This is a genomic window from Bordetella sp. BOR01, from assembly GCF_019218885.1.
Lineage (GTDB): Bacteria > Pseudomonadota > Gammaproteobacteria > Burkholderiales > Burkholderiaceae_B > Bordetella_A.
Genome location: NZ_JAHUWT010000002.1, coordinates 281,956 through 396,951, shown reverse-complemented (window position 1 = coordinate 396,951; position 114,996 = coordinate 281,956). Strand labels below are relative to the sequence as shown.

The following is a 114,996-nucleotide window of genomic DNA, read 5'->3' as shown; positions in this document are numbered from 1 at the left end:
TCGAGACAAGGCTCCATATAAGGCCGCCAAGCATCGACCAGTTCCTGGGACGTCGGCGGCCGTGGCTGCTTGTGGAAATCAAAACCGCCGATCGGCATGCCCAACCCCCCCAGCTTGACCACGACATTGGGGCACGCCGCCAGTTGCCGCATGGCATCGCGCCACACGGGAAACACTTCGGCGCGCTTGCCCCGGTACGGCCCGGCAGCCAACGGGCCGCCGCAGTGATTCAACACGATGGCCAACCCAGGCATGGCGCGCGCCAGCGCCAGCACTTCGGCTAGCTGCGGGTGGTATACCCAGGCCTCGAACACCAGCCCCAACGCCTGCAACTGTGCCAACCCCTTGCGAAACATCGGGTCCGCCAGCAAAGCCGCGGCAGGTTGGTACGCCATCCGGACGCTGAATGCGTCATGCCGTGCCGCGACATGACGCACCCCCCGGAAACGGCCCGCCGCAGCCTCGATGTGTGCCTGCAAAACGGGTAGCACCGCGTCGCCCAATTGCAGATCGGCATAGCCCAGGATGCCCGCGCACACCTGCGTGCGCACGCCTTGGCGCCGGGCCTGCTCGGCCAGCCCCGCCATCAGCGCGGTCTCGCCCACCGGGCGCAGCGCTTGCGGACCTTCAGCAAGGTATCCATATTCCGACTGGCAAAACACCGTTGCCACCACGCGATGGCCATCTGCCAGGTCGGCAAGCAGTTCATCCAGCAAATAGCGCCGGCCATGCTGCCACAGATGGTGGTGCGGATCGACAATCGGCAGCGCCGGATCCAGCACGTCTTCTTGCACCAACCCGAGCCATGCTTCGTCGAACGAGCCGATCATGCCGTCGTCTCCTGCTGGCCTATTGCGCTATCGCTTGGTCCAGCGCGGCTCTGCGACAGCCAGGCTGGGGGGGTAGACCGGCACCGGCTTGCCGTCGCGCCATTGCAGGATGACCGTTTCTGCATCGACACGGCGCCCCTGGGCATCGAATTTCAAATGGCCGCCCGCATAAAACTTGGCTGCGCCTTCGGTCGTGTCCATGGCGCGAATGGCTGCAGCGACCTTGCGCCTGTCAGCCGACTTGGCGCTTTCCATGGCTTCTTTGAATACCCACATGTCGCCGTAAGTCGACATACTGTCCTGGGTCATCCATGGCTCTTTGAATTTTTCGCTAAACGCGCGCATTACCGCCTCGTTTCCCTTGCCTCCCCAATTCGCGATGACCACCATCACGCCTTCCAGGCTTTGCTTGTCCATGACCTTGAGCAGTTCGGGCGCACCCATGTGGCCGCCATTGGTAATCACCGGCATGACGCCATTGCCCAGCCGCATTTCGCGCATTTTCTCGAGCAGCAGTTTTGTGTCGGGCACATTGGTCGACAGCAGGAAGGCGAAGTCGGGCCGTGTATTGCGCAAGCGCTGCACCATCGAAGTGGCGTCCGACAGCGGCGGCGTATAGACTTCGTTGACCACCAGCTTCAAGTTCTGCTGCTGGAACCCCCCTTCGCGCATCGATTTGGTGAAACTGACTGGCGAAGCCGTGTTGTCCATCACAATGCCGACCGTCTGTGGCGTCTTTCCCCCGCTCTCGCTCGCCAGCCTCATCACGATGGGCAAGATGGCCTGGGCCTGGGCATTGGCCGAAGGCGACGTCTGGAACACATACTTGAAGCCGCGATCATTGATCTGGTCGGAATAAGACAGAGTCAAGAACGGCAGTTCGGCCCGTTCCGTCATCTCGGTGACCGCCAAGGTAAAGGAACTGACGAAGCTACCCGTGGCGCCCACCAGATCCGGTTCGGACGCCAACAGGCGCTGCGCCGCGCTTCTGGCTTTCTCGACGCTGTCGCCGGCATCCACCGGCAGCAGCTTGATCTTGGCACCGCCCAGCGCCTTGATGCCGCCGGCCGCGTTGATATCTTCGACGGCAGCCTGGGCGCCTTTCAGATGAAGTTCGCCATTACGTGCCCACGGCCCCGACAGCGGCACGATCACGGCCAGCTTGACCTCGGACACGGCTGGCTGCGCCAGCACAGCCCCCCCTGCCATCGAGAAGACCGCGGTCAGCATGGCGCCCATGATGCCGCGGCGCCGGATGGAACTGAATGCCAGGTTGCTCATTTTGTCTTCCTCCTATTCTGATGAAAACGCCGCGGCAATGCCTTCCGAGCGTCCGTTAAAACGCGCCGTGACACCCTGTGCTACATGCCCAGGTATGCCTGTTTGATACGAGGGTCGCCAACCATGGCATCGTGATCTCCCTGCAGAGAAACCCGGCCCGATTCCAGCACGTAGCCATAGCTGCAGGCCTGCAGCGCCTCGGTGACACGCTGCTCTACCAGCAACACCGCCATGCCGCTTTCGCGGTGGACCTGTTCGATGCATTCGAATATGGCGTCGGCCACGGCAGGCGCCAGGCCCATCGATGGTTCGTCCAGCATTAACAGCCGCGGACACGAGGCCAGGCCCCGCCCGATCGCCACCATCTGCTGCTCGCCGCCCGACAAGGTTCCCGCCAACTGCGTCTTGCGCTCTGCCAAGCGGGGAAATAACGCGTAGATGAGGTCCAGCGACGACGTCCATCGCCGCAGCGCTTGCGCTGTCTGCGCGCCCATTTCCAAGTTTTCCAGTACGGTCAGGTTGCCGAATACCTGCCTTCCTTCGGGCACGTGTGCAATTCCCAGCCGGGCCCGCTGCACGGGATCGATGCCAGAGAGCTCCTGCCCGTCGAACGAAATCGTTCCCGACAGGGCGTCAACCACCCCGGAAATGGATTTGAACAATGTGGTCTTGCCGGCTCCGTTGGCTCCGACGATTGCCACAAAGCTGCCTGCCGCCACATCGATGCTGACGTTCTTCAGCGCCGCCAGATCGCCATACGACACACACAGATCGTTAATGCGCAGCATGGTGCACCCATTTCTTTCCAAGGTAGGCTTCAATGACGGCGGGCTCGCTGGTTACCGCCGCCGGCTCGCCCACGTAAAGCACCTTGCCATGGTCCAGTACCAGCAAACGGTCTGCCAGCCTTACCATCGCGTGCATGGTGTGCTCGATGATGATCTGCGTCACGCCCATGGCGCGCAGCTTCGTCAGTACCTCGACGACCTGCTCCACTTCCTTGCCACCCAGGCCGGCCAGCACTTCGTCGACCAGCAACAGGCGCGGCCGCATCGCCAGGGCGCGGGCGAGTTCCATCAGGCGCAATTGCACTGCCGTCAGGCGGCCTGCCCGCTCATCGGCCCATGCCCCCAGCCCGACCTGGTCGAGCGCCTGGCGGGCACGTTCGCGGGCGCGCCGGTCATCAGGCTCGGACGATAGCGCGCCCACCAGCACGTTTTCCAGTACGCTCAGCCGCGCGAATATACGCGCCACCTGGAATGTGCGGCCCACGCCCAGCCGACAGATCTCGAAGGGCCTGAGCCCCGCCAGTTCACGACCTTCGAAGATCACGCTGCCAGCCGTCGGATGCACAATGCCGTTGAGCAGGTTGAACAACGTGGTCTTGCCCGCGCCATTCGGGCCGATAATGCCCAGGATCTCGCCCTGGCGCGCCTGGAACGACACCTGGCTGACCGCCTGCAGGCCGCCGAACCGCTTGGACAGGCCGGCCACCTGCATGATGACCGGCGCCTGCCGCAGGTCGGGATGCACGGGCTCGGAGCTTGCCTGCGCCGACAGGCCGACCGTCTGGGCCGACAATACGGCGGCGCGCCCTGCCCCCCCTCGGTAGCGGCTGGCCAGCTTGGGCAATATGCCGTCCGGTGCCAACAGCACGACCAGGATGATCGCCAGGCCATACAGCACTCCCTGGATGCCCGGCAGGCGGGCGCCCACGGTGGCGCTGAGCAGCTCGCCAAGCGGCAGCAAAACTGCCGCGCCTATGACCGGGCCTGCTACCCAGCCCACGCCGCCGAACATCGTGAAGATCAACGCTTGCGCCGAGACTAGCAGGCCGAATACGGAATGCGGGGTCACCGTCACCAAGACCACTGCGTACAGGCCGCCGGCCAGACCGGCGATCGCGCCCGACAGCACCAGGGCCGCCAGCTTCCAGCGAAACGGGTTGATGCCGGACGTCTCGGCGGCTATCTCGTTCTGTTTGATTGCCAGCAGCGACAGACCGAAGCGCGAGCGGCTGATACGCAACTGCAGCAGCACGGCAGCCACCAGCATCACGACTGCAAGCAGGACATACACTCGAGGATCTGCAAACTGCATGTAGGCCGCTGCATTCTCGCGTTTCATCGGCAGCGTGACTTCCTGCAGCCCCAGCCATTCAAAGACATAGAGCATGGCCAGCGGATAGGCCAGCATCGCCAGGCTGAAATACACGCCTCGCAATTTGAACGTGGGAATACCCACCAGAAGCCCGGCCAGTGCGCCGGACAAGGCCGCCAGCAACAGGCCAAGCCAGGGTGTCAGCCCGAACTGCGCGAAGGAAATGGCGACGGCGTAAGCGCCAAGGCCAAAGAAGACAGCATGCCCGAATGACAGCAGGCCCGAATAGCCGCTGAAGGTATTCCATGACGCGCCCAGGGTCGCCCACAAGGGAACCAGGGTCATGATCAACAGAACGTAGGGGTTACTGACCCAGGCCGCCACCAGCAGATAAGCGGCAGCCAAACCCAGCGTCAACAGAATGGCTGGCCGCGCGCCGTTCGAGGAATGAATGTCAGGCACGATCAGTATTCCTTCCGAACAGGCCTTGCGGACGGCACAGCATCACCGCCAGAAAAACCGCGAATATGGCCGCGCCCTGCAATTGCATGGGCAACACCAGGCTGGACATCTGCTGCACCAGCCCGATCGTCAGCCCACCCCAGAACGCGCCGCGAATACTTCCCATGCCGCCCAGCACCACGCCTGCATACATGATCACGACGAACTCCACGCCCACATAGGGCTGGAAGGGATACGAGGCCGCCAGCAGTCCGCCGGCGATGCCGGTGACGGCCGCGCCCAGCGCGAACGCCAGGCGATGGGCGCGAGTCACATCGATGCCCATATAAATGGCCGCCAGCGCATTGTCGGCGGCAGCTCGAAGAATCTTTCCCGTACGCGTTCGAGTAATGAAGAACGCGACGCAGGACACCACCAGCAAGGTCACGCCGAATGTCAGGACCCGCACTTTGTTCAGGAACAGCAGGATATCGTCGCCAAGCAGCGGCCCTACGGTCCAGGCCGACGACGACAAGTCGGTCTGGATGGTATGGGGCGAAGATCCAAACAGCACCAGCCCGCCGTTGGCCAGCAGCAGGGAAAGACCCAGCGTCAGTGTCAGTTGCGGATAATGTCCATCACCTTCGCTACCGGCCACCCTCGTGCCGGTCACTCGCGCCAGCAGCGCCGGATGCAATATGGCTCCGACCGCATACAGCATGACACCGGCGGCGATCGCGCTCGCGACCAGCCCCAGCCATACGCCCAGTCCCGACCCGAATCCAAGTGTCTGGAAACAAAAAAGCGCGGCATACATGCCGATCATCATGAATTCGCCTTGGGCGAAGTTGATCACGCGCATCACGCTGAAGATCAGGCCCAGCCCTACGCACAGCAAGCCATAAATGGTTCCGACCAGCAGGCCGGTCAGCAATGCCTGCAGGATATTCTCGGCCATGATTGCCGCTGTCATGCCCGCCCCCAGTCCCAATGCGGCGGACGAAGCCCCGCCACGGGCGATCGGAAGGTTGCCAGTGCATCGCCGGCCAGACAACCCATGTAGGCCGTTTGCAGATCCGGGCCACCGAATGCGAGGCTGGTAATGTTCTTCAAGCGCTTGCCCCGCGCCGCCGACAACATGGGCCGATCCAGCGAGCGTTCGATGAACGCCTTCTCCAGCTGCTGTACCGTGGCCTCGTCGGCATCGTCGATCACCAGGCGACGCTCGCCATCGGCTCCGACGCGATAGACGCGATTGCTCCCCACGCATATCACCCAGGCGCCGCCGTGCGCGTCGAGCGTCAACCCATCGGGAAAATCGCCGGCCTCAAATTCGCTGACGATTTCACGCGCGCCCAGACCGCCATCCGCGCCGATGGGAAAGCGCGCCAGTCGTCGGCCGAATGTCTCATTCACATAGAGATGTGTCCCGTCAGCGCTGACGCGGCATTCGTTGGTGTAATGCAATCCCTCTGCCACCACCCGGGCACCCGCAGCGTCGCACAGCACGATATAGCCCGTGGCATCTTCCAATGGATATCGGTCGCTGCTATCGGTGGCGCTGATGCAGATCCAGACGCGATCGGCGTGATCCCGCGCTACGAAATTGACTCCCCCCAAAGGCCGCTTGTCGACCTCGAGCAGCCACGGTGCCGCCCGCCCTTCCGCGTCGATGCGCCACACCCCTCCATCGGGCCCCAGATTCGCTACCAGGAATGCCCCATCGCGCTCGAGCGATATACCATTGGGCAAGAGGTTCGACGTCCCGATCAATTGCTGCTGGCCGCCATGCCGCAGGCAGAGTACGCCGCCACGCCGGTCCGAGACATAGACCGCGCCCGACGCGTGCGTCAACACACACTCGGGACGCTGCAAGCCATGGCCGACAAAGCGCAACCCGTCCTGGGAGGTCGATGCGACATCTTCCCGCAGCGCCGCTTCCAGCCGCTGCCAACCTTGCTGTTCAGGGGATGTCATCGCGTCTACTCAAGGCTGAGATTCAAGCGCTGGGCGATTTCCGCCCACCGCGCGACGTCTCGTTTCATCAATGCCGTCGTGTCGGAACTAGTTAGGTAAGCCGCCTGCAATCCGCGTTCGCGCAGTTTTTCCTGGATAGCCGGATCCGCCACGGCGCGCTCGAGCGTATCGCTCAGTATCTTCACGATGTCGGGCGGCGTGCCAGCCGGCGCCAACAAGCCGTACCAGATGTCCAGATCGAAATCAGATACACCGCTTTCCATCACGGTGGGCACCTGCGGCAATTGCGAAAAGCGATCGGCCGTGGTGACGGCCAGGGGCCGGACCCGGCCATCGTGCACCGCGCCATCAAACGCCGACATGGCGCCGAAGGCCACCTGCACCTCGTTGGCCATCAACGCGGTGACCGACGGCGCCGAGCCCTTGTATGGCACGTGGACCATCTTGGTACCGGAACGCTCGGCAAACAGCTCGCCGGCCAGATGCGGCGCGGTGCCGGTGCCCGCCGAACCGTAGTTCAAGACGCCGGGATTTTGCTTGGCATAGGAGATCAGGTCGGCAACGGTCTTGACTGGAAGTTGATCGTTGACCACGACCACCATCGGCGACGTCGCGTACCGCCCGATGGCGGTGAAGTCGCGCAGCAGGCCCCACTTCAGGTTGCGATACACCGTCGTGTTGATGGTGTATGAATTCACCGCCAATAGAATGGTGTAGCCGTCGGGCTTGGCGGCCGCCACTTGCGTCGCGCCGATATTTCCCGCGGCGCCCGGACGGTTTTCCACCACCACGGGCTGCCCCCAAAGCTCGGACATTTTCTGCGCCACGATACGGGCCGACAAGTCCGACGCGCCGGGGGGGAAGCCCACCACCAGGCGCACTGGCCGATCGGGAAACGCAAATGCAACGCCTGACACTCCCATCGCTGCCACGGCCGCCCAAACTGCAACCCGCCTGTGCATGCCGGTGGGGCCGGACTTCTCCTTGCTTGCTTTCATATCGTCTCCTTTCGATGGCCGGACGCCCTGCCTGGACAGGCGAGCTCGGCTTGCTGTTTTCCATGGGTATTGCCGACAATCTCGGGATCGCCATTCTTGCGATGGCCTGATCTTGCTACCGCACTGCCGTTGCGATTCTCCTTATGGGTGCTTGGCCCGCGCGGGCTCATCGTTCATGAATACCGTGTAGTGGTCCAGCGGCGCCCGATCGACCACCAGCGAATTCACGACGTCACCGGTGTCTGCATAGCCCATGCTCATGCCGCACACGAAGCGTTCACGATCCGGCATGCCAAGGTAGGCGCGGATGACGCGGTGATAACGCGCGAAAGCCGCCTGCGGGCATGTATCGATACCCCGGCCGCGGGCCGCGATCATGATGTTTTGCAGGAACATCCCATAGTCCAGCCAGGATCCCAGCTCCATCGTGCGATCCATGGTGAACATCAGGGCTACCGGGGCACCGAAGAAGGAGAAGTTGCGACCCAGCTGCTCATGCATGCCAGCCTTGTCTTCCCGGGTCAGGCCCAGCAGCCCGTACAAATCCCATCCAACCTTGCGGCGCCGCTCCACGAAAGGCGATATCCACTGCGTGGGGTAGTACGCATATTCCTCGGTTTCGCTATCGCGCCGTACTGGGTCGTTATAGACATCCAGCAATGCGCGCGACAGCCCGTCCCGTGCGGCCCCGGCCAGCACGTACACGCGCCAAGGCTGGATATTGCTGCCCGAAGGTGCGCGGCCCGCCACCCGCAGCACGGCTTCGATGTCGGTGCGCGCCACGGGCGTCGATCGAAACGCACGCACCGACCGGCGCGAGGTAATGACCTCGTCCACCATTTCGCACCGCAGGCTGGCCGAATCTTGCATGATGGCGCTCTCCGATACCTCGGGCAGCGCATCCTGCGCGTCCCCACGCAACGGTTGTCTCCTTGCGTATGTTTTTTTGCCGGCCTTGCCGGTCTTGATTAAGCAGCCACTCTATTGGCTTTAAATGATAATTAAAAGACATATATTTTTATTAATATTCATCGGACTTTCTTATGAAAATGCGCGTTGCTGCACATGGTTCCTAGGCCCACATCGTGCGCCTGGTTGAAAGTACGTGTTCCGTCGTGCCGTCTGCACCATTCCTGCCAATCCAATTAGCAAGACCTTTGCGGGCATGAACGGTCAAGTCACCGACAAGGCCGGCAACCCTCTTGGAAACTGCCCTATGTGATGGGCCTGATCCGTCAACCGTTCGACCACCCGATGGGCGGCCCGCAAGACACCTGAAGAAGCCCTCGCGCAGCCAGCGGTACCCCCCTCACCTCATCGACTGCTGGCAACACTTCGGCGCAGTATCGGCCTTAAAGTCCAGGCCACATTCCGCCATCAAGCCTCAGGTTTGCTCCGGTGATGTAGCTGGCTCGGGGGCTGACAAGGAAACAGACGGCGTCCGCGATCTCTTCGAGCGTTCCGACGCGCCCCATGGGAACCTGGGCGAACATGGGTAGCGCCGTTTGCTCAATGTCGCTCCATGGGGCATCGGCCGCCACCCCGCGAGCGATTGCCGCGGTACGGAAGGCCTCGTCAAGGCTCGCGCTGTGGATCGTTCCCGGTGAAACGGAGTTCGCCGTGATGCCGTCCACCGCGACGGCCTTGGCCAGGGAGGCAGTCATTGCAATCATGGCCGCCTTGGCAGCCGCATAGTCTGGCCTTTTAGATGGAGGCATCAACGCGGCAAGGCTGGAGATGTTGACGATTCTTCCCCATTTCGCCCTCCGCATGCTTGGCAGGAGGCGACTGGTGACCCTGACCGCCGCAAGAACGTTCCTGTCATACCCAAGGGCCCATGTTTCGGGCCGGGTCGTGGACCAGTCCTCTGTCTCGCCGGAGCCTCCCGCATTGTTGATCACGATCTCGATCGGACCAATGAGAGATTGTGCTTCATCGACGAGACGCTGCACTTCGTCGTCGTGCGTCAAGTCGCCGACGACGACATGGGCATGCCCACCCTGCGCGACGATGTCGTGAGCCACTTCCTCGGTCTTGGTTTTGTCGCGACCGTGAACAATGACAATGGCTCCTTCGCGTGCCAGTCCTCGAGCGATTCCTTCGCCGATACCCTTGCTGCTGCCGGTTACCAGCGCAACCTTTCCGTCAAGCTTCAAATCCATCGCGTAATTCCCATGACCGACGCCAAAACCTGATTAGAGGATGGAAGCAGGCAATTACGCCAGGATCCCCGAACCGCGGAAGGCTTCGCCTCCTATGCCTCAGGTTGGCAAAAGTGCAAGTCGTTCAACCCCTTTCGTAGCAGTTCCTGATGAATTTCCGATCCATCGACGGGTAGAAGCGTCCGTTTCTTGATGGTCCATCGGCTATCGCACCGTTCGAGTTCCCAGCGATTGACAACGGTGCGGTGGATTCGATATCCCGTCGATTCCCCGTGGTTTGGCAGAGCGCGGGGTTCACCCTCGTGGTCGAGATGAACAATCATCAGATAGGAAGTGACCACCGCGGCATCGCCCCGCAGATCGATGAGGGGCAGGCCGGTGAAGTGCGCGAGTCCGCCGCGGATGGCTTCACCATGCTCGGGCCTCTGTATGAATGCCGCGATAGCCGTCGCGCCGTTGGCGCCGTCCAAGGTCGGACCGCGATCAAATATGCCGTCCTCGCGGTAGACCGATATGGTGTACCCGGCGGCGCCGGTATCTGCGCTGGGCGGATGGGATGCGATCAGCTCGTAGATAGCAAGCTTATCCTCGACGATGCGCAGCCTATGCTCTAGTTCGTGCAGGCCATCGATGTGCATACTTCACCTCTCTTCGTTCATTGGTGATGACAGCTATCGCCACTATGAAGCCGAAAAATTGCATCGCGAGGGTGTCGATGCCGGCGTGCGCCGCCAGATATGGAAGGCGCTCAAGGCAGGGATAGAGTAAGGGCATTATATCAACCAACTAGTTGATCAATTAAGTTGCCCAGAAATCGAACGCGTTCTACGGTGCTCGTTCGACCCATGCGAAAAAAGTTTGACATTCAGCCGACCAACTAGTAGATTGGCTGCCATGCAAGCAGGCATTGCACACATTTTGAGCAAATCGAGTGAATATCCTATGAGCGCGGAGCTTTCCCCCCGGGCAACCGAAATCGCAGACCATACGAAGCTGCTGCTTGCTGCGGGTGGCTATCACGGGTTTAGCTATGCCGATGTGTCCAAACGGGTACATATCGGCAAGCCCAGCATCCACCACCATTTCCCGAGCAAGGCAGAGTTGGTCCTGACCGTAGTCGTACGACACCGGGAACAGGCTCTCGAGGGCCTGGCGGCTCTTGAACAACACATCGATGATCCGCTGGCGCAACTGACGGCCTATACCGATTATTGGACGGAATGCATACGCGAGGGCACGTCGTCCATGTGCATTTGCGCCATGCTGGCTGCCGAATCGCCCATGATCCCGCAAGAGATCGCGGACGAGGTGCGGGGCTATTTCCAAGACCTGACGGCCTGGATCGCGACGGTTTTGGAAAAGGGTGTGGCAAAGTCGCAATTCCAATTGCGTGATAGCCCCCTGGTCGAGGCTCGGACCTTTATGTCCACGGTGCATGGCGCGATGCTGACTGCGCGGGCCTTGAGGGATCCTGAATCATTCCAGGCAATTTCACGTACCGCGATAAGTCGACTGAAGGCATAGACCGGATCTACCTTACGACGAGGGCCGCAAGGCACTCATTTTTTTGACTATTCAATCGATCAACTAGTTGGTTGCTAACATGCCTCATCCTATTTCCGCCTTGGGCGCCTTCCATACCGTCGCCAGCCTGGCCACGTTTGCCGCGGGACTTTATAGCTACGCCCGCTACCGGCAAATCGATGCCACCACCCGGTCCGCCAAGGTTTACCTGTCCGGATTGGTGGTCTCTGTGTTCACCTCGTTCGGGCTATCCAGTGCTGGCGGCTTCAATATCGGCCATGCCCTGGGCATCCTGGCGCTGCTTGCAGTACTCGGCGCGCTATTCGTTTCAAAGCTACCCATCCTGGGACGCGCTCGGCCCTACCTATCCCAGTTCGGGTTCGCATTCAGCTTCTTTCTGCTGTTGGTCCCCGGGATCAATGAGACGTTGACGCGGCTGCCCGTTGCCCATCCCCTTGCGGATGGACCTGAATCCCCCATCGTGCGCGGCACGCTAGCGGCATGGCTAGGCATCTTTGTGCTGGGATCCGCAGCGCAGTCCTGGTGGATTCGTTCGCAACGCCGGCGCGCGCAATTGGCTTAGTACGGCTTCGCATCGGCTTGTCACTTTCGAGAGATTTTCGGCGCGGCTCTCGGCGGTATTCCTCGCTCATGCGCCAAGTATTTGTAGCGCGATGCTTATATCGCCCAGGAGATTCAGAATGGATATTTCACGACTTCGCAAGCTTCTCGCCAGCAGCCTGACCGGTGCAGTACTCGCGGCCGGGGGCCTGGCCACCGCCACTGCCGCTGGCGCAGCTGACCAGGGCGCCCGTGTGCGGGGCCATGTCGTCTCGTTGACGGGCGACCAGCTTCAGGTGAAATCACGCGATGGCCAGCCGGTTACCGTGAAGCTCACGGACGGCTGGAAGGTATCCGCCGTACAGAAAGCCAGTATCAGCGATATCAAGCCGGGCGATTTCGTGGGCATTGCATCGTTGCCCAAGTCTGAAGGCGGCGACGGCGCACTGGAAGTGCTGATATTCCCGCCGGCCCTGAAGGGGCTTGGCGAAGGCAGCTACGGCTGGGACTTGAAACCCAACAGCACGATGACCAATGCAACCGTCGGGGATGCGGTCAAGTCGGTGGACGGTAGCGTCGTGACCGTTAACTATCATGGGCAAGAGAAGAAAATCTCTATTCCCAATGGCACGCCGGTCGTCACGCTGGCGCCCGCCACGCCCGACGATGTGAAACCAGAAGCGGCGGTGTTCATTTCCACCCAAAAGGACGCAAACGGCACCCTGTCCGCAGGCCAACTGATCGTGGGCAAAAACGGTGTCGTTCCGCCCATGTAATCAATGGCGCAACCACCATTGCCGGCTGGCGGTATCGGCCAGCCGGCGCGAGGTTTTCCAATGAGCGCTCCTGATTCAACGCACGTGCGAGTGCCACCCACCGGCCCAACGCCTCGTCAGTTCATCCGGCGGCATTCAGTGACGGTGCGCATCACTCACTGGGTAAATGTGTTCTGTCTTTCCATCTTGTTGCTGAGCGGACTGCAAATCTTCAATGCGCACCCCAGGCTTTATTGGGGGCAATATGGGGCAGATGCGGACCAGGCATTCATTGCCATCGGATCCCGCCAACACGAAGACGGCTTGCACGGCTTTTTCCAGGTCGGTTCGCTGCGCATCGAGACGACAGGCATTCTGGGGGTCTCTCGCGAAGGTAATGCCGCCACGGCGCGGGCGTTTCCGACCTGGCTCACCATCCCCTCATATCACGACCTCGGCGCGGGCAGAAACTGGCACTTTCTCTCTGCCTGGCTGCTGGTCATCAATGGCCTGGTCTACTTGGCGCACGGGTTCTGGCGTGGCCATATCCGCCGAGACATATTGCCGAATCGAGACCAGTTGAAACCGCGGCATTTGTGGCACGAAGTGCTGGGCCATGCACGTCTTCGTTTCGCCAAGGGTAGCGAGGCACGACGCTATAACGCCTTGCAAAAAATCACTTACTTGCTCGTGGCGCTGGTCTTGCTTCCATTGATGGTCTTGACCGGATTGACAATGTCGCCCGGCCTGAACGCCGTCTTCCCATTCCTGCCCGACCTGTTCGGTGGACGCCCTTCGGCACGGACGTTGCACTTCATCACGGCGTCCCTGCTCGTGTTGTTTGTCGTCGTCCATGTGTTGATGGTTGTCTTATCCGGTTTCTGGAACAACTTGCGGTCGATGATCAACGGGCGTTACGCCATCGACCATGCGGGAGATGCGTCATGAAGCCAGGATTCTCTCGGCGACGGATTTTGACCGGCTTGATAGCTGGCGCTGGCTCCGCCTTGCTGGCCGGATGCGATCGTATGACACAAAGCGCAGAGTTCGGCTCGGTGCTACGCAATACCGAGAAGCTGACGATGAGCGGCCAGCGGTTGCTGCTTGGCCGCCAATCGCTGGCTCGGGAATACAGCGTGGCAGACCTATCGCCTATGTTCCGCGCCAATGGCACCCAAGCACCCGATTCCGCGGAGTACAACCGCTTGCTTGAACAAGACTTCGTCGATTGGCGATTGCAGGTGGATGGGCTGGTAGAACAGCCGCTGAGCTTGGCGCTTTCCGACCTGAAGCGTCTGCCATCGCGCGCACAGATCACTCGACACGATTGCGTCGAGGGGTGGAGCGCGATCGGGCAATGGCAAGGTGTTGCTCTTGGACGGATCCTGGATCTGGCGCGATTGAAGCCGGGCGCGCGCTATGTCGTATTCCACTGTGCCGACGAACTGGAGATTACATTCGACGGCAGCGGCCGCTATTACGAAAGTATCGACCTGCTGGATGCTTATCACTCTCAAACCATTCTCGCCTATGGCATGAACGGCAAGGACCTGCCCGTTGCGCACGGTGCGCCGCTACGGCTGCGGGTCGAAAGACAACTAGGTTACAAGCAGGCAAAGTACCTGATGAGAATCGAAGTCGTCTCTGCATTCGATGCCTTGTGGGGTGGCCGAGGCGGCTATTGGGAAGATCGCGGCTACGAATGGTATGCGGGCATCTGACGCCGCGCCTGCCTCAAGTGAGAACAAACCATGCACACTGACGGCAGGGCCGTTCATGGGCTGCCGTTGTCTATCTTGCGCGAGCCATCGGGGAAATACGATGCAGCGCTTTTCTCTGCGCCCTCCGCATCGAGAGCCTTCTCGGAAAGCTTGACCCCGTCAGGGGAATAGGTCAGTTCCCTTTTGAGCCGCCCCTGCTCATCGTACTCGCGATGCACCCCCACCGGCCGAGACTGGCCTTGGTATACGCCGCTTGCTTGCAGCACGCCAAGATCCGAGAAGTGTTCAACATAAGTGCCGGCAATGCCACCCGGCTTACGGATGGATTGGTCCGTGCGCTTTTCCTTCACCTTGCCGTTCATGTACCAGAAGGTGGCTTGGATTTCCTTGCCCGCCAGGAAAGTCTGGTCACGCATGGGGGTGCCATCATCCAGCCATTCCCGCTCGACCGCTTCAAGGGCATGCGAAGAGCCAACAAGCTTCTGGCGTTCAATCACCTCGTAGACCAGGCGACCATTGCGGGCATACTCCCGGGTTTGCTGCCCACCCGGGATCTGGCTTGTGATCATTTGCCCGGCCATGGCTGGCTCGGACGGAGAACCCGCCATGGCCGGCGCAAAAGCGACGCAAAGCAAGACGACGCAGGCCAAGAGCCGTGCACGCAAAGAGAAGAAGGTCACCGGAAACCTCAAATCCTAAGTCCAAGTCAGGCAAAGTGTAGGTACAGTGATCCGTTTTCACAAGTTACGCGGCCGTTATTGTTTCTCTATCCCCGATCGGGCGATGATGCCACCGTATTTATCCATTTCCTCGGCCAGGTAAGCCTTGAGCGCCGGGGCGTTCATGTATGTGGCGGTCAGGCCATTCGCCTGAAGCTGTGCGCGCACTTCGGGCTCTTCAAGAACCAGCGCAGTGTCGGCCGAGATTTTTTCTATGATCGCAGGGTCCGTTCCCTTGGGCCCGAAGAAGCCGAACCAATTTGCAATCTCGAAATTCTCGAGGCCCACCTCGCGCGCCGAAGGCACATCGGGCATCAGCGGGTCTCTTTCGTTGCTGGTGACCATGATAGGTTTGAGGCGGCCGGTACGGATGTGCGGCAAGATCACCGGCGGGGTGGAAAAGAAGACATCAAACTGACCACCCAGCAAATCGGCGACCGCGGGAGATGCGCCCTTGTATGGAATATGCATCATTTGAAGCCCGGTCTGAAGCGCCAAGTATTCCCCCGCCAGATGCTGCTGGCCGCCGATACCCGGCGAACCGAACGTAATGGGCATGTCCCTGCCCTTGTTCTTCATTAAAGCCTGGAACGAATCCACCGGCATCTTCGGACCGGAAACGAGAAACAAATGGGCGCTGGAGACCAGCGCTATCGGTGCCAGATCTGCGCGCGGGTCGTACGACATCGTTTTATAGATCAAGGTATTGATCGATACTTCCGGGGTGTAGCCAAGCAAAAGCACGTAACCATCGCTGGCCGCGCGTGCCACATACTCGGCCCCGATCATGCCGCTTGCGCCGCTCCGGTTCTCTACCACGACGGTCTGCTTCCACCGTTTTGCCAGCGACTTTGCGAGGATGCGCGCGGTCACGTCGGTTGCACCGCCCGGTGCATAGCCAACGACAATCGTCACAGGCTTGCTCGGGAACTCCGCGGATGCGACGGCCAACGGCGAACCACAACCGATCGCCATAGCCACCCACGCAACGATCTTCTGCCAGGATTTCATTTTTGTCTCCGTTATGTTGAACGCATAACGCCGATCACATCTGAATATCTCTATTCTTCGACCCTACGTTCTATGGGTACCAAGGTGGCCTGCAAGCGCTCACCTTTGGTGTGAAAATCAAGCAAGGCCTCGTTGAAAAAGTCGGCGCGGTCGTACTGCAGCCAATGCGCAGCGCGCGGAACGATACAGACGGCGTCGTAGCCGACACGGCCGTTGATGCCGGCTTTCCTTCCCTCGAGATCGTTGCTGTGGAAGGGATCTTCTGCACCGATAAACACGCGGATATCCTGGCTGACGCGCTCCAGCATCGCCAGCATCTGGGAACCTTGAGAAAGACCGCGCGTCACGTACCGCGTCTGGCTGATGGTCTCGGCGGCTTTATCGATCAGCGCCGAGTCGATCAGTGCGTGGTTGCACAGCATCAGCTCCCGCAACACACCCTCGACACCCGCTCGAAAGCCCGCCGTCTTCGACAAGGCCGACAGGCGTGCCGGCAAGGCCAGCGCGTATTCGGATCGCGGGCCTACTCCGGGCGGGTTGACCACGACAAGCGATGCCACCCGGTCCGCTCGGGTGCGTGCCAGCGCTGCAGCCACGACAGCGCCGAACGAAAAGCCCACCAGGGTGACCCGGCTCAATCCCTGCTGGTCGAGAAACTCCCCCATCACCGCACATTGCTCATCGACGGTCAGGCAGCGGCCAGGATCGTACGAGCATCCGAATCCTGGCAGGTCGACCGCGATCACCTTGGCGGCCTTGGATAGGGGTTCGACGTTACGCGCCCAATGAGCCCAGCCGCCGTGGCCGCCGTGGATCAATACGATCGGCCGCCCAAGACCGCCACGCACGAAGCATAGGCGCCCGCCATTCAATTCAACGAAGTCGTGAAGAAGCTGCACGCCGGGCACCTGGATGTCTGATGAAGCCTGCCAACCTAGTCGAGCTTTGCACCCACGCGCTCGACGATCGCCTTCCATTGCGCCGAGTCCTTGACGATGGCGGCCGTGAGCTCGGCAGGCGTCGAAGGCCGCGGGGTTGCCCCGTTGGCTTTGATTTTTTCCCCAAGGTCATGATTCAGGGCAGCCGTCACGGCAGCATTTATTTTCTCGATGACCGGTCGAGGAGTCTTGGCGGGCGCAAACAGGGCAAACCACGTAACCGACTCGAATGACGGATAGCCGCTTTCGGCCACCGTCGGCACGTCGGGCAGTGCTGGCGATCTGTTCTTGCTGGTGATGGCCAGGGCCTTGACGGTACCCGACCGGATCTGTCCCAGTACCGCCGGCAACTGGTGGAACGTCATGTGCACCTGTTTGCCGATCAGCCCTGTCAGCGCGTGCGCGGATTCCTTGTACGGCACATGGGTGATGTCTATTCCCGTTGCCACCCGGAATTGCTCGGCGGCGAGGTGCATCGACGTTCCGTTGCCGCTGGAACCGTAGTTGACGGTCTTCGGGCGCGCCTTGGCATAGTCGACGAGATCCTGGACCGAATTGAAGGGCGAGTCCTTGCTCACCAGCAGAACGTTGGGAAGGTCGGCCAGCAGCGTTATCGGTTCGAAGTCTTTCTGTGCATCGTAGGGAAGTTCCCGGTACAACGCCGGATTGATGGCGTGCGTACCCGCAGTGCCCAGCAGTATCGTGTATCCGTCCGGCGCCGCTTTCGCTGCGGCATCGGTGCCTATGATGCCGCCCGCGCCCGGTTTCGCCAGTACGTAGAACTCGGCGCCGTAAGCCTTTTTCAGGATCTCGCCCACATCCAGCGCCATGGCTTGCGTCGCGGCGCCCTGCGAGAAACCCTGGATGATCTGTATAGGGCGATCTGGCCAGGCGGCGGCAGCCGAATTGAAGGCCAGCAATGCCGCCGCGGTGAAAAGTATTTTCTTATGGATCTTCATGTTGTCTCCTCTTGGCCTCACGCCAGATCGTCTTTTATCTGCGGTCGGCTACGGACTTTCTGTTTAATGATTCAAAGCCGGATGTACACCGCCTTCTTCTCCATGAACGCCTCGATGCCTTCTATACCGCCTTCGCGTCCCCATCCTGATTCCTTGTAGCCACCGAAAGGCAGGGACTTATCGGAACCGCCGTAGAAGTTCACCCATACGTTGCCCGTGCGTATCAGCCTTGCAACGCGGTGTGCCGTCGAAACGCTTCGCGTGAAAATGCCGGCGCCCAAGCCAAATCGCGTGGCGTTGGCCAGCGTTTCTACATCATCGATCCCGGCAAACGGCATGGCACCCAGAACCGGCCCGAAAATCTCTTCGCGCATGAAGCGCATGTCCACGCGGGTTCCGGAAAATACGGTGGGCTGAACGAAATAACCATTGCGATCGAGACGCTGCCCGCCCGCCACCAGTTCAGCGCCTTCGGAACGAGCGCTGTCGATGTACGACATGACGCGATCGCGCTGGTGCTCGGATATCAGCGGCCCGAGTTCGGTATCGGCGTCGAAGCCGTCTCCGATGCGCATGTTCGACGCAACGCCGGCAATGCCTGCGAGGACTTCTTCATAGACACCCTGCTGAACGAACAGGCGCGAACCGGCATAACAAATCTGTCCACTGTTCGAGAAGATCGCGGCTGCGGCGCGTGGGATGGCGATTTTCAGGTCGGCATCGTCAAAAATGAAAACCGGCGACTTGCCTCCCAGTTCCAGCGTAAGACGCTTCATGTTCCCGGCCGCCGCGTGCAATAGCCCCTTGCCGACTTCTGTCGATCCGGTGAAAGAGATTTTGTCGACATCGGGATGGTCGGCCAGCGCCGCCCCGACCACCGCTCCTTCGCCAGTCACCACATTCAATACACCCGGCGGGATGCCGGCCTCCAGCGCCAACTGTCCCAGCCGCAATGCGGTAAGCGGAGTCTGCTCGGCAGGTTTCAGGACGCAACTACAGCCGGCCGCCAACGCAGGCCCGATCTTGTTGCACGCCGCCGGCAGAGGTGAATTCCAGGGCACGATCAACGCGGCCACGCCTATCGGCTCGCACAGCGAATAGGCGTGGAACTCGGCACGCAGTCCGGATATATCCGATGTCACGCCATGGACCTTGGTGCACATGCCCGCGTAATATCGCAGGCCGTCCAAGGCGCGCTCGATGGCGCGCCTGGCCATTGAGGCCGGCATGCCGTTGTCCATGACTTCAAGCGTGGCCAGTTCATCGATATTCTCTTCGAGCAGCTCGGCAAGGCGCCACAGCGTTTTCTCGCGATGAACAGCCGACGCCTTGCGCCAGCTTCCCTTGTCGAATGACGCGCGCGCCGCACGCACGGCCAGATCTACATCGTCCGCCCCACCCTCGGCAACCTGGGTGATTACTTGACCGTTGGCCGGATTTTCCACCGCACGCAATTTTCCTGTCGTCGCGGTGACCGACTTTCCATCGATCAGCATGTCCAGCCGGGGGCTTATACCTCGCGGCAACGTCCCTTGCACCTTGGTTGATTCCATTACGTCCTCCTTTAGTTCCAGCCGCCCGAGCGAGTCAGGAAAGGGCGTACCGCATCCAGGCTCTGCATGTCGTCGAATGTCCTCAAGCACGCGAACAGCGCCGCGGCCGCTTCGTCTCCTATTGCAGGAGCCACAAGCGAATGGAACTTGCGTTCCATGTCCTTCCAGCCCATGGGACGTTCCGGGTTGCCCAGTGCCATGGGCGTATGGGCGTTCACGGTCGTACCGTCATGCAGGGTGGCCTGAAACCGTGCCGCAGTAACGGCCATGTCGTCCACCGCCACGAGTTCCACTTTCGCCACCAAGTCGCGCAACAGGGGCTCCACCATGTTCGACGCGGTGAAATCCCCCTGCGTGACCGTGCGGCCCGACAGGGCCAGGGCCGTACAGAACGCCAGGCTGAACTTCCCTTCATAGGGAGTGGTCGGAGCGCCAATGCCCGCCAACTGAATGGCCAGGGGATTGACCCGCACCTGAATCGTACGAATGCGCGATAGATCGAGCGTGGCCCCGACATCCTTGGCGGCATCGATGACAGGGTGAGTCAGCAGGCACGAGGCATATGGCTTGAACGTATTTCGGGTGATTTCCCAGCCGTCGCCGAAATCCATTGCCGGCACCATCGACGCACCATCCTGCACAAGCGCGCGATCCAGGCCGCCCCCGGGCTCGATCATATCCAGGGCCGCGTCGTAGCCCGCGTAAGCCATCTCCGCTGACAAAACCCCGTTGAATGCGGCCTTTCCCGCATGGAAAGGTTTTGCCGGCGTGCCGAATGAGCCGGTCAGGCCACCTACCTGCGTCGCCGCCAGGCCTAATGCACGTTGAATCGCTATTTCGTCGAGTCCGTACAATACCGAGGCCGCCACGGTCGCGGCGAAGCATCCGAAAACGCCGGTGGCGTGGATATGCCGCTCGTTGGTCGCGATGCCGAATCCTCCGCATCCCAATCGTGCGCCCACTTCGAAACCTGTCACAAATGCATTGAGAATCTGTACCGGCTTGGCGTTCAGGTGGGTTCCTACGGCAAACGCAGCAGCCCACGCGGGACCGCTCAGGTGAGCGATCGATCCGACGTGCGTGTCATCGAAATCCAGACAATGCGCCATGGTTCCGTTGATTAGCGCTGCCACGCCTGGCGCAGTCGTGCCATCGAGTAAAACCTGGGCTCGGCCTTGCGTGTGCCAGCCCTGTACCACGCGATGCAGGGCCTGGATAGCCGCATAATCACGGGCGCCTATCGCAACACCGAACCAATCGACGATACAAAATCTCGCCGCTTCGAGTACATGCGGCGGAAGTGCCCGCGTATTCGCGTCCAGTACAAAGCCAGTCACGCTGCCAGCATTGCTGACAGGTCGCTTGGCGCTGGTCTCGGCAAGACGTGTGTGCATGGTTGTTCCTTTACGATTGAGGGACGCCAGGACGCAGTTCATCCAAGAGCGCCTCGTTGTGTTCGCCCAAGGCGGGCGCTGGCCTGCGCTGGCCCGCTGTGAGGCCGGAGGCCGCCAACGGATTGGCCAAAACCGGAATCCGGCCCTCGGACGGATGCGCAACCCACTGGATCAGGCCGCGCGAGCGCACGTGGGGTTGCGCCATTGCCTCGTCCGGCGAGTACACGGGCACGATGGGAACGTTGTTTTCCATCATCCACGCCACCAGCTCGTCCCGGTCCCTGGACAAGCACAGATCGCGCAAGGCATCGCGGTAAAGCTGGGCACGGCTGCCATGCTGGCTATGCCTGTCTTGCGGGCCTTCCTCTGCGTTGATCAGGTCGGGACGGCCGATGACGTTGCAGAAGTGCGTCCAGATTCGAGCCTCGAGCAGCGACACCGCAACGGCCCGCTGGTCGCGCGTCTGATAAGTGCAGTACCTGGGGTTGCCTCCCCAGAGTTCCATGGGCGGCGTCATGTGATTGCCGGCGGCCCGCGCCAAAGCAGACCCAGCCACGATGTTGGTCATGCTGAATAGCGCATCGAACATGGAGACATCCAGGTACGCTCCGATGCCCGTTGCCGTGCGCCGGTGCAACGCGGCCATGATGCCCATTGCTGCATAGCTCGCCGCCGCATAGTCGCCCGCCTGGAATGCCGGTACCGGTGGCGCATCTGCCCCCCCGACGCCCATGACGCCGCTGACCGCCTGGACCACAAGGTCATGCCCCGGGATACTGGAAAGCGGACCGGACTGCCCAAACCCCGTTACAGAGCAATAGATGACACCGGGGTTGCGCTGCTTGACCGTGGCGTAGTCCAGGCCCATTCGTTCTGTAACGCCGACCCGGAACGTCTCGACGACGACGTCGGCCTCATCCATCAGGCTTAATGCAACTTCCCGATCCTCGGCCTGCCACAGGTCGAGCGCAAGGCTGCGCTTATTGAGATTGACGGTGTTGAAATACACGCTGTCGCACTTGAAATTGGGCGAGTTGTGCCGCCCAAGATCGCCTATTCCGGGCTGCTCTATCTTGATGACATCGGCGCCCAGGTCTCCCAGCATCTGCGTGCACCAGGGCCCGGGCAACATGCGGCTGAAGTCCAGGACACGTATGCCCTCCAACGCCGCTGGGGTTCGTTCAGAAGGAAAAGACATGGCAAGATCCTGGATCAATGAATAAGTCAGCGGCCGCTAAAGCTGGCCTCTCGCTTGTCGAGGAACGCCGAAACGCCCTCGCGCTTGTCCTCGGTGCCGTAGATCGCCGTGACCAACGAAAATTCGTATTCGATGCCGCGAAGCAGATCCATCTGCATGCCGTGGTGAACCGCTCGCTTGGCAAAAGCCAGGCTGATCGGGCCGCGCTTTTCATAGATCGAGATCATGCGTTTCGCTTCCTGCAGTGCCTGGCCTTGCTCGACCAGCTTCGTGATCAAGCCCGTTCGGTACGCTTCATCAGCATCGATGGCATCGGCCGAAAAAAGCATGGACATGGCGTTCGAAGGGCCCACCAGGCGCGGCAAGCGCTGGGTTCCACCGAACCCGGCCACCGTGCCGATGCGAGCGCTCGTGATGGCATAGCTGGACCCCCGCGCACCGACCCGGATGTCGCATGCCATCGCAAGTTCCAGGCCTCCGGTGATGCAGAACCCTTCAATGGCGGCCAAGACAGGTTTGTCCAGCGATTCCACCAGTGTGCAAAGGCGATTCGCATTGCCGAAGAAGGCATCGCCGTCCATGACGGACTCGACTTGCAGCGCCTCGTTCAGATCCGCGCCCGCCGAGAAGAACCGATCGCCGCCTGTCAGGACAATGCCCCGCACGGCCGCGTCACCGTTGGCCGAGCGCATGGCGTCACTGATTTCTTCCATGGTCTGGATACTCAGGGCATTGCGCTTGTCCGGGCGGTGAATCCTGATGATCGAGGCAGCCCCGTCATGTTCGGTCTGAATGTTTTGATAAGCCATCGTCTCTCCGTGGGTCAAATTGGAATCGGTGTCGCATGAACCAAGGCATGCAGGATCGATTCGTTATCGCGCGCAAGCGGGGCCCCGGGCCGCCGTATATCGGGGGGCGTCAGCGTCAGGCGCAGCGGAACGGCGAGCGCCGGCCATTGATCCCCACCCTCTTCCACCTTGAAGTGCAGGCGCCGTGCAGCGGTCTGCGTGCAGCCCATCACCTGGGGCGGCGTCATGATCGGTGCAATGCGCGCCCCGACTCGTACTGCATCCACATCGTCGTGCGTCACCACTTCGGCCGTATAACTAGCCAGGCCGTCGTTCCAGGCGGCCTGCGTCGACCAGGCGACGATGTCCTGCATGGACAGGTCGATGTACTGCCCTTCGCCGCTGCGATCCCGATAGGCGAGCGCGCCCAGGATGGCAACCACCGACATGGCCGCCCCCATGACGTCGGCGCTGGACATGCCCGTCTTCAGCGGAATGCCTTTGCTGCGCACCAGATCCATCAGGCCCGACATGCCCTGCACCACTGTGTCAAAGGCGGGGCGCCCCGCGTAGATCGAATCGGCGCCAAAGCCCGATACAGAGCAATACACCATACGTGCATTGATGCCCCGGATTGCCGATACCGAAAAGCCTCGTTTGGCCAATGCACCCGGCTTCAAGTTCTCGAGGAGCACATCCGATGTTTCGATCAAATGGCGCAATACAAGGCGATCTTTTTCTTGATCAAGATCCAGGGTCAGGTTGCGTTTGTCGGAATTGCTGACGGTGAAGAAAACGCTCTGCCCACGATCGAAGGGTGCCCACCCGCGCGCCGCCTCGCCTTCAGGCGGCTCGATCTTGATAACGTCGGCACCGAGCGCGGCAAGATGCCGTGCCGCAATCGGCGCAGTCGTGTAATGTCCGATTTCCAGCACACGCAAACCGCTCAGCGTCGGTGTCGCGCCGGCAGTGGCCGTGCGGGCCGAAGGGCGATTGGCAATCAGCGCCATGATTGCCTCGGCATCTGCGCCAGGCGCGGGAACCCGCGTCAAGGCGCGTCCCGGCGTCCGGCTCATTTTCAAGGGCGAACCCGGGGTGTATCCGCCGTCATCGCCCGAAGCGTCGTCGAAGCGCCAGATCATTCGACGATGCTCCAGATTGGGCTCGCGGGGATAGCGGTCGATGGGAGTGATCGGACCACCGGGAATACTGGCCTGTGCAAAGGCCGCCACGCATTCGTTCAGGGTGTTTTGGCCTACCCAGTGTTGCACGGCAGAATCCACTTCATCGACGCGCTCGACGCGGGCAGTCGAACTTGCATAACGTGGATCAGCAGCCAGTTCCGGCCTGCCCATCCGTTCGCATAATCGGCGCCATTGCTCATTGCTTCCGGTGCATATCAGGATCCAGCCATCCTTTGCCCGATATACGTTCCAGGGTGCGGACAGGGTATGCCGATTGCCCATGCGACGCAGCTTGTCGCCGTCCTCGGCCTGGATCAACAGGCGCGAGAAGAAGGAAGACATGGCATTGAAGCCGCAGTCGTACAACGCCATATCGATAAGTTGCCCCGGCCCGCCTCTGGCCACCAGGCGATGCGCGGCCAGCACAGCGCCGGCCGAATGCACTCCGCACATATATTCCAGAATCGGCAGCGGTACTGACAGCGGCGGCGCCTCTGGCAACCCCGTGGTGCTGGTCAGCCCGGTCATTGCCTGGATCTGCGCGTCACAATGGGGTTGCCCGGCCATGGGGCCATTTTGTCCCCATGCAGTGACATCGCAAACGATCTGCGTATCCAGGCGACGCCAGCCGGCCATATCGGGATGCAAGAGATCGCTCGAGGTCACGACCACGTCCGCGCGGTCCAGCACCTTGCGTACCAACGCGGCCTGGTTTTTCCCTGCGAACAGGCTTAATTTTCCGGCCAGCATCTGGTCGCGCCAATTCCACTTGACCGACAGATTGGCAGCATCGGCCCTTGCTTCCGGGGGCTCGATAACGATGATCGTGGCGCCCAATTGAGCCAATAGCGAACAACATACCGAAGCGCCGGTTCGTTCGCCGAGCTCGACGATCAGGATGTCATGGAGCGCGCCGGGCGCCTCAGATACAGGCTTCTGCATGGCAGCCGTCAACGCGTAGCCGGCGTGGTGCGGAACACGGGTTTGCGCTTTTCCCGAAACGACTTGCCCGCTTCCTTGGCCTCGTCAGTGGGGTAATAAAGCGCCACCGCATGCAGCCCCATGGCCGAAATTCCCTTGATGCCATCGCTGTCGGCATTGAAGGACGCCTTGGCTATGGCAATTGCCGTGGGACTCATCGTCAGGATCTCCGAACACCATCGCGCGACTTCGGCGTCCAGCGACTCGTCGGCGACCACCACATTGACCAGGCCCATCCGTTCGGCCTGCTCGGCGCTATACCGTCGGCAAAGAAACCACATTTCGCGCGCGCGCTTTTCACCGACGACGCGCGAGAGATAAGCAGTGCCAAAACCGGTATCCACCGATCCGACCCGGGGTTCCACCTGGCCGAATACCGCGCTCTGCGCCGCGATGGTCAGGTCGCAGAGCGTCGCCAATACATTGCCGCCCCCAATGGCATACCCACGCACCTTGGCAATCACCGGCTTGGGTACATCGCGAATCGCCGCGTGCAGTCTATCCAGTGGCACGCCGGTGATGCCCTGCGAGCTACGCTCGGACTTGGTGTCCGAGGTGTCCCCGCCTACGCAGAACGCCCGCGTGCCCGCACCGGTCAAGACAATGACGCCTATCGCCCTGTTCCAACCGGCACGATGTATCGCATCGGTCAGCTCTTCATACATGCCGACCCTGATCGCATTGAGCGAATCCGGACGATTGAGCGTAACCGTTGCGACACCGTCCTGTTCCTCGTAAAGCACATCGCGATATTCGGGCTTGACCATTTCTGCCTCCACGTTTTCCATTACGGCCGGAATGCCGCGATTTCAGTTAGCTCACGCCCTTCTATCAAGGCGAGAATCTGGTTCGTGCCGTCGGGAACGGTGAACATGCGCACATCCCTGTAAAGCTGCTCTATGCCCATTTCTTTGGTCAAACCCATCGCACCGTGAACTTCCATTGCCATGGACACGGCGCGCTGGCATGCCTGCACCGCGTAGCGCTTCGCCATGGCCGACACATGATTCGCCCGATCGCCGTTATCGATGCAATTCAAGGCGTAATAACAAAGCAGCCGACTTGTCGTGACCGCCGTCGAAATATCGGCCAGAAGATGCTGTACCAACTGGAAACTGCCGATCTGACGCCCGAACTGCACTCGGTCTTTCGCATACTGGCTCGCCGCGTCGAGCGCCTTCTGCGCCAGGTGGACGCAGAACAGCCCGAATATGGGGCGATTGGCCAGCCAGGTCAGCGTAAGCACCTTGGCCGCATCGCCCGCCTCGCCCAAGGCATCCGACTTGGGTGCACGGCAGTTCTCGAATAGAACCTCGCTAAGATGGCCCTGCTTCAAGCCAAGTACTTCGATTTCTCGTGTGGTAAAGGGTGATGCCTGTCTATCCACCATCACTCGCATCATGCGGCTCAGGCCTTTGTCGTCCTTGCCCACCGTGCACGTCACATTGATGACATCGCAGATGCTTGCGTTGGTGATCCAGATCTTTCGCCCCTCGATCACGTAGTGGTCGCCGTCTTCCACGGCACGAGTCTTGATGCTTCGGGGGTCCGATCCGACACCGGGTTCGCTTACGCCGGTACAAGCGATCTTCTTTCCGGAAATCAGGTCTGGAAGAATGCGTTCGCGCTGCGCTGGCGTGCTGGCATGATGAAGCCTTGCCCCAGTCCCCTCGTGCGCAATCACCGACAGGCCAATGGCGGGCGGCAGTTGCTCGTACATCAATCCCATGGTCAACGCCGACATTTCCGAGCCACCAGCGGACTCGGGAATGCGTGCTCCGGTCAGGCCGACAGAGGCGCATGTCAGAAAGATCTGCTGCATCGCAGATTTTGGTAAAGGCGTATCCGGATCATGCGCGGCCAGGATGGGAGCGATGTCGCGCTCGACCATCTTCTGGGTCGATTCCTGCACCATGCGTTGTTCGAAATCCAGCTGAAAATCCATCAAGACCATCCTTCGAATAAGAGACTTCTTTAATGCGATCTTTGCCTGCCCGCGCGCGGTGCACCATTGATGCGTGTTGGGCTTCTCGCGTCGAGCAGCCGGCTTGTGACTGCATACTAGAGGTGCTAAATTTCGCCGTCTAATACCGTTTTCGGAACGCGCAATCCGAAATACAGATCGCGATGGCCGCGTCTATCCGGAGCTGGTTTCCATGAGCACAAGCATCGAACTCAAGCATCTTCGACACTTCGTCGCGCTTGCCGAGGAACTCCACTTCGGCCGCGCCGCCAGGCGATGCAACATCTCTCAGCCGGCCTTCAGCGTATCCATCCAGCAACTGGAACAAGCGCTAGGGTTTTCCGTGGTCGAGCGCAATCCGCAGGGGGTGCGCCTGACCTCGGCCGGATCTTTTTTTTACGGTGAAGCCGAGAAGGCGTTGGCGCAAATCAGGCAAGCGGTCGATGTCGCGGTGCGCGTGCACGATGGAATGCAAGGCACCCTTCGAGTCGGCTTCATGGCATCCATGCTGCCGCGCTGGCTGGACAAGGCGGTGCAGACATTCGAGCGGCAATGCCCAAAAGTGGAACTTCAATTGGTTGAACTGTCTTCGGCCGAGCAGATCGTCGCGCTTCAGCGTAGCCAGATCCAGTATGGTTTCGTGCACATCGCCGTTCTACCCGAGATCTTGAATTCACAGGAACTGCTGCGTGAACGTTTTGTGCTGTGCCTGCCCGCGCAACATCCCAAGGCGCAACTTCCCCGTGCCATCCTGAGCGAATTCCAGGACGAATCGTTCGTCATCTTCGCGCGGGCGTTCTCGCCCACTTATTACGATCAGGTCATTTCTATCTGCGTGGAGGCCGGCTTGCATCCGCGAATCCGACACGAAGCGCGGCACTGGTTGACCGTCATGGCATGCGTGGCCCGAGGCCTCGGCATCAGCCTGGTGCCTGCGGGCCTAGCGCGCACCGGGCTGGAAGGACTGCGCTTTCTGGATATCGAAGCAAGCCCCGTCAAGTCTATCGTTCGGGGCGCCTGGCTCAGGGACTATGAAGACGATCCCATCATCAATCTCTGGCGACAGGTGGTTCAGCGAGTATGGGAACCGGACAGGGAAATACCCCGACCGTAGTCCTTCACCGCCAGGCGTGGCTGCTGGGCTGGAACGTGGTCGAGACAGTGATGGCCAGGATCAGACGCTCTTGGACGCTGCGGCTTCCCGCCGGCGCTTGGCCTCTTCCAATAAGTAGACCTGGTAGTCGTCCAGATCGCCGTCGAAGTCTTTCACGCCACCGCGCGAGACCAGCCAGAATTCGTCGCAGACGGAACGCAACAACGCGCGGTCGTGGCTGACCAGCATCACGGAACCCTCGAACTCGTTCAAGGCAACGCTCAGGGCCTCGCGGGTAGCCAGATCCAGATGGTTGGTCGGTTCGTCGAGCAGCAGCAAATTGGGGCGTTGCCAGACTATCATGCACAAAACCAGGCGCGCCTTTTCACCTCCGCTCATGCTGCCGACAGGCTGCTTGACCATATCGCCGCTGAAGTTGAAGGTACCCAGGAAATTGCGCAGCCCCTGTTCGCGGCAGTCCATGGCGCTGGGACGCACGCTGGCCGGCGTGTCCCGCACCAGGCGTATCATGTGCTCGAGCGGATTATCGGCAGGCCGCAGGACATCCAGTTCCTGCTGCGAAAAGTAGCCGATATTCAAGCCTTTCCCGGTGATGATCTCGCCCGCGATCGGCTGCAATGCGCCGGCAATGGTTTTTACCAGCGTCGACTTACCTTGCCCATTGGCGCCCAGTATGCCGATACGCTGCCCTGCCAATACCGAACGATTGATGTTCTGCACGATGACGGTAGGCTTTGCGCCGGCCGGCGCACCTTCCGGCGGCGGATAGCCGAAGCTGGCTGCGGACATCGACAGCATGGGGTTGGGCAGGCTGACTGGCTCTTTGAATTCGAACTGGAACTCGGCGTCGGCCAAGACGGGCGCGATCTTTTCCATGCGCTCAAGTGCCTTGACGCGGCTTTGAGCCTGCTTCGCCTTGCTGGCTTTGGCCTTGAAGCGGTCAATGAATTTTTGCAGATGCGCAACTTTTTCCTGTTGCTTGGCGTGTGCAGCCTGTTGCAGCAGCATTTGTTCAGCCCGCATGTCTTCGAATTTGCTGTAATTGCCGCCGTAGCGTACCAGTTTGCCATGATCGATATGCAGCGTGACATTGGTAACGGCATCCAGGAACTCACGATCATGGCTTATCACTACCATCGTGCCGGCATAGTTCTTGAGCCAGGCCTCCAGCCACACCAGGGCATCCAGATCCAGGTGGTTGGTAGGCTCGTCAAGCAATAGCAAATCAGACGGGCACATCAGTGCTCGCGCCAGTTGCAGGCGCATGCGCCATCCGCCCGAAAAGCTGTTGACCGGCCTGTCGAGCTCGGCCACGCTGAAGCCCAGCCCCAGAATGAGCGCCTGCGCACGAGAAGGAGCATCGTGCGCGCCGGCATCGTGCAGTGCCATATAGGCGTGCGCCATGCGCATGCCGTCTTCGCTGGCCTCGGATGCGGCAACTTCGGTTTGCGCCGCCAGCAAGACCGTATCGCCCTCGACCACGAAATCCGTCGCGCTTTGCTCGGTTTCGGGCATGTCCTGTGCCACTTGCGACATGCGCCACTGCGCTGGAATGGAAAATTCGCCGCCATCCTCGTGCAGCGTGCCATTGAGCACCGCGAATAACGACGACTTGCCCGCGCCATTGCGGCCGACCAGGCCCACCTTTTCGCCGGGATTGAGCGTAACGGAGGTTTTGTCCAGCAATACTTTGCTGCCGCGACGCACGGTCACGTTCTTGAGGATGATCATCGAGGGTGAATCTTCGTTTCAGGCGAACAAAAAAAGCCCCGACCGAGACCGGTCGGGGTCAGGCTGCATACACGGCCTATGTGGCCTGGATTGTAGCGGATCGTGATATTGGCCGGATTTGGCCCGCCCACACCGAATCAGGATCAATCCACTTTCAACGCCGGGAAGATCTCAGCGTAGAGCTTGCGTTCGGCATCCACCGCGCTGCGATAGCCCGCGCTATCCAGGTACCCAGGCATGACGAGCGCTCCCTGCGCAAAGGATTTGAATTCCGCGGACTGCACCGTCTTCTCGACGGCTGTGCCGATGCGCGCCACGATGTCCGCCGGCGTTCCCGCCGGTGCGAAGACTCCGATGTCCACGCTCAGTGTCAGGGGAATGCCCTCTTCCTTCAAGGTTGGCACATCGGCGAGAGTTGGAGCGCGGGTAGCGCCGAACTGGGCCAGGGCGAGCAGTTTGCCGCCGTCCACCTGGGGCTTGATCGCTACCGGCAAGCCGATAACCAAATCGGCGAAGCCGCCCAGGGCGGCGGTAATGGCGGGAGTCAGGCCGCCGTAGGGCACATGATTGAATTCGATGCCGGCAGCCCGGGCGAAGGCCTCGCCGGCCAGGTGAACTGCCGTCCCCGTGCCTGAACTGCCGAAAACCACCTTGCCGGGGTTTTTCTTGGCGTAGTCGATCAACTGCGGCAACGTCTTGAACGGCGCATTGCTGCGGCTGGCGAGCACATGGGGCGAGGTCGTGCTGCGCGCCACGGGCAACAGGTCTTCGTAGCGGTACTGGGCATTACCCAGCAACGGCGCGACGGTGATGACGGCGGGAGCTGCGTACAGCAGGGTGTAGCCGTCGGGCTTGGCGCGCGCAGCCGCTTGCGTACCGACGACACCGCCCGCGCCCGCGCGGTTTTCGACGATCACGGTCTGGCCAAGTTCCTTGGACATGCCTTCGGCAAGGCGGCGGGCTTCCTGATCGGTGGCACCCGGTGCGTAGGGGACGATCAGCGTGATCGGACGATCGGGGTAGGACTGCGACGCAGCGTGCGCGCCACCGCACACGGCGGCGCCCAGGACGAGCAGTACGGCGCGCAAGAAGCGCATGGAGCGTGAAGGCGTGAACATGGTCGTGATCCCTCGGTTGCGAAATGGCGAAGAGCGCTGGGGAAGGCGGATGGCAGCGGCCGGCCTGGTCAACGGTACTTTTTCTGGAGTTGTTCCGGCAGCAGGTAGCGCTGCTCCATCGCACCGACATCGTCATCGCCGATCAGTGCCATGATCTCTTCAATGCCTACCAGCAGGTCCGGCCGGTCCATGACGACACCACTGTCGGCGGATTCCGTCATAAGCGCCAGCGCTTGCCGCATGCCGGCGATCGCGGCGGCGGTAAGCATGCGGGGCAGCGACACACGCGCCACGCCCATCGCCTGCAACCGGGGAATGGGAACCAGGGGCGTGGTCGCCCGCGACCTGATGCCCAGCCCCATATTGATAGAGAGCGCAATGGGCACTTCATCCACGAATCGCCGGATCTGGTCTTCGCTGCGCACAGCGTCGGGGAAAATCATGTCAGCCCCCGCCGCGGCGTACAACCGGGCCCGCTCGATGGCCTTGTCCAGGCCTTCGACCGCAATGGCGTCAGTGCGTGCAACCAAGATGAAATCATCGTCGCGGCGCGCATCGATGGCGGCCTCGATTTTCTTGGCCATCTCGCGCGCGTCAATGAGCTCCTTGCCGGCATAATGCCCGCAGCGCTTGGGGTATGACTGATCTTCGATGTTGATGCCCGCGACACCCGCGGCCTCGAAGGCGCGCACGGTATGGAACACGGTGATGGCATTGCCGTAGCCCGTATCGGCATCGGCCATCAACGGGATGTCCACTGCGTCGGCCAACGCGCGGCAGGCCTCGACATTTTCCAGCATGGACATGATGCCGATGCTTTCCGACTTGCCCAACCGTGCGTTAGCCAACCCCGCGCCCGTGGTCGATGCAGTGGCGTAGCCCATTTGCTGCGCCAGCCGGATGCTGTAGCCATCATAGACACCGGGCGAAATACAGATTCGGTCGTCATTGATCAGCGCGCGCATGCGTTGTGTCTTGGTCATGGTGTCTGGTCCCCCGGATAAGGAAGCGCGTTGCGGAATGCGTTGGCCACCTCGCCGGCAGTGGCGTACCAAATATCTTTTCGATGGACCAAACGTGAGAGCGCATCGTCCAGATATCGGATGCGGTGCGGCCGTCCGAACAGCCAGCTTCGCAAGCCCAACCCAAGAGAACGGCCGTTGCCGCGGCCGTCGGCCGCAAGTTGATTGGCGGCGTGCTCGACCAGTTCCGGATAGCGCCAAGCGGGTTGTTGCCGCATCCACAGCAGTTGCTGATCATCGAGCTCTACCTGCAAAGGAAGGCTGACGATGGGATTCGGCAGCGTCAGCCAGTACGGTTGCTCGTCGTTGGGCCAGTCAGCCAGGTAGTCGAATCCCGCGTCCGATATCAGGCGCGGAGTACGCGTGGATTCGCCGTGGTCCTGGCCGAACCAGCCGGCCGGCGCAATGCCGCAAGCCTGCGTGACAGCATCGCGCGCCTGCTGGATGATTGAAAGTTCTTCGGCTTCGCTCATGCGACTGGTGATCATCCGGGTGGCATGCGTACCATGCGCCGCAATTTCGTGGCCCTGCTCGGCGCAGGCACGTACCAGTTCGGGATAGCGTTGGCAGATCTCGGCCCCGGCGGCCACCGTTGCCCGTACACCATGGCGGGCCAACGTGTCCAGGATACGGAATACGCCGATGCGTTCGCCATACAGGCGATAGCTGAAGGTGCGCAAGTCTGGAAACTGATGGCCCCACAGGCCTTGCGTGCCCGGCGCGCGATGCATGTTCTGGGGTGTGTCGAGTTCCCAATAGTCCAGATACAGCACGACCCACAGGGCCAGCGGCTTGCCATCGGGCCAATTCAGTGCCGCCCGTGCCGGCATCGGACAGAAGGTGTACAGGTCGTGGTCCATGCCCCGTTGCAGCGTCGTCATGCCGCCACTCCCACGCCAGCCAGCGGTGCTGTTTGATCCCAGAGATTGTCGTAGTACCAGTCGGCGACTTCCGAGCCGGTGGCGATCCAGACATCGTTGTGCGACAGCATATATTCGAGCGCGGCATCCAGGTGTCGGCAACGATGAGGCTGACCCATGTTGTAAGGATGGATGGCAACGGACATTACCCGCCCTTGGTTGGCGCCTTCGCGCCACAGCGTATCGAACGTGTCCGTGACCATGCGGCAGAAATCCGCGGCTTCATATCCTTGGCGATAGGTAACCGCATCATTGAGGTCTACGGAATACGGCATGGAAATCAGCCTACCGCTGCGTACCTTGATCGGCCAGGGTTGTTCGTCGTGCACCAGGTCGCAGAGGTAACGGATGCCTGCCTCGGCGACCAGGTCCGGGGTCAGTAAGGTGTGCGACAGGGCGGGCGACAGCCATCCAGCCAGTTGGCGGCCGGTGCGGCGACGGAACAGCTCGACGCACGTGGCGATGTGTTCGCGCTCGTGTTCTTCGGAAACACCCCACATATAGCGGGTGTTGTACAGCCCGTGGCCTAGATAATCCCACTGGCGGGCTTCGCAGGCGTCGAGAATCTCGGGGTAGTGTTCGATGACGCCCAGATTCAGCGACACCGTGGCGCGGATGCCGTGCTGGTCCAGGACTTCCATCAGGCGCCACAGGCCGGCGCGGTTGCCATAGTCCTTGCCGCCATAGGACAGAATGTCCGGATGAGGCGTGCGCGGATAGGCATCGCGAATGGGATGGGCGGGCGGCAGATATTCATAGTGCTCGATGTTGGGCACGATGCACAGGGCGATCCGCGCGCCGCCGGGCCACTGGATGCGGGGCCGGTCGTGAATGGCGCGGTAGGTGATGCGTTCTTCGGCTGGAATCATGGAAAGTATGAAATGCAAGGCGTAGGGCGGGCGATCGAACCCATGCTAAGCTGGCCGTTGTTGCGGGGGCAATCGAAAGATATTGGTGGCCTGATAAAGAAAATTGATGAGCTACTACCCTTCCTACACCGCACTCAAGTGCCTGGAAGTCAGCGCTAGGCTGTTGAGCCTTACGCGAGCGGGACGCGAGCTGCATCTGACCCAAGGCGCCGTCAGCCACCATATTTCGAAACTGGAAGAGCAACTGGGCGTGGCCCTGTTCGAGCGCCATGCCGGCGGGCTGGCGTTGACCGCGGCGGGCACCTGGTTTGTGCAACAAATGACTCCGGCCATACGCCGGATTGAACAAGCCACGGACGGCCTGCGCAGTGGCGCGCATCGCCAGGAACTTGTGCGCATCTCGGTACAGCCGACATTTGCCGATTACTGGCTGATGCCCAAGCTCAATCGCTTCTCGCTGGATCACCCCGAAATCTGCCTGGATATCGTCGTGCGCTCAGGAGATGCCGATAGCAACGACGCAGTGGACGCCTGGTTCGAACAGTCCACGGGCGCGGCGCCCGGGATCGATGCCTTGAAGATTCTGGATCTGATCTACAAGCCCTATGTATCCCCCGGGCGGTTGGCGGCGTTGGGCTATGCGCGCATGCTGCCGGCAATGGCTCCGGAATCCCTGGTGGACATCCTGCGACGCAGCCCCTTGCTGAAGACCACGGCGACCCAGGTCTGGGAAAACTGGTTGCGTCAAAAAGGCATCATCAGCCAAATCGACCCGGAGCATTTAGGCGACGGGCCACGCTACGCGATGGTGTCGCTGGTGTTGAGGGCAGTGATGGACGGTGTCGGTGTCGCCTTGCTGCCGGGCTATCTGACGGCGGCTCCGCTCAGCCAGGGCGAATTGTTGTGCCTGGACGAGGAAGGCTGGCAGTCCGACCGTCCTTACCACATGCGCTGGGCATCGGGCAGTCGCGCGAGGGGCCTTGCCACGTTGATCGACTGGATGGAGCGAGAGATGGCGGGCGGAGCTCCTTGATTATGCGCGGGACCTGGGTGTCGAGTTTCAATAGGTTGTTTGCGCCGAGCCTAGAGGCCGGTGGTTTATATGCTAGCGCGGATCATCGAAGGTGAATCTTCATGTTCGGGCGAACAAAATCCCTGGCCAGGACTGTAGCGGATCAGGATATTAAGACTAAGACATCAAGGCCGTTACAGGAGCAACCAGCAGCAATTCAGGACTTGCCCATTGCCGCCCCATAGATCTCCGTTTTCCCCGTCAAGAAATCGAGCAGGGTTCTGGCCGAGGCAGACAAAGTGTCATCCGACCGATATGCAATCAGGATGCGCTTGCGCGCCCATTCCTCTGACAAAGGCACGGCCGAGATATTCAGGGAGTCCTGATGCATATCGGCCAGTTGCTTGAGTACGAGAGACACCCCCAATCCCGCATGCACCATGCGGCATATTGCGTCATAGCTGTTGACGCGTATTTTCATGTTGATCGCCCGGCCGATCAGCGTCGCCTGCTGGGTCAGTTTTGCGTTGTAGGCACTTTCAGCATGCAACCCTATCAACGGTTGGTCTAGTACGTCGGAGAAGCTCACCTGCGCTAGCCGCGCCTTGAGGTGGGAGCGGGGAAAAATGGCGACCAGGCTATCTTCGCGATAGAGGCGGCTGATGGCCGCCGATTCACCTAGGTACCAATCATTGCCGATTCCCAGATCCGCCGTGCCGTCCTCCACGCATTTGAATATCTCTCCACCGCGTTTTTCCTCGAGCTCAATGCTTACGTCGGGATAACTTTGCGCAAAAGCTGCAAGGTCCTCTGGCAAGTACTGATCGATTGACGAGATATTGGCCACCACCCGAACGGTACCCTGCAGCCCCGAAGCAAAGCGTTGTAGCGAAGTCGCCATATGCTGCAGTTCTGTCAGAGCGGCACGCGCGTGTTGCAACACCGTCTGGCCAGCCGCGGTCGGCGTGATGCCGCGTGGGGAGCGAAATAGCAGCGCTACCCCTACGGATTTCTCCAGGTCTTGAATACGGCGACTGACGGCGGACGGAACGATGCATGCGCGCGAGGCGGCTGCTGAAATGCTGCTTGCCTCGCAGGCATCGACGAACAGGCGCAACGATGTCAGGTCCAGGCGACGCATGAGGCCTTCTATCGTTGAGTTGCAGCAGAGTTCAGTTGGCAGGTTGCCGGGGTCCATATATTTACGCCTCCTTTCCAGACTGGAGCTGTGCCGACACGGCAAACCCCCTTGTCGAATGAACGCTTGCCACGCGTTCGCGTGGAACACGATAGTTTCATCTGTCGCTGCGTCAACCCCCACATGATTCCACAAAGCCGGGCGCGCCGGCGACGCAACCCGCGGCGCGAGGGAGAGAAGTATGAATGGCGAAGTACGGATGGTGTCTGTCAGCGGAATCCTGGGCTATGGGTTTCCGGAAGCGTCGCTTGCCACCGCCTTGAAAGCACGACCGCACATGATCGGTGTCGACGGGGGAAGCTCGGACCCCGGCCCGCATTATTTGGGATCGGGGAAAACCCTGAACTCGTCTTTGCAAATGAAGCGCGACCTTCGCCTGCTCTTGCGTGGGGCCATGGAACTGGATATTCCCATGATGATAGGTACCTGCGGCGGTGCTGGGGGCGAACCACATCTGCAAGCCTGCGCCGCGCTGGTACGTGAAATCGCTGCTGAAGAAGGCATGCATTTCAAACTGGCCTTGATCCATGCCGAGCAAGACAAGGATTTTCTGAAGCGTGCGATCCGCGCCGGCCATACTCGCCCGCTGGGTAAGGCGGAACCGCTGGCCGAAGATACGGTCGACCGCGCCGCGCGCGTGGTCGGCATGATGGGGCCAGAACCTCACCTGGCGGCACTGCGGCACGGCGCGCAGGTGATCCTGGCCGGCCGCGGAACCGATCCGGCCCCCTGGGTGGCATTGGCAACACACCACGGCTTGCCGCCGGCGCCTGCGTGGTACGCGGGCAAACTGCTCGAGTGCGCATGCAATGCCGCGTTGCCGAAAAAGCACGACTGCCTGATTGCCACCGTGGGACCCGACTATGTCGACGTGGAGCCTGCCAACCCAGAGCTTCGCTGCACCCCGCTTTCCGTTTCGGTTCAAGCATTGCACGAGAGCGCCAGCCCCATCATCCGGCATGAACCCGGCGGCACGCTGGACACCAGCAGCTGCGTTATGCAGCCGCTGTCGGATCGGCGTGTGCGCATCTCGGGCATGCAATGGATGCCCGCCCCCTATACGATCAAGCTGGAAGCGGCCGAGTGTGCCGGCTACAGCGCGGTCACCTTTGCGGGCACGAGAGATCCGGGACTGATCGGGCAATTGGACAGTTTCATCACGGCCGTCATCGAAGCGGCCCATACCAAAACAGCCGCGTTAGGTATCGCGCGTGAGCGCTATCGCATCGTCATCCGCCTGTACGGAAAAAACGGTGTCATGAGCGATTGGGAGCCGCTGCGCGAGGCGAGGAGCCACGAAATCGGCATTCTGGCCGAAGTCGTCGGCGACACCCAGGAAATTGCCAATGCCGCCCTGGCGCTGACGCGCGTCACGCTGCTGCATAGCGACTTCCCCGGCAGGCTGTGCCGCGAAGGAAATATGGCTTTTCCGTTCTCGCCTTCGGATATGGAACGCGGCGCGGCTTATCAGTTCTCGATGCAGCACGTGGTCCGAATCGACGACCCGTTGGCAATGTTCCCCATCGAATACGAGACCATCTAGCGCGAGAGAATCGTCATGATCAAACTGAAAGATATTGCCAAGGCCTGCAAGAGCAAGAACGCCGGCCCGTTCGAATTGACGCTCGATGTCATATTCGACGATCAGGAAACTTTCGACAAGGTTCGCCGTTCCGGCGCCATCACTCGCGAGCGCATCGCCGCGCTGTATGGAGTGTCACCCGACGATGTGTTGTTCACGGAATACCCCCCTGCGCTGGCATACAAGGCGACATTACCGCGGCGCATTACGTCAGGGGCCGTGGGTGACACCGACGTGTACGGCGCTCAGCAGCATGCACCACTGCTGGATCTGGAATTGCCGTTGTAGACGGCTCCAAAGAGGAAGTACACCATGTACCCCGCACCGCCAGTCATCCGGACCGAGGTTTTCACGCGCATCCCCGACCAATACCGCAAAGCCGGTCAGTTGTCGAAGGAACGTCTACACGCCGGGAAAGGAACACTTGCCACGGACAGCTACATAGAAGGCCCGTCCTTTGACCGCGACGGCAATCTCTATTTGGTCGACATTGCTTTCGGCCTCGTATTCCGTGTGTCGCCAATGGGCAAGGTAACGCTGCTGGCTGAGTATGACGGCGAGCCGAATGGATTGAAAATCCATCGAGACGGCCGCATATTCATCGCCGACCATAAGAATGGCCTTCTGCTGCTGGATCCCGGCTTGGGGACGTTGACTCCGTATCTGCGGCGGGCGCGTACCGAGGGCTTCAAGGGGCTCAACGATCTCTATTTTGCCTCCAATGGCGATCTCTACTTTACGGATCAAGGCCAGACCGGCATGCAAGACCCCACAGGCCGGGTTTATCGAAGTAGCGCCGACGGTCGCCTGGAATGCCTGCTGGGCAACGTTCCCAGCCCCAATGGCATTGTCATGAACCCCGCGGAGAACCTGCTCTATGTCGCCGCGACGCGCGGCAACAGCGTGTGGCGCGCCATGGTGTTGCCCGACCGATCGCTGACGCGCGTAGGGTTGTTTGTGCAGATGTCCGGCGGCAGCGGTCCCGATGGTATGGCGGTTGATCAGGCCGGCAACCTGCTTGTCGCACACGCCGGACTGGGCGCGGTCTGGATGTTTTCACCACATGGCGAACCGCTGTTGCGCATTGATTCTTGCATGGGCCGCATGACTACCAACATTGCCTTTGGTGGCAATGACAACCGCGATTTGTACATCACCGAATCGGAAAGCGGCTGCGTGTTAGTGGCCAGGATGGAAATACCCGGCCAACCCATGTATTCGCATCACGCGTAATGAAGCAACCGCCAACAAATGCGGGCAATTTACCGCGCCTTCGAACGCAGAAACCAGATCCGACGGAATGCTTATGGAAGACCTGACTCCCGCCGGGAGCGAAACCAGACTCGTACACCCCGACCATTTGCGCGAATTCACCGCCGCCGTCTACGAAAGTGCCGGCGTCCCCACCGACGATGCCATATTGATGGCAGACACCCTGGTGCAGGCGGATATGTGGGGTCATCAGTCGCATGGCATGTTACGGCTAGGCTGGTATTACGCTCGCCTGCGCTCCGGTGCCATGAAACCGGTAGCCGACACTCGCATTGTCGTGGATGGCGGTGCCATCGCCGTCATGGACGGTGGCGACGGCCCCGGACAGGTGGTGGCACGCCGCGCTGTCGACGACGCTGTGATACGCGCCCTGAAACATGGGGTGGGTGTCGTGTCCATCCGGAATTCGAACCATTTCGGAACCTGCATGTATTACACCCGTATCGGTGCCCAGCAGGGCTGCGTGATGTTGTTGATGAGTAATGCGGGCCCCAACATGGCGCCATGGGGAGGCCTGAAAAAGAAAATAGGCACCAACCCATGGTCCATCGCCGCGCCGGGCGGAAGCCACCCCCCGGTGGTGATGGACATGGCCAACTCCGGCGTAGCGCGTGGCAAGATCTACCTGGCTGACAAACGCCACGAGCCAATTCCTGCTCATTGGGCCGTCGATGCCCAGGGGCATCCGACCACCGATCCGAAAGCGGCGCTCAACGGCTTCATTCTTCCGATGGCCGGCCACAAGGGCTACGTCATGGGAGTGATGGTGGACGTACTGTCCGGTGTGCTATCGGGTAGCGAATTCCTCGATCGCGTGCATGGTCCGTACGATCCGGTCAACCGCAGCGGTGCCGGGCATCTGATGATCGCGCTGAACGTGGCGTCCTTTCAGCCCATGGAGGAGTTCAACGCGCGCATCGACGCATACATTGCGTCGCTGAAAGATGTTCCCGTCGCACCGGGGCATAGCCAAGTCTATTTTCCGGGTGAACTGGAAGTCCAGGCCGACGCCACCCACCGCGCACAGGGCTTGACACTACCCGCTGACACCCTCGCTGACCTCGAGCGCGTCGCACGCGAGGCCGGTGTGCCTTATCCATTCTGAGCGCAAGCGAAACATCCGTAGCCATCGCAAGTAAATACGCGGCAAATATCCGCACAGGGAGGAGAAACTATGAAACACAAAACATTCGTCCAGATTGGCATGGCGCTATGCGCACAGGCGTTGATCATGTCCGCGCCAGCGCAAGCAGAGTCCGATTTTCCCACTCGCACCGTACGCCTCGTGGCTGGCCTGGGAGCGGGCAGCAGCATGGATCTGGTTGCCCGCACCATCAGCCCCAAGCTGTCGGAAATGTGGGGGCAGTCCGTCGTCGTGGAAAACCGTGTGGGCGCCGCCGGCAACATTGCCGCCGAACAAGTCTCGCGCGAAGATGATGGTCATACACTGCTCGTCGCCCAGAACGCTATCACGGTAAGCGCGTCACTATATCCGAACCTGAGATATGACTTGCGTAAAGATCTGAAGGCGGTAACGCAACTGACCTCCATGCCGCACGTGCTTGTGGTGGCGCCCTCTTTGCCGGTCAAGACACTGCGCGATTTCATCAACCTGGCCAAAGCCAAACCCGGCCAGTTGAATTTCAGCTCGGCGGGCGTCGGCAACGCCGACCATATGGCTGCCGAGCTGTTTACGACAATGGCGGGCATCACCATGACCCACATACCTTACACCGGTGGTTCACAGGCGATCACTGCCGCCGCCGCGGGTGACGTGCAGTTGTACTTTCCTGGGCTGCCGGTCAGCCTCCCCTTGGTGCAAGCAGATAAAGTGCGTGCGCTTGCCGTGACGAGCAGTTCACGTTCGCCGGCCCTGCCTGACGTTCCGACGGTGAAGGAAGCGGGCTTGCCGAATTACGAGACCGTGCTTTGGTACGGGGTGTACGCTCCTGCGTCCATGTCGGATGCGACGGTACAGCGCATTTCCGACGACATTCATAAAGCGTTGCAGCTACCCGACGTGCAGGAAAAACTGCGCGGAGCAGGCATCGACGTGGTCGGCAGCAAGCCTGAACAGTTCCAGGCCTTTACCAATTCTGAAATCGACCGCTGGGCGACTATCGTGCATGAACGTAAATTAAAAGTGGAGTAGAAAGCGGGGATGGCTTGCCTAACGCAAATGCGATGAAGGCAGGCCAGTTCGATTCAACCCCGGCACCAGATGAAAGAGCCGCTACTGCAAATGCAGAGCGGCTCTTTGTTTTGTATGGATACTGCCCTGGCTCATAGGCCTGACCCGGTGTAGTTAAAACGCCCAGGGCATCGCCATCGAACGCGTCCGGCTTTAAATCAGACTCCATTCGGGTTAGCACGGATTGAGGCCACAGAGGCTACCGACTACATTCGTTTTGTTCGTATATATAAACAAAGTTCACATATGAGAACTGATGGTGTCAAATCAGCCGACCGGGTACTGGATCTGCTGGAACTGCTAAGTGCCGCGCGCGTTCCCATGCGGCTGACCGACGTCGTCAATCGGCTGGGCATTCCGAAGAGCAGCGCCTTCGCGCTGCTGGCCACGGTCGTGCGGCGCGGCTATGTCGAAGAGAGACCGGACGGCTATTGCCTGGCGGCGCAATTCCGCAGCAGCGGGTGGGTGGGCGGCGAGCGCGCCCGGCTCATCACGCATGCCAAACCCTTCATGCGGACGTTGGCACAAACGTGCGACGAATCCGTATTTCTGGGCGTCATGAGCAGCGCCCGCCAGATCGAATACATCGACAAAGAGCTGACATCGAATCCGCTGCGCTACGACGCGGACATGGCCAAGATCCGCGAGGCCTACGCCACGACGGTCGGCCATGTGCTGCTGGCGGACCTGCCGGCACAAGAGCTGGATGACTACCTGGCTGCGTATCCGCTGGTTGCACTCACAGAGAAGACCCAGGTAGACCGCCAGGCGCTGCGGGCCGCTATTGCCGCCGCCGCCCGCAACGGCTACGCCCAGCTGACCGATTCGCATCTGATGGGGGTGTCGGGCGTGGCAGCTCCTGTTCGGGACGGCTCGGGCAAGGCCGTGGCAGGGCTGTGCGCGTTCGGGCCGGGCGCCCGGGTGCTGCCGAAGATGGAGCAACTGACCCGGCAACTTATCGACAGCGCGCACCAGATCAGCATCGCGCTGGGCTGGACACCGCGTGCACATGAGGAGAATGCGTCGTGAAGAAAGTAGTAGTCATCGGTGCCGGCGTAGTCGGCGCCAATATCGCGCTGCGGCTTCAGCGCGATGGTTGCCAGGTCGTCCTGGCCGAGGCCATCGAACCGGGCAGGCAGTGCTCCTACGGCAACGGCGGGGCGATCAGCCCTGATTTCTGCGTGCCATTCGCGCTGCCCGGCGTGATAAAGCGAGTACCGCATTGGCTGATGGACCCGCTCGGCCCCCTGGTGATCCGCTGGGGCTATCTGCCCACTGCGGTTCCCTGGCTGTGGCAATGGTTCAAGCAGAGCAAACTCGAGCAGGTCTGGAAGAACTCACGCGCCATGCGGGCCCTGCACAAGCCCAGCCTGGAACTGTACGAACAATTGTTGGGGCCGCGGGCGCATGGCCTGGTCGAGCGCGGCGGATCGCTGTACGTATGGAAGACGCCCAGGGCCAGCCCGACCGAGGAGTTGGCGCGCAAGTTGCGCGAAGCACAGGGCATTCAGGTGCAACAGGTCAGCAGCGAGCAGATCCTGGACATCGACCCGGCCTTGAATCCGGAGTACAAGCACGGGCTGTATTTCCCCGACAACGGCCACACCGTCAATCCGTTCCGTCTGGTGCAGGAACTCGTCGCACTGTTTGTCGAGGCAGGCGGCATCGTACAGCGCATCAACGTCGAAAGCTTCATCTGGCGCGACGGAAAGGTGGTCGGCGTGCTGGGCAACGGCAGCGAATGGCTCGCCGACGACTTCGTGATCGCTACCGGCATCGACGGCAATCGCCTGGCCCGGCAAGTAGGCGAACGCACGCCGATGATCGCCGAGCGCGGCTACCACGCGATGCTGGCGGCCGGCAAGAACGGGCCCGCGCTGAAGGTCAGCAACCGTGAGCACATGTTCGGCATGGCTCCCATGGAGCTGGGCGTGCGCGTGGCGGGCACGGTGGAGATGGCCAACCCCCGCTCCAAGCCCGACTACCGCCGCGCCCAGGCATTGGTCGCGAGAGCCAAAGAAATGTACCCGGCGCTGGAGATACACAACCCGCTCTACTGGATAGGCTGCCGGCCGTCCACGCCCGACAGCCTGCCGGTCGTCGACCGCGCCCGCCGCGCTCCTAACGTCGTCATGGCATACGGCCACGGCCACAGCGGCGTCATCGGCGGACCAATGACGGCGCGTATCGTGCGCGGCCTGCTGCTCGGGGACATGCCCGGCATCGACGTCGCACCCTACGCAGCGGGGCGGTTCTGAACGGATCGATCATGAAGGAGTCTAGGATGTCTGAAGGAGCAGGACGCAGCATCGCGGTCGCCGTGGACACGGGCGGAACCCACACGGATATCGTGTTGTCCAGGCATGGTGAAATCCACACCCTGAAAGTTCCCACCACACCGGCCGACCTGAGCGTGGGCATTTTGCGCGGCGTGCGCAAAATATGTGAGAAAGGAGGCATATCGTTCGGCGATGTCGACCGTTTCTTCTACGCCAGTACCTTCGCTACCAATATCATCGTCGAGGGCCGGGGCTCGCGCGTGGCGCTCATCACCACCAAGGGCTTCCGCGACGTGCTGGAGATCGGGCGGGCCTCACGCAAGCCCGACGTCTACGACCTGAACTGGCGTCCGCCGACGCCGCTGGTGCCCCGCGAGCTGCGGTTCGAAGTGCAAGAGCGCATCGATCACACCGGCAAGGTGCTGACCGTGCTGGACGAGGCGAAGGTGCGCGCCGTTCTGGAGCGCATTCGCGACCTGGAGGTGCGCCATGTGGCGGTGTGCCTGCTGCATGCTTACGCCAACCCCGAACACGAAGAGCGCATCGCCGCTATCGCCCGGGAAATCGCTCCTGAGTTGTCGGTCTCTCTTGCGTCGCGGGTCGTACCCGAGTTTCGCGAGTACGAGCGCGCCAGCACCACTTGCGTCAGCGCCCTGATCGCCGAACCCATCTGCAGCCACCTCGACACGCTCTCGGCGGCTCTGGACGCGTCCGGCCTGGACGGACAAAAGTACATCATGCGTGCCAACGGAGGCTTGTCGACCTTTGAGCGCGCCGCGGACCAGCCGGCGGCGGTGACGCACTCCGGCGTCATGGGCGGCATCGTCGCCGCGGCGTCGCTGGCTGCACACTGCGGTATCGCCAATGTGATTTCGTTCGACATGGGTGGCACCAGCACCGACGTTGCCCTGATCCAGAACGGCCAGCCGTCGTTGACGAACCGCAGCACGGTCGGTGGCCACCCGGTGCTGATCCCGACGCTGGAAATGGTGACCATCGGGGCGGGAGGCGGTTCACTGGCCTGGCTCGAGCAGGGCCACGCCTTGCGCGTCGGGCCGCGCAGCGCGGGGTCCGAACCAGGGCCGGCCTGCTACGACCAGGGCGGCGACCAACCCACCGTGACCGACGCCAACCTGTTCTGCGGCCGGCTCAATGGCCAGTACTTCCTGGATGGCGCGCGCGCCCTGCGCGAAAGCTTGAGCGAACGCGCGATCCAGGAAAAAATCGCCGACCCGCTGGGATTGACCGCCGAGGCCGCGGCCCTGGGCATGATAGCCATTGCCGAGTCGCACATGGTCAACGCTATCCGCCTGATCTCGATCGAACGCGGCATGGACCCGCGCGACTTCACGCTGGTGGCCTTCGGCGGCGCCGGCGCGCTGCACGCCGTGAACATGGCGGACCAGTTGAACATCGGCAGCGTGCTGATTCCGCCCGCACCCGGCAATCTCTCGGCCATGGGGTCGCTGTTCGCCGACGTGCGCCATGACCTCTCGCGCACGCTGCTGGGCCCGCTGAACGCGGACCGGGTGCCTGAAGTGAAGGCCTGCGTGGCGCAGTTGATTGCATCGGCCGGCGCCGCGCTGCGCGCCGACGGCGTACCGGACGAGAAAGCGGTGTTCGGAGTAAGCGCCGACATCCGCTACAAGGGCCAGAACCACGAGATCAACGTACCGCTCACCGATACCGACCTGGAGTCGGACTTCTCGGATCTGGCGCGGCGCTTCCATGCCTTGCACGAGCGCATCTACGGTTATTGCTTCGACAACCGCCAGGTCCAGATCGTGAACGTGCGGGTGTGCGCCACCGGGTCGCTGGGCGGACTCGCGCTGCACAAGAGACCGGCGGCTCGATCGCCACTGCCCGAGCCCGCACAGATGCGGCCCGTCGTCATCGAACGCTCATCACGGCAGGTCGTGCCGGTGTACCGCTACGTCGAACTGGAGCCTGGCCATTGCGTCATGGGGCCCGCCATCGTGGAATACCCCGACTCCACGCTGTTCTTGCCGGGCAAGTGGCAAGCAAAGATGGATGTCTACGGCAATCTCCTGGCACGCAGGGCTGCCGGCACCGACGCAACCGCGCAGGCTGCCGAACAAAAGGAAGCGCATCATGTCCAATGATTCCAGTCGCCCCACCCGCGCCGCGCCGGACATCAAGGCAGATCCCGTCACCGCGGAGATCCTGCGCAACAGCCTGCGCTCGATCGCGCAGTTCATCACCCGGCGCATGATCCGTTCTGCCAATTCGTTCATCGTCAAGGAGATGGAGGATTGCTCGGCGGCGATCCTGGACTCCCGCGGCCGGCTGCTGGCCGAGGAATCCGGCCCGCCGATCCAGCTCAACACGGTGGGCATCTGCCTGAAGACCATCCTGCAGGACTACCTGCCGCTGAACCAATGGAACCCCGGCGACGTCGTCATCACCAACGACCCCTACCTGGGCGGCGGTTCGCTGGGCGCCACCCACACCAATGACTACATCGCTTTCTCCCCCATCTTCTTCGGAGACTCGGTCATCGCCTTCTCCGGCCTGATGGTGCACCATATGGACGTCGGCGGCATGAACATGGCCACGCGGGGCTGGGGCAAGGAAATCTTCCAGGAAGGGCTGCGCATTCCACCGCTGAAAGTCGTGCAGGGCGGCCGGTTCGACGAGTCGATGGTACAGATCATTCTGAACAACACTCGCACCCGCGAAGTGCTAGAAAACGACCTGCGGGCGCAGATTTCCAGCGTCAGCATTGCCCAGGGCGACGTGAAGGCGCTCATCGAGCGCTACGGACTGGAGCAGACGCTGGTCTGCTTCGACGAACTGATCCGCCAATCCGAGCAGATGACCCGCGAGCAAATCCGGACGATTCCGGACGGGTGCTATCGCCATGAAGAGCCGGTGCTGGACGACGGCGCCCACGGCGGGCCGTACTACCTGCGGCTGGAGATCACCAAGTCCGGCGGCGACCTTCATTTCGACTTCACCGGCACGGACCCGCAGATCAAGGGGCCGATCAACAGCCCGCTTTCAACGACCTTGGCTGCGGTCTACTACGCGGCGCGTTGCATCACGGGTAGCAGCATCCCCAGTACTGAAGGTTGCAAAGAACCGATCCGCGTGACGGCACCTTCCGGCACGCTGGTCAATGCGGCGTTCCCCGCGCCTGTCTATCAGCGCATGGTGGTGTGCCACAGCATCGTGGATCTGGTCTTCGGCGCGTTCAGCCAGGCGATTCCCGAGAAGGTGATGGCCGATTCCTGCGGCTGCATGTACAACTTCGCCAACGCACTCCTGCCCGGCTCTGTGCAACGCGTGACGTTCGGCGAGGTGGTGCCCGGCGGGCTGGGCGCCACGGCACGGGCCGATGGCGCCAACGTCGCGGCGTGCCACGTCACCAACTGCCACATCCCGCCCATCGAATCCATGGAAATGGAAACGCCAGTGCTGTACCTGGCACGCGAACTGCGCGTGGACTCGGCCGGCGACGGCCAGTTCCGGGGCGGCGTAGGCCAGCGGCTGGTTTACCAAGTCTTGGGAGAAGACCCGACGTTGAACCACACCGCGCAGAAATCGGTATCGCTGCCGCAGGGCATCGCCGGCGGCCTGCCGGGCGACGGCGGGCGCTGGGTCATCAACGAGGGCCTGCCGGGCGAGCGCACGCTGCCCCAGGCCATCGGCGACGTGGTCGCGCTGCACACTGGGGACACAGTAACCCACTACACCCCGGGTGGCGGCGGCTACGGTGCGCCGGAATTGCGTTCGCCACAGGCGGTGCGACGCGACGTAGAGCAGGGCTTGCTGAGTCCGGAGAAGGCGCGCCGGGTTTACGGCATGCAGTTCTGACGAATTGCCGGCCGACACTCGCCCCATGCGGATACGCCGGCTAGCGGTAGTTTTCAACCATGCATTTGCAAGGGGATAGCGATGAAGCGGTATTGGAAGTTGCTGTTGAGCAGTCTTGCTTTCGCGGTTTGTGCCGGGCATGCGTCCGCCGGCGCGGCTGAAACCTTTCCGTCCAAACCGATCCGGATCATCGTGCCGTGGACTGCGGGCGGTTTCACGGATATTCTCGCGCGCAGACTGGCCGAACACATGAGCGGCACGCTCGGCCAGCCGGTCATCGTAGAGAACAAGGTGGGCGCTTCCGGCTCCATCGGAGCCACGTATGTATCCAAGGCCGCGCCGGACTGCTACACCATTCTCATGGAAACGCCCGACACTATGGTCATCAACCCGATGATCATGAAGGACCTGGCTTACGATCCGGTCAAGAGCTTCGACCAGATCAGCCTGCTGGTAGTACAACCCATGGTGTTGTCGTCGTCCGGCAAGAGCAACTTCAAGTCGCTCCCCGACCTCATCGAGCGCGCCCGTTCCTCCAAGAACCCCATGACTTACGGCAGCTGGGGTAACGCCAGCGCGGCGCACCTGGCGTTCGCCCAATTCGCCGACCTGACCGACGTTCAGATGACCCACATACCTTACAAGGGGGTCAGCGAGGCATTCACCGACGTCATCGCCGGGCGGGTCGATGTCATTTTCGTGGGGATGATGTCCAGCAAGGAATACGTCGCGAACGGTCAACTGCGTCCACTCGCCATTGCCGACGACCAGCGCTCGCGGGCGCTGCCCGATCTGCCCACGTTCAAGGAACTGGGTATCGATATGCCCAACCTGAGCCTGTGGTATGCCTTCGGAGCGCCGGCCGGCACGCCGCCGGCGGCCATGAAGCGCCTGCAGGAAGCTGCCAGCGCTGCGCTGAAAGATCCGGCCATCAACAGCTGGCTGACCGGCTACGGTATGAGCGTGGTGAGCGCGGACCCGGACACGGCCAGCCAGTTCATCAAGGACGAAATTCCTCGTTGGTCCAGGGCGCTGAAGGCGGCCAAGGTCGCCAATATTTCCGGAGACTGACGGGCGCGAGGGTCTGACGCTACCCTGGCCTGCTCGAGGGCGATTCAGCGGATCTTGGGCTGCCGGGGCTGCCCCAGTAGCTTAGAATCCGCACTACCCGCTTCCGGTAGGCCAATCCGCGCCCATGTCGATCATTTCCATACTATCCGTCGTCCTGCTGCTCGCCCCCCCTGCTTTTCCTTTGGTATAAGCCACCAGGGGGCCCCAACCGCTTCGGCTCCGCCATGCCTGCTGCCAATTTCTGGGAGGCGTCCAGGCGGTTCTTCTCGAATTATTTCAATTTCAGGGGTAGAGCGAGCCGTTCCGAGTTTTGGTACGCCATGCTTTTTTTTGTGGCGGTAAGCCTCTTGATCGGCGTTATTGGGCTTCCGGACATCCTGGCCTCAATATGGCTGCTGGGCACGATGGTTCCGTTTCTGTCCGTGTCGGCGCGTCGCCTGCACGACACCAACCGCAGCGGCTGGCTCCAGATCGTATCCTGGTTTGCCCCTGTAGGCATGATCATTGCCATATGCTGGTTCAGCCAACCGCCGCGCGACTGATCGAACACATAAATCCACTTACCTCAGCTTGCCGGACGCAACGCCCTGTCCAGCACACAGGCCACATGCTCGGCCCGCAGGCCGCCTTCCGCCTGGATGCCATCGGCAATCTGATGCCGGCAGCTGGTGCCATCGGCGACCAGCAAGGTGTCGGCGCCGGCCTTGCGCACGGCCGGCAATAAAGAAAGCTCGGCCATTTTCATTGAGGTTTCGTAGTGCGAGGCCTCGTAGCCGAAACTGCCGGCCATGCCGCAGCAACTCGACTCGATCAGCTCTACCTTCAGCTCCGGGATCAGCGCCAGTATCTGCTGCGCGGGCTTGACCGCATCGTAGGCCTTTTGGTGGCAGTGGCCATGCAGCAGCGCATGCTTCTGCGGCAGCGGATTGAGCTTGAGATCGAGCCGGCCAGCCTTCAATTCGTTCGCCAGGAATTCCTCGAAAAGGTAGGCGTGCCGGGACAGCGCCTGGGCGTCTTCGCCCAGGCCCATGACCAGGAATTCATCGCGCAGCGACAGCAGACAGGACGGCTCGAGCCCGACGATGGGAACGTCCCGTGCGACGAACGGCCGCAAGGCCTCCACGACGCGGCGGGCCTCGGCTTTCGCCTGGTCGACCATGCCGGCTGACAGATAGGTGCGGCCGCAGCACAAGGGGCGCCTGGGCTCGGCGTCGTTCGCGGCCGGGCCCGCGATGTGGACTTCATAGCCAGCCGCCTGCAGCACCCGAAGGGCGGCGCGGGCATTCTCGGTATCGAAGTAGTTGTTGAAGGTGTCGGCGAACAGAACGACATCCGCCGTGTCGGCATCGGCCGGCGAGGCCTGGCGGGTAAAGACGTCGCTGCGCCATTTGGGCAGCGTCCGCTTCGATGAGAATCCCAGCAGGCGCTCTGATAGCCAGGCGGCGCCCGGCAAGGTGTCGCGCAGATTGAACAGAAAAGGCAGGCGGGCCGCCCAGGGCGCCCAGCGCGGCAGGGTAGCGATGATCCTGTCCTTCAGCGCCAGCCCCCGCTTTTGCCGCCACTGGTTCAGGAATTCGATTTTCATGCGAGCCATGTCGACGCCGGTGGGACAGTCGCGCTTGCAGCCCTTGCAGCCGACGCACAGGTCCATGGTGGCGCGCATCTCGTCCGAAACCAGGGCGTCGGGCCCCAGTTGGCCCGACAAGGCCAGGCGCAAGGTGTTGGCGCGGCCGCGTGTCAGGTGCTGCTCGTCGCGCGTGACGCGGTAGCTGGGACACATGGTGCCGGCGTCGAACTTGCGGCAGTGCCCATTGTTGTTGCACATTTCCACCGCCTTGCCCAGGCCCAGGGCGGGGTCGTCGCCGGTGCCAGGCGCGCTGACCGTGCCCGCGGCGGGATCGTTGTCCACGTTCCAGGCGGACCAATCCAGCGCGGGCTGCAAAGGGATGACGCGATAGTCCGGCGTGAAGCGGAACAAGGATCGGTCGTCCATTTTGCTGTTGCGCACTATCTTGCCCGGATTCATCAGCCTGTCCGGATCGAAGGCATCCTTGATTTCTTCGAACGCACGCGTAAGCCTGGGCCCGAACTGCCACGCCACCCATTCGCTGCGCACCAGCCCGTCGCCATGCTCGCCGGAAAATGCACCCTTGTAGCGCCGCACCAGCGCGCCGGCCTCTTCGGCGATGGCGCGCATCTTCGCCGCGCCGTCCCGGCGCATGTCCAGAATCGGCCTGACATGCAGGGTACCCACCGAAGCATGCGCGTACCAGGTGCCTTTGGTGCCGTGCCGGGCGAACACATCGGTCAACTGGCTGGTGTACTCGGCCAGATGTTCCAGCGGCACGGCACAGTCTTCAATGAACGAAACCGGCTTGCCGTCGCCGCGCATGCTCATCATGATGTTCAGCCCCGACTTGCGCACTTCCCACAGCGCCTTCTGGGCCGCCGCATCCGGCATTTCGACCACGGAGCCTGGCAGCCCCAGGTCGCCCATCAGTTCCACCAGCTTCGCCAGGCTGGACAGCTGTTCGGCCTGGGACTCGCCAGCGAACTCGACCAGCAGAATGGCTTCGGGCTCTCCGATAAGAGCGTTGTCGATGACCGGGCGGAAAGCGGGATTGCTGCGGGCCAGGTCTATCATGGTCCTGTCGACCAGTTCGACCGCGCAAGGGCCCAGCGCCACGATATGGCGGGCCATGTCCATGGCCTGGTAGAAGGTGGGGAAATTGACCACGCCCAGCGCTTTGGCGGCGGGCAGGGACGAAAGCTTGAGCGTGATGCTGCGGGTATAGGCCAGCGTGCCTTCGCTGCCCACCAGCATGTGCGCCAGGTTGACCTGGCCGTCGGCCGTATACGGACGCGAGCTTTGCGGATGGACGATATCCAGGTTGTAGCCGCCCACGCGTCGCATCACGGTCGGCACCATGCGCTCGATTTCGTCGCGCTCGCGCACACCGATTTCACGCAGCCTGTCCATGATGGCGCGTATGCGCGGCGGCGCATTGGCCATGCGGCTTTCTTCAGCAAAGGTTGCGGCAGTGCCGTCCAGCAGCAAGGCATCGATGCTTAGCACATTGTGGACCATGTTGCCGTAGGCGATCGATCGCGAGCCACAGGAATTATTGCCTGCCATGCCGCCCAGCGTGCATTGGGCCGCCGTGCTGACATCCACCGGAAACCAGACGCCATGCGGCTTTAGCCAGGCGTTAAGGTGGTCGAGCACGATGCCGGGTTCCACCATGACCGTCATGGCTTCCAGGTCGAAATCGAGGACGCGGTTCAGGTACTTGCTGTTGTCGATGACCAGGGCCGCGCCCACGGTCTGGCCGCATTGCGACGTACCGCCGCCGCGCGCCAGCACGGGCACGGACAGTTCGCGGCATATGCCCAGCGCCGCCTCGACATCGGCGCCCGCCCTGGGAATCAGCACGCCAACCGGATCGATCTGGTAGATGGATGCGTCGGTCGAATAACGCCCGCGCGCGCCCCGGTCGAAGAGAACCTCGCCTTGCGTCTCGCTGCGCAGGCGGTTGGCCAGTTCGAGGTGCAGCGGATTCAGTTCGGCGTGCATGGATGCGGGCAAGGGCGCGTTCATGGGGCTCCTGGAACAGGTCGGATAAGGGATATCAGGGTTCGCCGGTGGCGCCAGCGGTGTCGGCGGGATCGGAAGCGCCGGCCGCATCGGCATCGGCGGCGAGCTTCAGGTTTTCCAGGACCGCCTCACCCTTGCGCCGCAGATGCTCGCGCATGATCTGCGCGAGCCGGGGACCATCGCGCAATGCCAGCGCGTCGGCCATTTCCAGGTGCTCGCTCATGGCCTTGTCCCATTTGTCGTGATTGAGATTGGAGCGGAACCGCAGGTTCTGCAAGCGCAGGTTGATGTTCTTATAGACCTGCGACAGCAAGTGGTTGTGGCCCGCGGCATTGATCCGGTCGTGTATGGCGCGGTTGACGTGGTAGTAAGAGGAAAGGTTCTGCCTGGCATGGCAGGCCTGCATCTCGAAGGTCAGGGCCTTGATCTCGGCGATTTCCTGGTCCGTGATGCGCTGGCAGGCAAGTTCGCCGGACAGGGCTTCCAATGCGCCCATGACTTCGAAGCTTTCCCTGATATCTTTTTCGGACAGGGCCACCACATGCGCGCCGCGGTTGGGTTGAATGCGGACCAGCCCGTCGGCGGACAGCAGCCGGAAAGCCTCGCGCAAGGGTGTACGCGACACCTGCAGCCGGTCGCACAGCGCGCGTTCGTTCAGGCGCGTGCCCGCCGCCAGCTCGCCCTCGATGATCATTTCGCGCAGGCGGTCGGCGATGGTGGCGGGCAACGTGCGCCTGTCGACAGCCTCGGACGGACGAAGGGGCTCCGCCGCTGGCGAGTCGGAATGGTTGGGTGGGCTCACAGAGTCAGTTTTCATTTGTATACAAAAATAGGGACGGCGCACATCATTGGGCGGTGCCGCGCGCCATGCTTTGCCGATCGAGAAAATCTGCTTATTCTAACGTCTGTGTGCTCGCCAGATTGCTGTGGCGCCGCATAAATTCTGCTTGCAGGATGGCGCCTTTGCTGCTTATTCTTCATCAAGATTTGTATTTTGTATACCAAATTATCAGGAGCACGACATGATGCCGCTGCATTCGCACCCGTCCGGCCGCCACTTCCTGCAGATACCCGGCCCCACCAATGTGCCCGACCGTGTGCTGCGTGCCATCGACAATGTCACTATCGACCACCGCGGCCCGGAATTCGGAGAACTGGGGAAGGCCGTGCTGGCCGGCATGAAGAAGGTATTCAAGACCGAAGCCAACGTGGTCATCTATCCGGCCTCGGGCACCGGCGCCTGGGAAGCGGCGCTGGTCAATACGATGTCACCCGGCGATAAGGTGCTGATGGCGGAAACCGGCCATTTCGCCACGCTCTGGAAAAAAATGGCGGAAAAGCTGGGCCTGCGGGTAGAGTTCCAGGAAGGCGATTGGCGCCATGGCGCGGATCCCGAACAGATCGGCAAGCGGCTGGTCGCGGACAGCGGGCACAAGATCAAGGCGGTATGCGTCGTACACAACGAAACCGCAACCGGCGTCACCAGCGATGTGGTGGCGATACGCAAGGCCATCGACGCCGCCGGCCATCCAGCCCTGCTGATGGTGGATACGATCTCATCGCTGGGCTCGCTGGACTACCGGCACGACGACTGGGGTGTCGACGTAACGGTGGCGGGTTCGCAGAAAGGGCTGATGCTGCCGCCCGGGCTGTCGTTCAACGCCTTCAGCGCCAAGGCCTTGAAGGCCTCTGACACCGCCGCGCTGCCGCGCTCTTACTGGGACTGGAAAGAGATGCTGGCCATCAACCCGCGCGGATACTTTCCCTATACCCCCGCGACCAATCTGCTCTACGGCCTGCACGAAGCGCTGGAGATGCTGTTTGCCGAAGGACTGGACAATGTGTACGCGCGGCACAAGCGGCATGGCGAAGCCACCCGCCGCGCGGTCCAGGCATGGGGACTTGAGATCCTGTGCCTCAAGCCCGAAGAATACAGCCCTGCCCTGACGGCGGTGATGATGCCCGAAGGGCATAGCGCGGATGCCTTCCGCAAGGCGGTGCTGACACATTTCAACATGTCGCTGGGGCAAGGCCTGAGCAAACTGTCGGACAAGGTTTTCCGCATCGGCCATCTGGGCGATTTCAACGACCTGACGCTGTGCGGCACTCTTTCCGGCGTGGAAATGGGCTTGAAGAAAGCCGGCGTGCCGCACCACAGCGGGGGCGTGCAGGCGGCGCTGGATTATCTGGCGCAGACCAGCCGGCCGCAGCCCAGGGAATAAGAACAGGACCGCTTGTACAGGCAGGAAGGCTCGCAACCAAGGCGTACCGATACCGGACGCTTCCGTGGCACTACCGGAGGAGACACACATGAAGCACCTGACCCACAGACTGTCGAAGAAGCCCTATCTCATCGCGTCGCTGGCCGGGCTGGCCGGCCTGGCCGCATTGCCCGCCCAGGCATGGGAACCCACCCGTCCGGTGGAAATCATCGTGCCTGCCGGCGCGGGCGGGGCGTCCGACCAGATGGCGCGCACGCTGCAGAGCATCATCCTCAAGCACAAGCTGATGAAGCAGTCCACGCTGGTGCTGAACAAGGGCGGCGCCAGCGGCGCCGAAGGCATCATGGACACCAAGGCCTCAGCCAAGGATCCGCATAAGCTGATGGTGGCCTTTTCAGCCATCTACACGCTGCCCATCGCCGTCAATTTGCCCTTCAACTGGCGCGACCTGAACCCGGTCGCCATGATCGCGCAAGACGAGTTCCTGCTGTGGACCAATTCTGAAGAGCCGTACAAGACCGCCGCCGACTATCTGAATGCCGTCAAGGCCGCGCCGGCCGGCCAGTTCAAGATGGGAGGCACGGGCGCCAAGCGCGAGGATCAGATCATTACCGTCGCGCTGGAAAAGGCGTCCGGGGCGAAGTTCACCTATGTGCCCTATAAGAGCGGTGGCGAGGCCGCCACGCAGCTGGTGGGCAAGCACACCGATTCCAACGTGAACAATCCCAGCGAGAATATCGCGCAGTGGCGAGCCGGCCAGGTCAATGCCCTGTGCGTGTTCTCGGATGAGCGCATGATCTACAAGGACAAGGTCACCAAGGACCAGTCCTGGGCCGATATCCCGACCTGCAAGGAAGCCGGCTACGACGTGCAGTATCAGATGCTGCGCGCATTCTTCCTGCCGCCCGACACCACGGCCGAACAGGCAGCGTATTACGCCGACCTGATCAAGAAAATCAGCGAAACGCAGGAATGGAAGGACTACCTGGCCAAACAGGCACTCAAGGGCGACTACCGGACCGGCGAGGATTTCGTGAAATTCCTGGAGCAGGACGAGGCGAATCACAAGGCCTTGATGGAAGAAGCCGGTCTGGCCGCGAAGAAATAAGCCCGAGGAATCAGGATGGATCATCAGCAAACACAGGGCAGCCCGTCGAGAGACGGGCTGTCGCACAGCGCCGTCGACGCCATTACCGCCGTGGTTTTTTTCGTCGTGGGCGTGATCATGATGGTGGACAACCACCGCATCGGCATCACATGGGCGTCGGACGGGCCCGAGTCGGGGTACTTCCCGTTTCATATCGGGCTCATCATCTGCATCGCCAGTGTCGCGGTGTTCCTGAAGGCGATGTTCGGCAAGAACCGCAACCGGGAAATCTTCGTCAGCTGGGATCGGTTCCGGCTGGTGCTGCTGGTGCTGCTGCCCACTGCCCTGTACGTGCTGCTTATTCAACTGCTGGGGATCTACGTTGCGTCGGTGCTGTTCATCGCCGCCTTCATGCGGCTGCTGGGCAAGATCACCTGGCTGAAGACGGTGCTGGTAAGCGTTGGCGTAAACGTACTGCTGTTCTGGATGTTCGAGGTTCAGTTCATGGTGCCCCTGCCGAAAGGGCCGCTCGAAGCCTTGTTCGGCTACTGAAACCAGGAACAGGAGACCTCAAGTGGATGAACTGAACGCTTTATTCCATGGCTTTGCCACGGTCATGAGCTGGTACAACCTGGGCATGATGTTTATCGGCCTGGTGCTGGGTGTCATCATCGGCGTGCTGCCCGGGCTGGGTGGACCCAACGGCGTGGCGATCTTGCTGCCGCTGACCTTCACCATGCCGCCCACCTCGGCCATCATCATGCTGTCGTGCATTTATTGGGGATCCCTGTTCGCCGGCGCGATCACGTCGATTCTCTTCAATATCCCGGGCGAAACCTCGTCGGTGGCCACCACCTTCGACGGCTACCCCCTGGCCCAGCAAGGCCGCGCGGGCAATGCGCTGACCGCTTCGTTCACCGGCTCGTTCTTCGGCGCCCTGTCGGGCGTGCTGCTGATCACCTTCCTGGCGCCGCTGGTGTCCAAGTTCGCCCTGCGTTTCGGCCCGCCCGAGTTCTTCGCCGTCTTTCTGCTGACTTTCTGCAGTTTTGTGGGAACGGACAAGAAAACGCCCTTCAAGACCATCATTTCCATGATGCTGGGTTTCGGGTTGGCCGCGATAGGCATGGACACGGTCAGCGGCGGCCTGCGCATGACTTTCGGCTGGTCGGAACTGCTGCGCGGCATAGACTTCCTGGTGGTCGTCATCGGGCTGTTCGGCATCGGCGAAATTCTGGTCAGCATGGAAGAAGGCCTGAAGTTCGAGGGCAAGAGCGGCCGCATCAATCTGAAGGTGGTGCTTCAGACCTGGAAGGAAATGCCCAAGTACTGGATGACGCTTATACGAAGCACGGTGGTGGGCTGCTGGATGGGCGTGACGCCGGGCGGGGCCACGGCGGCGTCATTCATGGGCTATGGGCTGGCGCAGCGCTTTTCGCGCAACGGCCACAAGTTCGGCACCGGCGAGATCGAAGGCGTTATCGCGCCCGAGACCGCCGCCCATGCTTCGGGCACGTCCGCCCTGCTGCCCATGCTGGCGCTGGGCATACCGGGCTCGGCCACGGCGGCGGTATTGCTGGGCGGCCTGATGATATGGGGCCTGCAGCCCGGCCCCCTGCTGTTCGTCGAGCAGAAAGAGTTCGTCTGGGGCCTGATCGCCAGCATGTACCTGGGCAACTTCGTGGGGCTGATCATCGTGCTGAGCACGGTTCCGTTGTTTGCCGCGATACTGCGCATACCCTTCGCCATCGTGGCCCCGATCATCATCGTGGTATGCGCGATCGGCGCGTATTCGGTCAATAACGCCATGCTCGATGTCTGGTTCATGCTGCTGTTCGGAGTGATCGGCTATGTGCTGAAGAAGCTGTCGTATCCGCTGGCACCCATGATCCTGGCGCTGGTCCTGGGCGACCGCATGGAAGACGCCTTCCGGCAGTCCATGCTGGGCCCGGGTACCGGCCTGCATGTGTTCTGGTCCAACAGCCTGGTCGGAACGATCACGACGCTTGCGCTGATCATGTTGTTCTGGCCCCTGGTGCCCGTGCTGTGGCGGCTATTGCGCAAGCCGACCGGCGGCGGCGGCAACGGCGGTACCGTCGGCAAGGTGGATCCGGAGACGCTGAAATGAGCGATATCGTGTAACTGGAACGGGCTGACTCGTGATGCACGAGTCAGCGCCTCGGATACAGGCTACAGCGGCATCCAGTTGCCGTGCAGGCCGGCGGGCACGCGACGCGGCAGCCGGATGCTGGCGACGGGTTCGGCGGCAATATCGCGCGCGTCCAGGATCAGAAAGCGCCCCGTATCGCTATGTGCCTCGTGCGTGAAGGCAAACAGAAAGCCATCATCCTCGGCCTTGCCGCGCGGATCGGCGACGAACACGGGCTCGCCCACCGTCACACCAGGAGGAAGGCGGTGTACGCGCTTTTCCCCCGTTTGCAGATCGTAGCGGGCGATGGCTTCGAAGGCGCCAGGCTGCGGGGTTTCGCCTGGGCGTGGATCACGCAGGCCCACATAGCCGAAGCGCGCCTTGCTGCCCAGATAGGCGTCGTTGATCCGACCGAACTCGCAGGCGCGGTCGTCCAGAAGATGGTCTTCCACGTTGTTGGCTTCTGTATCGATCACGATACGATGCAATTCCAGCCGCCGGGGCCCCGGCCCCAGCGAAAAAGCGTCATACCAAGGCAGCGATACTTCGATCCGGCCGTTTTCTTCGAAGGCGTTGAGCGTATGCCAATGAAAGAAGGCGGGCCCTTCGATCCAGCGGACTTGGCCCGCCGATCGGGCCTCGCGCGGGATCAAGGCGACGCGGCTACCGCGCTCGGGTTCCCAGTCGGCGGGCGGCCCTTGGCGCGAAAAGTCGAAAACCAGCGGGCACAGGAATACGACCACGTGATGCGGGGTGATGGCGATATCGTGCACCATGGCAGGCCAAGGCGCAGCAATCGGCACGCACCGGTCCAGTTCACCTGTTGACGTGGCGCGCAGATAGTGCAGCGTACCGGTTTCCAGATCGTAGGCCACCGACAGGAGCTCTAGAGTGGCGGGGTCGAGCTTGGGATGCGCGGACATCACGCCAGGCAGTTTGCCTTGGCCGTCAAACACCCCCAAGGTGTTCAGGCCGGCATCCAGTTCGTAGGGCAAATCGCCTTCGTACAAAGCAAGAATTCGGCCGGCGTGGCGGACGATGTTGGTGTTGGCCAGATTGGCATGAGGTGGCGGACCAAAGCCCACGTTATAGAGCCGGCGCCCCGCGGCGCATTCTTCATTCAGTTCGCGTGTGCGTACCCAGCGGTTGCGATAGCTTGCGTGGCCGCCGTTCAGGTAAATGGCATGGATCATGCCAGTGCCGTCGAACGGGTAGGTGTAGCCGGGCCCGGGGTCGAACATGGGGTTCGGGCCGTTGCGCATGAATACGCCCTGGATGCCTTGAGGTAGTTCGCCGTCTACGGCAAGGGCGATGTCATCGCGCTCGTCGAAGACGGGTGCCAATGAACCGCTGAGCGCGGAGTTGGTACTTTGCCAGGGCGTCATGTCTGTCGTTCCCATAACGCATGCAAGATCGCATGCATGTGCAAGTTTCCAACATCCCGCCCGGAAAATAAATGCCCTGGCCAGGCCAAGTGGCCATCTACGGCAGGATTCTTCAGGTTAGCGTCGTCTTGCAGTGCGCGCGCAGGGCCGCCGCGTAATCCGTGATCCACCCGATTATCTTTTGAACGCTGGGGTCGTTGGCACGGTCCGGCGAAACCAGAAGATACTCCCCGTACCTGCTACGCCGCGGGGGCGGACTGCATACCATCAGGCGTCCCGCTTCGATATGCGGGGTGATCGAGTACATCCAGCCCAATGCCAGGCCGCGGCCCGCGATCGCCGCATTCAGTGCTTCGGCGTAGCTGCCGCAAGTCCGGATATTGAGTCTCGACGTGCCTTTCGGATACCAACTGCGCCAGTCCAATGCGGACGTAAAGGGCGCCTCCATCTGCAGCAGCGGAGCGTTGCGCAGCGCCGTGCCGTGCTGTTTGATGAATGCCGGGCTGGCGACTTGATAGACCTTGCCTTCGAGCAGCATGCGATGCTGCGCCTTCGGACCCGGCACCATGAAGCACAATTGCAAGTCGTATTCGGTATGGGATGGATCGGCGCGTACGTCCAGGCAGACCAGGTTGATGGGGATATCGGGAAACGCGTTGCACAGTTGGCCCAGGGCCGGCAATATCCAGCCCGATGCGGAGGGCGTGATGCGCAGGGTCACCCCCTTGGGCTGGGCAGGCCGCATCAGGCGTTCGAACTGCTGGTCGATGTCGGAAAAGGCGCGCGCCAGCGTTGCCTGCAGGTCGGCGCCGGCAGTAGTTACCGTCAGCCGTTTGCCATTGCGTTCAAACAAGGCCACCCCCAGCCCCTCTTCCAGCCCGCGGATGCGGCGGCTGATCGCGGGCTGGGATACCCGGAGTTCCTGGGCCGCCAGGGTGAAACTGCCCAGGCGCGCCGCCGCCTCGAGCGCCATGAGATTATCGAAAGAGCCCAGGCGGCGGCGCAGTCGGATCATCCCTTTCGAGTCATCCAGACCCGCTCCAGGAAATGAGGATAAATCAACGGATGGGTGGTGTAGTCGTTGACATGCGTGGCGTGCGCGGAAAGATAATCGCGGTAGAACGGGATCAGCCACGGTAGATCGTGCACGAGCATTTGCTGCGCCTGCTTATACAATTGCGCGCGCTGGGCATCGTCTGTCGAACTGCGCGCATCTTCGACCAGCTTGTCGAACGCGGGGTTCTTGTAGGCCGAATCGTTATAGGGCGCATCGCTGGTCAGGTACTGCGTGTACATGGCATCTTCAGTCGGCATCATGTTCCAGAGCGAAACATAACATGCGGCCTTCTTCCACACATTGGCGACATACTGATCGTAAGAGATGACCTGCACATCGACGTCGATTCCCGCGGGCTTGGCCAATTCCTTGAATGCCACCGCAAGTGTGCCCCGCTCTTTGGGTGAATTGCTGGCGTAGCAAGTGATGCGGATTCCATCCGGGTAGCCCGCCTCGGCCAGCAATGCCCGCGCCTTCTCGATGTCCGGCTTGAAAGGCTCTAGCGGCAGGCCGTAGCGATATTCCGGCGAGATGACGTTGTCGTAGGCTGGGCGCCCGTATCCTTCCAGGACGATCTCGGTCAACACATCGCGGTCCAGGCACAGCTGGATCGCCTGCCGCACGCGCAGGTCGTCGAATGGCTTGGTATCAGTGCGCAGCACGATGTTCAGGAAGCCGCCGGTGCCCTGGCGGCGCCCCTTCACGTTGCCCGTCTTCGAGATGCGGTCATAGTCGGCGCTGGCCACGCGCAGCATGACGTCCGTTTCGCCATTGACCAGCGCCGCGTTCTCGGCCGCCGCGTCGGGATAGAGAATCACGTCGACTCCGTCCAGCAGGGGATAGCGCGGGTCGTGATACTTGTCGAAGCGTTCGACCATCGTGCGCCGGCCCGGTTCGTGCGAGCTTAGCTGGAAGGGTCCCGAGCCATGCACTTCGGTTTCCAGCACCTTGGGGTCGCCGTTGATGATGGACGCCGGTATCAGGCGCAGGTTGATGTGCGACAGGGCAACCGGCAGGTTGGCATCGCGGCGCTTCAGCACCATCTTGAAGTGGCTGGGATCGATGACCGCCACGTCCTGCACCAGGCCGATCGAGCGCATGGCGGGCGAAGCAAAGCGTGGGTCCAGGACCGCCTTGATCGACGCGACCGCGTCCGCCGCGGTGACAGGCGTACCGTCGTGAAAGACAAGGTTCGGCCGCATCGTGAAGGTGAATTCCGTCAGGTCGCCATTGGCCTCCCAGCCCAGGACAGCGTCCCCTTCGGGCTTCATGTCGGGGCCGAGCCGCGTGATGCCCATGTAAAGCATCTCGTTGAGGAGGTAGCCGGTGCCGTTCAACTGCACGAACGGATTCAGCGAGCCGGTGCGGTCCGAGACGCTGACCCGCAGGCGGCCGCCCTTTGCCGGGTTGCCGGCTTCACCCGCTGCCTGGACCGGCAGGCTGCCCGTCAACGACAATCCTATGACCGTTCCCGCGCCGGCAATCAGGAAATGCCGGCGGGAAGAGCTTGAAATAGTCATGGTGTGTTCCCCTGTTGGTTGAGTTGAACGGACAGGCACGGCAGGGCTGCGTCAAATAGCGGTTTCCACGGCCATGGGCGGGCGCAGCGACGCGCATCCCGTGGCGGTAACCTCGAATGCCATGCTCCGTATGATGAAGCCGTGGCCAGGCACATGAAGGGCCGGGACCAGGTGCATGGTCATGCCGGGAACGATCTCTGAATGATCGTCCGGCTTGAGCTGGACCAGGCTTTCCATCCAGCTGGCTTGCGCAGACAGGCCGATGCCATAAGCGGCCCGGTTCATGAAATGCGCGGCGAAACCCGCGTCTTCGATAACCCGGCGGCACAGCAGATCACCTTCGTGCGACGTCATCCCGGGGCGCAACCCTTGCATGACCGCATCGGCCGCCTGCGTGCACGCATCGATCATCCTGGCGCGGAGCCGATCGGGTTCGCCGCGCACGCAAGTCCATTCGATGGGCGCGGTATAGCGTTCGCACGTACCCGTCATGACGAACACCACACTATCGCCCTGTTGCGGAACCGCGTGGTCCCAGGCGCTGTGCGCCATGGCGGTTCGTGTACCCGAGGTCACGTGGGGGCCCGAAACGGGTGACTGGCCGCCCGCTCCGCCGATCAATGCCGCGAACGCGGCGGCCGTCGCGTCTGCGCCGTTGCCCCCCGCGCGGATGGCCTGGGCCGCGGCCGTGACGCCGGCCATGCTCAATTCGCCTGCACGGCGCATCGCCTTGAGTTCGCTCGATGACTTGATACGACGCAAGGCGATGATGGCGCCGCTGACATCTACCTGGTCCTGTGCGACCGCGCCCAGCTGCCGTGCCTCTACGTACGAAAGCCCGGGCCGCGAGAGTTCCAGCCCGATCCTGCGTGGATTCTTGCCGGCCAGGACCGTCGCATTGAACGCGAGCGCCTGGGCCAGCGTCTCGTCGTCGCCGTGCAAGGCCCAGACCTTGCACCAGCTGCGGCTGGCCCAGTGGTCCTGCCAGTGGCACTCCAGCGATCGCGTGACGAACAGGTGACGGCCATCTTCGGCCAGCAGCAGGGCCTTGCCGCGCGGCCTGCCGCCCAGGCTGATGCCGGTCAGGTAGAGCACGCTTTCGGGGTCGGTGACCGCCACGATCGGGACATCGTTCTTCGACATCCATGCCAGGACGCCGTCGCGGCGCCGTTCGAGTTCAGCGACGGGCATTGCCCACGCGTCGTCATTCATATTCATCGCTGGTTGCCTTCAATTGGAGTTGGCTTGTTCAAGCATGGGCATGGCGCGGAAAAGCGCAGTGGTATAGGGATGCGTGGGCGCCCTATTCCCCAGCGTTTCCCAGGTTTCGACGAACTGCCCCAGATACATGACTGCGATGCGGTCGGCGACGTGCCGGACGACGTGCAGGTCATGCGATATGAACAAGTAAGACATGCCGCTCTCGTCTTGCAGATCGGCCAGGAGATTCAGGATGGCGCCCTGGATCGTCACATCCAGCGCCGAAGTGATCTCGTCGCAGATGACCAGGCTGGGGCGTGCGGCGAAAGCGCGGGCAATGCACACCCGCTGCTTTTCGCCACCTGAAAGTTCATGCGGAAGCCGCTGGGCGTAGTGGTACGGCAGCCGCACCATATCCAGCAGCTCGTGAACGCGCACCCGCAATGCCTTTGCCGCCAGCCCGTCGCGTCTTGCCGCGGGGCGGGCCAATATCTGGCCGATGCTGTGCTTGGGGTTGAGCGCGGCGTCCGGATGTTGGAACACGATCTGGATCGCGTCGCGATAGTGCTGGTCCAGCGCCTGCACCGAGCCATAAGCGCGTCCTTCCAATGCGATCTCGCCATTGAATGAGACCAGTCCGGCAAGCGCCCTGGACAACGTCGATTTCCCGCAACCGCTTTCTCCAACCAGGCCGAGCGTCTCGCCAGGCCTGATCGAAAGACTGACGTCGTCGACCGCTTTCAGAAGCACGGGTGGCTTGCCGCGCAGGCGGTCCAGCACCCGTTCGCGTCCGTAGGTCACGCCGAGCTGCCGCACTTCAAGCAACGCGGGCCCATCAGCGGGGAGGACGGGGCGCGGCCGGTCACTTGCCGTCGACGCCACACCTTCCACCACGGCATCATCATCGAACAGCACTCGCCGGCGTACCGTCTGCCGCGGGGAATTGACGACGCTGGAAAGCAGCTTGCGCGTGTACGGATGGGCGGGAGCCTTCAGCAGCGTGGCGGTGCCGCCGGTTTCGACGATTTTTCCATGGTCGAGCACGGCGACGCGGTCGGCGATCCGTGCAATCGTCGTCAGGTCGTGGCTGATGTATAGAACCGATACGCCTGTCTCTACCATCAGCTCGCGCAGCAGGTCCAGAACCTGGGCGGCGGTGGTGACATCAAGCGCCGTGGTGGGCTCGTCGCAGATCATCAAGCGTGGACGTGTCGCGAAAGCCATCGCAATCAGGATGCGTTGCTTCTGGCCGCCCGACACCTGATGGGGAAAGCGCTTCATCATCGCTGGCGGGTCGGCCAGGTTGACCCGGGTCAACAGCTCATGAGCGGTCCGGATATTTTCCTCATCCGATGCCTGGCTGCGCAGGCGTATGCTTTCGAGCAGCTGCCGGCCCAGGCTCATCGTGGGGTTGAGCGACGCTGCGGGGTCCTGGTACACCATGGACACCACGCTGCGGCGGATCGTGCGCAATTGTTCGGGCGACGCCCCCTGCACGTCCATGCCATCGATACGGATCGTTCCCGACTCGATCCGTGCGCGGCGCCCCAGATATCTCAGGACCGAATAAGCCAGCGTGCTCTTTCCCGATCCCGACTCGCCCACCAGCCCGAGCACTTCTCCCGGCGCCACCCGCAACGAAACACCGTCAAGGGCCATCCGCACCTGCGTGCCGCTACGATAGCCGATGCGCAAATCGTCTATGAGCAGTTCCGCGCCTTTCGGCAACGCGCTGTTCATCGCGCCGCCCTCACGTTCATGGCATCGCGCAGGCCGTCGCCGAACATATTGAAGCCGATCGTCGCCAGCACAATCGCGACGCTGGGCCAGAACACCAACCACGGATTGCGGAATATGAACTCGCGGGCGTTGGCGATCAGCAAGCCCCAGTCGGATGCCGGCGGCTGCGCGCCCAGGCCCAGGTAGCTCAGGGTTGCGCCGAGCATGATGGCCAGGCCGACCCGGATCGACGCCTCGATCAGGATAGGGGCAACGACGACCGGCAAGATCTCGCGGAACATGATGTAGCGGGCGGATTCACCGCGCGCCACGCACGCCTGGACGAACTCCCGTTCGCGTACCGAAAGGACCGCGCTGCGCGTGATCCGCGCCAGGCCCGGCGCAAACGTCAATGCCACGGCAACGATGGCGTTGGTCGTGCTGGCGCCCAGCACCGTCACGATCAGCAATATCAGGATCAAGTTCGGCACGGCCATGACGACGTCTACCGCGCGCATGATGGCGCTATCGGTGCGGCCTCCGATGAAACCGGCGATCAGGCCAATCGGGGCACCGATGGTCGTGCCCAGCGCCGTCGCCGCGATACCGAACAGGATCGTGGGGCGCGCGCCGTGCAAGAGCCGGCTAAGAATATCGCGCCCGAAGTTATCAGTGCCCAGCCAGAAGTCGGAAGTGGGCCCCGATAGGCGCTTGGTGATGTGGAACGCCTCCGGATCGTAAGGCGCCAGCGACGGGCCGAATACGATCAGTACGACCAAAGCGAGCATGAGCAGGCTGCCGGCCAGCCCCAGCGGGTTGGACAGGAGGCGGCCTAGCCAGCCAGGCAGGTGCAAGCCCGTGTGCCGGCGGGGTTCATTCATATTGGATGCGCTTGTCGAGCCAGGCATAGGAGAGGTCCGCAGCGAGGTTGGCGAAGGCGTAGATGGCCGACATCAGCAGGGCGATGCATTGAATCAACGGCAGGTCGCGATTCTGGATCGCGAGCACCATGAGACGGCCGATTCCCGGATAGGCAAAAACTTCCTCGACGACCAGAATGCCGCCGATCAGATAGCCGACATCCAGCGCGATGATGGTGATGGTGGGCAGCAAGCTGTTGGGCAGCGCGTGCCGCCACAGCACGGCGCGATTGGACAGCCCCTTCAGCCTTGCGGTACGGACGTAGTCGCTTTCCAGGACTTCGACCATTTCGGATCGTGTCTGCCGCGATATGTGGGCCGTCATCACTATCGTCAGCGTGATTGCGGGCAGGATCAGATGGCTGGCGAACGCCCAGAAGCCGCCTTCCGAAATGGCCTTATAGCCGCCAGCCGGAAACAAGCCCAACTCGGGCCGTGCGAAGAGCACCAGCAACAAGGTGGCGGTCACGAATTCCGGCAGCGCAACACCGATGTAGGACGTGACGCTGACACCGACGTCGATGGGGCCTGCCCGCCGCGCTGCCGCGATCACGCCCAAGGGAATCGCGACGAGCGTAACCAGCACCAGAGCCACGATCCCGAGCAACGCCGAGCGGCCCAAGGCAGTCAGCGCCAGGCCAAGCACCGGCTGCCCGATCGAGAAAGAGGTGCCCCAATCGCCCTTGAGGATGCCCAGCGCCCAGTCTGCGTACTGGACGTACGCCGGGCGATCCAGGTGCATCCGGGCGCTGAGCGCGGCAACCTGTTCCGGCGTGGCATGCTCGCCCAAAATCATCTGGGCGGCATTGCCTGGAAGGACCTGGGTGAGAAAGAATATCAGCGCGGATACGAAGACCAGTATCAGGACGATATAAAGCACCCGCTTGAGAAAATACTCAATGTGCATGCCTTATATCTGAACAGAACGAATCTACTGTGACAACGGCCAAAATATCACTTTGTTATACGCTGGCTTTATAAGAATATTCGGCCGAAGTCACCGCGCCATCATGCCGATTTCTCAAGCCGGGGCATCGCCCGTATCGGCCACCAGGCCCACCGCCTGCACCGCCGGCACCAGCGCGGCCTCATCATTGTCCGAGGTGTCTCCCGACACCCCCACGGCGCCCACGATTTTGTCGCGCGGCGTCCAGCTGCAGCAGATGCTTCATGGGCTTGCCCTTATCGCATCGAAGACGTGGCCTACTACGCCCGACGCGCCGAAACTGTCGAGGGCGCGCCAGTGGTAGTGCAGGCGGTACAGCACGTCACGCCCCGTCTGTCACGCTGGACCGCTGGCCCCGCGACGACCGCCGCGCGCGGCTGGCTGAAACAGGCACCATCGCCAGAAACGCGGCAAGCTCAGTGCGACGAGACATAGCTTGCATCAGCGAATACTGCCGGGATGGCAAAGCTCTTGCGCATACGGTTCGCCTCTGCGGCTGGCGTCAGGCCGAACAGGCGCTTGAATTCCCTGCTGAACTGCGACGGGCTCGTGTAACCCACGGCGTGACCCGCCGCCTCTGCGCTCAGGTCCTGGCGCACCATCAACAGGCGTGCCTGATGCAGCCGCGTCGACTTCACATACTGCATCGGCGAGACTTGCGTGACCGCCTTGAAATGGCTGTGGAAGCTTGGAATGCTCATACCCGCTTCTTCGGCCAGTTGCGTTACGTCCAGGGGTTGCGCGTAGCCGGCATGGATAAGGCGTATTGACCTGCCTATCCGGCCGAACTGCCCTCGCATCGCCAAGGCTGCTCTCATCGAGCTTCCCTGGGCTCCGGAGAGCACGCGGAAATACAGTTCGCGCAGCAACCCCGGGCCCAGCACAGCGGCTTCGAGCGGACGGTGCATCGCTTCGAGCAGGCGCAATACGGACGCCTGCATCGCGTCATCCATCGGTGTCGACATCATGCTCTGGGGGGCTTGCTCGTGTTCCGCCATGCCTGTGCGGTCGATCTGCGCGGCCAATTCGGCAGCCATGGTGAAATCCAGGTGCAGATACAGTGCCAACAGCGGGCGCTGCGGCGTTGCGTCGGTTTCCATGCTGAAAGGCACGGGCACGGACACGACCAGGTAGTGGCGCTGGTCGTAAAGATAGAGTTGGCCGCCGAAATAGCCTCGCTTGCGGCCCTGGCAAACAATCACGATGCCGGGATCGTACAGGACCGGCGTGCGCGACAGCGCCCGGTTCGAGCGCAGGATGCGGACGCCAGGCAGCGCGGTCAGGGTGTAGCCCTCGTCGGGAGCCAACGCGCGCAGCAGCGCGACCATGCGTTGCCGGCTTCGAGAAGACGGATCCGGAAGCTGAGTCAAGGCGTGCTTGGTGCTCATAGTTTTAGGCAAGAAATTCAGCGAAATTTGGCTTATAAAGCTTTTTTCATCAGACTAGTATGCACTCTCTAATCAAGATTCGGGAGTAGCTTCAATGGCATCCAGCAAAATCCTGCTCATCACCGGTGTCAGCAGCGGCTTTGGCCGCGCACTCGCGCAAGAAGCGCTGGCGACGGGTCATAAAGTCGTGGGTACGGTAAGGAGTACGCAGGCAAGAGGCGATTTCGAGGCCTTGTCGGCAGATGCTGCCGTTGGACGTGTACTCGACGTAACCGACTTCGGGGCCATCGACGGCGTCGTGGCGGACATCGAGGCGAGCGTGGGGCCCATCGATGTCCTGGTCAACAATGCCGGCTACGGCCACGAGGGCACCATGGAAGAATCGCCCTTGTCCGAGCTGCGCCGGCAGTTCGATGTCAATGTATTTGGCGCCGTCGCCATGATGAAGGCCGTCCTGCCGTTCATGCGTAAGCGTCGGCGTGGCCATATCCTGAATATCACGTCGATGGGCGGCTACATCACCATGCCGGGAATCGCTTATTACTGCGGAAGCAAATTCGCGCTGGAAGGCATCTCGGAAGCGCTCGGCAAAGAGGTTGCCCCCCTGGGTATCGCTGTGACTGCCGTGGCGCCGGGTTCGTTCCGTACCGACTGGGCGGGCCGTTCGATGACACGCACGCCCCGCTCGATTTCAGATTATGACGATATCTTTGACCCCATTCGCAAAGCCCGCGAGGAAAAAAGCGGCAAGCAATCGGGAGACCCCGTCAAAGCGGCGCACGCGATGCTGGCCGCCATTGCTGCGGATCGCCCGCCCGCGCATCTTTTGCTCGGTAGCGATGCTGTCGGGCTCGTGCGAGACAAGCTGTCGGCATTGACGAGTGAAATCGGCGCATGGGAGGCCGTTACGGTTTCGACGGACGGCTGAGCACCATCACGGACACTGCTTGTGCCAAGGCTTGATTTGTTCATAGAAGCTTGCGGCACGATAGATGGTGGCTTCGTCGAAATGATGGCCCACGATCTGTGCAGACAGGGGCATGCCTGTTTTTCTTGAGAACCCGGTAGGCAGGACCAAGGCGGGATGTCCGGTCAGGTTGAAGGGCATCCGCACCTGGCGCTCGTAGGTCTTCAGGAACGACTCCAGGTCGCTTACCTTCGGGGTGGCATCGTAGCCCGACGCGGTAACCAATAGATCCGTATCCGCGAAAAGCGCCGAGAGCTCTGCGGTATATTGCCTGCGCAATTCTTGAGCGCGGGCATGATCGGCGGCGGTCAGGAAGGCGCCTTGCAGCAAGCGTTCCCGGCATCGGGTTCCATAGCTTTGCGGATCCGAACGCAGCCAGGGCTCATGGATGGCATAAGCCTCGATGCTTAGCAATAGCCGTGAAAGAAGGTTGTATTTTCGAAGTGCGGGAACGCGTACTTCATGGACGATGGCGCCGCCCTGGGCCAACACCCGAACCAGTTCTTCTATGCCCTCTACCTGTTCGGCGTCCGCGGCCGGATCTTCCATATAGACATTGCGCGCGACCGCGATGCGCAAGCCGTTCAAATCGGAAGCATAACGAGTGACGTCAGCACAGGAGCGGCCGTTAGTTGCCGGGTCTGCCGGATCGCTTCCCATCATGGCCTGCAACGCCAAGGCATTGTCTGCCACCGTACGCGTCATTGGGCCGACATGGTCCATCGTCGGCGCCAACGGAATCACGCCGCTTCGGCTGACGCGGCCATAGGTGGGCTTGAGGCCCACAATGCCGCAGCGGGCCGCCGGATTCCGTATGGATCCATTGGTGTCGGTACCCAGCGACAAGGGAACCATGCGGGCCGCAACCGCGACAGCGCTACCGCTGGAGGATCCCGCCGTGATGTAGTCGGGGTTCCACGGATTTCGCGGTGCGGGCCAGGGGCAATCGATGGGGTATCCGCCGCAGGCAAACTCATCCGTACTCAGTTTTCCCAAGAGTACGGCCCCCTGGTTCTTGAGTTTCTGAACGACACCCGCGCCGTCCTTGGCAATGTTGTCGGCCAATAACCGGGATTGCGCCGTGGTGGGTACACCTGCGTAATCGATGATGTCTTTCAGCGCATACGGCATGCCATGCAGCGGACCGCGCCATTTTCCGGCCCTGATATCGCTCTCGGCGGCCTGGGCCTCGTCCAGTGCGATATCTGCGGTGACACTGATGAAAGCATGCAATTGCTCATCTTCCTGGGCAATCCGGCTCAGCAGCGCCTGCGTATACCGAACCGGCGACAGATCCTGGCTGTGAATGAGCGTCGATGCCTCGGACAGGCCAAGCAGGCACAGGTCGGCATCGTTCACTTTGACAGGCCCCAGGTCGGCCGGGAAAGCTGGGCAATTCCGGACATATCATCCTGCAGGGCCTTCAGGGTGTTGCGGGCCGCGGCAGCGGCACGCACGACCTGATCGGGATGCTGGTGCACGGCCTGGCCCAGCCCTGCACAGCGGGCCGCATGAAGCGCCCAGGCAGGCAGGTCTTCGTCAGACAGGGCTGACATAGGCCCGTGCGCAGGCGCCGGAATAGTATTCGACATGAAAGCTCCCCGTGAGGATGACCGTATCGGCAATGGAATCAGTTCGCGGTGGCGCCAGAGGCCTTGACCACCTTGCCCCACATATCCACTTCGGACTTGATGTAATCGCCAAACTGCCCGGGCGTGGTCGGCGCGGCAACGGCGCCCATCGTGTCAAAGCGTTCGCGCACGGCGGGCATGGCCAGCACCTGGTTCACCGCGGTATTGAGCTTTGCAATGACATCGCTGGGCGTTCCCGCCGGGGCCACCAGGCCGAACCATGCAGAGACGTCGAAGTCGGGAAAACCCGATTCGGCCATGGTAGGCACGTTGGGAGCGCTGGCCGACCGTTCCTTGGTCGTGACCGCGAGCGCGCGCAATTTGCCGGACTGCACGTGTTGCCAGGCGGACGGCATATTGTCGAAACTCAGCTGGACCTGGCCGCCAATCAGATCCGCCATGGCGGGAGCGCTGCCCCGATAAGGAACATGCAGCATGTCGATGCCTGCTTGCAGCTTGAACAGCTCGCCGGCCATGTGGGTCGAGCCGCCCGTGCCCGCGGAGGCAAAGGCAAGCTTGCCGGGGTTTTTCTTGGCATAGTCCACCAGTTCCTGGACGTTATTGACCGGAAGGGAGGGGTTCACCACCAACAGGTTGGGCGACTTGATCAGAAGCCCCACCGGCGCGAAGTCTTTGACGATGTCGAAGTTCAGGTCCTTGTACAGCGTCTGGTTGATGGCCGAGGTAACGGCAACCACGAACAGGGTGTAGCCGTCGGGGGCGGCCCGGGATACCTGGTCGGCGGCCAGATTGCTGCCGGCACCCGGCTTGTTTTCTACAACGAACGGCTGCTTCAGGATATTGCTGAGTTCAGCTGCAACCACCCGTGCGGCGATATCGGTGGCCCCGCCGGGTGAAAACCCAACTACCAGGCGAACGGGCTTTTCCGGATACGCGGCTTGGACGGGGCCTGCGCAAGTCCACGCAAGCATGCCTGCCAGCAAAGCCTTCCAGAAAGGCGCGGTGATTCTTGAGATAAAGGTCATGATGGATTTCCCCTGGTCTTGATAAGTGCGTGTACTTAAAAGTACGTGTAGTTGAATAAATGCATGTACTTGAATATGCTTGCTCAAGTACGCTTACTTCAGCGCGCAATGCGCAAGAATTTTCGTGGCGTCGATAAAATCTTCAATACGCATGGCTTCATCGACGTTATGGCTGCCATGCTGGTTTCGCACCAGGACCATGCCGGTTGGAATGCCTAGTTGCGCAAACATGGCGGCATCGTGGCCGACGGTGGGCATGCGAAGCGATTTCAGCCCCAGGCCGCTGGCCGCAACCTCTGCGGCGGCAATGAGATCCGCATCCAGATGAATCGCATCGGTGCCTACCGTGGCGCCGAAATCGAAGCGCACCCGGAACTCGTCCTGTATGCGATCCGCCTCCGAGCGGATCTGGCGATATAGTGCGTGCGCAACCTCGTTGTTGGTGCCCGCGATATTGAAGCTGAAGTCGACCTCGCCAGGCACCTTGGTCATGGCATGGTGCGCCGGGTTCGTAGAGAAGATGCCGAAGTTGATGATGAGGTCGTCATTGCCCCCTTCATCGAGCAATTTCTTCCACATCCGATCCGCCGCGCAGACAAGTTGCGCGGTGGCGATGACGGCATCGCTGCGCAGGTGCCGCGGGCTGGTGGACGAATGGCCATAAACGCCCGCGCACCGAGAGAATGGATGGCGGATGTTGCCCCGTATCGCGGTTGCGAGGCCTACCGGAATGCCCAGGTCTTCAAGCACGGGCCCCTGCTCGATGTGCAGTTCCAGGTAAGAATGAACGTCTTCATGGCGCAGCCGCTTTTCCCGGATAGCGGCTTCGTCCGCATGGACACCCAGCGTTTGCAGGTGGCTGGCAAGCGATTGCTTCGTGCGGATATGCGTCAGCCCGTCGAGGTCTTGCTGGGCAAGCTTGCCCAATGCCAGCTTGCTGCCCAGGTAGGCCGTTCCAAACCAGGGGCTTTCTTCGCCCCGAAACCCGAGCGTCCTGAGGCGGCGCGGGGGAACGATGCCGGCGCGCCTGCAGGCCACTTGCACCAGGGTGCCCGCAATCACACCCGCCAGGCCGTCGTAATTGCCGCCCATGGGCACCGAGTCCAGGTGGGAGGCCATGACGGTCATGGCCTGCATGTCTTTCCCGTTTAGGTCGTACTGGAAATTGCCGCCGCCATCCACGCCGCATTGCAGGCCTTCGGATTCGGCAAATTTCCTGATCAGTTCACCGGCTTGCGTCTCTTCTTTGCAGAAGGCGGGGCGGCTGATGCCGGCGCCTTCCCGGGAAGCCTCGGCGATTGCTTCGAACAAAGCATGCGCCACGGCGGACAGCCCGTCTATTTCCTTGCCCAGGCGGTCATGCATGGGAAGACTCCTGGTTCTTGACCATCTGGATGGCAAGATCGATGGCGTGGTTGATGTGGCTGATGTCTTCCGCCGCCATGGGCGTTGAAAGCGCCATCAATCCGTAGCCCGAAGGCAAGATCCCATTGCCGATCAGCGTCTTGTTGAACAGCCGCAGCTTCGAGGCTTCGGCCGGGCTGGGATAGACGGCGCGGTAATCGGTGGGCGCGCGGTCAGTGAAATGGATCTTGAGCAAAGAGCCCATTCCCACCACGATTCCCGGCACGCCATGCCGCGTCAACGCATCGTTGGCGGCCTTCCGGACCTGGTCGCCCATCTGCCCAAGATGGGCGTAGGCTTTTTCGTCCAGCAACTCAAGGGCGGCACGCCCCGCCTGCATCGTGACGGGATTGGCGGAGAAAGTGCCGCCGTGCGGCAAGGCGGGCTTGCCCGACGATGGGTCGAATACCGCCATGACATCGCGCCGGCCGCCCACCGCGCCCACCGGAAAACCGCCGCCTATGACTTTTCCAAGTGTGGTCAGGTCCGGGGCAATGGAAAACAGCGCCTGCGCCCCGCCATGGCTAAGGCGGAAAGAGATCACTTCATCGAATATGACAAGCGCTCCAACCGCGTCCGCGGCGGCGCGTATGGCCTGAAGGAAAGCATCCGAAGCAGGAATCAGCCCCGCCCGGTTCGGCAAGGGGTCGATCAAGATCGCGGCAAGGTCTTTGCCATGCAAGGTAATGAGTGCTTTGGCCTTCTCGGGGTCATTGAACGGCAGCACGATGACGTCACCGACGACGCTTGCCGGCGTTCCTTTGGCATAGGGGACCGAATTGGGCGTGCTTGCCCCCCACTGTTGCGGGCCGGGATCCAGGCTGATTTCCGCGGGATCGTAACTGCCGTGGTAGGCCCCTTCCACCTTTGCGATCTTGGGGCGCCCCGTGTAGGCGCGCGCCGCCTTGATGGCCATCATCACCGCCTCGGTACCCGAATTGGTGAATCGCACGGTCTCGACCGAATCCAGCCGTCGCACCAGCTCTTTGGCCAGCAAGATCTCGGATTCGGTCGGCATGCCAAAGCAGGTGCCGCTTTCCATCTGGCGTAGCACCATCCGGTGGATGCCGGGATGCGCGTGCCCGTGGATCATGGACGTGTAGTTATTGATGCAGTCGATGCGCCTGTTGCCGTCCACATCCCATACATGGCATCCCTTGCCATGTGACGCGTACAAGGGAAAAGGCTTCTCGAATACCGTGGTGCGCGTATTGCCGCCAGGCAGATACTGCTTCGCATCGGCGTATAAGGCATGCGATGCGGGATACATTTTTGCGTCGTACATTTTTCTACTCTATTGCGGATCGGGGATAAGGACCTGGCCGTTGTCAGCGCGACAGGAAATGGCCCACCACATTGCCCAGCAGGGTGGAAATGGAGTTGTCGAAGTTGTTCCACGGCAAGCTGCCGCAGAACGTAATAGAGCCCACGGAGAACACCGCGCCGCCGCGGTCGTTTTCGAAATAGACGATTTCCGCACGCACCAGCGAGGCCGCCTTGTCGCCTTCTTTGTAGGCCGGCGGGGCGATCAGTTCTTCCAGCGTGGCGCCAAAGGTAGAGGAGTGCCCTTCGGAGCGGCAAAGAACCGTTGCCTGTGGCGGCGTGCCCAGCAAGGGATCGGCGCGATCCAGCTCGAAGCCGGCCGCCCCGCCGCCTGAATAGCCGAAGTCGCCCAGGTTCGCGTCGGGGATGCCTTGGAACATCCAGGCGAACTGCTTCTCATAAGAGACATCCAGCCGCTTGTAGTAGGATCCCTCGAACTTGCCTTGGGCGCTGAAGCCGACACCGACCAGTTGTTGCGGCGCGCGTCCGTTGTTGCGCCACAGCCCGCCGTAGCTGCCGTCGAATGCGTGGTAGTACTCGCCGGGCTGCGCAATCCACGAGCGAACGCCGGTTTCCGCTCGGCGCACTTCAAGCGTATCGGGCACGGTGTCGCTGGCCGCCACGCGCCAATAGAATCCGTTGCCGCCCAGGTAGGCCAGGCGGCCGCCGCCATTGATATAGTCGCGAAAAGCATCCAATGTGGCTTTGGACTGGTATTCGGGGTGCGTGCCGGTCAAGACCGCCTGGTAGGGCTCAAGCGCGCCCACCCCTTCTTTCTCGAGCTCGTGGTCCGTCAGGATGTCGAACTCGATTCCTGTCGCCTCCAGCCAGGCGACGATGTGCATATCGGCCGCAAAATGGCGCAGCCCGGATCCGCGCTGGTCGGTATAGGCGATGTAGGCCGGGCGCATGGTCAGGATCGGACGCCGGGCTGTAGAGAAAGTGACCCCGCTGCCATCGGCATGCAGGTTGTAGCAGGACAAGCCGAACTGTTTGTTCTCGGCCGGGTGATGCGGATAGGTTCCCCACTGCGCGATACGGGCTTTCAGCGAGTCGTCGTAGTTCTTCCTGTCGTAGTTTGCGTAGATTTGGTATGTGTACGTCGACATCACCAACGCCACCTTGGCGCGGGTACCTGCGGCCCCGGGAAGGACGAAAACCGGAATGATGTCCTCTTCGCCGGAAGAATCGTCCAGGCGCTCTCTCAGGCGTATTCCGTATACACCGCTGCGAAGGTCGTGGGGCACCGCGAACGCAAAGTCCGTGGCCCAATCGCAGTCATACAGATCGTCTTCATGGAAATGGACAGCGGCGTATTCCCCGGGCGATTGCTTCCAGCTCATGCTTTGACCGGTCCAGAACGGGCCTCGCACGGCGCGGGTGGGAAGATTGACCATCTTGCCGTGGAACTTGAATGGCCCTTGGTCGGATATGCCCAATGACTCGATGTCCTGGCTGAAGTCCCACCACGCCAGCAGGGTGGGATACAGATAGGTATGCGGCATCAACGGCGCAGGCGCGTCGTGCACGCCTTGCAACCAGAACGGGTGCTCGACGCGACCGTTGAAATGCTTATGGAACGTGCCTTCCTGGTTGCGCGGCTCTGCGGCGAATACCACCTGGGTGGCATCCCCCAGCGGGCGCCGCAATTCCAGCGACGCCATGCTGGGCGGCTGGCCGGGCCCGGCGGCGGACAAGGGCGTTTGCATCAGCTGTATGCGCCCCTGGTCGCCGATCAGGCGCAGCTCGTACCACTGCCTTTCATGCAGGGGCGCCGAAACCTCGCAGCGCGCCTGGCCGACCTGTAGCCGGGCGCCGCTGCGGTGTATCACGACGGACAGCAACTGGTCTGCCTGAATGCTGAGCACCACCTGGTCCCGGTCGTGCAAGAGCCACGGCTGCACCCGAAGGCAGATCGTCCATTGCCCCCCCAGATGCAGGCCCGCTGGCGCGACAACGCCATACGAGCCGGCATGGATCGGCTTCTTGACGGACGCATAGGCCCCCTCAAAGGAAGCTGGCACCGCTTCGACGATGACGCCCGGGCCTTCAGGATTGGGGTCGGCGCTTCGTATGCGTACGAGGTCGGCGTGGTATGGCGACTGCAGGTCGCTCGATACCTTGACGCTGATTGTTTCTCCAGGACGAGCCGAGAATTTATCGGTATATCCAACAAGTGAAATCATCGCGGCCGCTTCCTCTACACGCATTTCGTCTGAGTTCTGAACAGGAACGATGGTAAATTGAATACTCCAGAATATGAACTTCTGGAGTAAATAATCCATTTCTAGATTTGGTGCTTATGACAAAGCAGGCCATATCCGTGCAGGAGCAGTTGCGCGATCAGTACGAAAACCTGTCTCGCACCTTGCGACGAACCGCCAACTGGGTTCTTGCCAATCCGGCAGAGGTGGCGACCCGCCCACTGAACGAGTTGTCGACACTGTCGGGACGTTCGAGCGCCTCGTTCATCCGCTTGGCCCAGGAGCTGGGCTACGACGGATGGAAGGGCCTGCGGGAAGGGTTTGCCCAGATCTTGCGCGACGGGCCCGCCGAGTCGATGTTTGCCGAGCGGCTGGTCACGTTCAATTCGCTGGCGCGGCCGCAAACGATGCTGCGCACGGAACTGAAGAATGTCCAATCCTGCTATACGGCGGAAAATGCAGAGGTCATCCAGGAAACTGTCGAGCGCATGGCCAAGGCACGCCGGATCGCGCTTATCGGCCGCAGGTCGTGCACGCCGGTCATGACCTGGCTTCACTATCTGCTTAGAATCACTTGCCCGGGTGCGGTCCTGGCGGATGATCGCGGTGGGGCCTTCGGGCTGGATTTACTGGGCCTGGACCAGCAGGACATGGTCATTTCCGCGTCGTTCAGCCCATGCAGCCGGGAAACAGTGGGCGCAACCTGCCGGGCTGCCGCGGCCGGCGCCTGGACACTGGGAATCGTCGACGCGCCGCTCAACGCCTTGGCGCGCGTGACAGACAGGCATCTGCTGGTCGGCAAAGAATCCGACGCCTTCTTCGATTCCATGGTGGGGGCCATGGCCATCGTCCAATGGCTTGCCTCGGCGTGGGCCTTGCGCCTGGGCACCGGCGCCGTGCAGCGGGCGAAGGAATATCAGAAACTGATGGTAGAGACCGGCGCTTTCGAGCCTGAAGAGTGACGGGGCTGGCGGTGCATTCAAGGTCGGCACCGCCGAACCCAGCTCAGGCAAGCGACATCTGGTGCGCAAAGGATAATAAGCGTGCCTCGGCCAGCGGCTTGCCGATCAACTGGGCCCCCACCGGCATGCCGTTGCGGTCCAGGCCAATGGGCATGCTGAGCACGGGCAATCCCAAATAGCTGAATGGCCGCGTCAGGCGCGTGATTTCGCCCACGACATTGAATACGCTGCCCTTCTTTTCCATGTCGGCATCGGCCCGCAACGGAACAGGGATGGGAATGGCCGGGCACAGCAGAATATCCACGCCCGACATCGGCCCCGCCAGAAACTCGCGCAATACGCGCGCGCGCACCATCATCGCCTCGAGGTAACGAGCAGCAGGCATATGCAGCCCGGGTTCCGTGCGCGAGTACACGGCCTGCGAATAGGCCTGTGCGTTGGTCCGCATCCATTGACTGTGCAAGGTTGCGGCCTCTACCTTGGAGATGACATCGCCCATGGCGTAGCAGGCCGACAACTGCGGAAAGCCCACTGTGCGAACCGTGCCGAACAGGTGTTCCACGCGCTGTGCGAAATCGCCGAAGACGGAAGCGATATCGGGGTCGCAGGCTTCCGCCCCCGGCAAATCCAGTACCGCGACACGGCTGTTCTCGGCTGCGATGTCCAGCAAGCCGGGATAATCCGGCACGCCGGCACCCAGTGAAGATGGGTCTTCCGCATCTGGCCCAGCCACCGCTTGCAGAAGGATCGCACAGTCTTCGGCCGTGCGTGCCAGCGGGCCGACGCAGTCCAGCGAAAACGCCCTAGGAAAACAGCCGTTGCGCGAGATGCGCCCGTAGGTCGGCTTCAGGCCGAACAAGCCGTGCACGGAAGCCGGTAAGCGTATTGATCCCCCCGTATCGCTGCCCAGGGATGCAAAGACCGCACCGGATGCCACGGCTGCGCCGGAACCGCTGGACGAGCCGCCCGAGATCCGGAAAGGATCGAGGGCATTGCGGCAGTCGCCGAACTGGGGGTTCTGCCCAGTGGGGCCCGCCACCATCTCGTTCAAGTTCAACGCGCCGACGGTGACGGCGCCCGCTTCCTTCAATAGGCGAATGGCGTGTGCGTCGCACGCCGCCTTGACGGCCGGGCGGGCCCGGGATCCTATGGTGGCGGCGTGGCCTTCGATTTCGAAGCAATCCTTGTGTGCAAGCGGAATGCCATGCAAACGCCCGCGCAACTTTCCACGGGCGCGTTCCGCATCGGCAGCCCGGGCCTGCGCCATGGCTTTGTCGGCCCAGATTTCGATGAATGCATTGAGCGCAGGCTGGTGCTCTGTGGCCCGGGCGAGCGCCTGGGCGGTCAGTTGCTCCGCGCTCAGTTCGCCTGCAGCCATCTTGCGGGCGGCCTGCGCCAGTGTCTGGTGGCGAAGCGGCTGGCCTGCCTTGCCAGCGCCGGGCATTTGCCGGCGGGATGGCACGGCCGGAGCCGGCCCCGAGGTCACATTGCCGCGATCACGTTCCTGGAGCAGCGCACGCGGGTAGTCCGCGGGCTGGCAGAAGGGACTGATGCTGCCAGCGCTGGCGCGCACCGCGGCATTCAGCCGACTGAGCTCCGAAGCCAGCAGGGCGGGATCCGTGCGGGAAGGAACGTCGTGCAAGTACTGGGTGCTGACCACCAGGTATTGCGCAACCGTTTGCTTGACCGCCTTTTGCCCGTCTCGCTCATCGAGGTTGGCTTGGTTCATGGCCGGGGCAAAGAGCCTAGATACTGGACAACTTCTGCGCTGGGCACGACATCGGCAAATTGCCTGTCCATGTCAAACAAGGAAATGGCATGAGAAATCGGTATCCGGTCGAAGACGCCTTCCTGGACGACGATCGTGCGGAAGTTGTAGGACGATGCGTCGAATACCGTGGCGCGTACGCAATTGCTGGTTGATCCGCCCATGACGATGACGGTATCGATCTGGCGCTCGACCAGGTAGCCCAACAGCGGGGTGCCATGAAAGCCGCTGGGCTTCTTCTTGACGAAGACGATGTCCTCGCCGGCCACCTCCATTTCGGGCAGGATTTCCGCCCCCGTGCTGCCCGCCAGGCACCAGTTCTGCGTATCGAGCAGGTCGCGCTTGCGACGATAGACACCCATGTCTTTGCCGCTGGCATCGACCTCGAAAGCCGCGAAGAAGCACGGCACTTTTTGCGCCCTTGCGGCACGCAAGACGTGCTGAATATGCGGGATGGCCGCGTGGCCGGCGGCACCGCTGTTCGATGGCCAGTCCATGGGCGCATCGGCCTTGCCTATCATGAATCTTTGGACATCGATGACGACAATGGCGGGCCTGGCGCCGAAGTCCATGCGCCGGCTGAACTTGGCGCGCTGGATGACTGCACGGTCATCGTCTGACAGGTACTGCTCCCACGGCTTCATGCATGTCCTTCTTTGTGACTGGATGGAAATGGCCACGGGGGCGCACTGCCCCCCGGCCTGGGTAAGCCTACTTGCTGGCGATGTTGATGCCGCTGCGCCGCGCCGTCTGCGTGAATACCTCGACGTCCTGCTTCAGCTGCGCCGCCATCTCGGCACGACTGGAGGGCGACGACTTGGCCCCCAGGCTGACCAGGAACTCCTTGAATTCCGGAAGCGCGACGATCCGGGCCACTTCCTTATTCATCTTGTCCGTGATGGGGCCGGGCGTCCCGTGCGGGGCAAACAGCCCCCACCAGACATTCACGTCGTAGTCCAGCCCGGTGGCCTCACGCACGGTGGGCACGGATGCGAACTCCGGTTCACGCGTACTGCCGGTGAACGCCAGTTTGGGCAAATCCCCTGCCGGGGTGCCGCCGATAGAGGCCAGGGTGGTGATCATGAAGTCCAGGCGCCCCGCCACCAGGTCCATCTGGGCCGGGCCCATTCCCTTGTAGCCGACCTGTTGCATCTTGATGCCCGAGAGTGAACCGAAAAGCTCGGTAAGCAGGTGCCCACTGTCGCCCGCCCCCGTTGTTCCATAGTTGATCTCGCCAGGATTGGCTTTCGCATACTTGATGAAATCGACGAGCGTCGTCGCGGGAAAATCCTTGCGCGTCAGCATGACGAACGGCGCTTCGGCTACCCGCCCCACGGCGTCGAACGACTTCAAGGTGTCATACGGCGGGTTCTGCGTGGCCGCGCTGGTTGCCAGCGTGGCCGATACGAATAGGTAGGTGTAGCCATCAGGGGCTGAATTCGCGACCATGGCCGACCCCACCACGCCCGCTGCCCCGCCCTTGTTCTCGACAACGACGCTTTGGCCCAGCGAGTCCGACAGGGATTGCGCCAAGCGGCGCGCGATATGGTCGTTGCTGCCCCCGGGCGAGAACGGCACCACGATACGTATGGGCTTATTGGGCCAGTTTCCCGTGTCACTTGCCTGAACCGCCCGAATGGGCAAGACCATCAGCAGGGCACAAGCCGCAGCGGCCGCCGCCATCCATGTCCTGCGGGTACTCGGGCCCGGCCCGGCCCGGCGCTCTTTGCGTGTCATCGTCTCTCTCCTTGGTCTGATAATGCTGGCGCTGCATGAAGCTGTTTTTGGTGATGGACTTCCGCGTCTTGCCATGCCGGTTTCCGGCTTGCCCCCTGGGTTTGCGCTATCTCAAGAAAGACCCAAAGAGATAATGAGATCATTATGACTAGGGATATGGGACGGGTCAAGGAGCGATTGCCTTGGAGTAGAATCGGCGCAGCCTCGGCCCACGCGGCAGGCGCGCAAATACTTACAACAGGACTGAACGCATGGCATCCACTTCAAGCGCTTCTTCTTCCGGACGTGCTCGATACCTGATCGTGACGGACACACTGGCTCGCGAGATCGGCGCCGGCCGCTATCCGACAGGCACGCTGCTGCCTCGCGAAGCGGAATTGATCGAACGGTTCCAGGTCAGCAGGACGACCATCAGGGAAGCCCTGAAAAGGCTGGCAACCATGGGATTGGTTGCCACCTTGCACGGCGTCGGCACCCGGGTACAAGCCAGGGAAGTCCGCACCAGCTACCTGGCCGCCATGCGATCGCTCGACGACGTCTTGCAGTACGAAGGCGAGAAAACCCGCTTTCTGATCGAACATCGCTCCGAGCTCATCGCCGGCGAGAACGACAGAAGCCTGCTCAAGTGCGCGCCTGGCCAGAAGTGGAAGGTCATCAAGGGCTATAACCAGTCGTCCACCGGGCCCTATATGGCTTTTGCCGACGCAACAATCCATATCCGCGCTCCGTACGACGACATCCTGACGCGCAAGTCTCGATACGACACCCCCTTCTATTCCCTGATCTGCGAACAGCACAGTCTTCAAATCGTGCGCATCGAACAAGAGCTCGAAGCCATCGCGCTGGATGAACAGCAGGCACATGTGCTCGAAGCCGAGGTGGGTTCGCCAGGGCTGAGAATCGTGCGCCGCTATTACTGTGAAGAAAACGAGCCCTTCGAAGTCACGGTCAATGTCCATCCCGCCAAGCGCTTCACGTACAAAATGAGCCTCGACCGAAAGGCGCACTGAGTCCGCCCCGCGTGGCCGCTTCCTGAAGCGGTAGCGAATTCCGCCTGCCGGCTGCTTCGCCCCAGCCGGGAATTGCCAGGCACGCCATCTCCACCTGCCTCGTCAGATATAATGATATCATGATGACAACGAGGAGGAGACAATGGCGGACCCGAGTATTTCCGAACTGCGGGCAATGGCAGCATCATTACCCCCCACCAAAGCTTGCGCCACCTTTGCCGCCGCGCTGGGCTGGCAACATCTGGACGCCGATGCCCGGCTGCATGCGGGGCGGCATTTTCTGGACACCTTGGGCGCGGCAATCGCCGGCGCCACGCAAAGCGCCACAGAAACGGTTGTGTCCACCCTGAAGCTTGCCGGCGAGGCGGGCAGCGACATGCCGATGCCCGTACCGGGCAGGCCGGCCAGCGGCATGGGCTTGCTGGCGGCCACCCACATGATGGGCACGGCCGCGCACGGGCTGGAACTGGATGACGGCTACAGACCCGGCATGATGCACCCAGGATGTGTTGTGGTGCCCGCGGCATTACTGCTGGGCGCGCGGCTGGAAAAATCGGGCAAGGAGATGCTGACGGCAATTGCCGCCGGCTATGAGGTGGCGTGCCGCATCTCCGCGGCCACACACCCCAGGGCACGCTGGCGGGGCTTCCATCCCACTTCCGCCGCGGGCGTTTTTGCAGCCGCCGCGACCGCCGGCAACTTGCTGCGCCTGACTGCCGGCCAGATGGAAAGTGCGATGGGTATCGCGGCGAGTTCGTCTGCCGGGCTATTCACCTTCCTGGACGGCGGCGACGTCAAGCGTTTGCATGGCGGCCTGGGCGCGCGCGAAGGGCTGTTCGCGGCCTTGCTGGCAAGCCAGGGCTTGATAGGCCCGCCCAACGCACTGGAATCCGGCAACGGGTATCTGCATTCTCATGCCGGCGGCGACCTGCCCGAAAACGATTATTCGGAACTGAAGATTCTTGCCGCCGGCGGACCCGCGGACAGCTTTGCCGTCACGCAGTGCTATCTGAAACCGTATGCGAGCTGCCGGCACATACACGGCCCGGTCGAAATGCTGCTGGCTTTGCGGGCCAGGCATGGCCTGCAATTGGCGGACATAGATTCCATACATGTAGGCACCTATGCCGTGGCGGCCGCCCATGGCGCACCGGGGTGGAGCGAGATGACCACCGCGCAAATGAGCATGCGCTACGTTCTGGCCGTGGCGCTCGCACGCGGGAAGGTAACGCCTGCGCAGTTCAGCGATGCGGAGCGCGCCGATCCTGGCGTCACGGCATTCTGCTCCCGGGTGTTTACCTCGGTTGATGACGATTGCGAAGCAAGGTACCCCGGCTTGCGCCCGGCCAGGATCACAGTGACGCTGAAGAACGGCCGCACCCTGGCCGCCGAAGTCGACGAACCACCGGGCGAGCCCGGCCGCCGCCTGAGCGATTCCGGCGTGGAAGAGAAGTTTGGGCATCTTGCGGAGCCGGTGGTCGGCAAGCAAGCCATCGAGCGGATCCTGGCGCACACGCGGGATTTGGCCAATTGCGCGAATGTCGATGAACTGCTTCAGCTTTGCGTTCCCCTTTCGACCCCGCGGCATTCTTCGCAGACCGTTTCGGTATAGGCATACGGCCACAGAGACCTCAATGACACAAGCAGCCATCAAGAACCGGAACGGGCTTCCGACCAAACAATTCGACGCCAGCGTACGTGGCCCCCTGCATGGCGTACGCGTCGTGGATTTATCGCGGCTGGTCGCCGGAAACATGCTGACGTTGCAGCTTGCCGACTTCGGTGCCGACGTTATCAAAGTCGAGCCCCGCACGGGCGACACCTTGCGGGCTTTCCAGGCGGATGGAATCGAAACCTTCTGGAAAGTCTATGCCCGCAACAAGCGCAGTGTCTGCCTGGATTTCCGGCATCCGGAGGCCATGGGCATCATCAAGCAGATGGCTGCCTCGGCCGACGTCATCGTGGAAAGCTTCCGGCCGGGCGTGCTTGAGGAAATCGGGCTTGGCCCCGACGTTCTGCACGCGATCAACAAGAAGCTCGTCGTCGTGCGCATCTCTGGCTGGGGCCAGACTGGGCCTTATCGCCGCAAACCGGGATTCGGCACACTGGTAGAAGGTTATTCCGGCTTTGCCGCGATGAACGGCTTCTCGGACCGCGAGCCGGTTCTGCCCCCATTCTTCCTGGGCGACATGGCAGCAGGCCTGTACGGTGCCAATGCCACCATGATTGCACTATGGAACAGCCGCGTGAATGGCGGCAATGGCCAAGTCGTCGACCTTTCCCTGTTTGAGCCCATTGTCTCGTTGCTGGGCCCCCAGGCAGCCAGTTACGCGATTACCGGGAAGGTAAAGCCCCGCACCGGAAGCCGCTCTAGCACGACGGCGCCGCGCAACACCTACCGCACCCAGGATGGGCAATGGGTGTGCGTCTCTACATCGACCGCCAGCATGTCTGCGAGGCTGTTCAAGACTATCGGGCGCGAAGACGTGACCACCAACCCGCGATACGCAACCGTGGCCGACCGGCTGAAGCATGTCGAAGAAGTCGACGCCATCGTGGGCGATTTCGTGGGCAGGCACTCGCTTGAAGACAATCTGCGGATTTTCGAAGCGGCAGACGTAACCGTGGGGCCGGTTTTCGATGCCTCTCATTTAATGACGGACCAGTATGTCATCGAGCGCGAGAGCCTGGTGCAACTGCCCGATGAAGACATCGGGCTCATGCCCATGCACAACGTTGTCCCCAGGCTGTCTGGCACACCAGGCACCTTCCGCCGCCGTGCGCCGCACAAAGGCGAGCACAGCGCGGAATGCCTGATCTCTGTAGTAGGCGAGACGCGGTTTGAGCAACTTGTGGAATCAGGCGCTATTTTCCAGCGTCCGGACCCGGCATCGGCAGACGCGGACGATCTTGCTCTTGCCACGACTGGGCGTTAATGAACACCACCCGATAACCCGACCAGGAGCAACACATCATGAGCATGATCGGTACCCAACTCGAAGGTCCAGGCGTATGGGCCGGCCCCGATATCGACTGGATGAAAGAAGGGCTGCATGTGCTGTCGGATGCCGAACTCAAGGAAATCGACCTCGCGCTCAAGCATCTGCTGACGCTGGGTGAAGTCGACTTTCCCGACATTACGCCGCAGGCATTCCCGCTGGACAAGGTGGGCGACCTGATGCGCGACCTGCCGGTACGCCTGCGTACGGGCAGGGGTTTTCTGATGCTGCGCGGGCTGCCCCGCGAGAAGTATTCGGACGACGATATGACCCGCATCTATTTTGGCCTGGGTTCGTATCTGGGCCGGCCCATGACCCAGTCGTACCTGGGCGACCTGCTGGGCCATGTCATGGATGTGAGCGACTATGAGCCGAAATCGCGCGGCTACCGCAAAGGTGGCGGCCAGCTCATGCATACGGACTCATGCGACATCATCGGGCTGATGTGCCTGAAGTCTGCGGTGTCCGGCGGGGAAAGCCGCATTGCCAGCGCATTGGCGGTGCACAATGCCATGGCCGAGAAGTATCCCGAGCTGCTTGGATTGCTGGCCCGCGGCCTGCATTTGAAACGCACCGACGAAGATGGCCGTCGCGCAACACGCACCTTCAGCAAAGACCGCGTCCCGTTCTTCCACGAAGAAAACGGCGAAGTGACCTGCTATCTGCCTACCGGCTATGCGCGCCTGGCAGAGAAGAGCAACCAGGTTCCCTTTTCGCCAGAAGAATCCGAAGCCCTGTACCGGGTGCGCAAGGTGGCGGCGTCGCCCGAGCTTTACCTGGACATGGGGTTCAAGGAAGGGGATATCCAGTTCTTGAACAACCGCATGATGGTGCATGGCCGTACGGACTATGAAGATTCGCCCGAACTGGAAAACCGCCGGCATCTGTTGCGGCTTTGGTTCGAGGTGCCTTCGTGGCCCGCCATGCCGCAAGCGCAGGTGTTTCATACCGCCGAAGACCGGCGCTTGTGGAGCCAGTATCGGCAGCCGCTGATCGAACTGCCTTCCATTCACTATAAGAAGCTTCTGGAAGGTTCGTTGGCGAAAATGGTGGATTGACCCCATGCGCGAAGCCGGCATCGGGGTGCCAGCCGGCCGGCGTCGCGTTTGATATCCGCGCCTGGGCGGCGCGCAGGCCCAGCATGTTCAACGGCGGCGCAGCAGGCTGGCTATAACGCCGACGGGCGATGGTGTTCGTGCCAATGCCGCGCAATGTCGATGCGCCGGCAGACCCAGACCTGGTCGTGCGAGGCCACGTAGTCCAGGAACCGCGCCAACCCCGCGGCGCGGCCTGGATGACCGATCAAGCGCATATGCAGGCCCACCGACATCATTTTCGGTTGTGCAGCCCCTTCGGCATACAGCATGTCGAAGGAATCGCGCAGGAAAGCGAAGAAGTCACCCGCCGTGGCGATGCCGCTACGCACGAACTTGGCATCGTTGTGTGCCTGGGTGTACGGAATGACCAGGTGGTGGCCGTCGCCCGTGTCTATCCAGTAGGGCAACTCGTCGTTATAGCTGTCCGAGTCATAGAGGAACCCGCCCTGCTCGAGCAGCAGCTTGCGAGTATTGACGGTGGGAGCATAGCGGCAATACCACCCTTGAGGAGCCGTCCCGGTGGTTTGCTGGATCGATTCGATGGCCTGGCGGATTTCCTGGCGCTCTTGCTCTTCGGTCAAGGATTGCAAGGCGGTCCATCGCAAGCCATGGCAGCAGATGTCGTAGCCGGCGTCCATGACGGCGCGTGCCACTGACGGATTGCGTTCCAGGGCCCTGGCGCACGCGAATACCGTGGCGGGAAACTGATGTGCCTGCAGCAACCTCAGCACGCGCCATATGCCCACCCGACTGCCGTATTCGAACATCGATTCGGCGGCAAGGTCCCGGCTGGCGAAGCTTTTACCGCTTACCTCGGTAAGGCCGATTTCGCTGATGCCGTCGCCGTCGTCGAACGATGCCTCCGAGCCCTCTTCATAATTGATGACGATATTCAAAGCCAGGCGAGCCTTTTCCGGCCAGCGCGGATCGGGTGGGTTTTCCCCATAACCCACGAAATCGCGTCGAGTCAGCAAAGCGGGGTCAATAGTCATCACGATTCCTGGCGATCGGGAACAATCAGGGCATCTTTATCGAGCTCGGTGTACTCGGTGTCGTCATCGCGGCCCGTCTTGCCCAGAATGACGGCCACCTCCGAATCGGAATCGATCGCGGTAAAGGCAAAATGCCATACCGCGGTCTTGTACGAAATACCTTGCCGGCCATTGGTAATAAAGGCGCGCAAGGTCGGGATGGATAATTTTCCGGCGTGGTCAGACAGACCCACCACGACCACGTGCCGCGACGGAACCAGCGGGATGAACGTCTGGGCCGAATACGGATGCCTTTCCAAGGTGCGCACCCGTATGCGATCGAGTGCCTGCCGGCTCAGCAGGTTGACCGAGAAGCCCCATGCCATGTCGGGCCCGGCTGAACTGAACGGATTGGACAGCGTATTCCTTACGGCCTGCCCGCGATGCTCGACCACTTCACCATACGGGGAAAATGCCTCGGCGTTCAGCTTACTGGCGGTTAAATACATAGATGAATCTGCCTCGAACCGAACTCAAAATAGTTTGCCGGGTAGCCACAGCGCAATCTGCGGAAAGTAAATAAGCAATGCGACAAACACCATCATCGCGAAGGCAAATGGCAGCACGCCGATGTATACGTCGCTGATGCCCCCTCGCGACAGCCGGATGTTCTGCGCAACGAAGAGATTCAGTCCGACAGGTGGAGTAATCAGCGCCAATTCCATCATCATGGTCATGAAGATGCCGAACCACAATGGATCGAAACCCAGTGACACGATCAGCGGCACGACCACCCCCACGGTGGTGACCATCATGGCAATGGCTTCCAGGAAGCAGCCCAGGATCAGATAGAAAACCACCAAAGCCCAGATGGTCGCAATAGGCGACCAGCCTAGTTCACCGATGTACTCCGACAGGGCCTGCGGAATACCGGCCAGGCTGAGCGAGAAGTTCAGGATGTAGGCGGTGGTCACTACCAGCACCACCATGGCCGTGGTGCGCAGCGCCGACAGGAATGCCGCGTGCAACATGGCGATGGACAACGTTCTGTTCAGCGCGGCGATGATGATGGCTCCCACCACGCCCAATGCCGCGGCCTCGGTGGGCGTGGCGATACCAAGGTAAATGCCGCCCATGACCAAACTGAAGATAAAGACGACGGGCAAGACGTTCAGCAGCAGTTTCAGCCTGACCAGCAGCGGGATAATGAGCTTCTCGTTGCTGGACGTGACCTTGCCGGCCAGCGCCAGCACGACGATCACCAGCATCATCAGCAGCAGCACCACCAGCCCCGGGATGATGCCGGCAGCGAACAGCTTTCCCACCGACACTTCAGCCAGCGCGCCATAGACCACCATGTTGATGCTGGGCGGAATCAGGATGCCCAGCGTCCCGCCCGCGGCGATCGAACCTAACACCAGCCGCTCGCGGTATCCCAGCCTTTGCAAGGTGGGCAGCGCCACGGTACCGACAGTGGCCGACGTTGCCACGCTGGACCCCGACGTAGCTGCGAACAAGGCGCAGGTCACGATGTTGGTATGCAGCAACCCGCCCGGCAGCCATTGCAGCCAGGCGGCCAGCGCCTTGTACATGCGGTCGGCGACACCGCTGCGTGTCAGGATCTCGCCCAGCAGAATGAACAAGGGAATGGCAACGAGCAGGAACTCGTTCATCGTGCTCCACATCGTGTTGCCGATCATGCTGGGCAGTACCTGCATACTGGCCCAGTCGCTGACCATGGCGGTCATGAAGATCGCGCTGGCTACGTGGATGCCGGCGAACAAGAACAGCACCAGCCCGCCAAAATAGAGTGCTCCGACCAGCATCAATGTGCCCCTTCCAGTTTGCCTTTCATGCGATCCTGAGCCACCCGGAGTTCTTCTTCGATCTCGTCATTGACGCTCGGCACGCCGTAGTTCCTGCAAATGCCGGCCCAGTCCCGCTGGGTCAACTGGAGCAGGCCGCGCAAACACTGGATGATCAGGATGAAGCTGAACCAGCACAACGCTGCCGCCCACATGGCCTGCGGAATCGCCAGGGGCGTGCGCAGGGAACTGGTGGCCAGCGCCTGCATCGAATACGAGGTGAGCGCGACATCGCAGGCCTTGATGGCCAAGGTAACCGCCATGCCCGTCAGCATGACCAACGCGAGAATATCGCTGCAAGCCCGTATGCGGGTCGGCAGCAGATCCGTCAAGACCGAGATCCGGATGTGCGCCTTTTCGTAAGCGGCCTGCGAGAACCCGATGGATGCGCAGATGGCCAGACAGTACCCGCCATATTCGTCCACGCCCTGCAGCGAATAGTTGAATAGTTTTCGGGCGAGCACATTGACGGCGATGACCACCGACAACACGACCAATGCCCATCCGGCCGCCAGGCAAGCCTTGTTGGTGATGGCCTGCAATGCGCGGCACAGCAAATCGGCAAATCGGTTCATAAGCACTACCTGTGTTGCGCGTTTTGCCAGGCCTGCGCCTGGCAAAACCTGTCTTCAGGACACCAGACCCTTATTTATTGATGCCGGCGGCGGCGCCGATCGTCTTGTACCAGTCGTCCCCACATGTTTTGGAGAACTTCGAACAATCTTCGATCCACATCGGAACGATAGAGGTGCCCAAGATCGTCTTGACCTCTTGCACGTCGGCCGCGGCGGGCTCGAGCAGCGTCATCTTTCCGGGCTTGCCCGTGCACGGCTGCTTGCCGGTATTGCAGTTCAGTCCATCCTGGTGCCCCTGGCGGCTGATATCCCAGAGCGCGGTTTCCAGTTGCTGCATTTCTTTCGACAACACGGCCTGTTGCTCCGCGGACAGTTTGTCCCAGAATGCATTGCGCGCCACATGCAACACGACTCCAGCACCGCCCAGAGGAATCGGGCTGAGCGTCTCGGCCACTTCAAACCAGTCGTTGCTATTGCCATACTGGCTGCCGGTAATCGCGCAATCCACCACGCCTTGCATCAGCCCCTGGTATACCTCGGGCCCCGCCAGGGTCACGCCTGCTGCACCCAGGTCCGCGGCCAGCTTGGCGGTGTAGGTGCCGCTAACGCGGACTTTCTTGCCTTTCAGGTCAGCCAGGCTCTTGATATCGCCTTTGCAGTACAGGATTTGGAACGGGAATGACCAGGCCGTCAGCAGCTTGGCCTTGAAGCGATCATTGAGCTCTTTTTCCAGGATGGGGCGATACACGGCCAGGTTCTTCTGCAACTGATCGAAGTCAAAGGCAGCGCCGGGCAGATCGGCCCCCATCAGGACCGGCGCCTCGCCGCCGACAAAACTGATCTGGAAGGAAACGATGTCGAACGCGCCGCTTTGCAGGGTTCGCAGCGATTCGAACCCCTTCAGGCCCAGTTCGTCGATGGTGCGGAAATTGGTAGAGAACGCGCCGTCTGTGCGTTTGCCCAGATCCTTCCAGAATGGACGCTCGACCTGTTGGGACTGGGGCTGATTGCCATACCAGCCCAGTACCCGCATTTTTACTTCTTCGGCCCCCGCCAGTGATGCAAGTCCAACGGTCAAGGCAAGCAAGGCCGCTGTCTTGCTCAGTGCTGCTGCAATCATGATCAACATCCCCTAAGTAGTTGCGCCAAGGCATGAAAGCCAGGTTCCGCGTAGTTGTTCCCTGCGTATCTTTCCTCTTGTCGCTTGAATTATGAATACTCTGATGAAATAATCAATTATTAAATTTTTGGCCTCTACTATAGGTAACAGTTATAGTGAATCTGCGCTTACTAGAGATATTCCGCGCTGTCATGCAGAGCCACACCACCATTGGCGCCGCTCGGTCTTTGCAGATATCTCAGCCTGCGGTCAGCAGCGCCATACGTCAGTTGGAATCTCAGGTTGAATTTGCCCTGTTTGATCGCATCGGCAACCGCCTCACCGCCACGGAAGAAGCCAGGATTCTGTTTCGCGAGTCGGAGTCGATTTTCTTGCTGTCCAAGGCACTGAACCAGACAGTCAAGGAACTGAAGGAAGAACGCTTGGGCCAGTTACGCATCGTGGCCACCCCGCAGCTCGGGCATTCGGTTCTACCGGCAGCCATTAATGCACTGCTGAGTCAACGCCCGAAGGTCAAGGTGTTCTTCGATGTGCGCCGCTCCTACAACGTAATCGAGATCATCGAATCCGGGGCAGCGGATATTGGCTTTGCCATCGCGCTCGAGCCCGAGCTCAATCAAACCCTGCAGATGCTGCCGGTGGCGCGTGTAGAAATGATGTGCCTGGTCCCCATCAAGCACCCCCTGGCCAAGCACAAGGTTGTCACCCCCAATGACCTGTCGCCCTACCCTTTGATCGGCCTTGAAATGGGGTCGCGGCTAAGTCCGTTGGTGCTGAACGCGTTCAAGCAGGCGGGAACGCCATACCGGACCGCGATAGAGGTGCGATATTCAGAAACAGCCTGCCTGCTGGTCCAGGCTGGCGCGGGCGTGGCAATCGTGGACTGGTTCTCCGCCACGGCCCAGATTCGCCGCAGCAACGATCTGGCCTTGATCCCCTTCAAGCCCGAAATTGAAGTCGAAGCATTCGCCGTTTCGGCGAAAAACCGAACGCCATCACGGCTGGCGCTTTTGCTGGTTGAGGAAACACGAAATTGGATACGCCAGTTCAGCCTGGGCTGTTAATACACGCCCCTGCCGGGGTGATGAATTCCAATCCAGGCCTGCTCAATGCACTACCGGGCAGGGCGCATACACCGGCACTGGCTACAATCCGTCGATGCCGGCAAGGTGACCCCGCTGCCGCATGCATACCAGAGCATTTCATCAAGAGTTTCGAAGAAAGGTGTTTTATGTCGCAGCGACTAAAGGGCCTGACCGGCCTGGTAGCCAGCCTTGTCCTCAGTGCCGCGGGCGTTGCCCACGCCGCTTATCCCGAACGGCCTGTCAATCTGGTCGTGCCCTTCCCGCCTGGCCAGGCGACCGATATTTTTGCCCGCATGGTGGCCGAACAGTTGGCCAGGGAAATAGGCCAACCCGTCGTGGTCGAGAACAAGGCCGGGGCCGGCAGCAATATTGGCATGCAGTTTGTCGGCCGTGCCACCCCTGACGGCTACACCCTGGTGGTGGGCGGCAGCGCCGCGGCGGTCAACCAGACGCTCTACAGCAACCCGGGCTATTCGCTGAAGAACGATTTCAAGCCTGTGGGCGGCATCTTTACCGTGCCGCTGATCTTCCTGGCCACGCCGCAAAGCGGCATCAGCTCACTGACCCAATTGATCGAGCAGGCCAAGGCCAAGCCGAATGAACTGGCCTACGCCAGTGCCGGCATCGGCGGCACGCAGCACCTGTCGGCCGAGATGTTCAAGGCCGATGCCCAGGTCGAACTGCGCCACATCCCCTACAAGGGCAGCGGCCCGGCGCAGGCTGATTTCCTGGGGAACCATGTGCCCCTGATGGTGGACTCGGTCACGGCCGCCCTGCCCCATGTGGCATCGAAGGCGGCCGTGCCGCTGGCGGTGACCACGCGTGAACGCGTGCCGCAATTGCCCGACGTGCCCACCGTGGCCGAATCGGGCCTGCCCGGCTTCGAGGCGGTGGGCTGGGCGATGATTTTCGCACCGGCGAAAACACCCGATGACGTGGTTGCCTATCTGAATCAGAAGATCAACGCGATTTTGCGGTCGCCGGACATGGCCAAGGCCCTGGCCGATCGCGGAGCCCAGCCGCTTGTCTACGCGCCGGCTGAAGGCAGCGACTTTGTCGGCCGCGAAGTCGAGAAATGGGGCAAGGCCGTGAAACGGTCTGGCGCCTCGGTCGACTGAGCCTTGGCCGCGCGGCAGATACGCAACGGAAGGCCTCGGCCATGATGCTGACTTTCAAGCAAATCGAAGCGCTCTATTGGGTGGTGCAACTGGGCGGCTTTGCCAATGCGGCCGAGCGGCTCAACACCACCCAATCGGCGATCACCAAGCGTATCCAGGAACTCGAGACCAGCTTCAATATCCAGATCTTCGACCGCAGCGGCCAGAAGGCCACGCTGACCCGCACCGGCGAAGAGCTGCTGGAAATGGCTGCCGACCTGCTGGGCCGGCGCGACCAGATGCTGCTGAAGATGAAAGGCTTCAAGCCTTTCTCGGGCTCGCTGCGGCTGGGCATTACCGAAATCACCGCGATGACCTGGCTGCCCCAACTGATGCAAGCGCTGCGGGTTTCGTTTCCCGAGCTGATCATGCAGCCCAAGATCGGCATGGCTTGGCACCTGCAGCAAAGCCTGCTGAACGGGCAATTGGACATGGCCATCCTGCATTGGGAAATACGCAATCCCTATCTGGAAACCGAGCCGATCGCGCAAGTCGATTTCGGCTGGGCGGGCAGCCCTGCGGTGGTATCCCCGGCCAAGATCTATACCCCGGAAGATATCTCTCGCATGAACATCATCCGGCAGGATCCGGATTCGGCCCTGAACGCCATCTACGATGAATGGCTTGCCCCTCATGCGTCGCAGTCGAACCTGTTCACCATCAACAGTCTGCAGGCGATGGTGGGGTTGACGGTGGCAGGCTTTGGCGTGGCCTGCATCCCTACCGGCTATTTCTCGGATCTGTTCAAGAGCCGCAAGCTGGTATTGGTGCGCACCACCAAGGCCATGCCGACGTCCATGTACTGCGCCATGTATGCCAAGCAGTCGAACACCATGTTCTACCAAGAGATCGCGCGTATTGCGCGCGACGTGTGCGATTTTTCGCGCCCGTATGGCGGCGGGCTCAGTGCCTGATGTCGGCCAGGAACTTTCGCGCGCGGTCGGTTTTCGCCTGGGAGAAGAATTGCTCGGGCGGCGCCTGCTCGACGATGCGCCCGGCATCCATGAACCACACCGTATCGGCCACGTCGCGCGCGAAGTTCATTTCGTGCGTGACGCAAACCATGGTCATGCCCTCGGCGGCCAGCGACTTCATGACCAGCAGCACTTCGTTGACCATCTCCGGGTCCAACGCGCTGGTGGGCTCGTCGAACAACATGATGCGCGGCTTCATGGCCAGTGCCCGGGCAATCGCCACGCGCTGCTGCTGGCCGCCGGATAGCTCGCCGGGGTAGGCGTCGGCCTTGTGGCCCAGGCCCACCCGTTCCAGCAGGGCCTTGGCGTGGTCGCGCGCGTCGCGCTTGCCCATGCGCTTGAGCAGCACGGGCGCCATCATCAGGTTGTCCAGCACGTTCATGTGCGGAAACAGGTTGAACTGCTGGAACACGAATCCGATATGGCTGCGCATTTCGTCCAGCGAGCCGCTGCCGTGGACATCGGCCCCATCGACCAGGATCTGGCCCTGCTGGATGGGCTCCAGGCGGTTGATGGTGCGTATCAGGGTGGACTTGCCCGAGCCCGAGGGCCCGCACACAACCAGCACTTCGCCTTGGCGCACGCCGGCGTTGATGTTGTCCAGGGCGAGATAGTCGCCATACCATTTACTGACGTTCTTGAATTCGATCATGGGTTGCCTAGGGCCACGGTACGCGTTCCGCCCATGCGGGCTTCAACGAGCTTGACGATGCCGGTAAGAATCAGGTTCAGCATGAAGTAGGTCAGTGCCAGCAGGGTGAACACTTCGAACGGCTTGGTCAGCAGGATGTTGTTGACCTGGGCCGCGGCGAAGGTCAGCTCATGCACGCTGATGACGAAACCCAGCGAGGTTTCCTTCACCGTGGAAATGAACTGGCTGAGCATGCTGGGGATGGTGTTGTACAGCGCCTGGGGCAGCACGATCTTGCGCATGGCCTGCATGTGCGACAGGCCCAGCGAACGGCCGGCTTCCATCTGCCCCGCCGGCAATGCCTGGATGCCGCTGCGGATGATCTCGGACAGGTACGCGCCTTCGTAGATAATCAGCGCGGCGGCCATGGTGACCACGCCGCTGACCGAATTGCCGATCAACAGGGGCAGGAAGAAATAGGCCCAGAAGATGAACATGATGAGCGGCAGCCCGCGCACCACGTACACGATGGCCGTTGCCGGCCAGTAGAAGATCTTGTGCGTGCTGATGCGCCCCAGCGCCAGCAGCACGCCGATGGGAAACGCCAGCAGCAAGCTGACCAGCGCCAGCCCGACGGTGGCGACCAGCCCGCCCATGGGGCCGTTGGGCCATTGGCCCACCAGCAACAGCAGCCAGTTATTGGATAGGATTTCCAGCATTGCGTATTACCGGGCCTTGGTCACGTAAGCGACCCGTTTGGAAAGATGGGCGCCGGCCAGCATCAGCAGCAGCGAAATCGCCAGGTACAGCACCGTTACCACCGTGTAGATCTCGAAGGTCTTGAACGTGGCGGATTCGATCTCGCGGCCCGCGCCGGTCAGCTCGATCAGCCCGATGGCCATGGCCAGGCTGGTGTTCTTGAACAGCAGCAGCGTCTGGTTGGTAAGCGGCGGGATCGATATCTTGAAAGCCTGCGGCAGTATCACCTTGCGCATGGCTTGCAGGTAGCTCAGGCCCAGGCTGCGCGCGGCTTCCATCTGGCCGCGCGGAATCGCCCGGATGGCGCTGCGCAGGTCTTCGCCCACATAGGCCGCGGTAACCAGGCCGATGGCGATCGTGGAATAGAAGAATTCGCCGCCGATGATATTGATGGCGTCGTTGATGGCCGGCGGCACGATGGCCGCCACCCCGAAATACCACAGCAGGATGTGCACCAGCATGGGCACGTTGCGATGAAATGCCACGTACACCGCGATCAGGGCGTTCAGCGCCCGGATATTGAGCATGCGCAGCACGGCCAGCGAACTGCCCAGCCCGAAAGCCAGCAGCCAGGCAAGCAGGGTCATCTTGAGGGTCGTGACCAGCCCCCCCAGGATCAGCGTCGGGTAGCCGTTACTGAGTAACGCACCGAAATCCAATGTGTAGTTCATAAGCAGCTACCCGCCCCGCCGGGCATCAACCCTTGATTTCCTCGACCTTGAAGACACGCTTCGTCGGGAACTTGGTGTCCGGGCCGAACCAGCGGTCGAAGATGACCTGCATCTTGCCGGAACTTTCAAGCCCGGCCAGCACCTTGTCGACTTCGGTGCGCAGGCCGTCTTCGCCCTTGCGCATGCCGATGCCCCACGGCTCGACGAACAGCGGCTCTTCAATGATATCGAGCTTGACGGGCGACGATTCGGCTTCCTGCGCGAACTTCAGCAGCATCAGTTCCGACCCGACGAAGCCCGACACTTTGCGTTGTTGCAGCGCCATGAACGCGGTGGGCGGATCCTTGAAGGTCACGGTGGTCACATCCGGGATCAGGCGCTTGGCCCCGGCTTCCGACGACGAGCCCGACACCGCGCTGACGCGCTTGCCGGCCAGGTCGGCGTTGGTCTTGAGCGTGCCCGCGTCATCGCGGCGGATCAGGATTTTCTGCGGGCTGACGTAGTGCTGGTAGCTGTAGTCGATCTGCTTGGCGCGGTCGGGGCTCCAGCCCAGGTTGGCGGCCACCACGTCGACCCGGCCGCCGGCCAGCTCGGGAATGCGGGCAGCCACGGCGATCATCTTGACCTCGAGCTTGACGCCCAGGTGGTCGGCGATCTCTTTGCACAGGTCGACTTCATAGCCGACGACCTGGCGGGTCTTGGGGTCCTGGAAGCTGAAGGGCTCGGACGTGCCCAGCGTGCCGCACACCAGCGTGCCGCGTGCCTTGATGTCGGACAGCGCGTCGGCGTGCGCCACGCTGGCCATGCCCAGGCAAGCCAGCAGCGGCACGGCCTTCAGCATATTCTTGAAGCTCATGATTTTCTCCCGTGAAATGTTATTTAAGTTGGCCACATGCCCATGCCAGCTTTTCGCAGCCGGTCTGGATCGTTTCCAGGTCGGTGGCGAAACTCATGCGCATGTAGCCGGGGTTGCCATAGGCGGTACCGTCCAGGACGGCAACGCCGGCGGCGTCCAGCAGGTAATGCACGAAATCCAGGTCGTTCTCGATGACTTTGCCTTCGGGTGTGCGCTTGCCGATGAAGCCCTGGATATTCGGGAAGACGTAGAACGCGCCTTCGGGCAGCGGGCACGACAAGGACGCGATGCCGTTGAGCAGGCCGACGATGACGTCGCGGCGTTCTTTGTACAGGGCGATGATGTCCGCCACGCATTGCTGGTCGCCGGACAACGCCGTGGCGGCGGCCACCTGGCAGATCTGGCTGGCGCACGACGTGGATTGCGAGACCAGGGTCGAGATCGCCTTGGCCAGCCAGGCCGGCCCGGCCGCGTAGCCCACGCGCCAACCGGTCATGGCGTACGCCTTGGACACGCCATTGACCAGCAGCACGCGCGGCGCCAGGCCCGGCTTGACCGCCAGCGGCGACACGTAGCGGCTATCGTAGCAAAAGTGCTCGTAGATCTCGTCGACCATCAGCAGTACGTGCGGATGACGTTCCAGCACGGCCAGCAAGGCGGCCAGTTCCGCTGCGCTGTAGGTGGCGCCCGACGGATTGTTGGGCGCGTTCAGCAGCAGCCACTTGGTGCGCGGCGTGATGGCGGCCTCGAGCGCGTCGGGAACCAGCTTGAAACCCTGGGCCTCGGTGGTCGGCACAATGACCGGCTTGCCATCATTGAGCAACACCATGTCGGGGTAGGACACCCAGTAGGGCGTGGGAATGATGACTTCGTCGCCCGGATCCAGCGTGGCCTGCAGCGCCGAGAAGATGACTTGCTTGGCGCCCGTGCCCACCACCAGTTGGTCCAGCGCGAACGACAGATTGTTCTCGCGGCTGAATTTTTGCTGGATGGCCAGCAGCAATTCGCGGATGCCGGCCGACGACGTGTACTTCACGGCGCCGCTCTCGATCGCGGCGATGCCGGCCTGGGCAATATGCGCCGGCGTGCTCACATCGGGCTCGCCGATCGTGAAGTCGATGATGGTCTTGCCTTCGGCGCGCAGGGTGTCGACCTTGCGCTTGGCGGCCATGCTGGGGGAAGGCTTGATGGCGCTCATGCGCCGGGCCAGGAATCCGGCCGGGCCGTGTTGGATAGAGTTTGCGGTCATGGTGGGCCTACAGCAGGTTCTTCGCTTCAAGCACGGGATGCAGCCAGCTTTGGCGTTCGGCGCCGCCGGCGATCTCGGCCATGATTCTTTCTTCCTTGGCGGCATGCTCGCGGGCCTTCTGCACCAGCGCGTCGGCCTGGCTGACGGGAAACGAGACGATGCCGTCTTCATCGGCCACGATCACATCGCCGGGCTGGATCACCTGGCCGCCGATATTGACGGGCACGTTCACCTCGCCCGGGCCGTCCTTGTAGGGACCGCGGTGCACGTGGCCGCGGGCGTAGCACGGAAAATCGTCGTTCTCGAACGCCGCGACATCGCGAATGGCGCCGTCCACGATCAGGCCCACGCAACCGCGCTGCTGCAGGTAGCGCTTCATGATTTCACCCACGCAGGCATTGGTCAGGTCGCCCCCCGCGTCCACCACCAGCACGTGGCCGGGTTGGATCAGGGTCATGGCCTTGTAGATGAACAGATTGTCGCCCGGACGCGTCTTGACGGTAAGCGCGCTGCCCACCAGCTTGCCCCGGCGGTTATAGCGCGCCAACCCGACCACGCCGCGCTGGCGGTGCAGGTTGTCGCTCAAGTGCGGGGTCACGATGGGCTGCAATGCGGCAGCAAGCTCGGCGCCAAGCACCGGCGGGGCGGAATTGAGGGTAAAGGGCGATGAGTTTTGCATGGGGTCGGTACTCCTGGAAGTAGCGATCATGCAAAAAACCCCGGTTAGTCAAAAGGGAATTAAACGCCTAAGTTTTTATTCCTTTAAGGAATGTTTTGTTGCGAATAGCGCTCGCGAGCCCGGAGTTTTGAAAAATTCTTCTTTTCTGACAGACACTTGCGCTGTCTTGAGTTGTCCGCGGCTTGAGTCGTCCGCGCGTGTTGCCCGCACCACGATAGCTCTCGAATAGGGGTAAGTCCCCATACGACGTGGCGGGGCTGTGCCTAGGTGTCTGGCTCCCGTCAGGGTGCCTGACACCGTACGATTGAGACAGTCGCTGCACACTTTGGTGTCAGGCACCTACGGAGCCTGACACCAGGTTCCACCCAGGGTGGAACCATCCGGCTCACCCCCGATATTCCTGTTCGGCCGCTTTCACGAACGCCTCGACCAACTGCATGCGCGGACACGATCGCGCCCAGATCAGCCCGAACCGGCGCGGTTGGCACGGCACAGGCAAGGGCAGGCTGATGACGTTCAGCCCCTGCTTCCACAAGCGCCAGGCATTGGGCACGATAGCCACGCCCAGGCCTTTGTTGACCATCAGCGCGATCGATTCGGTAGAGGCCAGTTCATAGCGATCGCGCGTGGCAATGCCCGACTTCTTCAGATATTGGTCGATCAGGTTACCGATCCAGCTGCCGGTTTCGTAGCGGATGAAGTCTTCGTTGTTGAGCAGGCTCTGCGCGCTGCGCCCCTGGTGCCCGGCCGAGGCCAGCAATGAAAAATGCTCTTCGCGCAGCAGGCGCCACGCCAGTTTCTTGGGCAGCTCGAACGGCGCTTCCACGGCGATAGCCACATCCAGTTCGCCGCTTTCGACACCGGCATAGAACTCGGTGGACAGGCCGGCCCGGATGAATACGTGCAGGTCAGGATAGCGCGCGGCCAGCGTGGCCAGGATGTTGGGCACGGTGCTGTTCAGCGAGGTATTGCCCGTGCCCAGGCGCAGTTCGCCGCGGATTTCGCGGGTGTGCGCCAGCACGGTCAGCGCATCGACATCGTCCAATATTTTCTGCGATGTCTCGAGAATGCGATGCGCGGCTTCGGTCAGGTGCACGGTCTTGCCGGACCGGGCCACCAGCGGTGCGTTGACGTGCGACTCGAGCGCGCGGATCTGCTGGGCCACCGCGCCGTGCGTGATGTTCAGCCGCCGGGCGGCTTCGGCCATGGATCCGTACCGATGGATCGCCAATAGCGTGCTAAGGAAGTGGGTGTTCACATCGTAGATTTTATATCTTCTAAAGGTAGCTTAAACACAGCAGCAAGACGTCCGCCTTCCGCATAATCACAATAGCCCGGGCGCCTTGCGACCCAGGGCATGAATAATTTGCCGGCCGCACCGGCGCATATCGGAGACAACATGACGAGAACCAAGAACATGGTGCAAGCCGCCGCGCTGGCTGTCGCGCTGGGGCAATTCGTGCTGCCGGCGTCCGCCGCCCAGGATGCCTACCCCAGCAAGCCCATTACCATGCTGGTGCCCTACCCGGCCGGCCAGTCGGTGGACTTGCTGGCGCGCGTGGTAAGCGATGGGCTGGCCAAGGTGCTGGGCCAGCCCATCATCGTCGAGAACAAGCCGGGGGCCGGCGGCACGCTGGGCACAGGCATGGTGGCGCGCGCGGCGCCCGATGGCTACACCCTGGGCATGAGCTCCAGCGGCCCGCTGGGCATTGCCCCGCACCTGTTCAAGAACACCAACTACGACCCGGTGAAGGATTTCACGGCCATCATGGACGTGGCCGCCGTGGCCCAGACCATGGTCGTCTCGGCAAAGTCGGACATCAAGTCGGTGCAAGACCTGGTGGCGGCGGCCAAGGCCCGCCCCAACAAGCTGAATTTCGGGTCGCCCGGCAACGGCTCGACCAGCCACCTGACCCAGGAAATGTTCAAGCAGCGCGCCAACGTGCAGATGCTGCATGTGCCGTACAAAGGCGGGCCGGCCGCCATCACCGACCTGATCGGCGGGCAGATCGACGTGCTGTTCGAGGCTTCGCCCACGGTCACGCCCTTCGTCAACCGCGGCGACCTGCGCGCGCTGGCGGTGACCACGCGCGAGTCGATTCCGGCGCTGCCCGAGGTCAAGCCGCTGGCAAGCATGGGATACGACGACTTCGAGGCCGTGGGCTGGATGGGTATCATCGGGCCCGCCCACATGCCGCCCGAGATCGTGCAGAAGCTGCACGCCGCGCTGGTCAAGACGCTGCAGGACCCGGCCGTGCGCGAGAAGCTCGACACGCAGGGTATGCTGACCATCGGCGACTCTCCGCAGGAGTTTGCCGCCTTCATCAAGAGCGAATCCGAAAAATGGGGCTCGGTGATCCGAAGCGCCGACATCAAGGTCCAATGATCCCAAGACGGGACACACCAGGAGGACGACCATGCACGGCGAACGCGGGCAACAACGCTGGAAGCACCGGCCACCGGGATCGAACTGGGGCGACTTCGGCCCGGACGACCAACTGGGACGCCTGAATCTGCTGACCCCTGCCCGGGTGGCCACGGCCGCGCGGGAAATCACCAGCGGGCAGCGCTTCTGCCTGAGCCTGCCGCTGGATTACCCCGGCGGCAACCTGCTGAACCCGTTCCGGTATCCACCACAGTTGCGCGCCACCACGCGCAAGGGCAAGTTCGCCTACAACATGGCGCACTGCTGCGAACACCCGGGCGTAACCGACGTCATCTGCGACGACTACGTCGTGCTTTACACCCAGTACTCCACGCAGTGGGACAGCTTCGCGCACGTGGGTTCGATGTTCGATGTGCACGGCACGGGCGAGCCCGTGCCGGTGTACTACAACGGCTACGCCGCGGGCGAACATATCCAGGGCGCCTCGCGCGCCGCCGAAGAGGGCGAGCACCAGCCCGTGCGCGCGGCCAGGCTGGGCATCGACAACTTCGCCGCCACCCCCATCCAGGGGCGGGGCGTGCTGGTGGATTTGCGCAAGCACTACGGCGATGAGCGCCGCGAGGTGAACTACGACGACCTGATGCGGGTCCTGAAGGCGGACGACATCGTGGTCGAGCCCGGCGACATGCTGTGCCTGCACACGGGTTTTGCCGACGTGCTGCTGTCCATGGACCGCCAGCCCGACCCGCATGTGCTGCATGGGGCCTGCAGCGTGCTGGACGGCCGCGACGAGCGCCTGCGCGACTGGATCCGCGACAGCCAGATCGCCGCACTGGTCGCCGACAACTACGCCGTGGAACGCCGCCCGCCGCAGGGCCCGCTGGGCATACAGGGCGCATTCATGCCCATCCATGAGCTGTGCCTGTTCAAGCTGGGCGTGCCGCTGGGCGAACTGTGGCACCTGACCGAGCTGGCGGCCACGCTGGCGGCACAGGGCCGCAGCCGGTTTTTCCTGACCGCGCCGCCGCTGCGCCTGCCGGGCGCGGTGGGTTCGCCCGTGACGCCGGTGGCCACCATCTAGGCGGGGCGGCTGCCCGCCTGCCAGGTGTCAGGCTCCCGTCAGGGTGCCTGACACCCTACGACTGAGACAGTCTTGCACACCATGGTGTCAGGCACCTGCGGAGCCTGACACCTGGCAATGCCATGCTTACGCCTTAAGGTAGTGCCATGGGAGCCTGACACCTGGCGTACCTGCCGGCTCGGCACGGTTACTAGGGAAAACCCTGGTGGCGAGAATGCTTCACTCGCTGGGGGAAATGCGCGTGGGGGCGCCTGAAACTTTAAAACAAGAACTATTTCCATTACCATCCAGGTGCAACTCCCCCTTTTTGAAGACTCCCCCAGAGCGTTCGATCGTGAATGCCGCGCAATCCCCTTATCTTTCTTCGCCGTCGATCGATACGCTCTACACGGATCACCACGCCTGGCTCAGGGCCTGGCTGCAGCGGCGCCTGGGCAATGCCGCCGATGCGGCGGACTTGGCGCATGAGGCATTCCTGCGCCTGATCCTGAAACCCGCCTCGCGCGGCTTCAACAGCAAGATCGAAGCCCGGGCGTATTTGCGCACGATGGCCCAGGGGATGTGCGTCAATCTGTGGCGCCGTCGCGAGATCGAGCAAGCCTGGCTGGACACGCTGGCCGCGCAACCCCAGGGGTTTGCGCCATCGGCGGAACGCCAGGCGACCGTGCTGCAAGCCTTGCAGGAAATTGCCGAATTGCTGATGGGCCTGCCCGGCAAGGCGGCGCAGGCCTTCCTGATGTCGGCCGTGTGCGGCATGACCGCGGCGGAAGTCGGCAGCGAACTCGGCGTGTCTTCGCGCATGGTGCGCAAGTATGTGGCGCAAGCCATGCTGCGCTGCATGCAGGCGCATGCCGCACACACGGCTGCCGCGCTGCGGCAGGCGCCCATGCCATGACTGACCGGGCCACGATCGATGTCGGCTGACCCTGGGTGGCCGAACGTGCTGGGCGACGAGGCCCGGCCGACGCACGAGGTCATGGAACACGCCGCTCAGTGGTATGCGCTGCTGATCTCGGGCGAGGCCGGCGCGGCAGACCAGGCCCGTTGGCAGGCATGGCTGGCATCGCACCCTCATCACCGGCTGGCATGGCAGTACGTGGAATCGGTCAGCCAGCGCGTCCTGGCGCCTTTGCGCAGCACGCCCGACCCCCAATTGATGGCCGCCAAGGTAAGCGCCGTGCACGCGCGCGTGCAATCCCGCCGGCGCGTGCTGGCAGGGCTGGGCGCATTGGCGGGCACCGGCCTGCTGGGATGGGCAGGCTGGTCTCATTCTCCCATCGCGGGCATCGTCACCGCCTGGGCCGCCGACTACCGTACCGGCGCCGGCGATATACAGGAATTCAGGCTGGCGGACGGATCGCAGGTGTGGCTGAACACCGCCAGCGCGCTCAACGCCGACATGCGGGCAGACCTGCGCAAGCTGGCGCTGGTGGCGGGTGAAATCCTGGTGTCCACCGCCCAGGGCGACCCGCGGCCCTTTGTCGTCGACACGCCGCAAGGCACGATGCGCGCCCTGGGCACCCGCTTTACCGTGCGCCGCGAACCAGGCCGCACCTTCCTGGCGGTGTACGAAGGATCGGTCGAGATACGCACGGCAAGCACCGCCGCCACCCAAACCATTCCGGCGGGCCGGCAAACCCGCTTCGACGCCGACGGCATCATGCCGCCGGACTCGGCCGACGCCGCGCGCGAGGCCTGGAGCCGTGGAGAATTGCTGGCCTGGGATCTTTCACTGGCGGATGTCGTCGCCGAGCTGGGCCGCTACCATGCCGGCCACATCAGCCTGGCGCCCGACGTCGCGCAGCGACGCGTGTTCGGTACGTTCCCGTTGCGCGATGTGGATGGCGCCCTGGCCATGCTGGCCGAAGTGGCCTCGCTGCAGGTGCGCCGGCCCCTGCCGTGGTGGATATCGGTCGACGCCCGTCCGGCGCAGCAACCGCCCCGCCCATGAGCCGGGGCAAGTTTTTTCCCAGCAAGAGTTCCGCTTTTCCCCTTCTCGATTGATTTAGAGATAGGGCAGCCCCGATCGTCGAACGCCGCGGCATGGCCGCGCGGACGACAGGCCCGCTATTTCATCAGTCATCGTTGAAAGGAACACTTCATGCACAGGTGCCCAGAGCATGCCCTGCGGCCATTGAGCGCGGCAATACGCATGGCGGCGGCCGTGGCCATCATGGCAAGCAGCTGGATCGCGCCCGGCCAGGCCAGTGCGGCGCAAGAATCCGCCGCGGACGCCGCGCCGTCCGCGCAGCGCAGCTACGACATCCCCGCCGGCCCCTTGCGGACGGTGTTGACGCGATTTGCCAGCGAGGCGGGCATCTACCTGGCCGGCTCGATCGAACTGGCCAACGGGAAAAGCAGCCCGGGCCTGCAGGGCAGCTACACGGCGGCGCAAGGCCTTGGCCGCGTGCTGGACGGCACCGGCCTGCAAGCCGTGCCGGATGCCAATCGGCGGTATGTGCTGAAACCCTTGCCCGCCGCCAGCGTCAGCGAGCTGCCGACCGTCACTGTCACGGGCCAGACCGAATTCGCCACCGGCCCGGTGGTGGGCTACATGGCGCAGCGCAGCGCCACCGCCACGAAAACCGATACTCCTATCGTCGAAACCCCCCAATCGATCTCGGTGGTAACCGCCAACCAGATACGCGACACGGCTTCGAATACGCTGGACCAGGCCCTGACTTACAGCGCCGGCGTGCGTACCTCGATCTACGGGGCGAGTTCGCGCATGGACACGGCCCAGGCGCGCGGCGTGGAGATCGAGGACATTTTCCTGGACGGCCTGAAAGACCGGGTGAACTTCTGGACCAGCACGCCGCGCGTGGAACCCTATCTGATGGAGCGCATGGAGGTGCTGCGCGGGCCGGCATCCATGCTGTACGGCCAGGGCGGCACGGGCGGGCTGATCAACAATGTCAGCAAACTGCCCCAGGCCGAGGCGCAGCACGAAGTGGGTGTGCAGGTGGGCAACCACGATTTGCGCCAGTTGCAGGCGGACCTGACCGGCCCGCTGACCGAAGACGGCACCTGGCTGTACCGGCTGGTGGCCCTGGGCCGCGAAAGCGGCACGCAGGTCGACTACGGCCAGGATGACCGCCAGATGATCGCCCCGTCACTGACCTGGGCGCCCAGTGCCGACACCGAGCTGACCCTGCGGCTGAAATGGCAGAAAGACCGGGCAAGCGGGGATTCCGGCAGCACCCTGCCCTGGGAAGGCACGATCCTGCCGAACCCGAATGGGCGCATCTCGCGGCATACCTTCGTTGGCCAGCCTGGTTACGATCACTTCAATGCCGACAGCCTGCAGGCGGGCTGGTCGTTCCGCCAGAACCTGAATGATCAGTGGACCTTCCGGCAAAGCACGCGCTGGACCAAGAACAAGACCGACTACGCCGCATTCGATGTCTTTGCGCCGTACCTGGATGCCGAACAGCGCATGCTGGACCGGGCCGGCTATTTCTGGAAGCACGACACGACGATTTTGGCGGCCGACCAGAATCTGCTGGGGAAATTCTCGACCGGGCAGGTAGAGCACCAACTGCTGGTAGGGCTGGATTTCCTGCGGTACCGGGACTCGGGCTCGGGCGTCGATGACTACACCGGGCTGGCCCCGATCGACGTCTTCAACCCCGTCTACCAAGAGGGTTACCAACCGCCGCCGCGCGAACCTATCGCCACCAGCGGCGTCAAGCAGCTGGGCGTCTATATCCAGGACGAAATGCGCTGGCGGAACTGGATTCTGCTGGCAGGCTGGCGGCACGACGAAGCCAAGAACTGGGAAGAAGGTACCGACGACCGCAACGACCGTGCGGATTCCGCGCGGGTCGGCCTGATGTACGAGATCGTGCCCGGACTGCTGCCGTATATCAGCTACGCCGAATCGTTCCTGCCCCAGGCCAATACGAGTTACGGCCAGCAGCTCAAGCCCTTGCGCGGCAAGCAATGGGAAGCCGGCGTCAAGTACGAGCCGCCCGCGCAAGACTGGCGCGCATCGGCCGCCGTGTTCGAACTGCGGGAAGTCAACCGCACGGTAGAGATTTCCGAAACACAAGTCGCGCAACGCGGCCAGACCCGGAATACGGGCCTGGAACTGGAATGGGTGGGCTCCATCACCCCGCGCATGGATATCAACGCCAGCTTCACCTATTTGAATGTCGACAGGCAATTGACGGGCGTTCCCAAGCGGCAGGCCGCGCTGTGGAGCACCTATCGATTTTCGCTGGGTAATCTTGACGGCTTCACCGTCGGCGCAGGGGTGCACTACGCCAGCGGCTTCGTCGACGAATCGACCGAAGGGCTGGACGTGCCCAAGACACCTTCGGTGACCTTGCTGGATGCCATGCTGGCTTGGGAAAACCGCAATTGGCGCGTCGCGCTCAATGCCAGCAACCTGACCGACAAGGCGTACTTCACCCAGTGTTCGGAATGGGGCTCATGCTCGTACGGTACTGGCCGGCTGGTGACGTTGACGACTTCTTATCGCTGGTAGGCAGCGCCATGTGCCCCCCGGGGACATACCGGCCCCGGGGACTATGCGAACGATGGGCGGGCTTTCTCAGGTATCGAACAACTGGCGCAGTTGTGCGGTGCCGGCCTTGCCCGCCTGGATCGCCAGCATCAACAGGATACGGGCCTTCCAGGGCGACAGGTCGCCGGCCAGTACTGCGCCGTGCTCGAGCATCAATTGCGACGAACCGGTAAAGCCGTAGCCCGCCCGCGTGCCGCCGCGCGGGATGCGCGTGGACAGGACCACCGGCACATCACGCTGCCGCGCCTGGAGTACCGCGTCGAACAAGGCTTCGTTCACATGGCCCGACGCCACGGCCTGCACCACGATACCGGCCGCGCCGTCTTGCAGCGCGGCGCGCAGGGCGGCGCCGCTGGCGCCCACGTACATCGGCACGATATCCACTTGCGGCAGCGACTGGGCCCGCAGGGGCACATGCAGCCGGCGGCAGCTGCGGCGATGGAAGGTGACCTTCTGCCGCACGATCGCCCCCAGGTAGCCCCATTCGCCCGACTGGAAAGTCTCGACGTCCAGCGTATGCGACTTGGTGGCCTCGCGCGCCGCGTTGATGTGGTCGTTCAACGCCACCATGACGCCCTGCCCGCGCGCCTGTTCCGAACGGCAGATCAACAGCGCGTTGTACAGGTTGCGCGGGCCGTCGAAATCGGGCTCCGATGCATTGCGCTGGGCGCCCGTCACCACGATGGGCTTGGGTGTGTCGACGGCCAGGTCCAGGAACCAGGCGGTTTCTTCCAGCGTGCTGGTGCCGTGGGTGACCACGATGCCGGCAATGTCGTCGCGCTGCGCCAGCGCTTGCACGCGCTGGTGGATGGCCACCCAATCCGGCAGGCTGATCTGCGGCGAGGCCACGCGCACGACGTCATGGATTTCCACTACGCCCACGTCGCCGTACGGCTTGAGCGACGCCATCAGGTCTGCTCCGGACAGCACCGGCATGGCCAGGCCGGTGGCCGGGTCGATACGCGACACGATGGTGCCGCCCGTGGTGATCAGGGCACATTTCTGCATGGCACGTGTTCCTGCTTAGTCCATCGAGATATTGGCGGCCTTCACCACCTGGGCCCACTTGTCGGTCTCGGCCTGGACGTAGGCCGCGAATTCTTGCGGGTTGCGCAGCACCGCCTGGCCGCCCAGGCCGCGCACGCGTTCCTGGATGGCGGGCTTTTGCAGGATGCGGTTCACGGCGGCCGAGAGTTTTTCCACGATGGCGGGCGGCGTGCCGGCGGGCGCGGCCAGGCCGTTCCATGACGTGACCTCGAAATCGGGCAGGCCGGCTTCGGCCATGGTGGGCACGTTGGGCAGTTCGGCCAGGCGGCTGCCATAGGCCACGGCCAGCGGGCGCATCTTGCCCGACTGCATCTGTTCCAGCACGCCCAGCGTGGTCATGAAACTGACCGAGACGTTGCCGGCGATGACATCGGTCATGGCCGGTGCGGTGCCCTTATAGGGCACGTGCAGCATATCGATGCCGGCACGCGACTTGAGCATTTCTCCCGCCAGGTGAGGCGAACCGCCCACGCCGGTGGAAGCATAGCTCAGTGCCGTGGGGTCGGCCTTGGCCGTCTTGATCAAGGCCTGCAGGCTATCGATCTGCAGCTTGGGCGATGCGACCAGCACGCTGGGCGACGCCATGAACTGGGCGATAGGCTGCAGATCTTTATTGGTGTCGTAGCCGATGTTCTTGTACACCGACATATTGGTGGCATTCTGGATGGTCAGCACCAGCAGCGTGTAGCCGTCGGGCTTGGACCGGATCACGTTCTCGGTGGCGATATTGCCGCCTGCGCCGGGCTTGTTCTCGACGATGAACGACTGCCCCAGCTCGCTGGACAGTTCGGTGGCGACCAGGCGCGCAATGACATCGGTGGCCCCGCCCGGCGAATAACCCACCACGATCTTGACGGGCCGCTGCGGATAATCGGCGGCCTCATCGGCCAGGGCGCCGCCGCCGGCCGCGGCCGCGACGGCCAGGCATGCGGCAAGACGCCGCCCCAGGCCGCACAGACGTTGATTGATCATCTTGTTCCCCTTGTTTCAGGATGACGTTTTACTGAAACGGAAGACTAGTGCAATATGAACACTTTCTTCCCGGGCGCCCACACGATTTTTCTTGATCAGGGTATGAACGAATCTTGATCAAGGCGCCCGTCTTACCCGGTCTGTGGCGATCTGCTTCGGTAGTGCCAGACCTGTTACCCCAAGGAGCCTACCCATGACTCAAGCAAGCGCCCGCCATATCCTGGTTTCCACCGAAGCGAAGTGCAATGAACTGAAGGCCGCCATCGAAGGCGGCGCCGACTTTGCCCAGGTGGCGCGCGAGAACTCCAGTTGCCCCTCTGGCCGCGATGGCGGCAACCTGGGCACTTTCAGCCCCGGGCAAATGGTGCCGGAATTCGACACCGTGGTGTTCAGCGCGCCGCTGAACCAGGTGCAAGGCCCGGTAAAGACCCAATTCGGATATCACCTGGTCGAAGTCACCGACCGCCAGGGCTGAGCTTGCCGGCCGGCGCGTGCCCACCACGCAGCGCCGGCCCGGTCCATCAAGACCCGGCGGGCCGGTTCTGGGCAATGCCCTGGTACTTCTGCGCTGCCTGCTTCAAATACACCCCGAACGCCGCGGGGCTGTCGCTGACTTTCACCTCTACCCCCTGCCCGCCCAACTGCTCGCGCAACGCCGGCTGCGCCAGCACCTTGCCGATGGCTTCGTGCAGCTGCGCCACGATGGCCGCGGGCGTGCCGGCCGGCGCCAGGATGGCGTTGAACGTGACATCTTCGTACCCCGGCAGTCCGGACTCGGCAATGGTGGGCACATCGGGCAGCAGTACCGAACGCGTGGCCGTTGTCACGGCCAATGCGCGCAGCTTGTTGGTGCCGATGTAGGGGCCCGACGTGCTGACCTGGTCGAACATCGTCATTACCTGCCCACCCACCACGTCGGTCAGCGCCTGGCCGTTGCCCTTGTAGGCCACGCCCAACAGCTCGATACCGGCCTGCCGGCTGAACAGCTCTGCGGCAATGTAGCCCGTCGAGCCTATGCCCGACGATGCGAAAGACACCTCGCCAGGATGGGCGCGGGCCCGCTCGATCAGTTCCTTGACTGTGCGCTGCGGCACCGAGGGATGCGCCACCAGCACCATGGGAATCTGGCAGGTCTGGGTGATGGGCGCGAAATCCTTCAGCGGGTCGTAGCCGGCATTGGGCACGAAGGCCGGCGCCGACACAAAGGTATTGGCCACCGCCAGCAGCGTATAGCCGTCGGGCTTGGCATGCGCGACATCGCGGGTGCCGATCAGCCCGCTGGCACCCGGCTTGTTCTCGACGATGACGGACTGCCCCAGTTCATCGGACAGGCCCTTCGCCAACAAGCGCGACACCAGATCCACAGTGCCGCCCGGCGCCAGGGGTACCACGATGCGTATCGGTTTCTCGGGATAGGCAGCCCGGGCCGGCAAGGGGCCGGCGATGCAGGCAGCGCCAACGGCCAGCGCCGCCAGCGCATATAAACGCATGTTCATGTCTCTCTCCGTGTTCTGGATATAGTGGGTGGTCAGAAGCCGTAGAGCCGCGCGGGGTTGTCTACCAGGATCCGCCGCGCGCGCTCGGCACTGCCGGCCCATTCCAGGCAACGTGCCAGCGCGCGGTGGTTGTCTTCCTGGCGGAATGGGGTAATGCCATCCACCGACAGCGGGCCGCCTGCGGCCGAGCCGGGATGCGGCCAATCGGACCCCCACAGCATGCGATCGGGGTTGGCATCGACCAGCGCGCGGGCCAAGGGTGCCGCATCGGCGTAATCCGCTACGCGCGAGATGCGATAAGGGGCCGACAGCTTCACATACACGCGGCCAGCGGCCACGGCGTCGAGCAGGCGGTCCAGCCCGACCTGTGCCAGGCCCAGGTGGGGTTGCGCCCGACCGAAATGATCGACCACCAGCGTGGTGGGCAGGTCGGGCAGGCTGTCGGCCAGGGCCGCAAAGGTGGCCAGGTTGGTATAGGTTTGCACATGCCAGCCCAGCGGCGCCACGCGCGCGGCGGCCTGCTGCAGCTTGCGCCGCGCCACCTGCGGGTCGTGCTCGCCCGAGGTTTCCAGATTGACGCGCACACCGCGCACGCCTGCCCGGTGCATGGCGGCCAGCGCCTCGTCTGTGGTTGTGGCGTCGATCACGGCCACGCCGCGGCCGGCATCGCCCAGCTGCGCCAATACATCCAGCAGGCAGCGGTTGTCGGTGCCATAGGGACTGGGCTGCACGATGACGCTGCGCGCGATGCCCAGGCCGCGATGCAGGGCGTCCAACTGCGCCAATGGCGCCTCGGCGGGGGTATAGGTGCGTGCCGGGTCGAAGCAATACTGCGACGTTGGGCCGAACACGTGCACATGGCAGTCGCAAGCGCCTGCGGGAATGTCGGAAGGCATGGAAGGCGGTCTCGGGTAAGCGGTCGAAGGACGGATCAGCTGGCGTACGACGGGTAGCCGCCGGGCTCGGCATCCAGCAGGCGCAACATGGCGTGCCATTCCAGTTCACCGTAAGGCCTGCGTGTGCCGGGCTGGTATAGATGGGCCGATCGATCCAGCACGGCGGTCTCGGGCATCAGCACCTGGTCGAACCCGCCCGCCATGGCATCGACCTGCGTGCGGCAGGCCATCTCCAACTGGTACACCAGGTTGAACGCCTGCGCGATAGAGGCGCCGCATACCAGCAAGCCGTGGTTGCGCAGGATCATCGCGTTATGTGGCCCCAGGTCGGCCACCAGCCGTTCCTGCTCGCCCAGGTCGACCGCAGGCCCCTCGAACGCGTGGTAGGCGATGTGGCCATGGAAACGCGATGCCGTCTGCGTAATGGGCAGCAGGCCCTCCCGCATGGCGGACACGGCCATGCCCGCGCGGGTGTGGGTATGGATGACGCAGTGCACATCTGCACGGGCGCGGTGGATGCAGCCATGAATGACATAGCCTGACTTGTTGATGCCGTAGTCGGTATCGGGCTTGCGGCAGATGTTGCCGTCGTAGTCGATCTCGACCAGGCTGGACGCCGTGATCTCTTTGTACAGCAGGCCATACAGGTTGATCAGCAGGCGATTGGGCTTGCCCGGGATCTGGGCGGTGATGTGGTTGTAGATCATGTCGGTCATGCCGTAGCGGTCCATCAGCCGGTAGCACGCCGCCAGGTCTTTGCGCGCCTGCCATTCGGCGGCGTCGACCTGGTCTTGCAGCGACGGAAACTGGGTGTTGTATCGGGTATTCACCTGGGTACTCCTCGTCAGGCATAATAAAAACTAATCAATGGGGAATTGGTATCGCCGCGGCAACGCGCGCGAGCCTGCCTGTTTGGCCTGTTTGCATGAATCCACAACTGCCGCCGTTGAACCCGCTGCGCGTATTCGAGAGCTCAGCCCGCCACCTGAGCTTTACCCGCGCCGCGCAGGAACTGCACATCACACAGGGCGCGGTCAGCCACCAGATCAAGGCGCTGGAAGCGTGGCTGGGTTTCACCCTGTTCGAGCGGCGCGCGCGCCAACTGCAGCTGACCCGCGGCGGCGAACTGTATGCCGCGGCGCTCAGCGGGGCCTTCGCGCAGATCGTGCGCGCTACGCAAGACCTGGTATCGACGGGCGCCAAACAGGTGCTGACGGTGCGCGGCCACACCACCTTGTTCTTGCGCTGGCTGATTCCGCTGCTGCCGGCATTCCAGTCCGACCATCCCGACATCAACGTGCGGCTGGCCGCCAGCGTGGAAGGCGTCGACTTCAAGCGCGATAACGCCGATGTGGGCATCGTGTATGGCGACGGCCCCTGGGATGGGTTGCGCAACGACCTGTTGTTCAGCGACGAGCTGACGCCGGTGATGGCGCCCGAACTGGCGGCTCGCCTGCCACGCCCCTGTACCACCGAGGTGCTGCTGGAACTGCCCCTGCTGCATTCGAACCGGCGGCCGCAGCATTGGCCCGACTGGATCAGGCTGGCGGGCGGCTCGCGAGGATTGGCGGTAGGAGACATGTATTACGAAGACCTCAGCGTGATCTATCAATGTGCGGCGGAAGGCTTGGGCGTGGCGCTGGGCCAGTTGCGCTACCTGGAAAAAGACCTGGCCCAGGGCCGGCTGGTGGCACCCCATCCATTGGTGTTGCGGCGCCGGCGCGGCTACCATCTGGTGTGCCCCGAGGCACGCGCCGACGACGGCAAGGTCGTGTGCTTTCGCAAATGGCTGCTGGCCCGCGCTACTGTGCCCGTATCCCTCGATCCTGGATGATCTTGCCCCACTTGGCCCGCTCGTCGCGAATCAACTGGCCGAAGGCTTCGGGCGTGGTACCGGCCGGCACCGCACCCATGTCGGCCAGGCGCTCGCGCACGGCGGGTTCCTGCAATACCTTGCGCACCGCCGCGTTCAGTTTGGCGATGCGTTCGGCGGGCGTACCCGCTGGCGCGACCAGGCCGAACCAGTTGGCAAAGTTGTAGCCCGGCACCCCCGCTTCGGCCAGGGTGGGCACCTTGGGCAGCAGCGGCGAACGATGGTCGGCCAGCACGGCCAAGGCGCGCAGCTTGCCATCCTGGATATGGGGCAAGGCCTGCACCAGGCTGTCGAAGGTCAGCGATACCTGTCCGCCGAGCAAGTCGGTGAAACTGGGACCGCTGCCCTTGTACGGGATATGCGTCAGTTGCACGCCAGCCATATCGTTGAACAGCTCGCCCGCCAGATGCGGAGCGCCACCCACGCCTGACGATGAATAGTTGATCTGCCCGGGTTCTCGCTTGGCCAGGGCGATCAAGTCCTTTACGTTGTGCACCGGCAGCTTGGGGTTGGCAATCAGCACGAAGTTCACATCGACCACGTTGGAAATGGGCGCCAGGTCGGTGACGGGATCCACGTCCATCTTGTACAGGTGCGGGTTGATCGACAGATTGCCCAGCGTGGCCATGAAGATGGTGTAGCCGTCGGCCGGCGAGCGCGCGGCGATCTCGGTGCCGATGACCCCGCCGGCGCCGCCGCGATTGTCGACGATGACCTGCTGGCCCCACAGGGCGGTCAGCCGTTCTGCGATCAGCCGCGCCACGATGTCGGTGCCACCCCCGGCGGGAAACGCCACGATCATGCGCACGGGCTTGCCAGGAAAGACGTCATCAGCCCGCGCGGCCAGCGTACAGGTGGCAACCGAGACGGCCAGCGCCACCTGGCCTGCCAGCAGCAGCCAGGCGCGGCAGCCGGCTCTCATGCCTGTTCCTCTGCCTGGGTGGCAAGGAATGCCTTGGCCGAATCTTCATCCAGCAAGGGATACACGTCGAAGTGGGCCGGGATGATGTCGGACCATTCGTTCATATACCGGTGCAGCGTCAGATTCGAATCGACATCGAACAGGGCCACTGCCCCGCGCCCGGCCCGGGCGTACACCGACTTGGCCTGGCCCGTTTGCAGCAGCGGACGCATCCAGTCCCAGTAGCGGCTGCGCGAATCGATGAGCGTGGTGGGGCGTTCGGGCCGGGGGGTGCTGATAACGAGAAATAGCATGGGTGTCTCCTGCCTTGGTTTTTCGAAATGGTAGGAGCACCCTGCGGTTTGATACAGCGACGATATCTCACGTATTCATTAGAAAAAATAATCCTGCCGCTACGGTGCTCCGCTGGCGGCGGCGGGCTGGACCCGGCTGGCATCCCGCGCCGCCTGGCGGCGCTTGACGGCCTGCGCCTGCTTGCCCAGCAGGCGCACCACCACCGCGGCGAACAAGATCCCGTAGGGAATCGCATAGACGGCATCCATCGGGATGCGCATGAAATACGAATAGCAGAACACCGCGGCAATCACCCACATGCCGGTGGTGTGCAGGCGTTTCCATGCCGCGGGGCCGATCAGGCGGGCCGGCCCCTGGAACGAGGTCAGGGCCATCAATATGATGAATACATACCCTATCGTTCCCGGTGTATTGGCGATCCAGCTACGGCCTGGCCAGAATTCGAGGTTCAACTGCCCATAGGTGTATATGACGATGGCGTGCACCAGGTGCGAGAACGCGAAACCCAGCCCGATATAGCGGCGCTGGCGCACCAGGCCGCGCGTGAATCCCGACGGGATCAGCACCGCCAGCGCAGAGGCCACGAATGCCGTAAGGAAAAGTACGAATGACGTGCGCGCGGTAACGCGTATGGCGCTTCGGACGCTGTCGGCCTGGTCGGGATAAAGCTGCATGGCGCCCAGCGTGAAGGCCAGCACCGCCAGGGCGATCAGGCCGAACAGCTGCCAGCCGCGCGAACAGGGAAAAGAAGTCTCGGTATTCATGGGTTGGCTCCAGGGAAGATTGCGGGACCACGCAGGGCAGGTTCGGCAGGATGTGCCAGCGCGAGCACGCGTTCGGCTACCAGGCTGTGCAGCAGTTGCGCGCCTGCCGCGATGAACGCGTCCAGGTCGGGCGCGGCCGCTTCGTAGCCCATTTCCTGCAATAGCGCACGGCCGGTGGTGCCGGGGTACTGGGCAATGCGCTGCAACAGATGCCATGCCAGTGGACTGAGTTCGGAAAACCGCACGATGTCGTCCGGATCGCGGCGCACCAGCAACAGCGTGGGCGCCTGGGAAGGCTGGCCGGGCTGGTATTGCGGGCCGATGCGATGCACCGGCCAGGCATAGGCCAAGGGCCAGGCCAGTGGCGACAGGCGCAGGCAATGGTCCAACGGCACGGCCTGGCCAGCGGGTTCGAAGGGTTCGGCATCGCGCTGCATCAGCACCATTTCCACCCACTCGTAATGCGCCAGCTCGACCATGAACGGGCGCCAGCAGGCTGCCGGAATGGCCTGGGCATCCAGCCCTGCCAGGAACGCCAGGAACTCGCCGGCGATCTCGCCGAAACGCGGGGTGTGCGAACGATGGTCGCGCAGGAATCGCTGCACCAGCAGGCTCCAG

Annotated in this window: 105 protein-coding genes (2 of these 105 cut by a window edge); 38 read left to right on the top strand and 67 right to left on the bottom strand. The window is 62.2% G+C overall.

From position 1 onward, the window contains the following. From KW845_RS09650 to KW845_RS09605, 10 genes are all read right to left on the bottom strand, one after another. Positions 1 to 830: the 5' portion of an amidohydrolase gene (locus KW845_RS09650; RefSeq protein WP_218369012.1), read on the bottom strand. The gene continues 190 nt to the left of window position 1, outside the view; only the first 830 of its 1,020 coding nucleotides appear in the window; the start codon lies at positions 828 to 830; the stop codon falls past the left edge of the window. Between the two features lie 27 nt (positions 831 to 857). Further along, positions 858 to 2,111, bottom strand: coding sequence for an ABC transporter substrate-binding protein (locus KW845_RS09645; protein WP_218369011.1), 1,254 nt, complete (start codon positions 2,109 to 2,111; stop codon positions 858 to 860). An 80-nt stretch (positions 2,112 to 2,191) separates the two neighbouring features. After that, positions 2,192 to 2,899: an ABC transporter ATP-binding protein gene (locus tag KW845_RS09640; RefSeq protein WP_218369010.1), complete on the bottom strand. Its 708-nt coding sequence runs from the start codon at positions 2,897 to 2,899 to the stop codon at positions 2,192 to 2,194. Next, a complete protein-coding gene (locus KW845_RS09635; protein ID WP_370628195.1) occupies positions 2,886 to 4,673 on the bottom strand; it encodes an ATP-binding cassette domain-containing protein in 1,788 nt (595 codons plus the stop codon). The genes KW845_RS09640 and KW845_RS09635 overlap by 14 nt, the downstream gene beginning before the upstream one ends. Beyond that, positions 4,666 to 5,625 (bottom strand): branched-chain amino acid ABC transporter permease, encoded by a 960-nt coding sequence (locus KW845_RS09630; protein WP_218369009.1) that lies wholly within the window; start codon positions 5,623 to 5,625, stop codon positions 4,666 to 4,668. Before KW845_RS09630 ends, KW845_RS09635 begins: the two co-directional genes overlap by 8 nt. Beyond that, positions 5,622 to 6,629: an SMP-30/gluconolactonase/LRE family protein gene (locus KW845_RS09625; RefSeq protein WP_218369008.1), complete on the bottom strand. Its 1,008-nt coding sequence runs from the start codon at positions 6,627 to 6,629 to the stop codon at positions 5,622 to 5,624. The genes KW845_RS09630 and KW845_RS09625 overlap by 4 nt, the downstream gene beginning before the upstream one ends. A 5-nt stretch (positions 6,630 to 6,634) precedes the next feature. Then, positions 6,635 to 7,627, bottom strand: a complete 993-nt coding sequence (locus KW845_RS09620; protein WP_218369007.1) for a tripartite tricarboxylate transporter substrate binding protein — start codon at positions 7,625 to 7,627, stop codon at positions 6,635 to 6,637. 141 nt (positions 7,628 to 7,768) lie between these two features. Beyond that, positions 7,769 to 8,497: a nitroreductase gene (locus KW845_RS09615; RefSeq protein WP_218369006.1), complete on the bottom strand. Its 729-nt coding sequence runs from the start codon at positions 8,495 to 8,497 to the stop codon at positions 7,769 to 7,771. A 482-nt stretch (positions 8,498 to 8,979) separates the two neighbouring features. Then, positions 8,980 to 9,789 carry an SDR family NAD(P)-dependent oxidoreductase gene (locus KW845_RS09610; protein WP_218369005.1) on the bottom strand — a complete coding sequence of 270 codons (810 nt, stop codon included), beginning with the start codon at positions 9,787 to 9,789 and terminating at the stop codon, positions 8,980 to 8,982. A gap of 92 nt (positions 9,790 to 9,881) precedes the next feature. Beyond that, positions 9,882 to 10,427 carry a nuclear transport factor 2 family protein gene (locus KW845_RS09605; RefSeq protein ID WP_218369004.1) on the bottom strand — a complete coding sequence of 182 codons (546 nt, stop codon included), beginning with the start codon at positions 10,425 to 10,427 and terminating at the stop codon, positions 9,882 to 9,884. A 304-nt stretch (positions 10,428 to 10,731) separates the two neighbouring features. On the opposite strand from KW845_RS09605, the gene KW845_RS09600 reads away from it, so the two are divergent. From KW845_RS09600 to KW845_RS09580, 5 genes are all read left to right on the top strand, one after another. Further along, entirely contained in the window at positions 10,732 to 11,313 is a 582-nt protein-coding gene (locus tag KW845_RS09600) for a TetR/AcrR family transcriptional regulator (RefSeq protein ID WP_218369976.1), read from the top strand. A gap of 79 nt (positions 11,314 to 11,392) precedes the next feature. Continuing rightward, positions 11,393 to 11,896, top strand: a complete 504-nt coding sequence (locus KW845_RS09595) for a hypothetical protein (RefSeq protein WP_218369003.1) — start codon at positions 11,393 to 11,395, stop codon at positions 11,894 to 11,896. A 118-nt stretch (positions 11,897 to 12,014) separates the two neighbouring features. After that, complete coding sequence (locus KW845_RS09590; protein ID WP_218369002.1) at positions 12,015 to 12,650, top strand: hypothetical protein; 636 nt, start codon at positions 12,015 to 12,017, stop codon at positions 12,648 to 12,650. Positions 12,651 to 12,710: 60 nt separating this feature from the next. Next, the gene (locus KW845_RS09585) at positions 12,711 to 13,577 is read left to right on the top strand and encodes a cytochrome b/b6 domain-containing protein (protein ID WP_255592520.1); all 867 of its coding nucleotides are present in this window, start codon (positions 12,711 to 12,713) and stop codon (positions 13,575 to 13,577) included. 80 nt (positions 13,578 to 13,657) lie between these two features. Then, positions 13,658 to 14,350 (top strand): molybdopterin-binding protein, encoded by a 693-nt coding sequence (locus KW845_RS09580; RefSeq protein WP_255592519.1) that lies wholly within the window; start codon positions 13,658 to 13,660, stop codon positions 14,348 to 14,350. A gap of 53 nt (positions 14,351 to 14,403) precedes the next feature. On the opposite strand, the gene KW845_RS09575 is transcribed toward KW845_RS09580, so the two are convergent. From KW845_RS09575 to KW845_RS09525, 11 genes are all read right to left on the bottom strand, one after another. Then, complete coding sequence (locus tag KW845_RS09575; RefSeq protein ID WP_218369000.1) at positions 14,404 to 15,030, bottom strand: toxin-antitoxin system YwqK family antitoxin; 627 nt, start codon at positions 15,028 to 15,030, stop codon at positions 14,404 to 14,406. A 75-nt stretch (positions 15,031 to 15,105) separates the two neighbouring features. Beyond that, positions 15,106 to 16,080: a tripartite tricarboxylate transporter substrate binding protein gene (locus KW845_RS09570; protein ID WP_218368999.1), complete on the bottom strand. Its 975-nt coding sequence runs from the start codon at positions 16,078 to 16,080 to the stop codon at positions 15,106 to 15,108. Between the two features lie 50 nt (positions 16,081 to 16,130). Continuing rightward, positions 16,131 to 16,979, bottom strand: coding sequence for an alpha/beta fold hydrolase (locus KW845_RS09565; protein ID WP_218368998.1), 849 nt, complete (start codon positions 16,977 to 16,979; stop codon positions 16,131 to 16,133). Positions 16,980 to 17,014: 35 nt separating this feature from the next. After that, positions 17,015 to 17,977 (bottom strand): tripartite tricarboxylate transporter substrate binding protein, encoded by a 963-nt coding sequence (locus KW845_RS09560; RefSeq protein ID WP_218368997.1) that lies wholly within the window; start codon positions 17,975 to 17,977, stop codon positions 17,015 to 17,017. Positions 17,978 to 18,048: 71 nt separating this feature from the next. Further along, positions 18,049 to 19,473 (bottom strand): aldehyde dehydrogenase, encoded by a 1,425-nt coding sequence (locus KW845_RS09555; protein WP_255592517.1) that lies wholly within the window; start codon positions 19,471 to 19,473, stop codon positions 18,049 to 18,051. Positions 19,474 to 19,541: 68 nt separating this feature from the next. Continuing rightward, the gene (locus KW845_RS09550) at positions 19,542 to 20,924 is read right to left on the bottom strand and encodes an MmgE/PrpD family protein (RefSeq protein ID WP_218368996.1); all 1,383 of its coding nucleotides are present in this window, start codon (positions 20,922 to 20,924) and stop codon (positions 19,542 to 19,544) included. A gap of 10 nt (positions 20,925 to 20,934) precedes the next feature. Continuing rightward, positions 20,935 to 22,122, bottom strand: coding sequence for a CaiB/BaiF CoA-transferase family protein (locus KW845_RS09545; protein ID WP_218368995.1), 1,188 nt, complete (start codon positions 22,120 to 22,122; stop codon positions 20,935 to 20,937). 26 nt (positions 22,123 to 22,148) lie between these two features. Next, on the bottom strand, positions 22,149 to 22,931 hold the full coding sequence (locus tag KW845_RS09540) for an enoyl-CoA hydratase/isomerase family protein (protein ID WP_218368994.1): 783 nt from the start codon (positions 22,929 to 22,931) through the stop codon (positions 22,149 to 22,151). Positions 22,932 to 22,945: 14 nt separating this feature from the next. Continuing rightward, a complete protein-coding gene (locus tag KW845_RS09535) occupies positions 22,946 to 25,048 on the bottom strand; it encodes a CaiB/BaiF CoA-transferase family protein (RefSeq protein WP_218368993.1) in 2,103 nt (700 codons plus the stop codon). Further along, on the bottom strand, positions 25,045 to 25,842 hold the full coding sequence (locus KW845_RS09530) for an enoyl-CoA hydratase-related protein (RefSeq protein WP_218368992.1): 798 nt from the start codon (positions 25,840 to 25,842) through the stop codon (positions 25,045 to 25,047). Before KW845_RS09530 ends, KW845_RS09535 begins: the two co-directional genes overlap by 4 nt. Before the next feature lie 20 nt (positions 25,843 to 25,862). Further along, positions 25,863 to 27,020, bottom strand: a complete 1,158-nt coding sequence (locus tag KW845_RS09525; protein WP_218368991.1) for an acyl-CoA dehydrogenase family protein — start codon at positions 27,018 to 27,020, stop codon at positions 25,863 to 25,865. Between the two features lie 211 nt (positions 27,021 to 27,231). Between KW845_RS09525 and KW845_RS09520 the strand changes: the two genes are divergently transcribed. Next, positions 27,232 to 28,152, top strand: coding sequence for a LysR family transcriptional regulator (locus tag KW845_RS09520; RefSeq protein WP_218368990.1), 921 nt, complete (start codon positions 27,232 to 27,234; stop codon positions 28,150 to 28,152). Positions 28,153 to 28,212: 60 nt separating this feature from the next. On the opposite strand, the gene KW845_RS09515 is transcribed toward KW845_RS09520, so the two are convergent. The 5 genes from KW845_RS09515 to KW845_RS09495 all read right to left on the bottom strand — a co-directional run bounded on the left by KW845_RS09515 (position 28,213) and on the right by KW845_RS09495 (position 33,812). After that, a complete protein-coding gene (locus KW845_RS09515) occupies positions 28,213 to 29,883 on the bottom strand; it encodes an ABC-F family ATP-binding cassette domain-containing protein (RefSeq protein ID WP_218368989.1) in 1,671 nt (556 codons plus the stop codon). 143 nt (positions 29,884 to 30,026) lie between these two features. Beyond that, positions 30,027 to 31,001, bottom strand: a complete 975-nt coding sequence (locus KW845_RS09510) for a tripartite tricarboxylate transporter substrate binding protein (RefSeq protein WP_218368988.1) — start codon at positions 30,999 to 31,001, stop codon at positions 30,027 to 30,029. 68 nt (positions 31,002 to 31,069) lie between these two features. Then, positions 31,070 to 31,984 carry an oxaloacetate decarboxylase gene (locus KW845_RS09505; protein ID WP_218368987.1) on the bottom strand — a complete coding sequence of 305 codons (915 nt, stop codon included), beginning with the start codon at positions 31,982 to 31,984 and terminating at the stop codon, positions 31,070 to 31,072. Further along, positions 31,981 to 32,904 carry a polysaccharide deacetylase family protein gene (locus KW845_RS09500; RefSeq protein WP_218368986.1) on the bottom strand — a complete coding sequence of 308 codons (924 nt, stop codon included), beginning with the start codon at positions 32,902 to 32,904 and terminating at the stop codon, positions 31,981 to 31,983. Before KW845_RS09500 ends, KW845_RS09505 begins: the two co-directional genes overlap by 4 nt. Further along, the gene (locus KW845_RS09495; RefSeq protein WP_218368985.1) at positions 32,901 to 33,812 is read right to left on the bottom strand and encodes a polysaccharide deacetylase family protein; all 912 of its coding nucleotides are present in this window, start codon (positions 33,810 to 33,812) and stop codon (positions 32,901 to 32,903) included. Before KW845_RS09495 ends, KW845_RS09500 begins: the two co-directional genes overlap by 4 nt. 106 nt (positions 33,813 to 33,918) lie before the next feature. Between KW845_RS09495 and KW845_RS09490 the strand changes: the two genes are divergently transcribed. Next, entirely contained in the window at positions 33,919 to 34,845 is a 927-nt protein-coding gene (locus KW845_RS09490; RefSeq protein WP_218368984.1) for a LysR family transcriptional regulator, read from the top strand. Positions 34,846 to 35,041: 196 nt separating this feature from the next. Here the strand turns inward: KW845_RS09490 and KW845_RS09485 are convergent, their stop codons facing one another. Further along, complete coding sequence (locus KW845_RS09485; protein WP_218368983.1) at positions 35,042 to 36,022, bottom strand: LysR substrate-binding domain-containing protein; 981 nt, start codon at positions 36,020 to 36,022, stop codon at positions 35,042 to 35,044. A gap of 181 nt (positions 36,023 to 36,203) precedes the next feature. Here KW845_RS09485 and KW845_RS09480 point away from each other — a divergent pair, with 181 nt between their 5' ends. The 11 genes from KW845_RS09480 to KW845_RS09430 all read left to right on the top strand — a co-directional run bounded on the left by KW845_RS09480 (position 36,204) and on the right by KW845_RS09430 (position 48,796). After that, on the top strand, positions 36,204 to 37,565 hold the full coding sequence (locus KW845_RS09480) for an acyclic terpene utilization AtuA family protein (protein ID WP_255592516.1): 1,362 nt from the start codon (positions 36,204 to 36,206) through the stop codon (positions 37,563 to 37,565). 15 nt (positions 37,566 to 37,580) lie between these two features. Beyond that, positions 37,581 to 37,892: a DUF4387 domain-containing protein gene (locus tag KW845_RS09475; RefSeq protein WP_218368982.1), complete on the top strand. Its 312-nt coding sequence runs from the start codon at positions 37,581 to 37,583 to the stop codon at positions 37,890 to 37,892. A gap of 24 nt (positions 37,893 to 37,916) precedes the next feature. After that, positions 37,917 to 38,837, top strand: coding sequence for an SMP-30/gluconolactonase/LRE family protein (locus tag KW845_RS09470; RefSeq protein ID WP_218368981.1), 921 nt, complete (start codon positions 37,917 to 37,919; stop codon positions 38,835 to 38,837). Between the two features lie 73 nt (positions 38,838 to 38,910). Next, the gene (locus KW845_RS09465) at positions 38,911 to 39,981 is read left to right on the top strand and encodes an Ldh family oxidoreductase (RefSeq protein ID WP_218368980.1); all 1,071 of its coding nucleotides are present in this window, start codon (positions 38,911 to 38,913) and stop codon (positions 39,979 to 39,981) included. Between the two features lie 69 nt (positions 39,982 to 40,050). Beyond that, positions 40,051 to 41,028, top strand: a complete 978-nt coding sequence (locus KW845_RS09460; RefSeq protein WP_218368979.1) for a tripartite tricarboxylate transporter substrate binding protein — start codon at positions 40,051 to 40,053, stop codon at positions 41,026 to 41,028. 285 nt (positions 41,029 to 41,313) lie between these two features. Further along, the gene (locus KW845_RS09455) at positions 41,314 to 42,096 is read left to right on the top strand and encodes an IclR family transcriptional regulator (protein ID WP_218368978.1); all 783 of its coding nucleotides are present in this window, start codon (positions 41,314 to 41,316) and stop codon (positions 42,094 to 42,096) included. Next, a complete protein-coding gene (locus tag KW845_RS09450) occupies positions 42,093 to 43,325 on the top strand; it encodes an FAD-dependent oxidoreductase (RefSeq protein WP_218368977.1) in 1,233 nt (410 codons plus the stop codon). Before KW845_RS09455 ends, KW845_RS09450 begins: the two co-directional genes overlap by 4 nt. A 26-nt stretch (positions 43,326 to 43,351) precedes the next feature. After that, entirely contained in the window at positions 43,352 to 45,469 is a 2,118-nt protein-coding gene (locus tag KW845_RS09445) for a hydantoinase/oxoprolinase family protein (protein WP_218368976.1), read from the top strand. Then, positions 45,459 to 47,183, top strand: coding sequence for a hydantoinase B/oxoprolinase family protein (locus tag KW845_RS09440; protein WP_218368975.1), 1,725 nt, complete (start codon positions 45,459 to 45,461; stop codon positions 47,181 to 47,183). Before KW845_RS09445 ends, KW845_RS09440 begins: the two co-directional genes overlap by 11 nt. A 105-nt stretch (positions 47,184 to 47,288) precedes the next feature. Further along, positions 47,289 to 48,254, top strand: a complete 966-nt coding sequence (locus KW845_RS09435) for a tripartite tricarboxylate transporter substrate binding protein (RefSeq protein WP_218368974.1) — start codon at positions 47,289 to 47,291, stop codon at positions 48,252 to 48,254. A 224-nt stretch (positions 48,255 to 48,478) separates the two neighbouring features. After that, a complete protein-coding gene (locus tag KW845_RS09430; protein WP_218368973.1) occupies positions 48,479 to 48,796 on the top strand; it encodes a DUF805 domain-containing protein in 318 nt (105 codons plus the stop codon). Positions 48,797 to 48,819: 23 nt separating this feature from the next. Here KW845_RS09430 and KW845_RS09425 read toward each other — a convergent pair whose 3' ends face one another. Beyond that, the gene (locus tag KW845_RS09425; protein WP_218368972.1) at positions 48,820 to 51,852 is read right to left on the bottom strand and encodes an FAD-binding and (Fe-S)-binding domain-containing protein; all 3,033 of its coding nucleotides are present in this window, start codon (positions 51,850 to 51,852) and stop codon (positions 48,820 to 48,822) included. A 31-nt stretch (positions 51,853 to 51,883) separates the two neighbouring features. Further along, entirely contained in the window at positions 51,884 to 52,666 is a 783-nt protein-coding gene (locus tag KW845_RS09420; RefSeq protein WP_218368971.1) for a GntR family transcriptional regulator, read from the bottom strand. Between the two features lie 205 nt (positions 52,667 to 52,871). On the opposite strand from KW845_RS09420, the gene KW845_RS09415 reads away from it, so the two are divergent. From KW845_RS09415 to KW845_RS09400, 4 genes are all read left to right on the top strand, one after another. After that, positions 52,872 to 54,071 (top strand): alanine--glyoxylate aminotransferase family protein, encoded by a 1,200-nt coding sequence (locus KW845_RS09415; RefSeq protein ID WP_218368970.1) that lies wholly within the window; start codon positions 52,872 to 52,874, stop codon positions 54,069 to 54,071. 88 nt (positions 54,072 to 54,159) lie between these two features. Next, a complete protein-coding gene (locus tag KW845_RS09410; protein ID WP_218368969.1) occupies positions 54,160 to 55,179 on the top strand; it encodes a tripartite tricarboxylate transporter substrate binding protein in 1,020 nt (339 codons plus the stop codon). Positions 55,180 to 55,194: 15 nt separating this feature from the next. Next, entirely contained in the window at positions 55,195 to 55,710 is a 516-nt protein-coding gene (locus tag KW845_RS09405; protein ID WP_218368968.1) for a tripartite tricarboxylate transporter TctB family protein, read from the top strand. 22 nt (positions 55,711 to 55,732) lie between these two features. Then, positions 55,733 to 57,283, top strand: coding sequence for a tripartite tricarboxylate transporter permease (locus KW845_RS09400; RefSeq protein ID WP_218368967.1), 1,551 nt, complete (start codon positions 55,733 to 55,735; stop codon positions 57,281 to 57,283). Positions 57,284 to 57,345: 62 nt separating this feature from the next. On the opposite strand, the gene KW845_RS09395 is transcribed toward KW845_RS09400, so the two are convergent. From KW845_RS09395 to KW845_RS09355, 8 genes are all read right to left on the bottom strand, one after another. Then, on the bottom strand, positions 57,346 to 58,689 hold the full coding sequence (locus KW845_RS09395) for a carotenoid oxygenase family protein (protein WP_218368966.1): 1,344 nt from the start codon (positions 58,687 to 58,689) through the stop codon (positions 57,346 to 57,348). Positions 58,690 to 58,801: 112 nt separating this feature from the next. After that, positions 58,802 to 59,704, bottom strand: a complete 903-nt coding sequence (locus tag KW845_RS09390) for a LysR family transcriptional regulator (protein ID WP_218368965.1) — start codon at positions 59,702 to 59,704, stop codon at positions 58,802 to 58,804. Further along, positions 59,701 to 61,266 carry an ABC transporter substrate-binding protein gene (locus tag KW845_RS09385; RefSeq protein WP_218368964.1) on the bottom strand — a complete coding sequence of 522 codons (1,566 nt, stop codon included), beginning with the start codon at positions 61,264 to 61,266 and terminating at the stop codon, positions 59,701 to 59,703. Before KW845_RS09385 ends, KW845_RS09390 begins: the two co-directional genes overlap by 4 nt. 51 nt (positions 61,267 to 61,317) lie before the next feature. Further along, positions 61,318 to 62,484 carry a Xaa-Pro peptidase family protein gene (locus tag KW845_RS09380; protein ID WP_218368963.1) on the bottom strand — a complete coding sequence of 389 codons (1,167 nt, stop codon included), beginning with the start codon at positions 62,482 to 62,484 and terminating at the stop codon, positions 61,318 to 61,320. 12 nt (positions 62,485 to 62,496) lie between these two features. Further along, positions 62,497 to 64,206, bottom strand: a complete 1,710-nt coding sequence (locus KW845_RS09375) for an ABC transporter ATP-binding protein (protein ID WP_218368962.1) — start codon at positions 64,204 to 64,206, stop codon at positions 62,497 to 62,499. Next, entirely contained in the window at positions 64,203 to 65,066 is an 864-nt protein-coding gene (locus tag KW845_RS09370; protein WP_218368961.1) for an ABC transporter permease, read from the bottom strand. Before KW845_RS09370 ends, KW845_RS09375 begins: the two co-directional genes overlap by 4 nt. Then, positions 65,059 to 66,012 carry an ABC transporter permease gene (locus KW845_RS09365; RefSeq protein ID WP_218368960.1) on the bottom strand — a complete coding sequence of 318 codons (954 nt, stop codon included), beginning with the start codon at positions 66,010 to 66,012 and terminating at the stop codon, positions 65,059 to 65,061. The genes KW845_RS09370 and KW845_RS09365 overlap by 8 nt, the downstream gene beginning before the upstream one ends. A gap of 455 nt (positions 66,013 to 66,467) precedes the next feature. Then, complete coding sequence (locus KW845_RS09355) at positions 66,468 to 67,439, bottom strand: AraC family transcriptional regulator (protein WP_255592515.1); 972 nt, start codon at positions 67,437 to 67,439, stop codon at positions 66,468 to 66,470. Between the two features lie 94 nt (positions 67,440 to 67,533). Here KW845_RS09355 and KW845_RS09350 point away from each other — a divergent pair, with 94 nt between their 5' ends. Further along, positions 67,534 to 68,367, top strand: coding sequence for an oxidoreductase (locus tag KW845_RS09350; protein ID WP_218368959.1), 834 nt, complete (start codon positions 67,534 to 67,536; stop codon positions 68,365 to 68,367). A gap of 6 nt (positions 68,368 to 68,373) precedes the next feature. On the opposite strand, the gene KW845_RS09345 is transcribed toward KW845_RS09350, so the two are convergent. The 6 genes from KW845_RS09345 to KW845_RS09320 form a co-directional block, all read right to left on the bottom strand. After that, positions 68,374 to 69,765 carry an amidase gene (locus KW845_RS09345; RefSeq protein ID WP_218368958.1) on the bottom strand — a complete coding sequence of 464 codons (1,392 nt, stop codon included), beginning with the start codon at positions 69,763 to 69,765 and terminating at the stop codon, positions 68,374 to 68,376. Continuing rightward, positions 69,762 to 69,962: a hypothetical protein gene (locus KW845_RS09340; protein WP_218368957.1), complete on the bottom strand. Its 201-nt coding sequence runs from the start codon at positions 69,960 to 69,962 to the stop codon at positions 69,762 to 69,764. The genes KW845_RS09345 and KW845_RS09340 overlap by 4 nt, the downstream gene beginning before the upstream one ends. A gap of 74 nt (positions 69,963 to 70,036) precedes the next feature. Further along, complete coding sequence (locus KW845_RS09335) at positions 70,037 to 71,023, bottom strand: tripartite tricarboxylate transporter substrate binding protein (RefSeq protein ID WP_218368956.1); 987 nt, start codon at positions 71,021 to 71,023, stop codon at positions 70,037 to 70,039. A 93-nt stretch (positions 71,024 to 71,116) separates the two neighbouring features. Then, the gene (locus tag KW845_RS09330) at positions 71,117 to 72,388 is read right to left on the bottom strand and encodes a hydantoinase/carbamoylase family amidase (protein WP_218368955.1); all 1,272 of its coding nucleotides are present in this window, start codon (positions 72,386 to 72,388) and stop codon (positions 71,117 to 71,119) included. After that, positions 72,381 to 73,712 (bottom strand): aspartate aminotransferase family protein, encoded by a 1,332-nt coding sequence (locus KW845_RS09325; protein ID WP_218368954.1) that lies wholly within the window; start codon positions 73,710 to 73,712, stop codon positions 72,381 to 72,383. Before KW845_RS09325 ends, KW845_RS09330 begins: the two co-directional genes overlap by 8 nt. Positions 73,713 to 73,755: 43 nt before the next feature. Beyond that, a complete protein-coding gene (locus KW845_RS09320) occupies positions 73,756 to 75,936 on the bottom strand; it encodes a N,N-dimethylformamidase beta subunit family domain-containing protein (protein ID WP_218368953.1) in 2,181 nt (726 codons plus the stop codon). A 116-nt stretch (positions 75,937 to 76,052) separates the two neighbouring features. On the opposite strand from KW845_RS09320, the gene KW845_RS09315 reads away from it, so the two are divergent. Continuing rightward, complete coding sequence (locus KW845_RS09315) at positions 76,053 to 76,916, top strand: MurR/RpiR family transcriptional regulator (RefSeq protein WP_218368952.1); 864 nt, start codon at positions 76,053 to 76,055, stop codon at positions 76,914 to 76,916. A gap of 43 nt (positions 76,917 to 76,959) precedes the next feature. Here the strand turns inward: KW845_RS09315 and KW845_RS09310 are convergent, their stop codons facing one another. The 3 genes from KW845_RS09310 to KW845_RS09300 all read right to left on the bottom strand — a co-directional run bounded on the left by KW845_RS09310 (position 76,960) and on the right by KW845_RS09300 (position 80,421). After that, positions 76,960 to 78,645, bottom strand: coding sequence for an amidase (locus tag KW845_RS09310; protein WP_218368951.1), 1,686 nt, complete (start codon positions 78,643 to 78,645; stop codon positions 76,960 to 76,962). Continuing rightward, complete coding sequence (locus tag KW845_RS09305; protein ID WP_218368950.1) at positions 78,642 to 79,328, bottom strand: cysteine hydrolase family protein; 687 nt, start codon at positions 79,326 to 79,328, stop codon at positions 78,642 to 78,644. Before KW845_RS09305 ends, KW845_RS09310 begins: the two co-directional genes overlap by 4 nt. Before the next feature lie 67 nt (positions 79,329 to 79,395). Further along, the gene (locus KW845_RS09300; protein ID WP_218368949.1) at positions 79,396 to 80,421 is read right to left on the bottom strand and encodes a tripartite tricarboxylate transporter substrate binding protein; all 1,026 of its coding nucleotides are present in this window, start codon (positions 80,419 to 80,421) and stop codon (positions 79,396 to 79,398) included. Between the two features lie 251 nt (positions 80,422 to 80,672). On the opposite strand from KW845_RS09300, the gene KW845_RS09295 reads away from it, so the two are divergent. The 4 genes from KW845_RS09295 (at position 80,673) to KW845_RS09280 (ending at position 85,488) form a co-directional block, all read left to right on the top strand. Then, a complete protein-coding gene (locus KW845_RS09295; protein WP_218368948.1) occupies positions 80,673 to 81,431 on the top strand; it encodes a GntR family transcriptional regulator in 759 nt (252 codons plus the stop codon). 142 nt (positions 81,432 to 81,573) lie between these two features. Beyond that, a complete protein-coding gene (locus KW845_RS09290; protein WP_218368947.1) occupies positions 81,574 to 83,043 on the top strand; it encodes an MmgE/PrpD family protein in 1,470 nt (489 codons plus the stop codon). Positions 83,044 to 83,065: 22 nt separating this feature from the next. After that, positions 83,066 to 84,367 (top strand): CaiB/BaiF CoA-transferase family protein, encoded by a 1,302-nt coding sequence (locus KW845_RS09285; RefSeq protein WP_218368946.1) that lies wholly within the window; start codon positions 83,066 to 83,068, stop codon positions 84,365 to 84,367. Positions 84,368 to 84,405: 38 nt separating this feature from the next. After that, positions 84,406 to 85,488, top strand: a complete 1,083-nt coding sequence (locus KW845_RS09280) for a TauD/TfdA family dioxygenase (protein WP_218368945.1) — start codon at positions 84,406 to 84,408, stop codon at positions 85,486 to 85,488. A gap of 110 nt (positions 85,489 to 85,598) precedes the next feature. Here the strand turns inward: KW845_RS09280 and KW845_RS09275 are convergent, their stop codons facing one another. The 5 genes from KW845_RS09275 to KW845_RS09255 all read right to left on the bottom strand — a co-directional run bounded on the left by KW845_RS09275 (position 85,599) and on the right by KW845_RS09255 (position 90,058). Next, a complete protein-coding gene (locus KW845_RS09275) occupies positions 85,599 to 86,519 on the bottom strand; it encodes an allantoinase PuuE (RefSeq protein WP_218368944.1) in 921 nt (306 codons plus the stop codon). Then, positions 86,519 to 87,007 (bottom strand): ureidoglycolate lyase, encoded by a 489-nt coding sequence (locus KW845_RS09270; protein WP_218368943.1) that lies wholly within the window; start codon positions 87,005 to 87,007, stop codon positions 86,519 to 86,521. The genes KW845_RS09275 and KW845_RS09270 overlap by 1 nt, the downstream gene beginning before the upstream one ends. Positions 87,008 to 87,031: 24 nt before the next feature. After that, on the bottom strand, positions 87,032 to 88,324 hold the full coding sequence (locus KW845_RS09265; protein WP_218368942.1) for a TRAP transporter large permease: 1,293 nt from the start codon (positions 88,322 to 88,324) through the stop codon (positions 87,032 to 87,034). Then, on the bottom strand, positions 88,324 to 88,938 hold the full coding sequence (locus KW845_RS09260) for a TRAP transporter small permease subunit (protein ID WP_218368941.1): 615 nt from the start codon (positions 88,936 to 88,938) through the stop codon (positions 88,324 to 88,326). Before KW845_RS09260 ends, KW845_RS09265 begins: the two co-directional genes overlap by 1 nt. Positions 88,939 to 89,008: 70 nt before the next feature. Then, on the bottom strand, positions 89,009 to 90,058 hold the full coding sequence (locus KW845_RS09255; protein WP_255592514.1) for a TRAP transporter substrate-binding protein: 1,050 nt from the start codon (positions 90,056 to 90,058) through the stop codon (positions 89,009 to 89,011). 155 nt (positions 90,059 to 90,213) lie between these two features. On the opposite strand from KW845_RS09255, the gene KW845_RS09250 reads away from it, so the two are divergent. From KW845_RS09250 to KW845_RS09240, 3 genes are all read left to right on the top strand, one after another. Next, positions 90,214 to 91,122 carry a LysR family transcriptional regulator gene (locus KW845_RS09250; protein ID WP_218368940.1) on the top strand — a complete coding sequence of 303 codons (909 nt, stop codon included), beginning with the start codon at positions 90,214 to 90,216 and terminating at the stop codon, positions 91,120 to 91,122. Between the two features lie 167 nt (positions 91,123 to 91,289). Next, on the top strand, positions 91,290 to 92,261 hold the full coding sequence (locus KW845_RS09245) for a tripartite tricarboxylate transporter substrate binding protein (RefSeq protein ID WP_218368939.1): 972 nt from the start codon (positions 91,290 to 91,292) through the stop codon (positions 92,259 to 92,261). 41 nt (positions 92,262 to 92,302) lie between these two features. Continuing rightward, a complete protein-coding gene (locus tag KW845_RS09240) occupies positions 92,303 to 93,214 on the top strand; it encodes a LysR family transcriptional regulator (protein WP_218368938.1) in 912 nt (303 codons plus the stop codon). Here KW845_RS09240 and KW845_RS09235 read toward each other — a convergent pair. From KW845_RS09235 to KW845_RS09205, 7 genes are all read right to left on the bottom strand, one after another. After that, positions 93,204 to 93,926, bottom strand: coding sequence for an amino acid ABC transporter ATP-binding protein (locus KW845_RS09235; RefSeq protein ID WP_218368937.1), 723 nt, complete (start codon positions 93,924 to 93,926; stop codon positions 93,204 to 93,206). The two genes, KW845_RS09240 and KW845_RS09235, sit on opposite strands and share 11 nt — an antisense overlap. After that, positions 93,923 to 94,624 carry an amino acid ABC transporter permease gene (locus KW845_RS09230; protein ID WP_218368936.1) on the bottom strand — a complete coding sequence of 234 codons (702 nt, stop codon included), beginning with the start codon at positions 94,622 to 94,624 and terminating at the stop codon, positions 93,923 to 93,925. The genes KW845_RS09235 and KW845_RS09230 overlap by 4 nt, the downstream gene beginning before the upstream one ends. Before the next feature lie 6 nt (positions 94,625 to 94,630). Further along, positions 94,631 to 95,335 (bottom strand): amino acid ABC transporter permease, encoded by a 705-nt coding sequence (locus tag KW845_RS09225; RefSeq protein ID WP_218368935.1) that lies wholly within the window; start codon positions 95,333 to 95,335, stop codon positions 94,631 to 94,633. A gap of 25 nt (positions 95,336 to 95,360) precedes the next feature. Further along, positions 95,361 to 96,191: an ABC transporter substrate-binding protein gene (locus KW845_RS09220; protein WP_218368934.1), complete on the bottom strand. Its 831-nt coding sequence runs from the start codon at positions 96,189 to 96,191 to the stop codon at positions 95,361 to 95,363. 19 nt (positions 96,192 to 96,210) lie between these two features. Then, positions 96,211 to 97,440, bottom strand: a complete 1,230-nt coding sequence (locus KW845_RS09215; RefSeq protein ID WP_218368933.1) for an aminotransferase class I/II-fold pyridoxal phosphate-dependent enzyme — start codon at positions 97,438 to 97,440, stop codon at positions 96,211 to 96,213. A 7-nt stretch (positions 97,441 to 97,447) separates the two neighbouring features. Continuing rightward, positions 97,448 to 98,119: an RraA family protein gene (locus tag KW845_RS09210; RefSeq protein WP_218368932.1), complete on the bottom strand. Its 672-nt coding sequence runs from the start codon at positions 98,117 to 98,119 to the stop codon at positions 97,448 to 97,450. 385 nt (positions 98,120 to 98,504) lie between these two features. Further along, complete coding sequence (locus KW845_RS09205; protein WP_218368931.1) at positions 98,505 to 99,377, bottom strand: LysR substrate-binding domain-containing protein; 873 nt, start codon at positions 99,375 to 99,377, stop codon at positions 98,505 to 98,507. 141 nt (positions 99,378 to 99,518) lie between these two features. Here KW845_RS09205 and KW845_RS09200 point away from each other — a divergent pair, with 141 nt between their 5' ends. From KW845_RS09200 to KW845_RS09180, 5 genes are all read left to right on the top strand, one after another. Further along, on the top strand, positions 99,519 to 100,505 hold the full coding sequence (locus tag KW845_RS09200; RefSeq protein WP_218368930.1) for a tripartite tricarboxylate transporter substrate binding protein: 987 nt from the start codon (positions 99,519 to 99,521) through the stop codon (positions 100,503 to 100,505). 31 nt (positions 100,506 to 100,536) lie between these two features. After that, positions 100,537 to 101,586 (top strand): cyclase family protein, encoded by a 1,050-nt coding sequence (locus tag KW845_RS09195; protein ID WP_218368929.1) that lies wholly within the window; start codon positions 100,537 to 100,539, stop codon positions 101,584 to 101,586. 307 nt (positions 101,587 to 101,893) lie between these two features. Then, entirely contained in the window at positions 101,894 to 102,481 is a 588-nt protein-coding gene (locus tag KW845_RS09190; RefSeq protein ID WP_255592513.1) for a sigma-70 family RNA polymerase sigma factor, read from the top strand. Positions 102,482 to 102,499: 18 nt separating this feature from the next. Beyond that, a complete protein-coding gene (locus tag KW845_RS09185; RefSeq protein ID WP_218368928.1) occupies positions 102,500 to 103,537 on the top strand; it encodes a FecR family protein in 1,038 nt (345 codons plus the stop codon). 150 nt (positions 103,538 to 103,687) lie between these two features. Continuing rightward, the gene (locus KW845_RS09180) at positions 103,688 to 106,075 is read left to right on the top strand and encodes a TonB-dependent siderophore receptor (RefSeq protein WP_218368927.1); all 2,388 of its coding nucleotides are present in this window, start codon (positions 103,688 to 103,690) and stop codon (positions 106,073 to 106,075) included. A gap of 66 nt (positions 106,076 to 106,141) precedes the next feature. On the opposite strand, the gene KW845_RS09175 is transcribed toward KW845_RS09180, so the two are convergent. Continuing rightward, on the bottom strand, positions 106,142 to 107,122 hold the full coding sequence (locus KW845_RS09175) for an asparaginase (protein WP_218368926.1): 981 nt from the start codon (positions 107,120 to 107,122) through the stop codon (positions 106,142 to 106,144). Positions 107,123 to 107,137: 15 nt separating this feature from the next. Further along, the gene (locus tag KW845_RS09170; RefSeq protein WP_218368925.1) at positions 107,138 to 108,133 is read right to left on the bottom strand and encodes a tripartite tricarboxylate transporter substrate binding protein; all 996 of its coding nucleotides are present in this window, start codon (positions 108,131 to 108,133) and stop codon (positions 107,138 to 107,140) included. Positions 108,134 to 108,326: 193 nt separating this feature from the next. Between KW845_RS09170 and KW845_RS09165 the strand changes: the two genes are divergently transcribed. Continuing rightward, complete coding sequence (locus KW845_RS09165; RefSeq protein ID WP_218368924.1) at positions 108,327 to 108,608, top strand: peptidylprolyl isomerase; 282 nt, start codon at positions 108,327 to 108,329, stop codon at positions 108,606 to 108,608. 46 nt (positions 108,609 to 108,654) lie between these two features. Here KW845_RS09165 and KW845_RS09160 read toward each other — a convergent pair whose 3' ends face one another. Genes KW845_RS09160 through KW845_RS09150 form a run of 3 tightly spaced genes read right to left on the bottom strand, consistent with a single transcriptional unit; the run spans position 108,655 to position 111,355 of the window. Then, entirely contained in the window at positions 108,655 to 109,629 is a 975-nt protein-coding gene (locus KW845_RS09160) for a tripartite tricarboxylate transporter substrate binding protein (protein ID WP_218368923.1), read from the bottom strand. Positions 109,630 to 109,661: 32 nt separating this feature from the next. After that, on the bottom strand, positions 109,662 to 110,525 hold the full coding sequence (locus KW845_RS09155; protein ID WP_255592512.1) for an amidohydrolase family protein: 864 nt from the start codon (positions 110,523 to 110,525) through the stop codon (positions 109,662 to 109,664). Positions 110,526 to 110,560: 35 nt separating this feature from the next. Further along, positions 110,561 to 111,355: a class II aldolase/adducin family protein gene (locus KW845_RS09150; RefSeq protein WP_218368922.1), complete on the bottom strand. Its 795-nt coding sequence runs from the start codon at positions 111,353 to 111,355 to the stop codon at positions 110,561 to 110,563. Between the two features lie 95 nt (positions 111,356 to 111,450). On the opposite strand from KW845_RS09150, the gene gcvA reads away from it, so the two are divergent. Next, a complete protein-coding gene (gene gcvA / locus KW845_RS09145; protein WP_218368921.1) occupies positions 111,451 to 112,359 on the top strand; it encodes a transcriptional regulator GcvA in 909 nt (302 codons plus the stop codon). Here gcvA and KW845_RS09140 read toward each other — a convergent pair. From KW845_RS09140 to KW845_RS09125, 4 genes are all read right to left on the bottom strand, one after another. Next, positions 112,328 to 113,320, bottom strand: coding sequence for a tripartite tricarboxylate transporter substrate binding protein (locus tag KW845_RS09140; protein WP_218368920.1), 993 nt, complete (start codon positions 113,318 to 113,320; stop codon positions 112,328 to 112,330). The two genes, gcvA and KW845_RS09140, sit on opposite strands and share 32 nt — an antisense overlap. Then, positions 113,317 to 113,613: a DUF3303 domain-containing protein gene (locus KW845_RS09135; protein ID WP_218368919.1), complete on the bottom strand. Its 297-nt coding sequence runs from the start codon at positions 113,611 to 113,613 to the stop codon at positions 113,317 to 113,319. The genes KW845_RS09140 and KW845_RS09135 overlap by 4 nt, the downstream gene beginning before the upstream one ends. A gap of 99 nt (positions 113,614 to 113,712) precedes the next feature. After that, complete coding sequence (locus KW845_RS09130) at positions 113,713 to 114,378, bottom strand: ferric reductase-like transmembrane domain-containing protein (RefSeq protein ID WP_218368918.1); 666 nt, start codon at positions 114,376 to 114,378, stop codon at positions 113,713 to 113,715. Then, positions 114,375 to 114,996 carry the 3' portion of a putative DNA-binding domain-containing protein gene (locus tag KW845_RS09125; protein WP_218368917.1) on the bottom strand. 194 nt of this gene lie beyond the right edge of the window, so the window shows 622 of its 816 coding nt (coding positions 195-816); the start codon falls outside the window, past its right edge; the stop codon is at positions 114,375 to 114,377. The genes KW845_RS09130 and KW845_RS09125 overlap by 4 nt, the downstream gene beginning before the upstream one ends.

Bases quoted from the DNA above. Each gene is read 5' to 3' on its own strand.
- KW845_RS09330 (WP_218368955.1), bottom strand. From the start codon at position 72,388: ATGCATGACCGCCTGGGCAAGGAAATAGACGGGCTGTCCGCCGTGGCG.
- KW845_RS09645 (WP_218369011.1), bottom strand. From the start codon at position 2,111: ATGAGCAACCTGGCATTCAGTTCCATCCGGCGCCGCGGCATCATGGGC.
- KW845_RS09605 (WP_218369004.1), bottom strand. From the start codon at position 10,427: ATGCACATCGATGGCCTGCACGAACTAGAGCATAGGCTGCGCATCGTC.
- KW845_RS09270 (WP_218368943.1), bottom strand. From the start codon at position 87,007: ATGTATTTAACCGCCAGTAAGCTGAACGCCGAGGCATTTTCCCCGTAT.
- KW845_RS09280 (WP_218368945.1), top strand. From the start codon at position 84,406: ATGAGCATGATCGGTACCCAACTCGAAGGTCCAGGCGTATGGGCCGGC.
- KW845_RS09285 (WP_218368946.1), top strand. From the start codon at position 83,066: ATGACACAAGCAGCCATCAAGAACCGGAACGGGCTTCCGACCAAACAA.
- KW845_RS09260 (WP_218368941.1), bottom strand. From the start codon at position 88,938: ATGAACCGATTTGCCGATTTGCTGTGCCGCGCATTGCAGGCCATCACC.
- KW845_RS09375 (WP_218368962.1), bottom strand. From the start codon at position 64,206: ATGAACAGCGCGTTGCCGAAAGGCGCGGAACTGCTCATAGACGATTTG.
- KW845_RS09245 (WP_218368939.1), top strand. From the start codon at position 91,290: ATGTCGCAGCGACTAAAGGGCCTGACCGGCCTGGTAGCCAGCCTTGTC.
- KW845_RS09175 (WP_218368926.1), bottom strand. From the start codon at position 107,122: ATGCAGAAATGTGCCCTGATCACCACGGGCGGCACCATCGTGTCGCGT.
- KW845_RS09180 (WP_218368927.1), top strand. From the start codon at position 103,688: ATGCACAGGTGCCCAGAGCATGCCCTGCGGCCATTGAGCGCGGCAATA.
- KW845_RS09595 (WP_218369003.1), top strand. From the start codon at position 11,393: ATGCCTCATCCTATTTCCGCCTTGGGCGCCTTCCATACCGTCGCCAGC.
- KW845_RS09585 (WP_255592520.1), top strand. From the start codon at position 12,711: ATGAGCGCTCCTGATTCAACGCACGTGCGAGTGCCACCCACCGGCCCA.
- KW845_RS09325 (WP_218368954.1), bottom strand. From the start codon at position 73,712: ATGTACGACGCAAAAATGTATCCCGCATCGCATGCCTTATACGCCGAT.
- KW845_RS09215 (WP_218368933.1), bottom strand. From the start codon at position 97,440: ATGACCGCAAACTCTATCCAACACGGCCCGGCCGGATTCCTGGCCCGG.
- KW845_RS09160 (WP_218368923.1), bottom strand. From the start codon at position 109,629: ATGAACATGCGTTTATATGCGCTGGCGGCGCTGGCCGTTGGCGCTGCC.
- KW845_RS09310 (WP_218368951.1), bottom strand. From the start codon at position 78,645: ATGAACCAAGCCAACCTCGATGAGCGAGACGGGCAAAAGGCGGTCAAG.
- KW845_RS09265 (WP_218368942.1), bottom strand. From the start codon at position 88,324: ATGCTGGTCGGAGCACTCTATTTTGGCGGGCTGGTGCTGTTCTTGTTC.
- KW845_RS09540 (WP_218368994.1), bottom strand. From the start codon at position 22,931: ATGGCTTATCAAAACATTCAGACCGAACATGACGGGGCTGCCTCGATC.
- KW845_RS09570 (WP_218368999.1), bottom strand. From the start codon at position 16,080: ATGAAATCCTGGCAGAAGATCGTTGCGTGGGTGGCTATGGCGATCGGT.
- KW845_RS09485 (WP_218368983.1), bottom strand. From the start codon at position 36,022: ATGGACCCCGGCAACCTGCCAACTGAACTCTGCTGCAACTCAACGATA.
- KW845_RS09220 (WP_218368934.1), bottom strand. From the start codon at position 96,191: ATGAGCTTCAAGAATATGCTGAAGGCCGTGCCGCTGCTGGCTTGCCTG.
- KW845_RS09170 (WP_218368925.1), bottom strand. From the start codon at position 108,133: ATGATCAATCAACGTCTGTGCGGCCTGGGGCGGCGTCTTGCCGCATGC.
- KW845_RS09135 (WP_218368919.1), bottom strand. From the start codon at position 113,613: ATGCTATTTCTCGTTATCAGCACCCCCCGGCCCGAACGCCCCACCACG.
- KW845_RS09275 (WP_218368944.1), bottom strand. From the start codon at position 86,519: ATGACTATTGACCCCGCTTTGCTGACTCGACGCGATTTCGTGGGTTAT.
- KW845_RS09420 (WP_218368971.1), bottom strand. From the start codon at position 52,666: ATGAAAACTGACTCTGTGAGCCCACCCAACCATTCCGACTCGCCAGCG.
- KW845_RS09530 (WP_218368992.1), bottom strand. From the start codon at position 25,842: ATGGTCAAGCCCGAATATCGCGATGTGCTTTACGAGGAACAGGACGGT.
- KW845_RS09295 (WP_218368948.1), top strand. From the start codon at position 80,673: ATGGCATCCACTTCAAGCGCTTCTTCTTCCGGACGTGCTCGATACCTG.
- KW845_RS09610 (WP_218369005.1), bottom strand. From the start codon at position 9,789: ATGGATTTGAAGCTTGACGGAAAGGTTGCGCTGGTAACCGGCAGCAGC.
- KW845_RS09510 (WP_218368988.1), bottom strand. From the start codon at position 31,001: ATGTTCACGCCTTCACGCTCCATGCGCTTCTTGCGCGCCGTACTGCTC.
- KW845_RS09165 (WP_218368924.1), top strand. From the start codon at position 108,327: ATGACTCAAGCAAGCGCCCGCCATATCCTGGTTTCCACCGAAGCGAAG.
- KW845_RS09230 (WP_218368936.1), bottom strand. From the start codon at position 94,624: ATGCTGGAAATCCTATCCAATAACTGGCTGCTGTTGCTGGTGGGCCAA.
- KW845_RS09155 (WP_255592512.1), bottom strand. From the start codon at position 110,525: ATGCCTTCCGACATTCCCGCAGGCGCTTGCGACTGCCATGTGCACGTG.
- KW845_RS09555 (WP_255592517.1), bottom strand. From the start codon at position 19,473: ATGCTGATCGATGGAAAGTCGGTCACCGCGACGACAGGAAAATTGCGT.
- KW845_RS09580 (WP_255592519.1), top strand. From the start codon at position 13,658: ATGACACAAAGCGCAGAGTTCGGCTCGGTGCTACGCAATACCGAGAAG.
- KW845_RS09460 (WP_218368979.1), top strand. From the start codon at position 40,051: ATGAAACACAAAACATTCGTCCAGATTGGCATGGCGCTATGCGCACAG.
- KW845_RS09380 (WP_218368963.1), bottom strand. From the start codon at position 62,484: ATGAATATGAATGACGACGCGTGGGCAATGCCCGTCGCTGAACTCGAA.
- KW845_RS09615 (WP_218369006.1), bottom strand. From the start codon at position 8,497: ATGCAAGATTCGGCCAGCCTGCGGTGCGAAATGGTGGACGAGGTCATT.
- KW845_RS09390 (WP_218368965.1), bottom strand. From the start codon at position 59,704: ATGATCCGACTGCGCCGCCGCCTGGGCTCTTTCGATAATCTCATGGCG.
- KW845_RS09410 (WP_218368969.1), top strand. From the start codon at position 54,160: ATGAAGCACCTGACCCACAGACTGTCGAAGAAGCCCTATCTCATCGCG.
- KW845_RS09185 (WP_218368928.1), top strand. From the start codon at position 102,500: ATGTCGGCTGACCCTGGGTGGCCGAACGTGCTGGGCGACGAGGCCCGG.
- KW845_RS09290 (WP_218368947.1), top strand. From the start codon at position 81,574: ATGGCGGACCCGAGTATTTCCGAACTGCGGGCAATGGCAGCATCATTA.
- KW845_RS09415 (WP_218368970.1), top strand. From the start codon at position 52,872: ATGATGCCGCTGCATTCGCACCCGTCCGGCCGCCACTTCCTGCAGATA.
- KW845_RS09385 (WP_218368964.1), bottom strand. From the start codon at position 61,266: ATGACTATTTCAAGCTCTTCCCGCCGGCATTTCCTGATTGCCGGCGCG.
- KW845_RS09210 (WP_218368932.1), bottom strand. From the start codon at position 98,119: ATGCAAAACTCATCGCCCTTTACCCTCAATTCCGCCCCGCCGGTGCTT.
- KW845_RS09370 (WP_218368961.1), bottom strand. From the start codon at position 65,066: ATGAATGAACCCCGCCGGCACACGGGCTTGCACCTGCCTGGCTGGCTA.
- KW845_RS09225 (WP_218368935.1), bottom strand. From the start codon at position 95,335: ATGAACTACACATTGGATTTCGGTGCGTTACTCAGTAACGGCTACCCG.
- KW845_RS09620 (WP_218369007.1), bottom strand. From the start codon at position 7,627: ATGAAAGCAAGCAAGGAGAAGTCCGGCCCCACCGGCATGCACAGGCGG.
- KW845_RS09140 (WP_218368920.1), bottom strand. From the start codon at position 113,320: ATGAGAGCCGGCTGCCGCGCCTGGCTGCTGCTGGCAGGCCAGGTGGCG.
- KW845_RS09365 (WP_218368960.1), bottom strand. From the start codon at position 66,012: ATGCACATTGAGTATTTTCTCAAGCGGGTGCTTTATATCGTCCTGATA.
- KW845_RS09320 (WP_218368953.1), bottom strand. From the start codon at position 75,936: ATGATTTCACTTGTTGGATATACCGATAAATTCTCGGCTCGTCCTGGA.
- KW845_RS09440 (WP_218368975.1), top strand. From the start codon at position 45,459: ATGTCCAATGATTCCAGTCGCCCCACCCGCGCCGCGCCGGACATCAAG.
- KW845_RS09425 (WP_218368972.1), bottom strand. From the start codon at position 51,852: ATGAACGCGCCCTTGCCCGCATCCATGCACGCCGAACTGAATCCGCTG.
- KW845_RS09630 (WP_218369009.1), bottom strand. From the start codon at position 5,625: ATGACAGCGGCAATCATGGCCGAGAATATCCTGCAGGCATTGCTGACC.
- KW845_RS09495 (WP_218368985.1), bottom strand. From the start codon at position 33,812: ATGATTCCAGCCGAAGAACGCATCACCTACCGCGCCATTCACGACCGG.
- KW845_RS09500 (WP_218368986.1), bottom strand. From the start codon at position 32,904: ATGACGACGCTGCAACGGGGCATGGACCACGACCTGTACACCTTCTGT.
- KW845_RS09300 (WP_218368949.1), bottom strand. From the start codon at position 80,421: ATGACACGCAAAGAGCGCCGGGCCGGGCCGGGCCCGAGTACCCGCAGG.
- KW845_RS09445 (WP_218368976.1), top strand. From the start codon at position 43,352: ATGTCTGAAGGAGCAGGACGCAGCATCGCGGTCGCCGTGGACACGGGC.
- KW845_RS09195 (WP_218368929.1), top strand. From the start codon at position 100,537: ATGCACGGCGAACGCGGGCAACAACGCTGGAAGCACCGGCCACCGGGA.
- KW845_RS09305 (WP_218368950.1), bottom strand. From the start codon at position 79,328: ATGAAGCCGTGGGAGCAGTACCTGTCAGACGATGACCGTGCAGTCATC.
- KW845_RS09590 (WP_218369002.1), top strand. From the start codon at position 12,015: ATGGATATTTCACGACTTCGCAAGCTTCTCGCCAGCAGCCTGACCGGT.
- KW845_RS09600 (WP_218369976.1), top strand. From the start codon at position 10,732: ATGAGCGCGGAGCTTTCCCCCCGGGCAACCGAAATCGCAGACCATACG.
- KW845_RS09505 (WP_218368987.1), bottom strand. From the start codon at position 31,984: ATGACCAAGACACAACGCATGCGCGCGCTGATCAATGACGACCGAATC.
- KW845_RS09625 (WP_218369008.1), bottom strand. From the start codon at position 6,629: ATGACATCCCCTGAACAGCAAGGTTGGCAGCGGCTGGAAGCGGCGCTG.
- KW845_RS09640 (WP_218369010.1), bottom strand. From the start codon at position 2,899: ATGCTGCGCATTAACGATCTGTGTGTGTCGTATGGCGATCTGGCGGCG.
- KW845_RS09525 (WP_218368991.1), bottom strand. From the start codon at position 27,020: ATGGATTTTCAGCTGGATTTCGAACAACGCATGGTGCAGGAATCGACC.
- KW845_RS09520 (WP_218368990.1), top strand. From the start codon at position 27,232: ATGAGCACAAGCATCGAACTCAAGCATCTTCGACACTTCGTCGCGCTT.
- KW845_RS09355 (WP_255592515.1), bottom strand. From the start codon at position 67,439: ATGAGCACCAAGCACGCCTTGACTCAGCTTCCGGATCCGTCTTCTCGA.
- KW845_RS09490 (WP_218368984.1), top strand. From the start codon at position 33,919: ATGAGCTACTACCCTTCCTACACCGCACTCAAGTGCCTGGAAGTCAGC.
- KW845_RS09235 (WP_218368937.1), bottom strand. From the start codon at position 93,926: ATGATCGAATTCAAGAACGTCAGTAAATGGTATGGCGACTATCTCGCC.
- KW845_RS09455 (WP_218368978.1), top strand. From the start codon at position 41,314: ATGAGAACTGATGGTGTCAAATCAGCCGACCGGGTACTGGATCTGCTG.
- gcvA (WP_218368921.1), top strand. From the start codon at position 111,451: ATGAATCCACAACTGCCGCCGTTGAACCCGCTGCGCGTATTCGAGAGC.
- KW845_RS09465 (WP_218368980.1), top strand. From the start codon at position 38,911: ATGGAAGACCTGACTCCCGCCGGGAGCGAAACCAGACTCGTACACCCC.
- KW845_RS09545 (WP_218368995.1), bottom strand. From the start codon at position 22,122: ATGTCTTTTCCTTCTGAACGAACCCCAGCGGCGTTGGAGGGCATACGT.
- KW845_RS09550 (WP_218368996.1), bottom strand. From the start codon at position 20,924: ATGCACACACGTCTTGCCGAGACCAGCGCCAAGCGACCTGTCAGCAAT.
- KW845_RS09470 (WP_218368981.1), top strand. From the start codon at position 37,917: ATGTACCCCGCACCGCCAGTCATCCGGACCGAGGTTTTCACGCGCATC.
- KW845_RS09430 (WP_218368973.1), top strand. From the start codon at position 48,479: ATGCCTGCTGCCAATTTCTGGGAGGCGTCCAGGCGGTTCTTCTCGAAT.
- KW845_RS09515 (WP_218368989.1), bottom strand. From the start codon at position 29,883: ATGATCATCCTCAAGAACGTGACCGTGCGTCGCGGCAGCAAAGTATTG.
- KW845_RS09340 (WP_218368957.1), bottom strand. From the start codon at position 69,962: ATGTCAGCCCTGTCTGACGAAGACCTGCCTGCCTGGGCGCTTCATGCG.
- KW845_RS09480 (WP_255592516.1), top strand. From the start codon at position 36,204: ATGAATGGCGAAGTACGGATGGTGTCTGTCAGCGGAATCCTGGGCTAT.
- KW845_RS09350 (WP_218368959.1), top strand. From the start codon at position 67,534: ATGGCATCCAGCAAAATCCTGCTCATCACCGGTGTCAGCAGCGGCTTT.
- KW845_RS09255 (WP_255592514.1), bottom strand. From the start codon at position 90,058: ATGATTGCAGCAGCACTGAGCAAGACAGCGGCCTTGCTTGCCTTGACC.
- KW845_RS09200 (WP_218368930.1), top strand. From the start codon at position 99,519: ATGACGAGAACCAAGAACATGGTGCAAGCCGCCGCGCTGGCTGTCGCG.
- KW845_RS09130 (WP_218368918.1), bottom strand. From the start codon at position 114,378: ATGAATACCGAGACTTCTTTTCCCTGTTCGCGCGGCTGGCAGCTGTTC.
- KW845_RS09405 (WP_218368968.1), top strand. From the start codon at position 55,195: ATGGATCATCAGCAAACACAGGGCAGCCCGTCGAGAGACGGGCTGTCG.
- KW845_RS09475 (WP_218368982.1), top strand. From the start codon at position 37,581: ATGATCAAACTGAAAGATATTGCCAAGGCCTGCAAGAGCAAGAACGCC.
- KW845_RS09395 (WP_218368966.1), bottom strand. From the start codon at position 58,689: ATGACGCCCTGGCAAAGTACCAACTCCGCGCTCAGCGGTTCATTGGCA.
- KW845_RS09315 (WP_218368952.1), top strand. From the start codon at position 76,053: ATGACAAAGCAGGCCATATCCGTGCAGGAGCAGTTGCGCGATCAGTAC.
- KW845_RS09240 (WP_218368938.1), top strand. From the start codon at position 92,303: ATGATGCTGACTTTCAAGCAAATCGAAGCGCTCTATTGGGTGGTGCAA.
- KW845_RS09560 (WP_218368997.1), bottom strand. From the start codon at position 17,977: ATGAAGATCCATAAGAAAATACTTTTCACCGCGGCGGCATTGCTGGCC.
- KW845_RS09335 (WP_218368956.1), bottom strand. From the start codon at position 71,023: ATGACCTTTATCTCAAGAATCACCGCGCCTTTCTGGAAGGCTTTGCTG.